Origin of the sequence: Curtobacterium sp. MCLR17_045 (assembly GCF_003234405.1) — a bacterium.
GTDB lineage: Bacteria > Actinomycetota > Actinomycetes > Actinomycetales > Microbacteriaceae > Curtobacterium > Curtobacterium flaccumfaciens.
Genome location: NZ_QKTB01000007.1, coordinates 1 through 89,220, shown reverse-complemented (window position 1 = coordinate 89,220; position 89,220 = coordinate 1). Strand labels below are relative to the sequence as shown.

The window sequence follows — 89,220 nt, the reverse complement described above, 5'->3', positions numbered from 1 at the left end:
GTGTATAAGAGACAGCGCTCCGGGTGGCCAGGGCGTCGCCGTGGGCCGGGGTCGGCTCCGACGCCTGATCCCGCGCCGCAGCCGACCCCGGCCCACGGCGACGCCCTGGCCACCCGGAGCGTCAGCGGTGTGCAGGTGACTGCCCCGGACGGAACCGTGCTCATCGACGGGCAGCCCACGGTGACCGGCGTCGCGAAGCGCACCGCCGACCGGGTCGACGCTGCCGACGGTTCCCCGTCGACCGCACGTGGGGTCACCGTCTCGACCGCGGCGGACGGTACTTCGGACGTGCACCTCGACTCGTTCGAGCAGATCCCCGACCGCGCCTCGGACCCGGTCGCGGAGTACCGCTGGCCAGCGCTGCGCGTGTACGGCCTCGACGCCCACCTCACGCCAGAGGGGACGATGACCGTGGACTTCGCGAACGAGTCGAACGCGGTGTTCGTCAACGGGGTGTGGATCAACACCGCCACCGACCTGTACACCGGCGTCGACGCTGACGGCAAGGAGCGGGTCAGCGTGGCCTTCGGGGAGCGCACGGTGCACGCGGACGGCAGCACGACCCTGACCGCGCTGCACTACCGCGACCTGACAGGGGCGCACCCAGACGTGCGGCTCGGCGCCGTCACGATCCCGGCGAGGGCGAGCAGCCCGACGGACGCTCGGGTCACCGCCGCCTTCGGGGTGGGCGTCCGGGGGACGGGCGGTACGGCGCTGGTCGCCCCGCAGCCGCGGGTCACCAGTGCCGGGGAACACCGTTCCGCCGCCCGCATCGACGCGATCGCCGACTACCCCGCCCGGGCAACCGACGTCACGGCGGCGATCGGGGACGACGGCGACACCGCGACCATCTCGGTCGGGCACTTCGAGCAGATCCCGGACGAGGCCACCGACCCCGTCGCCGCCTACCGCTGGCCGGCACTCCGCGTGAACGGATTGCACGCCGAGGTGACGGCGGCCGGCACGATGACGGTCTCCTTCGACGACGAGTCGAACGCCGTGTTCGTGAACGGGGTGTGGATCAACACCGCCACCGACCTGTACACGGGGCTCGCCCCGGACGGGACCGAACGGGTCCGCGTCCACCTCGGCGAACGGACCGAGAAACCGGACGGGACCGTCACGCTCACGGCGCTCCGCTACGAGGACCTGACCGGGACGCACCCCGACGTGCTGCTCGGCCAGGTGACGTTGGCGGCGGCGCAGCCCGCCCCGGACCCGACCCCGGGCGGGGGCGGCACCACGCCGACACCGGAGCCGCACGACCCGGCCATCGCACGCTGGCATGCCTTCGGGCTCCGGGCATCCGGACCGAGCGACGTCCCGGCGCAACCCGTCGCTGCGCCCGCCGCCGACGGCACCACCGTGACCGAGCGGGCGGACCAGGTCGGGGACGGCGCCACCGGACAGCTGCGTGTCGACGGGGTCACGGTGCGGTCGGCGAGTGACCGCGGCGAGGTCCGACTCGAACGGGTCGTCCTCTACCCGGGCACGAGCATCGCCGGCGAGCTCCGTGACGTCCGTGTCCGGGTGACCCACGGCGGTGCCACCGTGACGACCGCGGGTGGGCGGATCGCGGGCACCACCATCCCGGCGGGCACGATCCGGGCGAACACCCGGATCGCCCTGCCCGGCGGGCTGGGGAAGGTCGTGCTCAACGAGCAGCGGACCCGCGGGCGGGACCGGACCGTCACCGCGCTGCACCTGAGCGACCCCGCCGGGTTGGCAGCCGCCGTGTCGGCAGCGGTGGTCACCACGGCAAAGGTCGATCCGCCCGCGAACGGCGGGAATGGCGGGCAGGGCGGCGGCAGCGCAGCCGGAGGCCCGGGCAACGAAGCGGCTCCCGGTGCCCTGACGCCGGACGGCACGAGCCCGGCCGGTACGAGCGGCATCGGGACGGGCAGCGGAGACCTCGCGTTCACCGGTGCCTCGCTCCTGCCGGGCCTCATCGCGGCGGTGCTCCTGCTCGGTGCGGGTACCGCGATGGTGGCGCTGCGGCGTCGACGGCGCGTGCGCTGACCACCGCAGGCCCGCGGGAGCGCGGGACGCCAGGCCCGGTGCCGGTCGGCACCGGGCCTGGCGTCCGCCGCCTGGGGGAGGCCCGCGCGACCGCCACGTGCGAGGATGCCTCATGCCCGTCGTCGAGTCCCGCTGCGTCGTCCCGGTCGAGCCCGACGTGGCGTTCGCCGTCTCGCAGACACAGGGAGCGATTCGCAAGCGGTGGGACCCCTTCATCCGCCGCCAGCACCTGATGAACGGCGCCACCGTGCCGGCGAAGGGCGTCCGGACGTACACGGTGCAGCGGTTCGGGCTGGCGATGGAGAGCGAGTACGTCTCGTACCACCCGCCGTCGAACGTGGGGATGAAGATGACGAAGGGCTCGTGGTTCTTCGAGCGCATGGGCGGCGGCTGGCGGTTCACGGCGGCCGAGGGGCAGCCCGGACACACGCTCGCGGTCTGGCGCTACAACTTCACCTGCAGGCCGAAGTGGCTCGCGCCGATCGCCGAGCGCATCGGCGTGCTGGTGCTGCAGCGGGACATCGACCGGCGCATCCTGGGGTTCGCCCGCGGCTGCGAGGACCCCGTCGTCCTGGCCCACGTGGCCGCACAGCGCGCTGCCTGACCGGACCTGCGAGACGCCGGCATCCTGCGGGCCGAGTCGGTTCGGAAGACGCCGTCGTCGAGCGATGACGACGGCGTGTTCAGGAGTGCCGAACCCACCCGCAGCGCGCTTGCATCCTTCGATGGAACTCCCGCAGGTGCATCCCGAAGCCGGTCGTCCCCGAGCGCCCGGTTTCCTAGCGTCGTGTGCATGACGAACACCACCGAAGTCCGGCCCACCGCCGGCACCGCAGCCCGCGACCGAGGGGGTGTCCGCGGCCTCATCGCCCGGCACCCCCTCGTGTCCTTCTTCACCATGGCACTCGGCCTGAGCTGGCTCGCGTGGGTGCCGTACATCCTGTCGCCGCACGGCATGGGCGTGTGGGACATCCACTTCCCCGAGGTCCTGGGCAGCGCTCAGTTCACAGGCGTCCTGCCCGGTGCGCTCCTCGGCCCGCTGGGCAGCGCGTTCATCGTCACCGCGGTCGCCGACGGTCGCTCGGGGCTCCGCCGCTGGGTGGGACGGCTGTTCCGCTGGCGGGTCGCCTGGTACTGGTACGCGCTGGCGCTCGTCGTCGTGCCGGCCCTGATCGTCGTGTCCGCGCTGCCGTTCGCCGGTGGTGACGTGCGGGCCCCCTCGGCCCTGGCCTTCGCCATGCTCGTCCCCGGACTGATCATCCAGCTGTTCTCGACCGGCCTGAGCGAGGAGCCCGGCTGGCGCGACTTCGCCCTGCCCCGCCTGCAGCACCGGTTCGGGGGCCTCGGCGCCGCCGCGATCCTCGGCCCGATCTGGGCGCTCTGGCACATGCCGCTGTACTTCAGCGACTGGGGCGGCTGGCCGAACGCGCACTGGAGCGAGCCCGTCGTGTTCGCCCTGTTCACCATCACCTTCAACGTCGTCATGATCCAGGTCTTCAACAAGACCCGCGAGAGCCTGCCCCTGGCCCTGCTGCTGCACGTCGGCGTGAACAACACGATCTCGACGCTGTTCCCCGAGATGTACCCGAGCATGACCGCCGGCACGCTGATGATCGGCCTGACGATCATGTCGACGATCGCCGCCGTGGTGCTGCTCGCCGTGACCCGCGGCCGCCTGGGCTACGACCCCGCCCGACGCGCCCTGCCCCTCGACGCACCGGTCCCCACCCGCGCCCGCCTCGTAGGATCCAACGATGGCACCCGCTGAGCACGACGCGCTGCGCGCCCGCCGCGTCGACGTCTTCGTCGCCCTCGGCACGGCCGTCGTCGCCCTCGGGCTGCTGCTCGGCCTGCCGCCCCTGGACAGCCTCGAACCGGACGGCCCCGCCCTGGCACTGGGGGTCCCTGCAGTGTTCTCGGGCGCCTGGACCGTCTTGGCCCTCGGCCTGCTGGCCCAGTCGGCCGCCCTGCTCGCCGCCCGCCGGGCACCGCGCACCGTGCTGATCGTGGTCGCCGTCCTGCCGGTGGTGGTCGCGGCGCTCGCCCCGGAGTCGTCCGACCTGTTCGGCCTCACCGCACTGCCCGTGGTCGTCGCCGTCGTCCTCGCCGTGCTCCGCGTCCCGCTGGCCCGCCTCTGGTCGACACTCGTGGTCGCCGCTGCCCTGGTCGCCGCCGGCAATGTGGTGCTGGCGGTCGCCGGTGACACCACGGCCGCCGTGTCCGGCTCGCTCGGGCAGGGCGTGCTGCAGGCGATCGGCGCGGTCGGCCTGCCCCTCCTGGTCACCCTGCTCGTGCAGTCCCGCCGCGAGGTCCGCGTCGCCCGCACCGCCGAGGCCAGCGCCGTGAACCGTGAGCAGGACGCCCTGGTCGACGCCGCGGTGTCCCGCGAACGTGCCGCGATGGCCCGTGAACTCCACGACATCGCCGCCCACCACCTGTCCGGCATCGCGCTGATGGCCGCCGTCATCGACCGGCAGATCGACGCGGACCCGGAGCGTGCCCACGAGGGTGCCCGCCAGGTCCGCGAGCAGAGCACCGCCGTGCTCGAGGACCTCCGCCGCCTGGTCGGCCTGCTCCGCGACGACGCTCCCGCCGAGCGCGCCGTCGAGACGGTCGCCGGGATCGTCGACCTGGCCGAACGTGCCCGGTTCCGCAGCGACGTCCGGCTCGACGTGCTGCCGGGGGACCGCCCGCTGGCTGACGGCGTCGGCCCGCTCGCGCAGCTCGCCGCCTACCGCACCGTCCAGGAGGCGCTGGCCAACGCCGCCCTGCACGCCCCGTCCGCCCCGTGCACCGTCACCATCGACGACCGCGACGCGACCCGGGTGGTGATCCGAGTGGAGAACGCACCGGCCACCGTCCCGGCAGCGGGGACCTCTCCCTCGGGCGGCAACGGCCTGCGGGGGATGCGCGAGCGGGCGGACCTGGTCGGGGCGCGCCTCCAGACCGGCCCGACCGCGACCGGCGGATGGCTGGTGGAGCTGGCGCTCGGCCGGGAGGCACCTGCCGCACCCACGCAGGCCGCCGACGGCACCGGGGTGGTCGCGTGATCCGCGTGCTGGTCGCGGACGACCAGCCCCTGGTCCGCGCCGGGGTGTCCGCGCTCCTGGGGGCGGAGCCGGACATCGAGGTGGTCGGCGTGGCCGCCGACGGCGGCGAGGCGCTCGCGCTGGCGCGCGAGACGCGACCCGACGTCGCCTGCCTGGACATCCGGATGCCGGTGATGAACGGCATCGAACTCGCCCGGATCTTCTGCGCACCGGACGCCGATCCGGCGATCCCCGCGCTCATGCTGACGACGTTCGACCTGGACGACTACGTGTTCGGGGCGCTCGAGGCCGGGGCCTCCGGGTTCCTGCTCAAGGACGCCGAGCCGGACACGATCGTCGACGCGGTGCGGCAGGTCGCCGCCGGCAACGGCACGCTCGACCAGGCCCTGACCCGGCGGGTGCTGCGGGAGTTCGTGTCGCGGCGGAGCCTGCAGCCGGTGTCCGGCGACCGGGCCGACGGCGTGCTGACCGCCCGCGAGCGCGAGGTGCTCCTGCTGCTGGCACAGGGGATGTCGAACGAGGAGATCGCCGCAGCCCTGGTGCTCGAGGTCTCGACCGTCAAGTCACACCTGGCGCGGATGCTGCCGAAGCTCGGGGTGCGGTCGCGGCTGCAGGCCGTGGTGTGGGCCTACCAGAACCGGATCGTGACGGTGCCGGAGCAGCCGTAGCGGGTCCGGTGTCAGCCCGCGGGCTGCGGCGTCAGCTGGCGGGCTGCGGCTCTGCGGCGCCGGGGACGACGAGCTGCCAGACGTCGTCGTCTCCGTCGTGGGAGAGGTACAGGCGGAAGGCGCCCTCGTCGGCGAGGGGGTCGCCCGAGAGATACTCGACCGGTTCGCCGCTCGTCTCGCACTGGTCCGACGTGCTGATGACCTGGATCATGTCGCCGGGGGCGACGGCGTCACCCTTCGTGACGTCGGTGACCGTCGCCTCGTACACCTCGTAGATGCCCTGCGGTTCCACGGTGCGGTCGGTTCTGGTGACGTCGGCGTCGACGACGAGTTCAGCGGCGTCGCGGCGTTCGGCCGGGGTCTTCAGCTGGACGTAATCGGTGCACCCGGTGCTCTGCACGTTGTCGTCGTTGCTCGGGTTCGTGGGGGCGCTGGTCCCGCCGCCGACTCCGGGGGCGCAGCCCGCCAGGGTGCCGCCGAGCACCACGACGAGTGCCACGACCGGTGCGATCCGTCCCCACTGCATGGGGCGAGTATGGCTCACGACGAGACCGGGGGCTAGCCCGCAGCGCCCTTGGCGCCCTCGGCGGCGATGTGGATCGCCTGCTGCATCCGGACCGACACCTTCTTGGACATCGCGACCGTCGGGTGGACGCCGTCGTAGGTGCGCGAGGACGGCCAGCCGCCGTCGAGCCGGCGGTCGGCTGCCCACGGGTCGACGAACATCCAGCCGCGGGTGAGCGCGTGGTTCTGCAGGTCGCGGTTCAGGATCTCGCCCTGCTTGCGGCGGTCGATGTGCTTCTTGCTGTAGTTCGTGATGTTGGACGGGGCGATCGCGGCGATGACGACGTGGCGCGCGCCGACCTTCTTCGTGATCTTGTCGATGTTGTTCAGGATCGACTTCGTGCTGTAGCCGTAGCGCAGGTCGTTCGTGCCGGCCATCACGACGAGGACGTCGGCATCGTGCGCCGAGCTCCGTTCGAGGATCCGCGTCGAGGTGGCTCCTCCGATCGAGGTGCCCCCGACGTTGGCCATCGTCGGGTCCTTCAGCTGCCGCATCCACGAGGCGTCCATGGCCGTGAGCGAGTCGCCGGCGTAGGTGAACGTCAGCTTGCTCGGTGTCGGCGCAGGCGTCGGGGTCGGCACCGGTTTCGGCGTGGCCGTCGGGGCGGTGCTCGGCGTCGGGGCGCTGGTCGGAACGGGCGTGGGCTCGCTCGGCTGGCTCGGCTGGGTCGTCGGCTCCGTGGTCGGGGACGGTGGCGGAACGTCGGTCGGCGCGGGGGTGGGGGCGCTCGTCCCGGTTCCCTCCACGGCGGTCGCGGTGTTCGGGACTGCGGCGAGCAGGGTGCCAGCGAAGACGGCGACGGATGCGGCTGCGGCGATGAAGGGCAGGCGGGAGGAGCGCTGGTGGTGGGGCAACGTGAGCTTTCGTTTCGGGTGCGAACTTCCCCACCCTAGAAGCTCCGTGACACGTCATCGTCCCCCAGGTCTGGGGGCCCGCACGGCTCGCGCTCCGTGGACAGACAGATCGTTCCCCGTGCTACACGATCCGGTCGCTGTCCGGGGAACGCACGTTCCCGTTCGGGGGACTGTGCGCGGGCGCGTCTGGCTGGTGCAGTGTATGCATGCACATCGAAACGCCGCCGGTGACCACCCCCGACGACCCCGCCCTGCGGGGTGAGGTCATCCACGGGATGATCACGGCGCTGCGTTCCCGTCCGCTGCACGAGGTCACCCCCGATGTCGTCGCGGCTGCGGCCGGGGTGGACACCGACGTCGTCGGCCGCACGTTCCCGAGCTGGGACGGCCTGCTGCTTGCGACCATCGACCGGTGGAACGAGGACCGCACCGTGCCGCTCATGCCCCTGGCCGAGCAGCACGGCACCATCCGGTTCCTGCGCGCGATCGTCACCGCGAACGTGGCCGACCCGTCGCTCATGCGGTTCCTGACAGCGACGCTGAACATCGCGGCATCGCCCGAGCACCCGCTCGCGCCGATGCTGCACGCCCGGTGGCGACGCTTCCACGCCTTCGTGCAGCACGCCCTGGAGCGCGACGTGCTGCTCGGGCGCGAGCCGAGCACGATGGAACCGGCCCGCGGCTCGGAGCAGCTGCTCGCGACCTACGAGGGGCTGCAGCTGCAGTCCATGGTGCGACCGGAGATGGACCTGCTCGAGGCCTTCGACCGCGCCGTGACGCGCCTGCGCGAGGGCTGGTCCCGCGCGTACGTGCCGCCCGTCTGGGACCTCGCCCGGGTCGGTTGACCCTCCGGGTGGCTCGTCGGGCCGCCCCCACAGACCGAGGACGCTAGGGCGTCCGAGGGCAGACGCTCACCGTCTGCACGCGTCGCCGCACGATTCGGGTTCGAGCGGCGGCGCGTACCAATCGCCGCGAGACGACCGTGCATTCCCCACTGGTCGCCGGTCGCTCGTTCCGCGCCGTCAGTCCGCGTGCATCGCGAGCGGTCGCTCCGTGTCCACCTCGACCGGCTGCCGGCGGATCGCGATCACCGTGACGTCGTCGTCGTGCGGCACCTCGTCGGCGCGGGCCGACAGCGCGAGGACGACCGCATGCGGGTCGCGGCCGGCGCGGGCGATCGCGGCGACGGACTCGATCGTGTCGTCCAGGTCGTCGTACAGGTCGAGCACACCGTCGCTGAACGAGACGAGCAGGTCTCCCGGTTCGAGGGTGCCGTCGGTCGTCGCCCACTCCTCGCGGATGCCGAGCCCGAGCGGCATGTCGCCGGAGCGCAGCCGGTCGACGTGTCCGTCGGCCCGCAGGACGAAGCTCAGCCCGTGACCGGCATCAGCCCACTGGAGGGTGCCGTCGTCGGAGATCCGGGCGTGGAACAGCGTGGTGAAGGCGAGATCGGGTCCGACGCCCTCGGCGGTCAGCCCGTCGGAGGCCCGCTTCAGCGCCTCGCCGGGGTCTTCGACGGTCCGGGCGCTGCGCAGGGTCGCGCGCACCGCGGCCGCGATCAGCCCCGCGCCGACGCCCTTGCCCATGACGTCACCGAGGCTCACCGCCACGCCGGTCGGCGTCGGGTACCAGTCGAAGAAGTCCCCACCGACGCTCCGGGCCGGCAGGCAGGCACCGGCGACGACGACGTCCTCGGTGATGCGGCCGGTCGTCGTCGGGAGCAGGGACCGCTGCACCGCGGCTGCCCGGTCGATCTCGGCGCGGACCTTGCCCTCGCGCGCCTCGGCGGACCGCAGACTGCGTCGGGCCCGCCGGGAGAGCTCGTGCACGACGACGGCGACGGTGCCGAACACGACGACGAGGATGCCCAGACGGACGAGTTCACCCGCGCCGGGCGCGTCGGAGGGGGTCAGGACGTAGGGGGCGAGGATCACGACCACGATGCCCGCGATCGCGAAGAGCACGGTGCGACGGCCCTCGAGCGACGCCCACCAGACCACGGGGAGCACCACGATCGCCGTGAACAGCGAGGAGCCGGAGCCCGTCCCGGTGCGCAGCAGCGCGATCGTCAGGAAGTCGACGGTGAGCAGGACCGGCACCACCCAGGCCGCGCGGCGCACGAGTGCGGGGATCGCGCTCATCAGCGTCGCGACCACGACGCCCACCACACTCGCGACGAACAGGTGGTGCTGGGTGATCGGCAGCGTCGGCATCACGACGCTCAGGAACGCCGACAGCGCCAACAGGCCGCTGATCGGAGCCTGACGGACGAGAGGGTTGTCGACGATGCTGGTTGGGCGAGTCATGCTCAGTGCAGGCTAGTGGTCCGCGCGGCTGAGCGACCGCCCCTGACCCGATCTGGGGACGCGGCCCTGGCAGCTCAGCGCGGCCAGGTGGCGACGACCGCGACCGCGTTGAACAACACGTGCGCCAGGATCGCACCGCCGATGCGGTCGGTCATCGCGACGAGCGTGCCGGTGAGCAGGCCGAGCAAGAACGTGGTCACGAACACCTGGAACCCGCCGAGCGACGTGCCGCCCGCACCGAGCAGCAGGTGGAGCAGCGCGAACAGGAACGCCGTGACCAGCACCGCGAGGAACCGGGTGCGGGGCGTGAGCTCGGCAGCGAGCCGGCGCTGGAACAGCCCGCGGAACACCACTTCTTCGAGCACCGGGCTCACGATGACGATGCCGATCGCGGACACGAGCAGCAGCCCGACGTCCGGCGTGCCGAGGGACGGTGCGGGGACCAGCCCGGTCGACCCGGTGAACGCGAGCGACATGACGACGTCCACTGCGCGGCACACGATCACGATGCCGATCGCGAAGACCACGATCCCCAGGTCGAGCCGGAGCCGCGACACCATCGCCGATCGCGGGGTCCGACGGAGCACCACGGCGGCCGCGACGACGAGCGGCACCCACACGGCGGCGTCCGCGCCGAGCACCTGCAGGACCGGCGAGGGGATGCCCCCAGTCCGGGTGACCTGTCCGACGATCCGGGTCAGGATCACCGCGACGCCGAGTGCGACGAGGATGACGATGAGGTCCCGCTGTCGCCGCACGCTGGGCTCGGTGGTGGTCGTGGCCGGCTCGGAGCGCATGGGGCCACCGTAGAGGACACCGCGCGGCGGATGGCGACTTCCCCCGAGCAGTACTCGTTCCTGTGGCACTATTTGTATGCCGTGCGCTGGGAGTACCCCGGCGTGCCTGTGTCGGGACCACGGGGACGGCCATGATCGGGGAAGGCAAAGGCGTGGAACTCCGCGACTACATCACGGTGCTCCGCAAGGGATGGGTGCTGATCGTCGTACTCGCCCTGGTGGGAGTGGCCGCAGCCGCAGGGTTCTCCCTGCTGAAGAAGCCGGTCTACTCGGCATCGGCGCAGGTCTTCGTCTCCACGGAGACGTCCGGCAGCGCCAGTGACCTGGCGCAGGGCAACACGTTCACCCAGCAGCGGGTGCTGACGTACTCGAACCTGGTGTCGACGCCGATCGTGCTGCTGCCGGTCATCTCGTCGCTCAAGCTCGACATGAACGCGGACCAGCTCGCGACGATGGTGTCGGCGACGGCGCCGACGAGCACGACCCTCATCTCCATCTCGGTGGAGGGCACCGACCCGGTGCAGGCCGCCGACATCGCGAACGCGACCTCGCAGAGCCTGACCAACGTCGTGCAGGACATCGAGGCCACCGACGCGAGCGGCAAGAGCACGGTCAAGCTCACCCGCGTGAAGCAGGCCGACGTGCCGAGCGTCCCGGTCAGCCCGAACGTGCCCGTCAACGTGGCGCTCGGTCTGCTCGTCGGGCTCGCCCTGGGCATCGGCATCGCCGTGCTGCGTCAGACCCTCGACAACCGCATCCGCACCGAGATCGACGTCGAGAAGATCAGCGACAAGCCGGTCGTCGGCGGGATCGCCTTCGACGCCAAGGCCGCCGAACGTCCGCTCATCGTGCAGGTGGACCCGCGCAGCCCCCGTGCCGAGTCGTTCCGCACGCTCCGCACCAACCTGCAGTTCCTCGACATCGGCACCGGTGCCCGCACCTTCGTCATGACGTCGTCGATGCAGTCCGAGGGCAAGAGCACCACCGTCGCGAACCTCGCGATCGCCCTGGACAGCGCCGGGTTCCGCGTCATCCTGATCGACGCCGACCTGCGCCGCCCCCGCGTCGCCGAGTACATGGACGTGGAGAGCAACGCCGGCCTGACCGACGTGCTGATCGGCCGCGCCGACCTGGAGGACGTGGCCCACCCCTGGGGTCGCGGCAAGCTCGTCGTCCTGCCCGCGGGTCAGATCCCGCCGAACCCGTCCGAGCTGCTCGGCTCGCGCGCGATGCAGGACCTGATCGACCTGCTCGAGCAGCAGTTCGACTACGTCCTGTTCGACGCACCGCCGCTGCTGCCCGTCACCGACGCGGCGATCCTGGCCAAGAAGGCCTCCGGCGCGATCGTCGCGGTCGCCTCGGGACAGACGCTGAAGGGCCAGCTCGCCGCGGCCGTCGCCACCCTCGAGAACGTCGGGGCCCCGGTCTCCGGCTTCGTCCTGACGAAGATGCCGCTGAAGGGCCCGGGCGCCTACGGCCACGGCCGTTACGGCTACGGCTACAGCTACGGCCACGACGAGGACGAGAACACCGTGACCACGTCGACGCACCCGCCGAAGCGTTCCGGCAAGAAGCTGGGCGTGCTCCGCCGCGCCGGGCGCTGAACGGGGCCGATCAGATGACGAATCGCCGGGGGACCCGAAGCCTCGGCCGCGCACTGCCCCGGACCACGTTCATCCTGGTGGCCGTCGTGGTGGTGGCGCTGATCGTCGTCGACGTCGTGCTCGTCGCGCTCGCCCTGGGCCGGACGGCACCCGAGGAGAACGGACCCGCCGGCCCCATCCCCACCTTCTCGGGAACGCCCGACCGGCGCGAGACACCGCGACCGAGTGCGTCTGCCGACGCAGACGCCGCCTCCACCAAGCAGCAGGGTCGCCGCCTGTTGGCAGCGGTCGACGGCCAGGAGGCGTGGCGCGCGTCCGGTGGGTCGTGCGGCGGCCCGCGGCCGGTGCTGGAACACTCCGTGGACGGCGGGGCGACGTGGGTCCCGGTGGGACTCGGGACGGATGTCGGATCGCTCATGGCGATCCGGGCCTCCAGTGCGGAGCTCTCGGTCCTGGTGGGTGTCGGCGACGACTGCACCACGACGGCGCGGACCAGCACCGACGCCGGCGTGACGTGGGAAGCCGGGGCGCCCGGCGCCGCCGGCGCCGGCATCAGCACCGACGGTGTCGTGCTCGCGAGCGGGACGGAGCAGGCACCGTGCGGCGACCCGATCGACGCGTTCCAGGGTGAGAAGACCGCAGTCGTCATCTGCGACGGCCAGCTCGAGTGGCGCACCGGCGATGCCGCCTGGGTCGACGTGCCGATGGGCGGCGTCCGTTCGATCGGCGTCGACGGTGGCAACTACACGCTCGCCCGCGTCGGTGCAGCAGCGTGCGACGGCGTGCAGATCGAGACCATGTCCGCTTCGGACGTGACGCCCTCGTCGTCGACCACGCCGATCGGCTGTGCCGACGGCGCGGACACCGACAACACGGTCACCATCGACCGTGCCGGCCAGGACGTGTGGCTGTGGGACGGCAAGACCGTGCGGGTCTCTTCGGACGGTGGCGCGACGTGGTGACCGGGTCGTCCTCGTGACGGCGGATGCGCTCAGCGCACCACGCGCGATCGGAGCCACCGACGAGTGGAGCCGCACGTACTCGCGCCGTGTGCTCTTCACCGACCTGCTGGCCCTGATCTGGGTGGTCTTCGGTGTGCAGATCGCCTGGCTCGGGCTCGAGTCGAACCTGGCGACCAACACCGCCGACCTGAGGCTCAGCTACTCCGCGATCTCCATCGTCGTGATCGTCGTGTGGATGAGCGCACTCGCCCTGTACGACACCCGCGGTGCGCGGGTAATCGGCGTCGGCAGCACCGAGTACCGCCTGGTCGCGGACTCCAGCGTCCGCGTGTTCGGTCTGCTCGCGATCGCGGCGTTCCTGCTGCACGTCGACCTGGCCCGCGGCTACGTGCTCATCGCGTTCCCGATCGGGATCCTCGTCCTCCTGCTGTCGCGGTGGATCTGGCGACAGTGGCTCGTGGCCCAGCGTCAGCAGGGCGCGTACTCGGCGACCGTGCTGCTCGTCGGGTCTCCGGCCAGTGTGCTGCACATCGGCCGCGAACTCGCGCGTTCCCCCGAAGCCGGCTACCGCGTGGTCGGGGCGGTCGTGTCGACGAACCACCGCGGTCTGCTGGCTGGGTCGACCATCCAGAGTCACGGCGGCTTCGACGACGTCGGCTCCGCGCTGCGCGAGACCGGTGCCGACACCGTCGTGATCACCAGCTCCGACGACCTGCCGCCGGAGCGCGTCCGGCAACTCAGCTGGTCGCTCGAGCCGGGCCGGCAGCACCTGGTGGTGGCGCCGAGCCTGACCGACATCGGTGGCCCCCGCATCCACACCCGACCGGTGCAGGGCCTGCCACTCATCCACGTCGAGACACCGACGTACTCCGGCCGCAAGCTCTACACGAAGCGGGCCTTCGACCTCGTCGGCGCGGCGCTGCTCGTCGTCGTCCTGTCGCCGCTGCTGCTCGTGCTCGCCGTGCTGGTGAAGACCACCTCGACAGGTCCGGTCTTCTTCCGGCAGGAGCGCGTCGGCCTGAACGGCAGCACCTTCCGGATGATCAAGTTCCGATCGATGGTCGTCGACGCCGAGGAACGTCTGCAGGAGCTCAGCGCACTCGACCGGGCCGAGGGCAACGACGTCCTGTTCAAGATGCGGAACGACCCCCGGGTGACCCGGGTCGGCGGGTTCATGCGCCGCTACAGCCTGGACGAGGTGCCGCAGCTGTTCAACGTCCTGGCCGGCAGCATGTCCCTCGTCGGACCTCGGCCGCCGCTCGCACGCGAGGTCGCCCGCTACGACACGCACGTCCACCGTCGGTTCCTGGTGAAGCCGGGCATGACCGGCCTGTGGCAGGTGAGCGGTCGATCCGACCTGTCGTGGGAGGATTCCGTGCGGCTCGATCTGTACTACGTGGAGAACTGGTCGATCGTGGCCGACCTCCTGATCCTCTGGAAGACCTTCAAGGCAATCGCCAACAGCCGGGGTGCGTACTAGATGGTTGATCACAACGACGTCCGGCCCGACGGCGGGGACGAAGCCACTCCCCGCGACACCCTGCTGGCTCTTCCCACGGTGCGTGCCGCGGGCGTACCACTGGTCGCGATACCCGGCTCGAAGATCCTCGACGAGCTCAGACTCATCGCCGATCACCTGGACGACGCAGGCGTGCCGGTCCATTTCGTCAACGCCTACACCGTCTCGTTGACCGCTGACGAGCGCTACTTGCGCTTGTTCCAGTCGGACGGGCTGAACATCGCCGATGGGACGCCCCTCGCTTGGATTGCCCGTCGGACGAGTGGCCAGGTGGCACATCTGCGTGGTCCAGATGCGTTCCGTGAGCTGCTTTCGTCGGACCCGTCGCACGGCATCCGGCACTTCCTTCTCGGCGGAAGTGATGCTTCGCTGGCCCGTCTCGAAAGCGCGATCGCGCGGGACTACCCCGACGCAGTGGTGGTGGGGTCGTTCAGCCCGCCGTTCACTGACTTCGGAACGAGCGATCGAGAACTGATCGACTCGTTGATCCGGGAGTCGGGGGCGAACATGCTGTGGGTAGGTATCGGGACTCCCAAGCAGGACTACGAGGTCCAGCGACTCGCCGAGCGGCACCCCGCAGTCGTGTTGGCGGTTGGAGCCGCCTTCAACTTCGTGTCCGGAGACGTGGTCGAAGCTCCGAGACTGTGGCGCCGGACGGGCCTGGAATGGTTGTACCGGCTCTTCCGTGAGCCACGACGCCTCTGGCGACGGTACTTGCTGGGCAACGTGAAGTTCCTGCTCCTCGCCCTTCGGAGACGACGTGGCTGAGGCAAGCGCGGACGTCGTGGTGATCAGCCAGCTTCCTCCACCGGTGCACGGATCGACCATCATGACGCGGACGTTCCTGGAGGTACTTCACCGCTCCGGCCTGCGGGCGGTCCTCGTGGATCGTCGCTTCAGCAAGTCAGTCGACGAGATCGGCGGTACGAGCCTCAAGAAGATCCTCAGCGCTTTCTCGCTTCTGTTACGACTCGGGAACGCACTCCGACGCAACCGAGGAGCGGCGGTGGTGTTCTTCACCACCAACCGGCCGCCATCGTTCTGGGTGGATGTGATGATGAGCGCAACGCTCCAGGTGCTGCGCCGTCCCTACATCGCGTACGTGCACACGTCGGGGTACCAGGAACTCGCTGACCGAGGCGCAGGACAACGCCGCGGGGTCGCGCTCCTCCTCGGCGGTGCTGCGTCCGTGGTCGTCCTCGGGGAGTCGATGGTCGCTGACGTACGGCGGTTCAACGACTCGATCCGCACGATCCCCAACGCCGTGCCGGAGCGGCAGCGGAAAGCCACACCTGTGGCCGAAGCATCGTCGATCGTCTTTCTGTCGAACCTCATCCCCGGCAAGGGTGCGGAGGACTTCATGCGCATCGCGAACCGATGCCTGGACAGCACGCCGGGATCGCGTGCGGTCGTGATCGGGCGTGCTTCGTCGGACGAGTACCTCGACGGTCTCCGAGCGCTCCTCGACCCGCACGTTCGCCATCGAGTGAACTTCACGGGTGCTCGGTTCGATGAGGACCGCGACGATGTTCTCTCGACAGCAGCCGTGCTCGTCTTCCCCAGCACCTACCGCTACGAGGCACAACCGTTGACCGTGTTGGAAGCGATGCGGTTGGGTGTTCCGGTCGTCGCCTACGACGTCGGAGGCCTCCGCGATGTCATCGAAGACGGCAAGAACGGATTCCTCGTCGGCTTGGGTGACTGGGAGGCGGCGTCCGAACGTTGTCGGGAGATCCTGTCGTCACAGCGTGATCGCGAACGCCTCGCAGCCGGAGCCCTCGCAACCTCGCGTGAGCGCTTCGGACTCGCCCAGTACAGCGCCGCATGGGTCGCGCTCCTCGAGCGAGGTGTGTGACGTGGCGGGCCGACGATTCGCGATCGTGCAGGAGTACGTCCCGGAATACCGTGCGCCACTCTTCGACAGGTTGGCGGCGGCGCTGTCGGCGGAGGGCGATGAGCTCACTGTCTTCGCAGGAGAACCAGCGGGCACTCTCGCACAACGACGAGACGGCATTCGCACCCGCCCGTGGTTGCGGAAGATCCGGCAGCGGGAGCTGAACTTGCTCGGGAAGCGACTGACCATCCGCGCTCTGCCTCGCGACGTCTGGCGAGCAGACCTCATCGTCGTGGAGCAGGCCCGACGGAATCTCGACGTCCCAGTGTTGCTCCTCTGGCCCCGCACCGCGCGGAAGACAGCGCTGTGGGGTCACGGTGCTGACGTCGTGAAGGTGCCGTCCCGCTTCGAACGCCTGTACAGCCGCCTGATCACGCGAAAGGCCGCCTGGTTCTTTGCGTACACGCCTTCCGGTGCCGAGTGGGCAGCCGAGATCGGTAGGGATCCACGGCGTACCACGATCTTGTACAACAGCATCGACGTGGGGCAGCTACAGGAGGACCTTCGATCCGTTCAGACAACGACGTCGGCGCACCAGGTCTGCTTCATCGGCGGGCTCGACGCCAGCAAGAAGATATCCGAGCTGATCGCGATCGGAGAGGCCGCACACCGTGCGGATCCTGCCTTCCGCCTGGCGGTCGGGGGCGACGGACGGCTTCGAGGTGCGGTCCAGTCCGCTGCTGACCGTTTTCCGTGGCTCGACTATCGTGGCCCCGTGTCAGGACGCGCGAAAGCGTCGATGCTCTTCGAAAGCGAGTTGCTCCTGCTTCCAGGTCGAGTCGGCTTGACAGCAATCGACAGCCTCGCAGCAGGCCGGCCGATCGTCACGCTCGCCTCTTCCCTGCACGGACCGGAGTTCGGGTACCTCGAGCCAGGCCGGACCTGCGTCGTGTCTGATGGTGTCGAGGACGCCGCCCGGTCTATCGTGACGCTCCTTCGCGATCGACAGGCACTTGCGACAATGCAAGACAGCTGCCGCCGGGCATCTCAGAAGTACTCCATCGAGAACATGGCGCAGTATTTCCACGGCGGGCTGAAGGAAGCGATCAAGGACGACGATGAGTAAGTTGCACGTGATCGTGGCCAGCCACAACCGCGCTGAGACCACCGGAAACGCGTTGCGGTCGCTCCACGAGGCGGCTTCCGGTGCGGGTGTCGAGTACGACGTGACGTTGTTCGACGACGGTTCGTCAGACGACACCATCGCGCAAGCCACCGCCGCCGTGGATCGACTGACGGTGCTGCAAGGTGACGGCTCGGCTTTCTGGGCGCTGTCCATGGCCACTGCAGAGGCAGCGGTGCTGGCACGGGACGACGTCCGGGACGACGACTGGTTGCTCTGGTTCAACGACGATGTCCAGCTCGAGCGCTCGGGGCTCCGGGCACTGTTCGAAGCAGCATCACGCCTCCCGGATGGCATCCTCATCGGGAGTACCGTCGACGCTGTTTCGGGCGAGCTGACCTACGGAGGTCTCCGGCGCGCGGGTGTCCACCCGCTCTCGTTCGCTCTCGTCGAGCCGTCAGGACTCGTCGAGGAAGCGAAGCGAGTCGACGCGTTCAACGGCAACATCGTGCTCCTACCCGTCCATGTCGCTCGGGCGGTCGGATCGATCGACGGAGGATTCAGTCACGCGTACGCGGATGTCGATTACGGGATGCGGGCGACCTCGGCAGGTGTGCCGATCTGGGTGACCGGGGGCACCGTCGGTTACTGCAGCCGGAACCCGACCGTCTCGCACCGATCCCTCATCACCGCCTGGCGGTCCTTCACCAGTCAGAAAGGGGCGGGCAATCCGCGCTCGCTGCGGCGTTACTTGCGCCGGCACAGTGCACGCTCGTGGTGGTTCTTCTACACAGCGTCCTACGCGCTCTGGTGGATTCGGGCCCTCCGTCGGACTGCGCGCGGCGAAGGAGCAAGCCGATGACGACCTTGCTCTTCCTCGTCGTGGCGATCATCTTCATGGTCCTCGCGATCGGTCTGGTGCGGATGCAGCCGCGCGTCGTCTACTGGGTCGCGTCCTTGTACGCCGTGACGGCATGGGAGTACCCGAACTTCGGAACGATCGGCACTTTCGGAGGTACGACCATCACCCTTGGCGACGGGCTAGCGGTGAGCCTGATCGTCGCGGGACTCCTGGACGCTCGGGCGGTGGTCCGGCGTTTCCCACCTGTTGCTGTCATCGCTGGTGCGGTGCTCGTCGCACTGCTCGCCATCTCGCTCGTTCAGGGGATCGCGACCTTCGGCCTCGGCGTCGCCGTGAACGAAGCACGTGGCTTCTTGTACGTCCTCGGCATCTTGTTCTGGGCGGTGACGCGTCCCTGGCCGCAATCCGAGGTCGTCTACGCGGAGAAGTTCCTCGTCATCGTGCAGGGCGTCGGACTGTGCGTCGTGGGCCTGTACCACGTCGCGCGGTACGGGTTGGGCGGGACCGCCGACTTCGTTCTCGTCAGCGGAGAACTCAGCCAGACTGGCCGGCCTCTGGTCTCGGGGCAAGCCCTGCTCCTCACGCTCTGTGCGGTTCTTGCTCTCCGGCTCTGGCAGCGCAATGCGCAATCGCGCTGGGTCTGGTTGTTCGGCTTGTTCATGGTGTTCGTGATCGTCAGTCAGCAGCGGACTGTCTGGTTGACGGCCCTTGCAGTCGCACTCGTCCTCCTGGTCCGCGGACCTCGTGCTCTTCGCCAGAAGCTCGTGCTGCTCTTCGGGGTGCTCCTCGTCGGGGGCGTCCTGGTGTCGGCAGCCCAGTCGTCGACGAGCAGCATCGTGGCGGAGTTCGCCGGCTCAGCATCGAACACCGGAACGTACTCCGCGCGACTCACGAGCTGGATCGGGCTCATCGTGCAATCGGTGGGCGAGGGCGTGCTGACCGTCCTGTTCGGAGCACCCTTCGGTCACGGGTTCGGCAGGTTCGAGGGTGTCGGCCGATGGGTGGTCTTCGCTCCACACAATTGGTATGTCACGGTGTACCTGCGGGAGGGGCTGATCGGGCTCGGCGCGATGTTGGTCATCTTCCTGCCCCGGTTCTTCGCCGGGTTCAGGGCCAAGCGAGATGTCTTCCTGACTGCCGTTCTCGTGTGCTTCCTCGTCTATGGATGGACGTACTCGTGGCAGTGGTGGACCTGTCTGCCCCTCGCCCTGGCGTTCCTCGACCGAGACTTCCCCGAGGCGATCTCCCCGCAGAAGCCCGCGCTCCATGGCTCCCGGCGGCTTGAGGTGCACAGGTGAAGCCCGGGATTCGGGTCCTGCACGTCCTCGGGGAACTCAAACCGAGTGGCATGGAGCGAATGCTCGTCTCCGGAGCACAGGAGTTCGAAGCGGCGGGTGTCGACGGTCATGTCCTCGGCGTGGGCCTCCATCACCCGTTCGAGAGCGCGATCCGGGACGCTGGCTACTCGGTGACCACCACCGACCGCGCGTTGCACACCGCCGCTGGGCGCGAGATGCTGCGACGCCTCCTCGCTGACGTCGAACCGGATGTCGTCCACATCCACACCGAGGGCCGGTACTTGCAGACGGTGCTCGCTTTCCGGAGGCTGAACCGGCGACTGCCCGTCGTGAGGACCATCCACAACGTGTTCGACGCGCGCGGTCGGTGGTTTGTCCGTCGTGCCGCGCAGGCGCTCGTCGCTGACCGGTTGGTCAGCGCTCTCATCGCTCCGAGCCCTGACGTGGCGGAGAATGAGACGCGCTTCGGCCGTCGGCCCCAGGTGATCTACAACTGGGTGGAGGACCGGTTCTTCGATCTGGCGAGGCAGCGTGCCGAAGCGGCGGTGGCGCCCTCGGCCCCGATCGTCATCGTCGGGAACTGCTCGAGGATCAAGAACCACGAAGTGGCACTCGAGGCAGCGCTCCTCGGGAACCTCCGCGTTGCCCACGTCGGTTCCGAAGAAGATGCCGGGCCCGTTGAAGGGGAACTCCTCGAACGACTCGAGCGAGCGGGACTCCTCGTCGCTCGCGGGGCAGCGGATCCGGGAGCAGCGCTCGTCGCTGGGCGCGTGTTCGCGATGCCCAGCCGTCACGAGGGCATGCCTGTTGCGCTTGCTGAAGCGTTGGTCGTCGGCCTGCCCGCGATCGTTTCGGACGTTCCGGGGCTCCGGTGGGCCGTGGGGCAGAGTGGTGTCGTCGCACTCGCAGACCGGGAACCGGCGAAGTGGAGCGAACGTCTCCGCGCGGGAGCCGTGGCGAGTAGCGGTCCGACGATCGACTTCCATGCCTCCAGGGGAGTCGCCGAGTACACGGCGGTGTACCGAGCCACCACCACCAGACGACGAAGAAGGGCTGCCCCGTGATCCGAGGAGTGCTGACAGGCATCCGGCGGCGGCGGTGGTTCCGGGCGCTGCCGACGACCGTGGCGTGCGAGCACGGCCTGCGCTTCGGCGCACGCGTCCGTCTCTGGGCGCCGACGTCGCTGACCATCGGCTCGGATGTCCATCTCGGGTCCGACGTCCGTATCGAAGTCGACGGCAGCATCGGCGACGCGGTTCTCATCGCCAATCGGGCGGCCATCATCGGTCGACGTGATCACGACATGACTGTCGTGGGGGTCCCCATCACCGCGAGTCCTTGGGTGGGTGACACTCCGGCCCTCAGCGCCGTCACGACGATCGGAAGTGACGTCTGGATCGGGTTCGGAGCGATCATCTTGTCCGGCGTCACGGTCGGGGACAGCTCCGTCATCGCGGCTGGCTCAGTCGTCACGCAGGACGTCGAGGCGAACACGGTCGTCGCCGGCAACCCGGCGAAGGTCCTCAGGCCTCGATTCCGCGAAGGAGAACTGAGCGCGCACTGGGACGCCTTGCGAGGACAGGGTGTCCGGCTCGCCGTTGACGAGGCGGCAGGTGCACCCGATGTCTGAATCGTCTCCACGGATCTTCTACGTGCCGAACGAGTTCGGCGGTTTCCGCCAGCTCGGCTTCCGTGATCCGCTGGAAGCGCTGGTCAGGGCCGGTCGCGTCGCTTCACTCGCGACCTTCAGCGTCCTGGACGCGATCCGGAACGGTGGAGATGCCGAGCGTCACCGGGAGGAGCTCGTGCGACGGGTGTCGGATTTCCGCCCGGACATCCTGCTCATGCAGCACCTCGGACACACCGGACTGCGTCGGCAGCACTTCGCGGCCCTGCGCGCAGCCTGTCCTGGTGATTTCATCTACCACGAGGCTGATCCCTACTCGAGGTACCTCCATCCGATCCCTCCCGAAGCGAAGGCGGCAGGCAGGGCCGCGGACGTCGTATTCACCGTGGGGAGCAGCGGGTTCAGCGAGAACTTCCGGAGGGCGGGGAGCGCCGACGTCCGCTGGATCCCCTCGGCCTACGAACCGACGAGGAGTGCCAACTTCGACCGACCGATCCGGAAGGACCGCCCGTACGACGTCGTCATCGTCGCCAATCGGAATCGTCCTCGGCTCCGAGGTCTGCCGGACTGGCGGGAACGCATTCGATTCGTCGAGTTGATGCAGCAGCACTTCGGAGACCGGCTCGCTGTCTTCGGGAGAGGCTGGGAGGGAACGACGGCCAAGGGGCCCGTGCCCTTCGAAGCGCAAGACGAGGCCATCACCTCAGGCTGGGTCAGCGCCAACTGGGATCACTTCGCGGGCGAAGCGTCCTACTTCTCGAACAGGCTGCCCATCTCGTTGGCTGCAGGGTCGATCCATGCGACGACCGAACACCCCGGATACGACGAGATCTTCCCCGCGAGCAGCAGCAGATTCCTGTTGCGCGGACGGACGCCGGAGGCCCTCATCGGTTCCATCGAGCAGGTGCTGGCCGAGACCACCACGAACGACCGCCTCGACTCGATCGCCGCGGGTCGTCGCTTCGCTGACGAGAACTTTCGGCAGGACGATCTCATGGTCCAGATGCTGAACTGGCGCACCCGGTGGATCGACCCAGCGGACGCCCGCGCAGTCTGGGACCGGACGACGGGAGGACGGCTGTGAGGATCGGACCGATCAGTACGCTTCCCCTGCGTGCTTCGCTTCGGATCGAGCGGGGCAAGAACGCCAAAGAGCTCCGCAGGAAGAGTGACGGCCGAACTGCGCCCGGGGGCTGGACACCTCCGCGAAACTTGCTCGGACTCCGTGTGCGCATCGATCCGTACCCCGATCTCGGCCATCAGCTGTCGACGTGGATTGCGGGGTACCTCTGGTCCGCCGATCTCGGGGTGCCGTACCTCGGAGGGGAAGTGACGAAGGACACGAAGGGGCTCTTCGACCTGGCGCAGCTGACCGCTGCCGCACCGTCCGGGAACGTGCTCGAGCAGCGCCTCGCCGCGACTGGGTTCGAGACCGACGATTGGTCGCTTCACGCTCTCCAAGAATCGACGAGCCGTGCAGCACCTCGTTCGAGCCGTCCGTGGATCGGGCGCCTGGCCTTGGACCAGCGTCGCTGGGACCAAACGCCGGCTGCAGAACCGCTCCGACGTGCAGTCCTCGGAGGATACCTCGGCGATCAACTCCGGAGCCTCGAGTCGGAGGCGGACTACATCGCTGTCCACGCCCGCCGCGGCGACATCGGTCCTCAGTCGCATCCCGACCGCTGGATCGGTCTCGACTACTACCAAGGCCTGATCAACGAGATCAGGGGCGTGCCAGCACTCAGCAGCATGCCGATCAGGCTCTTCACGTCGGGAGATGCTGCGGACCTGCGCGACCTGGAGCGCGTCGGAGTGTCGATCAGTGACGGAGGGCAGCGCGATCAGGACTTCATCGAGATCGCGGCAGCTCGGGTGGTCGTAGCGGCACCGAGTTCGTTCGGTTTCCTCGCCGCGCTCGTGTCGCGTGCACCTGTCATCGCCCGGACCCCCTGGTGGCACCATGTGCCCGACTCCGGCCGCTGGCTTGCGTACCAGGCTGACGAAGGCCTTGACATCGCTCGTCTCGGCCGTCTGGTCGCCGGTGCCCCTTCGTGACCTCGAACGGGCGACGCCTCATGGCGGGGGCGTCATGGGTCTACGGGCTGCAACTCCTCACCGTCGTCGTGCAACTCGGCTACGCGGCCCTGACGTCGAGGCTCGCTGCTCCGGGCGTCTTCGGTGCGTACAGCGTTGCGCTCTCCATCGCGGCGCTCGTCAACCTCCTGGGGTCCGGTGGACTGTCGCAGACGGCCGCTCGTGCACCTGATGCGGAACGTTCGTCGACACGGCCCCTCGCGACCTACGCCCTGCTCCTCGGAGTGGCGGCTGCCCTCTTCACCTTGGTCACAGCCGATCTCTGGAGCGCATTCTGGGGCGCTCCGCAGGCCGCCGGTGCTGTTCGTCTCCTCGCCGTGAGCGCGCTGGTGATGCCGTTCCTCAGCCTGAGTACGGGCCTTCTGCGCCGCCAAGGCGCTTTTCGTGAGATGGCGATCGCCACCTTCTGTTCCAACGTCGTCGGAATGGTCGCGGGTGCCGCAGCCGTGCTCCTCTTCCGAAGCCCGGAATCACTCGCCGTGTCCGCAATCATCGGACAGTGGGGCACCCTGCTCTGGGCGGCCACCCGGCTCCGCGGCGCTCTGGTTCCGGGGCGGCTCGCCCTCCGATCGGACAACGTTCGGTTCAGCACCAAGCTCGTCGCAGTATCTGTCTTCCAGTACATCTCCGGCAACGCTCCGCGGTGGAGCGTGAGCCAGTTCGTCGGAGCCGGCGTGCTCGGGGCATGGAACCGGGCAGATGTCCTGTCAACGGTCCCGTTCTCGCAGCTGCAGAACGCGCTGATGCAGGTGATCTACCCGGAATTCCGTCGCTACGAGGTTGGCACGTCGGATGCGAAAGCCGTGTGGCTGGACATGCTGACCCTGGTCGCATGGCTCACCCTGCCAATCGGTGCCGTCATCGCTGGAGTAGGACCGGAAGTCGTCCACCTCGCGCTCGGGCCGGGGTGGGAACTCGCAGGCCAAATCCTGCCGCTGCTCGCGGTGCTGGGAGCCGTGCAACCGTTGATGATCCTCCTCGCCGGCGCCCTCGAGTCCGCGGCGCTGTTCAAAGCGATCTGGCTGTCCGAGGCCGTCGCCTTCGTCATCAGTGCTGTCGGCGTCGCGATGGTCGTGGTCCATCAGCAGTACGTCTTCGCCCTCCTAGCACTCATCGCGGCGATGATCGGTCGGCACGTGGTCCACATCATCCAGGCGCAACGCGTCCGAGCGCTCGGCTTCCGGCAACTCGCGTTCGGGTACGCACAGCCAGCGGGATTCGCCCTGGTTCTCTACGGCTCACTCGTGGTGCTGTTCCACGATTTCGGCGTCGGCCCCGTCCGCGTGGCGGTAGGACTCATCGGCCTTGCTGCCCTCGCTGCATGGGTGGGCTTGACGCGTCGATCCTTCCCGCCACTGGAGATCCTCCACCGCCGGGGGATTCTCGGTCGTCGCGGCGAAGGCGCGCCGTGAGGCTCGGAACCTCCACGGGACGCAAAGGAGTTCGGTCTGGCGGTCTTCGCTGACGCTCGTACGGTAGATTCAGCCGATCAGGGGGCCGAGAGGTCGGATGTTCCGGTTGATCCCTCTCGATCACGAAGGGGCGGCTGTGAAACCGATCTTCCTCGTCTACACCTTCCAGGACGCGGAACACCTCCGGGAACTCGTCGAAGCGCTGTCACCGTACGAAGTGATCGTGCACGTTGACGCGAAGGTCGATCTGTCCCCGTTCGCAGTCGCTGTCGAGGACTGTGCCAACGTCCGAATGGTGAGGGACAGGGTGCAGGTCAACTGGGGTGGCTACTCGCAGGTCCGTGCGATCCGAGCCCTCGTTCGGCACGGACTCGAGTTCGCGGACGACGACGACTACCTCGTCCTGCTCTCCGGGTCTGACTACCCGCTCCGTACCGTCGACCACTTGATTGCCCACCTGGAGGAGCACCAGGGTCGGCAGTTCCTCCGCGCATTCGAAATCTCGGCGAGTGAAGAGAAGTACCGTAGTCAAGTCGACCGGCATCACCACCGTGACATGCGTTTCCTGTCGACCCGGACCGGTAACAAGGCTCTCCGAAAGCTCCGTAACGGGATCATCCGGCTCATCGACGGCCCCTTCAGCGTGAAGCGACCTCCGGCTCTCCCGGGCGGGCTGCGCGTTGGTCACGGCGGTACGCACTTCGCGGTGACAGCATCGTGTCTCCGCGAGATGGAAGCCCTGGTAACGCCGGAAATCGAGCGCTACTTCGCAGCGATATTCTGCCCGGAGGAAAAGTTCTACCAATCCCTGGTCATGTGCACCCGCTTCGCTTCGGCGACGCCAGCAGGCGGCTTCGAGGACTACGTCGGCCCGGGGAACTGGCGATACGCCAACCTTCACCTGATCGACCCGACTCTCATCCGGGTGTTCACCGAAGAGGATTGGCCGGAAGTGGCGTCCTCCGATGCCTTCTTCATCCGGAAGATCGTGACCGGACCGAGCACCGGTCTTCGCACCAAGATCAAGACCGAGCGGCTGACGGCCGCGCGCTCCAACTAACGACGTGAGGACGGGAACCAGTTGCCCAAGAAGGCCTTGATCACAGGCATCACCGGACAGGACGGCTCGTACCTGGCCGAGCTGCTGCTCCGGAAGGGGTACGAGGTGCACGGACTCATCCGTCGTGCGTCCACGTTCAACACCTCGCGGATCGACCACTTGTACGTGGACCCGCACAACCCTGACGCCAAGCTCTTCCTGCACTACGGGGACCTCGGCGACGGTGCGCGGCTCGTCAGTCTCCTCAGCGAGCTGAAGCCCGACGAGGTCTACAACCTCGCGGCGCAGTCGCACGTGCGGGTCTCGTTCGACGAGCCGGAGCACACCGGTGATGTGACCGGTGTCGGCACGATGCGCATGCTCGAGGCCGTCCGGGTGTCCGGCATCCACACGCGCTTCTACCAGGCGTCCTCCTCCGAGATGTTCGGCGCGACCCCGCCGCCGCAGAACGAGGAGACGCCCTTCTGGCCGCGTTCTCCGTACGGTGCCGCGAAGGTCTACAGCTACTGGGTGACCCGGAACTACCGCGAGGCCTACGGGATGTTCGCGGTCAACGGCATCCTGTTCAACCACGAGTCACCGCGTCGCGGTGAGACGTTCGTCACCCGGAAGATCACCCGCGCGGTCGCTCGGATCAAGGCTGGCCTCGAGGACCACGTGTACCTCGGCAACCTCGACTCCGTCCGCGACTGGGGGTACGCCGCTGAGTACGTCGAGGGCATGTGGCGGATGCTGCAGGTCGACGAGCCGGACGACTTCGTGCTGGCGACCGGTGGCGACTTCACGGTCAAGGACTTCCTCACCACCGCGTTCTCGCACGCCGGGCTGAACTGGGAAGACCACGTCCGGTTCGACGAGCGTTACCTGCGACCGAGCGAGGTGGACGCCCTCGTCGGCGACGCCTCGAAGGCCAAGGAGAAACTCGGTTGGGAGGCGACCGTCGACACCGCCGAGCTGGCGAGGATCATGGTCGACGCCGACATCTCCGCCCTCGAGCACGAGGGTCGTCCCTGGATCGACACCGTTCGTCTCGAGAGCTGGAGTTCCTGATGACCACGACCGACTTCACCCCCGGTCCGATCGATCGAGCTGACCGCGTCTACGTCGCGGGACACCGCGGCCTGGTGGGTTCCGCGGTCTGGCGCAAGCTCGAGTCGGAGGGCTTCACCGACGTGGTCGGACGGACCTCCTCCGAGCTCGACCTGAAGGACCGCGGCGCGGTCTTCGCCTTCTTCGCGGACCAGAAGCCGAAGCACGTCGTGCTCGCCGCCGCCAAGGTGGGCGGGATCATGGCGAACAACACCTACCCGCACGACTTCCTGAGCGAGAACCTGCAGATCCAGGTCAACGTGATGGACGCCGCGGTGGAGCACGGTGTCGAACGGCTCGTGTTCCTCGGCTCGTCCTGCATCTACCCGAAGATGGCCGAGCAGCCGATCCACGAGGACGCACTGCTCACGGGCCACCTCGAGCCGACGAACGACGCGTACGCGATCGCCAAGATCGCCGGCATCCTGCAGGTGCAGGCCGTCCGTCGGCAGTTCGGCCGCCCGTGGATCTCGGCGATGCCGACCAACCTCTACGGCCCGGGTGACAACTTCTCGCCGACCGGGTCCCACGTCCTGCCGGCGCTCATCCGCCGGTACGACGAAGCCGCTCGCAGCGGTGCATCAACCGTTGAGAACTGGGGGACCGGGGCGCCTCGTCGTGAGTTCCTGCACGTCGACGACATGGCGGCAGCGGTGTTCCATCTGATGGAGCACTACGACGGTGCTGACCAGGTCAACGTCGGCACCGGGTCGGACGTCACGATCAAGGAGATCGCCGAGACGATCGGCAAGATCGTCGGGTTCGAGGGCGAGACGGTCTGGGACACCACCAAGCCGGACGGGACCCCGCAGAAGCTGCTCGACGTGTCGAAGCTGGCGGATGCCGGTTGGACGGCACAGATCGGCCTCGAGGACGGGCTCCGCAGCACCGTCGACTGGTACCGCGAACACGCGGACTCCGTCCGTCAGTGACGGGTGTGGGACGTACGGAACCGTAGGATCGCCTCATGTCCGACCAGCCCGAGTCGCGACGCACTGCAGTACGCCGGGGGTCCAGGGCCCGGATCGTCCTGTGGGTCGTCCTCGCCCTTGTCCTGCTGCTGATACTCGCCGTCGCCTGGGTCGGTGTCCGCGGCATGCTCGCAAAGGGGCACCTGGAGCGGGCCGTCGGGGACGTCGACACCCTCCGGTCGCAGCTGACCAGTGGTGACACCGGCGCCGCGCAGAAGACCGCGAGGCATCTCGAGGACGAAGCAGCGTCGGCTCGATCACTGACCGGCGACCCCGTGTGGGGCGCAGCACAGTCCGTACCCTTCTTCGGGACCAACCTGCGGGCCGTGCGCGACATCTCGGTGATCGTCGACGACGTCGCCAGCGATGCCGTCAGTCCCGTCGCCGGCGTCATCGACGGCCTCGGGTCGGATTCGTTCGCGCCGAAGAACGGCAAGATCAATCTCCAGCCGATCGAGGACGCGCAGCCGGCGGTCGCCGAGGCCACGAAGACGCTCGAGCAGGCTCGTGCCGACGCGGCGCGGATCGACACCAGTGGAACGCTGTCGCCGGTCACCACCGCCGTGGGACAGCTGCGGAACGCGCTGTCGTCAGCGTCCGAGCAGGCGGTGGCGGCGAACCGCATCGTGCAGCTCGCGCCGGCCATGCTCGGTCACGACGGGCAGCGGCGGTATCTGCTGCTCTTCCAGAACAACGCCGAACTGCGAGCCGGGGGAGGTATCCCCGGTGCGGTGGCGGCGCTCGACGCGAAGGACGGGTCGCTCCGTCTGTCGGCCCAGGCCTCGAGCGGGGACTTCGGGCCGTACGACGAACCGGTCCTGCCACTGACGGCTGACACGCGTGGGCTCTACGGGGAGATCACCGGGGAGTACATGCAGGATGTCACCCTCACACCACGCTTCGACGTGTCGGCAAAGCTCGCGCGGGAGATGTGGAAGCAGAAGTTCGGCCAGCAGGTGGACGGCGTGCTCGCCATGGACCCGGTGACGCTCAGCTTCATCCTCAAGGCGACCGGCCCCGTGCAGTTGCCGACCGGAGACACTCTGACCTCCGACAACGCGGTGCAGCTGCTGCTCAGCGACGTCTACGCCAAGTACCCCGACCCGGCGGTGCAGGACGCCTTCTTCGCGTCCGCCGCCAGCGCGGTGTTCGCCAAGGTCTCTTCCGGCGGGTTCGACGCGAAGGCATTCGTGTCGGCGCTGACGCAGAGCTCTGACGAGGGCCGTTTGCGGCTCTGGAGCGCCGACAAGGCGGAGCAGCGCCGCATCAGCGGGACTCCGGTCGCGGGCGAGCTGCCGACGGCCAGCGTCGACTCGAACCAGTTCGCCGTCTACCTGAACGACGGCACCGGCGCGAAGATGGACTACTACCTCCAGAAGCGCGTCTCCGTTGGCAGTTCGGTGTGCCGGAAGGACGGACGACCGACGTCGGTCGTCGAGATCACCGTGAAGAACGCGGCACCGGCCGATGCCGCGACGACCCTGCCGCGCTACGTCACCGGGGGCGGTGACTTCGGCGTGGAGCCCGGCAAGATCAAGACCCTGCTCGCTGCGTACGCGCCCGAGAACGCGATCTTCCTCGGCGCCACGAAGGACGGCAAGACCACTCCGGTGCAGACAGCGACCGACGGCGGGCACCCGGTGGCCCAGCTGCAGACCCTGCTCGCCCCCGGCGAGAGCCTGACCTACCGCGTCGCGTTCCTCGGCGAGGCGAAGTACGCGAAGGCGGCGGTGCAGGCGGACTCGACTCCTGGCGTCCGGCAGAACGAGACGAAGCCCCTCACGTTCGACTGCGAGCGGCCGCTCACCGCGGGCTGACAACGGAACCTCCGCAAAGCGAACCGCGAGTGTGCCCCCACTCCGAGGGGCAACGCGCCAACCTGTCCGGGCGCGAAGGTCCTTGATCGAACGCACAGTGTGCTCTGGTGCACACCGTTGAGCCCTCTCACCTGGGGTTTCTGTTATGTGAAGCCTCGATGGACCGACGGTAGGGCCGTGTGACGGGTAGTTGGCGCGGATGAACACACGTCGACCAATGAACAAAATCCACGTGATCTGGTATCAAGCTGGGAAACTCCGCTAGATTGAGACAACTTCGCCAAAACAACCGCCATTTCTGTGGCTGGGGTCAACCACCGGCGAACAGCGGGCTCTGGGTGTCAGGGTCTGGATTTTCAGATCTTTAGGGGAACCATTCATGAAGAAGCTCATCGCAGCGGTGGTGCTGGCTGGCGCCGCACTGCTCGCCACTCCGGCCGTCGCCAACGCCGCCGGTTACACGCCTGACTCCGACGTCTCCGTCTCCGGCACTGCCGTCGCCGGTGGCACCGCTTCGGTGAACTTCACCGAGGGCGCGTTCCAGGACAACGAGACCGTCAACGTCCAGGTCACCGGTGCCGGTGCGGTCACGCTCGGCGCGCTGCCGACCACGACCGTCTCGAAGACCTACACGGCCGCTTCGGACGGCTCGCTCGTCGTCAAGGTCACGTTCCCCCAGGGCGCCTCGGGTACCTACAACCTGACCGCCACCGGCGCCACCTCGGGCGTCGTCGGCTTCGCGGCCTTCACCGTCGCTCCGGCTGACGCTGCTGCGGTTCCCGCAGCCGGCGCTGGCAACGGCACCGACGGCACGCTGGCCTTCACGGGTTCGACCGTCTCCGCCCTGGCCCTCTGGGTCGCCGGCGGCGCAGTCGTCCTCGGTGGTGGCCTCCTGCTGGTCCGCGGCTCGGTCCGCCGCCAGCGCGAGTCCGTCTGAGTCTCGACACACTGAGCGAAGCCCCCGGAGCATCTGCTCCGGGGGCTTCTTCGTGTCCGGGGATCGTCCTCAGTGACGCCGGGCCGCACGGCTGAGCAGCAGCACGCCCACCACGGCCCCCAGGAGCGCCCCCACGCCGTTCGCGACGACGTCGTCGATGGTCGCGGTGCGGGCGGGCAGGAACAGCGCCTGACCGGTCTCGATGCACGTGCTGATGACGAGCCCCGCGGCGATGGCGGCCCACCACCAGCGGGCACCGGCGAGCAGCACCACGAGCAAGCCGAGCGGCACGAAGTAGACCACGTTCGCCAGGGACTCCACGGTGGCGTAGTCGATGCGCTCCGGCAGGCCGTGCCGGTGCGCGGCTGCGAGGACTCGGTTGAGCCACGGGGCCCCTGCGGCGTCGACGGGGGAGCCCCAGAACCCGACGAGCGCCAGGGCGACGCCGTAGGCGATCGCCAGCCCCGTCGCGAACCGACGGCTGCGCCAGGTGGCCGGGGCGCGGTCGTCGACGCGGGGCTTGTCGGAGGTCACGTGCCGACGCTAGCGAGTCGCGCCTCCAGGCAGGTGTCCGCACCATCTCGTTCCCCGATTCCGGCGATCCGGAAAACGAGTACCCCGATCCTGACGCTGTACCCCGGAAGTGCGACGCACCTGCCCGGAAATCCGGGGTTGCCCGATGGACGGCATTGACGGAACCCGTGAATCCACGGGCCTGGCTGGCGATCCCCTCGGCACTTCTCGTAGCGTTCTGGTGTCAGCAGATGTACCCCGGATCGTGAAGGAGAGCGACATGAGCATCACCGTGAACAACGCGACGCAGGCCGAGGTCACCCTCGACACCGACACCGTGGACACCATCGCGATCCTCGAGGCCGATGCAGCGCTCTCCTCGCGCCCCAAGCGCGCCAAGGTCACCTGGGTGCAGGAAGACCAGGGCGAGTGGATCGCCGGCTACGGCGGGTACTTCGGCGGCAGCGTCGACAAGCGCGACGACCGCTACGTGGCCTCCGACACCTTCGGGCTCGTCGTGGGCGAGTTCTCCTCCCTCGAAGAGGCACAGACCAAGCTCGAGGACCAGCTGCACGTCATGCTCCCGCCGGTCATCCGGCCGGTCGAGTGACGACGACGGACACCAGCTCCACCGGCGTCGATCGCGACGCCCGCACCACCCGGAACCACCGGCACCACCCAGTACGCAGCACAGCACGAAGGAGCAGCACCATGAGCACGACCGTCGCCCACCGCCAGCAGGCCGAGGTGACCCTGGACACCCAGACGATCGAGGTCATCGCCGAGATCGAGGCCCAGGTCGTGGCTCCCGTGCAGGCAGCCCCCGTCCGCATCTCGTGGGCCCAGGCCGACACCGGTCTGTGGGTCGCGAACTACGGCGGCTACTACGGCGGCACCGTCGACCGCCAGGGCACCCACTTCTTCGTCTCCGACACCTTCGGTGAGTACGTCGGGGACTTCCGGTCCCTCGACGAAGCGAAGGCGCGTCTGTCCGAGCGCCTGCACGTGCTGCTGCCGGACGTGATCCGTCCGACCGCGTGATCCACTGCTGATCGCTCGCTGATCCTCGAACCCCCGCCGGCCTGCCGGCGGGGGTTCTTCCGTGCGCCCGGGGCGCGAACGGGTCGCGACGACGGGCCGTGGCGCGCCGTGACGTGCCGGGCTGCGGCGTGACCCCTGAACGAGTGGTCCCCCCTATTGGGGACCCTGATTGTCCCCACCCGAACACGAGGAACTGCCAGGATCAACCTGGCGCCAACGACCGTTCTCCCTGATCCTCCGGTCGGTCTCGGTGCCCGCATCGTCTCGACCCGAAAGTGATCATGCAGCGTACGAACCCGGGCACCGCTGTGCCCAGAAGCCGTCCCGGCCTGCGCGCCGTCGCCATGCTCGGCGCCGCGCTCCTCGCCGGCGTCGGTCTGACCCAGGCCGTCGTGGCCGACCCCGCCGCCGCAGCCGGCGCGTTGTCCTGCGACCAGAACACCCTGTACGGCATCAACACCGCCGCGAACCAGCTCGCCGCCATCGACGCCACCACCGGTGCCGTCACGAACGTCACGAGCATGGCGCCGGGCGACAACGCCCTCGCGGTCGCCCGCAACGGTGTCGCCGCGTACGCGTCGATCAACAACGGCAACACGATCACCGGGTACGACGCGGTGAACGATGCCCGGATCGCCGACGTGACCGCCGCGGACCCGAACGGCAGCCACCAGCTGCTCCGCGGTGCGATCAACCCGGCGACCGGCATCTACTACTACGCGAGCGGCGCGAACCCCGCGTACCTCGGTGCGTACGACACGAAGACCGGCGCGAAGATCGGCCAGGTCGGCACCATCGGCAACCTGCTCACCAACAAGAACGGTGACATGGCGTTCAGCACCCGCGGGCTGCTGTTCGTCGTCACCGGCAACGAGATCCGTCGCGTCGACACCGAGACGGTCCCGACGACCGCGGGCACCACGGCTCTGACCACCTCGAAGGTCGCGACCCTTCCGATCGACGCGAGCACGAGCGGCAGCCCCGGCATCGCGTTCTCGTCCGACGGCTACCTGTTCGCCTCGGTCGGCTCCGCCATGTACAAGATCGATCCGGGTTCGGGCGCGCAGGTCAGCACGTTCACGATCGCGAACGGCTACGCACCGAGCGACCTGGCGTCCTGCAACTACGCCAACACCCTGGCGGCGCAGTCGAGTGTCGATCAGCGGTGGAGTCCGTCCGACCAGTTCGGCCTGGCGGTGACCGGCGGCGGCGTCTCGACGGGCAACACGGCCACCACCAACGGCACGGCCGCCGGCACCCAGCCCCAGAAGGCGGGCGCGGTCCTGTCGACCCCGAACAAGACCTACACGGCCCGCCAGACGGCGGTGGGCACCACCGACCCGTCGAACTACACGACCACGTGGAAGGCCGTGAACCTGAACAGCGACGCGGTCGTCGCCAGCGGCACCGGCACCACGGGGACCTTCACGTTCCCGGCGGCCACCACCGCGGACGGCACGGACGTCCTGGTCACCTTCACGAACACGCTGCAGGCCACGCACGTCACCACCAGCAGCGACACCGCCACGACCCCCACGGGCACGGCGCTGTCGGTGCCGGCTGCCTCGGGCGTGCTCGCGAACGACCAGGGGACCGGCCTGTCCGTGGTCTCGAACACGACGCCGGCCCACGGCACCGCCACGGTCGCGGCCGACGGCTCGTACACGTACACCCCGGCCGGCGGGTTCTCCGGCTCGGACACGTTCCAGTACACGGCGAAGGACTCGTCGGGGCAGACCTCGACCAGCACCGTGACCGTCACCGTCGCACCGAAGGGCTCCGACGACGCCTACAGCGTGCACGCGGGCACCGTGCTCACGGTGGACGCCGCGGAGGGCGTCCTGACGAACGACCGCGGGTCGGACCTGACCCTCACCGGTCACGGTCGGCCGTCGCACGGTCTGGTGAAGATCGGCCCCGACGGGTCGTTCTCCTACGGCGCCGACAAGGGGTACTCCGGCCCGGACTCGTTCACGTACACCGCGAAGGACGGCTCCGGCGCGACTGTCACCGCGACGGTGCGGCTCACCGTCCTGCCGACCGCGACGGCCGATGGCGTCACCGCGACGGCCGGGTCATCGACGACCGGCAACGTGCTCGACAACGACCTGGGCACCGGCCTGACGGTCACGGGCAACAGCACCCCCGCCCACGGCTCGGCGACGGTGCGTCCGGACGGCTCGTACTCGTACACCCCGGCAGCCGGGTTCTCCGGCACCGACTCCTTCACGTACACGGTGACCGACGGCAGCGGCGGGACCGACACCGTCACGGTGACCGTGCAGGTCGCCCCGGCCGCGCAGGACGACACCGTCAAGGTCGCGGCGGGCGGCACCGCCACGGCCGACACCCGGGCGACCGGCGTGCTCGGCAACGACTCCGGCACCGGGCTCACCGTGGCGTCGAACACGTCCCCCTCGCACGGTGCGCTGACGCTCGACAAGGCCACCGGCACGTTCACGTACACGCCGGCCGAGGGGTACTCCGGCCCCGACGCGTTCACGTACACGGCGGTCGACGGCTCCGGTTCGCCGAGCACCGCGACCGTCACCATCACGGTCAACCCGACCATCGGCGCCGACACCGCGTCGACGGACTCCGGCGCCCCGGTGACGATCGACGTGCAGGCCAACGACCGTGGTGCGGACCTCGAGACCACGATCGTCACCGGTCCGTCCCACGGCACGGCCGTCGTCGCTGCGGACGGCTCGGTCGAGTACACGCCGACCGCCGGAGCGTCCGGCATCGACTCGTTCACCTACACGGTGACCGACGGCAGCGGAGTCACCACCGGTGCGGCGCCCGTCACGATCACCGTGCGACCCGTCGCGACCGCCGACACGGTGTCGACCCGGGCCGACCAGGCGCTGACCATCGACGCCGCCACCCTGACCGGCAACGACCGGGGCACGGGGCTGACCGTGACCGACGTGACCGCAGGCGGGGCCGCCGGCGGCGCCGGCAGCGGCACCGGCAACAGCACCGGCGAGACCGGCACCGGCACCGGCGAGACCGGCGCCGCCCGCGGCACCGTCACGCTCGACCGTGCCACCGGCCGCGTCGTCTACACCCCGGCCGACGGCTTCTCGGGCACGGACACCTTCACCTACACGGTGGTCGACGGAGCAGGTCGCTCCACCACCGGTACCGTCACGGTCGTCGTCGGCCCCCGCGCCACGGCCGACACCGCCACCGCCACCGCCGGCTCGACGCTGACCGTCGCGAAGGGCGACGGCGTGCTCGCGAACGACCGGGGCACCGGCCTGACCGCGACCGTCGACCAGCAGCCCGCACACGGCACGGTCGAGCTCGCCGCGAACGGCTCGTACACGTACACGCCGAAGGACGGCTTCTCGGGCACGGACACCTTCACCTACACGGCGACGGACCCCGCCGGCCGCACCACCACCGGCACCGTGACGGTCACGGTCCGCCCCGGCACGGAGCCCGACACCGTCACCGTCGCGGCGGGCGGCAGCACCACGGTCACCTCCGGCGCCCTGACGGGCAACGACCACGGCACGGGCCTGACCGTCGTGTCCGTCACCGACGGCAAGAACGGCACCGCGACCCGCAACGACGACGGCACGATCACGTACACGCCGAAGGACGGCTTCTCCGGCACGGACACCGTCACCTACACGGTGACGGACCCGTCGGGCACCACGAACACCGGCACCGTGACGGTCACCGTCACCCCGGTCGCCGGTGGCGGGTCGACCTCGGCCGAGGCCGACGCCACCACCACCGTGCCGGCCGGCACCGGACTGCTCGACGGTGCGAAGGGCACCGACCTGGCGGTCACCGACCACACCAAGCCCTCGCACGGTGACGTGACGGTCGACGAGGACGGCTCGTACACGTACAAGCCCGAGCCGGGTTACTCCGGCCCGGACGAGTTCGACTACACGGTCACCGACGGCTCCGGCGGGACGACCACGGGCACCGTGACGATCGTCGTCGCCCCGAAGGCCGTCGCGGACACCGCGACGACGAGCGCAGCGACCCCGGTCGACGTCGCCGTCACCGGCAACGACTCGGGCTCGAAGCTCGCCGTCACCGCCGTGTCGAAGCCGGGCCACGGCACCGCCACGATCACCGGCAGCACGACGGCAGGCGGAACCGGCGGCGGCGCAACCGGCCCGACCGGTGCCAGCTCGGTCACGTACACGCCCGCCGACGGGTTCTCCGGCACGGACACGTTCACCTACACGGTGACCGACCCGACCGGCGGCACCGCGACGGCGACCGTCACCGTGACCGTCACGCCGACCGCGGTCGCCGACGCCCTGCGCACCGCGGCCAACACCGCGCTGCCGATCAGCGGCGCGACCCTGACCGGCAACGACCGCGGCACCGGCCTCGCCGTCACGGCGCACGGCCGCGCCGAGCACGGCACCGTGACCGAGGGCACCGAGCCCGGCTCGCTCGTCTACACCCCGGCGAAGGGCTTCTCCGGCGCGGACACGTTCGAGTACACGGTGACCGACGGCGCCGGACGGACCTCGACCGCGACGGTCACGGTCGTCGTCGGCGTCGCCGCGGTCGACCACTGGCACACCATGTCGACGAACCGCAGCATGCGCATGACCGCCGACAAAGGCGTGCTGGTCGGTGACTCCGGTCGTGGGCTCTGGGCCGCCATGGAGACGAAGCCGTTCAACGGCACACTGTCGCTCGAGAAGGACGGCTCGTACGTCTACACGCCCACGTCGAACTGGTCCGGTCGTGACTGGTTCACCTACTCGGCCAACGACGCCGACGGCACCGCGGCGTTCGCCCGCGTCGTCATCGACGTCGCCCCCGCCGCGAAGGACGACAAGGCCACGACCACGGCCGGCAAGACGGTCCGGGTCGCCGGCCACGGCGTGCTCGGCAACGACCACGGTGACGCCCTGACGGTCGTCGCGGTGGGTCAGGCCCGTCACGGCACGGCCTCCATCGCCGCCGACGGCACGTTCGTCTACACCCCGGCGAAGGGCTTCTCGGGCACCGACACCGTCACGTACCGTGCGCAGGACTCGATGGAGCAGCAGGTCGACGCCACCGTCACGATCACGGTCGGCATCGCCGCGGCGGACGACTCCGGGCACACCGTGTCCGGCACACCCGTCACCCGCGACGCCCGCCACGGCTTGCTCGCCGACGACCAGGGCACCGGCCTCACGGCGGCCCCGGCCCGGAAGCCCGCCCACGGCACCGTGACGATCCAGCGGAACGGCGCGTACGTCTACACCCCGGCCGCCGGCTTCACCGGCACGGACACCTTCACCTACACGGTGACGGACGCCTCGGGGCAGACGGCCACCGCCACCGCGACCATGACCGTGGTCGCCGCGGCGGTCGCCACCGACGACTCCGCCACGGGGATCGTCGGACACCGGGTCGTCGTGGATCCGCTCGACAACGACTCCGCCTCCGGCGGCGCCACGTTCGAGCCGGGCACGCTGCACCTGCTCCACCCCGAGTCCGGCACACCGACCGACCGCGTGGTCGTCGCCGACCAGGGCACGTGGACCATCCGCGACGGCCGGGTCGTCTTCACCCCGCAGGAAGGCTTCACCGGAACCACCTTCGTCGGTTACGAGGTCACCGACAGCGCGGGACAGACGGTCACCGCGACCGTCACGGTCACGTTCCCGACCGGGCTCGCCGCGATCGTCCACGGCACCGAACTCGCCTTCACGGGCGTGACCGGGCTGGTCGGCCTCGGGCTCGCGGCACTCGCGCTCATGCTGGCGGGCGTGCTCCTGGTGACCCGACGACGGATCGCGGTCCGCGTCGCGCCGGGCATCCGCCGCAGCGCACGTCCGTAACAGGGCACCGGACTGGAGGCCCGGATCACCGCAGCAGACCCGCTGCGGTGATCCGGGCCTCCTGTCCGCGCGTGGGGCGCGACCGCCTACGCGACGGGCGCGATGAGCTGCGGTCCGTCGTTCCGCACGCTGTTCACCGTGCGGGAGACCTCGTACTGCTCCAGGCCCGCGGCCACCGTCAGCGACTCGTGGTCGAGCAGGGCCAGCAGGTCGTCGGCGTGCAGGTCGCCGCCGAGCCAGTCGTCGTAGCCGTCGGGCGTCAGGAACGCGGGCATGCGGTCGTGGACCTCGCCCGGGGCGACGTGGGCGTCACGGGTGATGATCGCGAGCGACAGGCGCCACTTGTCCGGGTCGCCCTCGGGCTTCGTGGGGTCGGGCCATGCGCTCACGACGCCGGCCATCGCCAGGGCGCCGCCTGGTTCGTGCACGAAGTGGGGTTCCTTGCCGTCCTCGCGCACGACCCACTCGTAGTACCCCTGCGCCGGGACGATGCAGCGGTTCGTGGCGAAGGCCCGCTTGAACATGCCGCTCGTCGCGACGGTCTCGATGCGGGCGTTGATCGGCTTCGGGCGCTGCTTCTGGAAGTCCTTCGCCCAGCTCGGCACGAAGCCCCAGCTGATCTGCGGCAGCTCGCGTTCGCCGTGCCGCTGGCGGACGGCGTACACGGGGTCGGTCGGGGCGACGTTCCAGCTCGGGGCGAGGCCGGGGTGCACCTCGCCGGTGTCCTCGTCGACGTGCTCGGTCCGGGCGGCGAGCTCGCCCATGAGCTCGGGCAACAGATCGGCCGTGGTGTCGGAGACGACGAACCTTCCACACATGCGCCCAGTGTGCCCGTCGCCGCCGACAGTGGTGCGCGTCGGGGCGCGCCGTTCACGCTTCGCGAGCAGGAATGGTCGAGTGCCCGACGGCGACTCGACCGCTTCTGCTCACGAAGTGGGGCGTGCGGGCGTCTCGGGTGCGGGTGCGGGTGCGGGGTCGAGGGACTCGGCGGCCAGGCGGGCTCGTTCGGAGCGGCCGAGGCGGACGACGTACTCCGACAGCCCGATCGTGTACACCGCGATCAAGAGCGCCTGGAACCCGCTGGCGGCCCCGAGGACGAACGCCCCGAGGACGGCGACGAGCCCCGAACCGAGCAACGGTGCGACGCGGGCGAGCATGCCGATCAACCCCCGCCGCAGCAGGACCGTATCGGTGCGGACGATGTCGCGGTGCTCCGGCAGGACCGGCACCGGCCGACGCTGCACGTACAGCTGCGTGGCTCCCCGGGCGGCGAGCTGCCACGAGGGCCGCACCTGCCGACCGTTGATCGTGGTCGAGGGGTCCGGCGGCTGCCACGTCGGGATGCACGCGAAGGTGAGCAGTCCGACGCCGAGTGCCAGCAGCACCATCGCGACCACGCTGCGGACCGGAGTGGTCCCCGTCCAGCCGACCCGGGCCTCCAGGACGGCCATGCCGACCAGCGCGACGACCGCCGCGATGCCGGACCACAGGGCAGCACGGCGGACGCGTGCCGGATCCAGCACGTCCGTGACGTGCCGGCGGAAGACCTGCCAGCCGAGCGTGAACATCAATCATGTCTACCCGCCGCTGGTGCGGGGTGCCCGCGCGCTTTGCGTTCAGTGAGCAGAAGATGTCGGGTGCTGGCGGGGGACTCGACATCTTCTGCTCACTCGATGCACGGCGCACCCGCAGCCCCCACCCGGACACGCCCGAGCGCCCTGCGCCCGGAGCCGCCGCACCCGCCACGTGGTGCTGCCGCTCAGGATTCGTCCAGGCGAGCACGGTGACCTCGGACCATGAGTCTCGACATCGTCTACACCGCCGCCGCCCACGCCACCGGAGGCGGCCGCGACGGGCACGTCCGCAGCGAGGACGACCGGCTCGACCTCGACACCCGCCCGCCCAAGGAGATGGGCGGCAGCGGCGAGGGCACCAATCCCGAGCAGCTCTTCGCCGCCGGGTACGCCGCGTGCTTCCTCGGCGCCCTGCACGCCGCCGGCAAGGAGCTCGAGGTCGACACCACCGGCGCCGAGGTCTCCGCCGAGGTCGGCATCGGCGGCACCGGCAACGGCGCCTTCGGCCTCGCCGTGGAGCTCGACGTCTACGCCCCGAACGCCCCGCAGGAGCAGCGCCAGCGCCTGGCCGAGCGTGCACACGAGATCTGCCCGTACTCGAACGCCACCCGCGGCAACATCACCGTCACGCTGTCCATCGTCGACTAGCGTTCGGCCGGTGGTCACCGACACGACGCGCTGCCCCTGCCTGAGCGGCAACCCCTACGGCGAGTGCTGCGGCCCCCTGCACGCCGGGGCCGTCGCACCGACCGCGGAACGGCTCATGCGCTCCCGCTTCAGCGCCTTCGCGCTGGGCCTGCCGGAGTACCTGCTGCTCACCTGGCACCCGCGCACCCGTCCGGCGGGTCTCGAGTTGGACCCGACCCAGCGCTGGACCCGGTTGGACGTGCTGGCGACCAGCTCGGGAGGCCCGTTCGACTCCCACGGCACCGTCACGTTCCGCGCGTGGTGGCGTTCCGACGACGAGCGCGGCACGCTCGAGGAGACGAGCGACTTCGTCCGCGAGCAGGGACGATGGTTCTACGTGGACGGCGTGGTCGCCTGACGACTGCGCACCACGCCAGCTGACAGGAGCCCACATGCCCGCACGCGACCTCACCCGCTTCGGCGACCGGACCACGGCCGCCGAGGTCGTCGACGGCCTCGACCTGTCGGGGCGCACCGCGGTCGTCACCGGTGCTGCGTCCGGCATCGGCGTGGAGACCTCCCGAGCGCTCGCCGGAGCCGGAGCGCGCGTGACGCTCGCGGTGCGGGACGTCGATGCCGGCCGACGGGTGGCGGACGACATCGCCCGGACGACCGGGACGGAAGCACCGGCCGTCGTGGAGCTGCACCTGGACCGTCCGGCTTCCGTCGAGGCCTTCACCGCAGCGTGGTCGGGGCCGCTCGACGTGCTCGTCGCCAACGCGGGCATCATGGACGCGCCCGAGTCGTACACGCCCGCCGGGTGGGAGTCGCACTTCGCGACCAACCACCTCGGGCACTTCGCCCTCGCGCTCGGGCTGCACGACTCCCTGGCCGCCTCGGGTTCGGCACGGATCGTCTCGGTGTCGTCGAGCGGCCACGGTGGTTCGCCCGTCGTGTTGGACGACCTGTTCTTCCGCCGGCGCCGCTACGAGCCCGGACTCGCGTACGGGCAGTCGAAGACCGCCAACGTGCTGTTCGCCGTCGCTGCCGGCCGCCGGTGGGCCGCCGACGGCATCACCGCGAACGCCCTCATGCCCGGCGGGATCTGGACCGGGCTGCAGAAGCACTGGGACCCGGAGGTGCTGGCCGCCACGAAGATCGCCGCGGCCGACGCCGTGAAGACCCCGGAGCAGGGAGCCGCGACCTCGGTCCTGCTCGCCACCGCACCGGAACTCGACGGGGTCACGGGCCGGTACTTCGAGGACTGCCACGAAGCGTCGGTGGTGGAGCGGATCGAGGACGGCCTGCACGGCGCGCTGCCCTGGGCCCTCGATCCGGACCAGGCCGATCGGCTGTGGGACGTCTCCGTCGCGCTCCTCGACGCCGAGGCGCGATCCCGCCGCTGATCGAGGGCTGCCGGCGCCGGCTAGCTGCCGATGACGGCGGGCAGGTCGACCGCGGTGCGCATCGCCCGGCGGACCCCGGCCTCGTCCGGCAGCAGCTCGTCCTCGTCACCGGTCAGGAAGAACCGGATCTGCCCGATCGCCTGCTCGGTGAGCATGTCGAGGCCGTTCAGCACGCGGCCCCCGGCGTCGGTCCAGCGGCTGGCGACCGCGGTGGGCCACGGTTCGTAGGCGACGTCGAACAGCACGGCGTCCGGCCCCGACGGCCGGAACTCGAGCGGGTCGGCGGCGCCACCCGGCAGCGTCGAGAGGACGAACCCGTGGTGCGTGCCGGCGAGTTCGGTCAGGGGATGCACCTCGAGCGTCACCCCGAGCCGGACGGCCAGGTCGACCAGCGCACGGGTCTTCGCGGTGTCGCGGACGAACACCCGGACGAGCGACGCCCCGAGCCGGACGGCAGCGGTCAGGGCGCTCGCCGCGGTGGCTCCGCCGCCCAGGATCGTGGCCTCGCCGGGAAGGTGTCCGAGTGCCTCGACCGGGCGGACGAGCCCCTGCACGTCGGTGTTCGCGCCGGCTCGGACGATCGTGGAGCCCTCGTGGCGGAACGCGACCGTGTTGGCGACCCCGAGCTCGTCGACGAGCGGGGTGGTGCGGTCGAGCAGTGGCAGCACCTCGCGCTTGAGCGGCATCGTGAGGCTCAGCCCACGCCATTCCGGACCCAGCCCCGCGACGAACGCGGCGAGCTCGCCGGACGCGACCTCGTGCCTCCCGTAGGTGAAGGGCAGGTCGAGCGCATCGTAGGCCGCAGCGTGGAGCGTGGGCGAGAGCGAGTGCGCGATGGGGGAGCCGAGCACCGCGAGGTGCGTGCGGCCTGGATCGGTGAACGCCACGGTCACCCAGCCTAGCCAGCCGTTTTCCTGCGCACCCCGTTAGGTTAGGCTACCCTTCGTGAACCGTTCTCCCTTGCGTCTCCGACGCGTGCTCGCCGCAGCCGGCGCCGTCGTCGCAGCGTCCCTCGTCCTCGCCGGCTGCGCGTCCGGCTCCGGCTCCTCGACCGACTCGGCGTCGTCGGGGTCCTCCGACGCCGCGTTCCCGGTCTCGATCACGACCGGCCTCGGCACCACCACCATCGAGTCGGCGCCGAAGCGCGTCGTCGCGCTCGGGTGGGGCGACGCCGAGACCGCGCTCGAGCTCGGTGTGCAGCCGGTCGGTGCGAGCGACTGGCTCGCGTTCGGCGGCGACGGTGTCGGTCCGTGGCTCAAGGGTGCGTACGACAAGTCGCCGAAGATCATCCAGACGCTCGAGCCGAGCTACGAGGACATCCTCAAGCTCAACCCCGACGTGATCCTCGACGTGAAGTCCTCGGGTGACAAGGAGCGGTACGACAAGCTCTCCGCGATCGCACCGACCGTGGCGATCCCGAAGGGCGGCGCGAACTACCTCGCGTCGACCGAGCAGCAGACGACCATGATCGCGAAGGCGCTCGGCAAGGAGTCCGAGGGCAAGAAGCTGCTCTCCGGCCTCGACGACGCCTACGCCGCAGCACGCAAGGCGCACCCGGACTTCGAGGGCAAGACGGCCGTCGTCGGTGCCTACAGCTCCGAGGGCTTCGGGGCGTACGCCTCCACGGACAGCCGTTCGACCTTCATGCGGAACCTCGGCTTCGAGATCCCGAAGGCCATCGACGAGCAGGCCGGCAAGGAGTTCTCCGTGCACCTGTCCGACGAGAACCTCGACCTGCTCGACGCCGACCTGACGCTGATCCTGCCGATCTACGTCGACGCGTCAGAGGCCTCGTCGAACAAGCTGTTCCAGAAGGTGCCGTCGGTCGAGGCCGGACACTCGATCGTCTTCGACGACAAGGACGTGTCGTCCGCGTTCTCGATGGGCACCACGGCTGCGATCGAGTGGGCGCTCGACAAGCTGCCGGCGCAGTTCGAGGAGAAGCTCGGCTAGGGCAGGTCATTGCTGCTGGCCGGTTCTGCTGGTCAGCACCGCTGGTCAGCACCGCGAAAGCGACAGGGTGCCGCCGATGTTCGGTGGCACCCTGTCGCTTTCGCAGTTCGGGGGAGGGTGAGCTGGGCTAGACGCCGATGGTGGAGCCCAGCAGCGCGAAGAGCAGCGCGATCAGGGGGAGCGTGCCCTGCTTGAACGCGGAGTTGACGTACTTGCGACCCGAGCCGACCAGGATCACCGCGGCACCGAGCATGCTCGCGGTCGAGAACACCACGAGGGTCCAGCCGCTCACGGTGTTGCCGGCCAGCACGAGCACGACGCCGAGGATCGCCCCGATCGCCAGGAACAGGTTGTAGAAGCCCTGGTTGAAGGCGAGCGAACGGGTCGCCACGGCTTCGGTCTCGGAAGCGATGCCGAAGATCCGGCGCGCTTGCGGACTGGTCCAGATGACCGATTCGAGGAAGAAGATGTACACGTGGATGAGGCCCGCGAGGACCGCACAGACACCCGAGATCACCAGCAGGACCGACATGTGCACATTCTCGCAGCAGCGGGCCGGGTTCCGCTGCACGTCCGCCAGTAGGCTCGGACCATGAACGACGACGTCACCCTGTCCGAGGCCGACGCGAACGCCGTCGACGAACTGCGGAGCATCCGGCAGAGCATCGACAACATCGACGCCGCCGTGATCCACATGCTCGCGGAGCGTTTCAAGTACACGCAGCGCGTGGGGCACCTGAAGGCCGAGTCGGGCATGCCCGCCGCCGACCCGGACCGCGAACGGATCCAGGTCGCACGGCTCCGCTCGCTCGCCGCCGACTCCCACCTCGACCCCGCCTTCGCCGAGAAGTTCCTCAACTTCATCGTCGCCGAGGTCATCCACCACCACGAGCGCATCGCGGGCCGCGACGAATGAGCGCCGAGCTGCCGTCGCTGCTCATCGGGTCGTACACGGCGACCGGTGGCGGCAACGCCACGGGCATCTCCCTGGTCGACGCCGGGCCGGTCGGAGCTGTTCCGGCACCCCGGACCGTCGCGGTGCTCGACGACCCCTCGTTCCTCGCCGTCTCGGGTGACCGGGTCTACGCGGTCTCCGAGACGAACGACGGTGCCGTGTCGGCCTTCCGGCTGCAGGGTGGCGCACTCGAGCACCTGTGGGACGGCCCCGCCGGTGGGGACGCCCCGTGCCACGTGCGGGTCGATCCCTCGGGCGCGCTCGTCGTCACGAACTACGTCTCGGGCACGGTCACGGCGATCTCCCTCGCGCCGGCCGAGTCACACGCCGCCTCGGTGACCGCCAGCGACGGCGTGGTGCTGCACGGGGACGCCGACCAGCGCTCGGTGCCGGCCGAGGCCGTCGCGGTCGCCGTGCTGCCCGATGCCACGGGCCCTGACGACGACCGCCAGGACGGCCCGCACGCCCACCAGTCGATCGCCACCCCGGACGGCACGGTGCTCGTCGCCGACCTCGGCGGCGATGCCCTGCACGAGTTCCGCGTCACGGTGTCGGCCGACGGGGTCCCCGCCATCGAGGCACTCCGCGTGCACCACGTGACCCCCGGCGCCGGCCCGAGGCACATGGCCTGGATCGACGGTGACCTGCTCGTCGCCGGTGAACTCGACGGGCGTGTGCACCGCCTGCGCCGCGACGACTCCGGGTCGTTCGTGACGATCGCCGCCGTGCCGACGTTCGACGGTGCGGTGGGGGAGTCGCTGCTCAGCCACATCGAGGTCGACGAGGCCGGCCGCGTGTACGTGGCGGTGCGCGGGCGTGACCTGCTCGTGGTGCTCGACGCGCGTGACGGCGGGCTCGCCGTCGTCGGGTCGGTGTCCTGCGGTGGGGTCTGGCCGCGGCACTTCGCTCGCGTGCCCGGGTTCGTCCTGGTGGCGAACCAGATGTCCGACGCCGTCGCCGTGCTGCCGCTCGACGCCGAGGGCATGCCCGGCGAAGCCGTCGCACAGATCCCGGTCGGCACCCCGACCTGCGTCGTCCCGCTCTGACGCCGGCGTGTTCGTGCCCGCGTGACGCCGGCGTGTTCGTGTGACGCCCCGAAGTCGTCGAGAAGCCCCCGAATTCGGCGGCGTCTCGACGACACCGCGGCGTGCGAGCGAGACGACGGCGTGTTCGGAGCCGCAGCGCGCTAGAACTCGATCAGGTTCTCGAACGGGCGGCCCTCGGCCAGCGCGGCGACCTGCTTGCGCATCAGCTCGATCGACCGCGGCACGCTCAGGTCGGTGTTGCCGCCGACGTGCGGGGTGAGCACGGTGTTCGGCGTCGTCCAGAGCGGGTGTCCGGCGGGCAGGGGCTCCGGGTCGGTGACGTCGAGGGCCGCGAACAGCCGCTCCGACCGCAGTTCGGCGACCAGGGCGTCGGTGTCGACGACCTTGCCGCGCGCCACGTTCACCACGAGGGCGCCGTCCGGCAGCGCCGCGAGCAGCTCCGCGTCGACCAGGCGTTCGGTCTCGGCGGTGAGCGGCGCGATGAGCACGAGCACGTCGGTCGTCGGGGCGAGCTCGGGCAGCTCGCCGAACGCGTGCACGTGCCGGCCGTCCTGCTCGCGAGCGGTCCGGGCGACCACCGTCACCTCGGTGCGGAACGCCTCGAACCGGGTGGCGATCGCGGACCCGATCGCCCCGTAGCCGACGACGGTCACCCGGCGGTCGGCGAGCGATCGGGTCTCGCGGGCGTCCCAGACGCCGTTGGCACGGTCGACCTGGAACGCCGAGATCTCACGGAGCGACGTCAGCGCGAGGCCGACCGCGAGCTCGGCGGTCTCGTCGTCGTGGATGCCGCGACCGTTCGCCAGCTGCGCGTGACCGGGTACGTGCGGGACGGCGTGCTCGTACCCGGCGCTCGGCAGCTGCAGCAGCTGGAGCTCGGGCAGGTCGTGCACGAACTGCCAGCGGTGCCGCCCCTCGAAGTAGAACGGCAGGAACGTGATCGCGACGTCGTCCGGGCGACCGTACGGCGACTCGACGTCCCAGACGTCCAGCTCGATCCCGTCCGGCACGGGGCCGAACCGGTCGACGAGCTCGGCGAAGGGCAGGGTGACGATCGGCATCCGCGACCCGGGCCTAGGCGTCGGTGCGCGGCGAGAAGGCACCGTCGGAGTCGAGCGGCCCGCGGCCGACGTACCCCTCGGTGACGTCCTCGACGATCACGTCGCCGAAGCGCGCCGGCAGCGTCGCGGCGTGGGTGCCGCGCAGCTCGTCGACCGTGGCCTCGAACGCGCCCTGGACCTCGAGCGTGCTCGACGTCGCGTCGGTCACGCCGATGCGCAGCACCGGGAAGCCCCGGCCGTCGCACATGCCCTGGAACCGGACGTCGTCCTCGCGGCGGACGGTCACGATGACGCGACCGGTCGACTCGGAGAACAGCGCCGTCGCGGTGTCGATGCCGTCGCGGGTTTCGAGCTCGTCGAGGACCACGCGGGCGCCGATGCCGAAGCGGAGCACGGACTCGGCGAGCGACTGGCCGAGGCCGCCGTCCGCCAGGTCGTGTGCGCTGGTGAGCAGCTGCTCGCCGGACGCCGCGTACAGCAGCTCGGCGAGGGCCTTCTCGCGCTCGAGGTCGACCGCCGGCGGACGCCCGCCCAGGTGGCCGTGCACGGTGCCGGCCCACGCGGAGCCGTCGAGCTCGAGGCTCGTGGTGCCGAGCAGGTAGATGTTGTGGCCGTCGTCCTGCCACCCGGACGGCACGCGCTTGGCGACGTCGTCGATGATCCCGAGCACGCCGACGACGGGCGTCGGGTGGATCGGGGTCGAGCCGGTCTGGTTGTAGAACGACACGTTGCCGCCGGTGACCGGGATGCCGAGCTCCATGCAGCCGTCGGCCAGGCCCTCGACCGCCTCGGAGAACTGCCACATGACCTCGGGGTTCTCGGGGGAGCCGAAGTTCAGGCAGTCGGTGACGGCGGCGGGGACGGCACCGGTCACGGCGACGTTGCGGTAGGCCTCGGCCAGGGCCAGACGTGCACCCTGCTTCGGGTCGAGCTGGCAGTAGCGGCCGTTCGCGTCGGTGGCGATGGCGACACCGAGGCCCGTCTCCTCGTCGACGCGGATCATGCCGCCGTCGTCGGGGAAGGACAGCGCGGTGTTGCCGAGCACGTAGGTGTCGTACTGGTTCGTGACCCAGTTCTTCGACGCCAGGTTCGGCGAACCGAGCAGGCTGAGGAACTGTGCCTTCAGCGCGGGGCCGTCGGCCGGTCGGTCGAGCGAGGCAGCGGTGTCGGCCTGCAGCGCGTCGATCCAGGTCGGGTAGGCGACCGGGCGGTCGTAGACCGGGCCGTCGACGGCGACCGTGCGCGGGTCGACGTTCACGATCTCCTGGCCCTGCCAGTCGATGACGAGTCGGCCGGTGCCGGTGACCTCGCCCAGCACGCTGGTCTCGACCTCCCACTTGCCGACGACGGCCAGGAACTCGTCGAGCTTGTCGGGGCGGACGACCGCCATCATGCGCTCCTGGCTCTCCGACATCAGGATCTCTTCAGCGGTGAGCGTGGGGTCGCGGAGCAGGACGTCGTCGAGCGAGATGTGCATGCCGCCGTCACCGTTGCTCGCGAGCTCCGAGGTGGCGCAGGAGATGCCTGCGGCGCCGAGGTCCTGGATGCCCTCGACCAGGTCCTTCTGGAACAGCTCGAGGCAGCACTCGATCAGCACCTTCTCGGCGAAGGGGTCGCCGACCTGCACGGCCGGACGCTTGGTCGGGCCGCCCTCGGTGAAGGTGTCGGACGCCAGGATCGACGCGCCGCCGATGCCGTCGCCACCGGTGCGGGCACCGAACAGGACGACCTTGTTGCCGGCACCGGATGCGTTCGCCAGGTGCAGGTCCTCGTGGCGGAGCACGCCGACCGCGAGGGCGTTGACCAGCGGGTTGCCCTGGTACACCGGGTCGAAGTAGGTCTCGCCGCCGATGTTCGGCAGGCCGAGGCAGTTGCCGTAGAACGAGATGCCACCGACGACGCCGTGCACGACGCGTGCGGTGTCCTCGTGGTCGATCGCGCCGAAGCGGAGCTGGTCCATCACGGCGACGGGGCGGGCGCCCATCGAGATGATGTCGCGGACGATGCCGCCGACACCGGTGGCCGCGCCCTGGAACGGCTCGACGTAGGACGGGTGGTTGTGCGACTCGACCTTGAAGGTCACCGCCCAGCCGTTGCCGACGTCGACGACACCGGCGTTCTCGCCCATGCCGACCATCAGGTTCTTCGTCATCTCCGGCGTGACCTTCTTGCCGAACTGACGGAGGTAGTTCTTCGAGGACTTGTAGGAGCAGTGCTCGCTCCACATCACCGAGTACATCGCCAGCTCGCCCGAGGTGGGGCGGCGGCCGAGGATCTCCTTGATGCGGGCGTACTCGTCCGGCTTCAGGCCCAGCGCGTCGTACGGCTGCTCCTTGTCGGGGGTGGCTGCCGCGTCCTGCACGGTGTCGGGCTTCGGGCGAACGGGTGTCGTCACGGTGTCGTTGTTCCCTGTCACTTGACGAGCGCGTGCTCGATCACGGAGGTGAAGAAGGTCAGGCCGTCGGTGCCCGAGGCCATCGCAGCGGGGGTGTCCGGGCCGAACCCGGCCTCGGTCGCGTGCTCGGGGTGCGGCATCAGGCCGACGACGTTGCCGCGTTCGTTCGAGACGCCGGCGATGTCGTCGATGGAGCCGTTCGGGTTCACGCCGACGTAGCGGAACACGACCTGGCCGTTGTCCTCGATGCGCTTGATTGTGTCGGCGTCCGCGACGAAGCGGCCGTCGGCGTTCTTCAGCGGGATGGTGATCTCCTGCTGGGCGCTGAAGCCGGAGGTCCAGGCGGTCGCGGTGGTCTCGACGCGGAGCTTCTGGTCGCGGCGGATGAACTGCTGGTGCGCGTTGCGGGTGTGCGCTCCGGGGACCAGACGGGCCTCGGCCAGCATCTGGAACCCGTTGCAGATGCCGAGCACGGGCATGCCCTTGCCGGCGGCGTCGATGACCTCGGCCATGATCGGGGCCTTCGCGGCGATCGCGCCGGCACGCAGGTAGTCGCCGTACGAGAACCCACCGGGCAGCACGATGGCGTCGACGCCCTGCAGGTCGTGATCGCCGTGCCAGAGGGCGACGGGGTCGGCACCGGCGAGACGGACGGCGCGCTGGGCGTCGCGGTCGTCGAGCGAGCCGGGGAACGTGATGACGCCGATGCGCATCCGGGTCACTGGCCTTCGACGGTCACGGACACGACGTCCTCGATGACCGCGTTCGAGAAGACGTCGGCTGCGATGTCGCGGACCTCGGCGAGCTTGGCGTCGTCGACGGGGCCGTCGACGGTCACCTCGAAGCGCTTGCCGATGCGGACGTTGGTCAGGTCGGCCTTGCCGAGGCGGGCCAGGGCGTTGCCCACGGCCTTCCCCTGGGGGTCGAGGATCTCGGCCTTGGGCATGACCTCGACGACGATCGTTGGCACGTGTTCTCTCCAGCACTTCAGGGGTGGGGGGACGCGACCAGTCTACGGGGCGCGCGCGACACGCCGGGACGACCACGGGCCTCCAGACCGGCCCTTGCTGTGCGGTTGTTCATGTCTGTTCCAACGCGTATATTCCACTTCGAATAGTCAACAACGAACAAGCGGACTGGAGGCACGTGTGCCGTCGCTCACGCCACTCGCGTTCGCCGCGCTCGGGCTCCTGGCCGAGGGGCCGACGCATCCCTACGAGATGTTCCAGACGATGACGCACCGCCGGGACGGCCGGAACGTCAAGGTCCGGCCCGGCACCCTGTACCACCAGGTCGGCCGCCTGGTGGAGCTCGGCCTCGCCGAGGTCGTGGGGACCGACCGGGCGGGCAACCGTCCGGAACGCACCACCTACGCCATCACGGACGAGGGGTGGACGGCCCTGCACGACGGGCTCGTCCGGCTGATCGCCGAACCGGCCGAGGAGTACCCCGTCTTCCACCTGGCCGTCGCCGAGATCGAGAACCTGTCGGTCGACGAGGCCGAGTCCGCACTCCGGGCACGGGCCGTCGCACTCCGGGCCCAGCGCGACGAGACGGACGAGATCCTCGGGGTCGTCCGTGCCAAGGACCTGCCCGAGCGGTACTGGCTCGACGTGTCGTACGTGCGTGCCATGCTCACGACGCAGATCGAGTGGCTCGCCGCCACGGCCGACCGGATCGCCGCCGGCCACATCTCCTGGGACGCCTCCGTCGCGTCCGCAGACACCACCACGAACAGCAAGGAAACCACTCGATGACCACCGTCACGCCTCCGCGGACGACCGAGAAGAAGCCGTGGCCTGCCCTGTGGGCACTCGTCGTCGGGTTCTTCATGATCCTCGTCGACTCGACCATCGTGTCGGTCGCCACCCCCACCATCGCCCAGAAGCTCGACGCGGACATCAACTCCGTGATCTGGGTGACGAGCGCCTACCTGCTCGCCTACGCCGTGCCGCTGCTCATCACCGGCCGGCTCGGTGACCGCTTCGGCCCGAAGGTCATGTACCAGATCGGCCTCGTGGTCTTCACGCTCGCCAGCCTGTGGTGCGGCCTGGCCGGCTCGATCGAGGTGCTGATCGTCGCCCGCGTCGTGCAGGGTCTCGGCGCCGCGATGATGAGCCCGCAGACCATGTCGGTCATCACGCGCATCTTCCCGCCGCAGAACCGCGGCGCGGCCATGGGCCTCTGGGGCGCCGTCGCCGGTGTCGCGTCGCTCGTCGGCCCGATCGTGGGCGGCCTGCTCGTCGACGGCTTCGGCTGGGAGTGGATCTTCTTCGTGAACGTGCCCGTCGGTGTCGTCGCGTTCGTGCTCGCGCAGCGCTTCGTGCCGTCGTTCGAGCGGCACGGACACCGCTTCGACTACCTCGGCATCTTCCTGTCGGCAGCGGGTCTGTTCCTGCTCGTCTTCGGCATCCAGGAGGGCGAGACCTACGACTGGGGCGTCATCGCCGGCCCGATCTCGGTGTGGTCGCTCATCATCGTCGGCCTCGTGGTGCTCGCCGGCTTCGTCGTCTGGCAGGGCGTGCAGAAGGGCGAGCCGCTGCTGCCGCTCGGCCTGTTCAAGGACCGCAACTTCACGCTGGCCAACGTCGCCATCACGGCCGTCGGTGTCGCGATCGCCTCGTTCGCGCTGCCGATCATGCTGTGGGCCCAGGACGTCCTGCGCTTCTCGCCGACCCAGGCCGCACTGCTCCTCGTGCCGCAGGCCGTGCTGTCCGCCGCACTCGCGCCGATCGTCGGCAAGAACCTGAACCGCTGGAACCCGCGCTGGGTCGCCTCGTTCGGGCTCGCCTGCTTCTCGGTCGGCCTGTTCTGGTTCGGCGCCCTGCTGTCGAGCGGTGCCGAGTGGGGCTGGGTGCTCCTGCCGAGCGCGCTCCTCGGTCTCGCCAACGCCTGCATGTGGGGACCGCTGTCCGTCTCGGCGACGCGCAACCTGCCGCCGAAGCTGGCCGGTGCCGGCTCGGGCGTCTACAACACCACCCGCCAGATCGGTGCGGTGCTCGGTTCCGCCGGCATCGCCGCCCTGATGGAGGCCCGCATCACCGCGAACTTCCCGGCGTCGTCCGGTGGGGCCACGGCCGGTGGCGCCGAGCAGCAGGTCGGCGCGCTGCCGGGCTTCCTGCTCGAGCCGTTCTCCAAGGCCATGGGTGAGTCGCTCTACCTGCCGGCGATCGTGCTGATCGTGGCCATCGTCGCCGCACTGTTCCTGGCGAAGCCGAAGCAGACCGTCGCGTGGCAGCAGACCGGATCGGTCACCACGCAGCCCGACGCCGAGCCCGCGGGGGCCCCGTCGAAGTAGGGCACGAGCGCTTCGGCGCCCAACGAGTGAGCAGAAGAAGTCGAGTCACCTCCGGGTACTCGACTTCTTCTGCTCACTCGTGTCGGGGACTCACCCCCGCCCGTCAACTGCGGCGCTGCAGGTGCGCTCGGGTCAGCTCGTCCATCTGTTCGTCGGTCAGGGCGTCGACGTCCCGGGCCTCGCGGCGGTCGGTCCGCTGCCACCGGATGAACAGGGCGACGAGCACGGGGATGTCCGCCACCTCGGCGATGAACCACAGCAGGTCGCCCGCCAGGTGCTGGTCCTGCAGGGGCGACGGGTACCAGGCCCGCCCGACCACCGGCACGAGGGACCCGTCGAGCACGTGGTTCGTGATCCGCAGCACGATGCCGGGCACCGCGTCGATGACGAGCTCGACGAACGCGAGCAGGAACTCGGCCGTGGCGAACGTCGACGAGACGAGCACGCCGACCTCGGACAGCGGCGCGAGCAGGCCGAACCCGAGCGCCGGCACGGTCACGGTGATGACGGCGGCCCAGGCGGGGGACTCCCGGATCACCGCCGAGAACGGGGTGAGCAGGACGGCGAACAGCGCGAGCGCGACCAGCGGGGCGACGATCGCGTTGCCGAGCAGCCGCACCGGACGTGACCCCATGACCGCGTCGGCGACCTGCGCAAGGCGAGCCGGGCCTCCGATCCGGAGCAGTGCGACGGGCGCACCGAGCGCGGCGAAGGTGGGGACCGCGAAGAACAGCAGGGCGGCCCGCAGGACGAACGCCCAGCGCAACCGCTCGTCGTCGACGCCGACGATGCCGAACTGCAGCACGCCGAACAGCACGAGCGCCGTGGCGAAGGCGAGCGTGCGCCACCACGGCCACCGGGCACCCCGTCGGACCGCTCCGACGACCCAGCGGCCGTAGGCGAGCGCGGCGACGACGAGGAGCACCGCCGCCAGTGGGTCGAACCGCCAGGTGCTCCAGAACTCGGGTGTCGACGGCGTGGGGAGCCTCCTGGGGATCAGGCGGACTCGTCCTTCGCGCCGCCGGAACCATCCTCCGTCCGCCCGACGTCCGCCGTTGGTCCGTCGTGGCCCCGCGACGGTGAGAACCGGTTCAGATCCGGGCGACCCCGGGTGCCGGGACGGTCCGTGACAGCAGCCAGACGCCCACCGGTACGGCCACGGCGCCGACGAGCGCGACGCCGAACGACAGGTGCAGCTGCATCACGAGGAACGCCGGGCCGATCGTGCAGAGGGCGGCGACCGCGACGACCGGCCACGACGGACGGTCGGCCGACGGCAGCAGCCGGGGGAGCGGCCGGTCGAACCAGCGCAGGGCCCGGGCCACCCCGATCGCGACGGCGAGCACCACCACGAGTGCGACGATGCGCGACGCCCACCACGGACCGGAGCCCGGCGCCGGGAACGGCACCCCGACGAGCAGGGCGATGCCGTTCAGTGCGATGAACAGCGGCAGGTGCCACAGGTAGATCGTCATGCCGTCGCGGCCGAGCACGAACACGGCCCCGAGCGCGGCACGGGTGCGCATCAGCCGGGTGAGCGGCGCGTGCACGAGCTGGACCAGGCAGGCCTGCGCGATCGCCAGGAACGCCAGCGGGAGCATCGGCGGGTTGAGGTCCTGCAGCATGTCCGGTGCCCAGAGCCCGACCGAGGTCATCGGCACGAGCACGGCGTACGCGGCGACGGCGATGCCGAGCAGGAGCACCTTCGAGCGGCGAGCGAACCAGCCGTCGGCCCAGAGGAACCCGAGCTGCTGCGCGAAGAGCCACACCGGGCCGAGGTTGAGCAGCCCGACCTCGGCGACCCCGGTGGCCAGGCGGACGGCGTCGACCGCCCCGGCGAGCACGAGCAGCACGGCGAGGGTGGCCCACGGTGCTCGCTCGTGCAGGCGCATCATCACGGGGACGCAGCACTGGGTGATGCCGTAGGCCGCCAGGAACCAGAGCGGCGAACCGATGCCGAACGCGACCTCGGCCAGGAGCTCCGGCGGCGTGCCAGCGGCCGTGGCGACCCCGAGCCCGAGCGCGAGGAACACGAACAGCGGCACCGCGGGCCGGAACAGCCGCACCAGGCGGGTGGCCAGGAAGTCGCGGGCGGGGCTCGGCGCACCACGGGCGACGGTGCTGCGCCAGCCGACGGCACTCGCGAACCCGCCGACCACGAAGAACAGCGGCATCACCTGCCCGACCCAGGTGGCAGCGACGTACCAGGGGAGTTCCTGCAGCGGGCTCGTGACCCGCACCCCCTGGTCGTCGGCGGCGACGCCGACCATCGTGACGTGCACGATGACGACGAGGACGACGCAGGCCGTCCGGATGAGGTCGACGACCAGGTCCCGCTTCGCGATGATCCCCCGGACGTCCGCGGTGCTGTTCGCCTGTTCAGGCAGACCCTGGCTCGTGGACATGTCCGGACGTTAGCGTGCGGAACGGTCGGTCCAGTGTCGTCCCAGCTGATCGCGACCGGATCGTGACACTTCGTATTCCGGTGGTGGCATGCGTCCCCTCGCTGGTCGGCAGCAGAAGCTCGTGTACAGTGAACGCGTTGTCTTGATTCCTGCAAAAGAAAGGCTCAGCATGGACGCCGACGCCGATCTGCTCCGTTCCTCGGGGCTCCGGGTCACGACCCCACGACTCGCGGTGCTCCGAGCGACCGACTCGATGCCGCACGCCACCGCGGACGACATCGTCACCGCGCTCGCCGTGGAGCTGCCGACCACCAGTCACCAGGCCGTCTACGGCGTGCTGAACGCCCTGACCGGCGTCGGGCTCGTCCGCCGCATCGAACCGGCCGGTAGCCCTGCCCGGTACGAGCGCCGCACCGGTGACAACCACCACCACATCGTCTGCACGCTGTGCGGCGCGATCGAGGACGTCGACTGTGCGGTCGGCCACTCGCCCTGCCTGACCCCGTCCGAGACCCACGGCTTCGCGGTCACCACCGCCGAGGTCACCTACTGGGGCATCTGCGAGCGCTGCGCAGCGGCAGAGCGCGACGACGCAGAGCGCGACCACCCAGACGCGCCCGACGCGAGCGCGCAGGCGCCCGGCGCCCCCACGCCCGCCTGACGGCGACCGCCCACCGCACCGGCCGCACGACGCGCCGGACCCCGAACCACCCGAGCACCCCTGACCGAACCAACGTCCCACCTCCAGGAGGAACCGTGTCCGACCAGAACACGCCGACCGGCACCCCGACCACCACGACCAACAGCGGCGCCCCCGTCTCGAGCGACGAGCACTCGATGGGCGTCGGGGCCGACGGCCCCCTCGCGCTGCACGACCACTACCTGGTCGAGAAGCTCGCCCAGTTCAACCGCGAGCGCGTCCCGGAGCGGGTCGTGCACGCCAAGGGCGGCGGCGCCTTCGGTACCTTCACCGTCACGCAGGACGTCTCGCGCTTCACCCGCGCTGCGTTCCTGCAGCCGGGCAAGCAAACCGAGATGCTGGCCCGCTTCTCCTCCGTCGCTGGTGAGCAGGGCTCCCCGGACACCTGGCGCGACCCCCGCGGCTTCGCGCTGAAGTTCTACACCGAAGAGGGCAATTACGACCTCGTCGGCAACAACACCCCGGTGTTCTTCATCCGCGACGGCATCAAGTTCCCCGACTTCATCCGCTCGCAGAAGCGCCTGCCGGGTTCGCACCTGCGCGACCACGACATGCAGTGGGACTTCTGGACCCTGTCGCCCGAGTCGGCGCACCAGGTCACGTGGCTGATGGGCGACCGCGGCCTGCCGGCGAGCTGGCGCGAGACGGACGGCTTCGGCTCGCACACCTACCAGTGGATCAACGCCGAGGGCGAGCGCTTCTGGGTGAAGTACCACTTCATCACCGAGCAGGGCCACAAGACCCTGACGCAGGAGGACGCCGACCGCATCGCCGGTGAGGACGCGGACTTCCACATCCGTGACCTGCACGCCGCGATCGAGCGTCAGGACTTCCCGCGCTGGACCCTCAAGGTGCAGGTCATGCCCTACGAGGACGCAGCGACCTACCGCTTCAACCCGTTCGACCTGACGAAGGTGTGGCCGCACGCGGACTACCCGCTCATCGAGGTCGGCACGATGGAGCTCAACCGCAACCCGGAGAACTACTTCGCGCAGATCGAGCAGGCGACCTTCGCCCCCTCGAACTTCGTGCCCGGCATCGCGGCGAGCCCCGACAAGATGCTCCTGGCGCGCATCTTCAGCTACGCGGACGCACACCGGTACCGCGTCGGCACGAACCACGCCCAGCTGCCGGTGAACGCCCCGAAGAACGAGGTCCACTCGTACTCGAAGGACGGCGGCATGCGCTTCGACTTCCAGAAGTCCGAGGTGCCGGTGTACGCGCCGAACTCGCTCGGTGGTGCGCACGCCGACCCGAACGCGACCGACGACGCCCCGGGCTGGGAGTCCGACGGTGCGCTGCAGCGTTCCGCCGCGACCCTGCACCCGGAGGACGACGACTTCGGCCAGGCCGGCACGCTCGTCCGCGAGGTCCTGGACGACGCCGCCCGTGAGCGCCTGGTCGGCAACATCGCCGGCCACGTCTCGAAGGTGACGCGCGACGACCTGCGCGAGCGTGTGTTCGCCTACTGGACGAACGTCGACGCCGAGCTGGGTGCGCGCGTGCGCGCCGCGGTCGCGCCGAGCGCGCCGGGCTCCAACGAGGACCCGGAGAAGGTCGCGGTCGAGGCGTAAGCCCCGCTGCACGACCTGACGGACGGGAGGCCCGGTACCAGCTGGTACCGGGCCTCCCGTCCGTTGGTCGTTGCGTCTAGACCTGCTGGCCGTTCAGCCAGATCGGCCCGGCGGGCCAGTCCTCGAGCTGCGCTGCCACCGGCAGCGCCATCCAGCCGCCCTGCTCGGTGTTGCTGACGCCCGCGCCCTCGGCGGTGAACGCCGAGAAGGTGCCGACGGCCTCGGGGAACTCGTGCCAGCCGAGCTTCGCGTAGAAGGGGATCCGGTCCTCGCCGGCGCCGAGGAAGCCGAAGGGGACGCGGAGTCCCTCGAGGACCGCCGCGGTCCGGGTCATCAGCTCGCGGCCGACGCCGGTGCCCTGCAGCCGGGGCGACACGGCGACCAGGCCGGTGTCACCGACCAGGACGTCTTCGCCGCCGACGGAGATGTACATGCGGCGGATGCCGACGTGGGCCAGGACCACCCCGTCGGCGTCGTGCGCGAGTACCCGGCGTTCCGGCTGCATGCCGGACCAGCTCCGGCCGCCCACGTACCAGTGCGACCAGTCGGGGAAGGCCTGCCCGAGCAGCGCTGCGATCGCTTCGTGGTCGGGGAGCGACAGCGTGCTCTCCTCGACCACCTCCCACCGGATGTCGTCAGTCACGGGTCCATCCTGCACGGATGTGGTGACGGTCGTTGCGTTCTCGCACTGACCGGTAATACGTTAACGGTGACATCGGGGCGATGTCGCAACGAAAGGGGAGATCGATGTCGATCAAGAACGTCGTACTGGGTGCGGTCGTGCTGGGGAGTGTCGTGGGCGGCGGGATCGCGGTCGACACCGTGACGGCGCCGGAGGCGAGTGCGGCGACGTGCTGGCGGAAGGTGACGCAGAGCACGGGCTTCAACGAGTCCGGTTGTGGTCGCGCTCAGCACTTCAACCGTCTGCGGAGCGGGACGATGAAGTGGGGGAACGTGGTCGGTGGCAACAAGTGGTCCTACCAGGCTGCCTGCTGGACCAACATCGCCCAGTACGGCATGACCCGGGCCTGACGCGGTGATTCGGAGCAGGCTTCGGGGAACAACGATCGTCGGGGCGATCGCCGCCGTGGGGCTCGTCGGCTGTGCCCAGGCGGATGCTGCACCCCGGGTCGTCGATCCGTCGGGCTTCTCCGCGGCCGGGCCCTGGGCGGGTGAGTTCGCGGAATCAGCCGCCGACACCAGCCCGTACCAGCGGCAGATCCTCTCGGACGGAACGATCTCGGCGCGGGAGGTCGCAGATGCGCAGTCCCGCATGAGCGCATGCATGCGAGATCTCGGCTACGACTACACGACAGCGGAGGACGGCACGTCCGAAGCCTCGCCGCTCCCCGGGCGGAAGGCTGAAGACGCCACGGCCATGAACGATTCGAAGTCGAAGTGCGCGAAGGACTTCGACAGCGACGTGACCTACCTGTTCAACGAGGTCCGGCGGAACCCGGAGAAGCAGGACGAGGCAACGATCACCGTCGCGTGCCTCCGTGCTGCGAGACTCGTCGACGACACGTACACCGAACGTGACTGGCGTGGTGAGAACGACGACGGGAACTTCTCCTTCTCGCCGTGGGACCCCGCAGCCGTACAGTGTCGGCTGGACCCCCTCGGACTCTGGCGCCAGCAATGACCAGGGTCTTCGCTGTGCCATCCGTCGTGACGGCGAAACTCGTTCTCCTGGTCGGTTCGGCGCTCGCGCTCTCTGGCTGCTCGGCGGGTGACGCGGACACGCCGAGGCCCTCCGAGCTGGCTCCTGCGTCGCTCGAGGCGGCGGGACCCTGGGTGGATGCGTTCCGCGAGGCGCTCGACGCGGACGTGTCCGACTCGGAGGCGAGGGTCTTGGCTGACGGTCGGGTCACGCCCCAGGAACTCGAGGACGCTCACGCGAAGGTCGACAAGTGTCTCCGCGATTCGGAGCTCACGATCTCGTACTTCGCCGACGGCGGGTTCGAAGTGGGAAGCACGGTGGGCAAGTCGCCGAGCAACGACATCGGGAGGACCAACAAGATCCTCGAAGCGTGCGAGTCGAAGTTCGACCAGAGCATCACGTTCCTGTTCGAGGAGACGCGCAGGAACCCCGGCAAGCTGGACGATGCGAAGATCACCGTTCCGTGTCTGCGGAAGGCCGGCCTCGTCGGAAGGGACTACACCGAGGAACAGTGGCGGAAGGACCAGGACGCCGACGCCTTCCCGTTCGACTCGATGGGCGAGCAGGCGAAGCAGTGCGCCCTTGATCCGCTCGCGCTCTGGCGGCAGTGATGCGCTTCCCGTCTGCCGCACTCCTGGCGCTCGGCGCGATGGTGGTCGCGGCGGCGACGGCCGCAGTCATCGTGGTCGCTGTGCCGGCCGAGGTCCCGGCCGCACTCCGGACGGCGGCCCCCGCGAGCACCGTCCGGGTGACCGAGCGCATCGATGCCGACGAACGACAGGTGCAGCTCGCACTCGACACCGGTGCCCCACGGGCGGTCGTGACGTCGCGGAGCGGCACGGTGACGACGTCGACGTGCTCGACTGGGGCACCCGTGCGGAGCGGGGACGTCCTCGCGCGGGTCGACGGACAGCCGGTGCTCGCACTTGCCAGTGACGAGCCGCTGTGGCGCGACCTCGAGCTCGGCGACCGCGGGGCCGACGTCACGGGGTTGCAGCGGGAACTCACGCGCCTCGGTGCCGGACTGAGCATCGACGGCATCCTCGGTCGGGGCACACTCCGTGCTGCGCAGCAGTTCCTGGTCGACCGAGGTGTCGACCGCGACGACCTGCCCGACGACATCGTGCCGCGGGACCCCTTCGCATGGGTGCCAGCCGCCGAGAACTCGGTCCTGGCGTGCGTTGCCGTCGTCGGGGCAGTGGTCGGCGCCGACGGTGTCCTCGTCGAACTCCCGGCCGAACTCCGCGGTGCACGCATCGAGGCGCTCCCGGTCGATCCGGCGCCGGGGGAGCGCGTGCTGCGGATCGGGAACGCCGACGTCCCGATCGACACCGCAGGGGTGGTCTCCGCGCCGACGGACCTCGCTGCGATCACCGCCCTGCCGGAGTACGCGGCGACGGTCGCTTCGGCGGACGGCGCACCGACGGTGGCCGCGACGTGGACGCTCAGTCGCCCACGAACCGTCCAGGTGGTGCCACCGACGGCCCTCTGGGACCTCGAAGGTGACCGGGCGTGTGTGCAACCGACGACGGGGCGGCCGCTCCGGGTCGAGGTCCTCGGGTCGGAACTCGGGCAGTCGTTCGTCCGGGTGCCCGGCGGACGAACGCTCGACCGGATCCGTGCCGTGCCGGACCGGTCCAGCTCGTGTCGGTGACGCTCGAGGGCGTCGGACACGTCTGGTCGAACGGCACCGTGCTGTTCGACCGCGTCGACCGCACCTTCGCCGAGGGGACCGTGACCGCGGTCGTCGGGCCGAGCGGTTCCGGCAAGTCCACGCTGCTCGCGATCCTCGCCGGGATGCTCCGTCCGACGCGCGGTGCCGCCGTCCGTCCGCCGGGCTGTCGGCCGCTCTGGGTCTTCCAGAACCCGTACGGGGTGGCCCGCCGCCACGTGCTCGACCACGTCGCGCTGCCGTTCGTCGCCCAGGGCGCGGATCGTCGGACCGCAGACGTCCGGGCGCTCGAGGTCCTCGAGCGCTTCGGGCTCGGTTCGCGGGCGCACGCGCGGTTCGCCGAACTGTCCGGTGGTGAGGCGCAACGCCTGATGCTCGCGCGCGCCATCGCCAGCGCGCCGGGACTGATGCTGGTCGACGAGCCGACGGCGCAACTCGACCGGGCGACCGCGATCGAGGTGAACCGTGGGATCGGTGCGCTCGCCGCGTCGGGGACGGTCGTCGTCGTCGCCACGCACGACGACGCGACCCGTGACGCCTGCGACGGAGTGCTCGATCTCGGGCGGTACCGATGAGCCCTCGCCGGATGCAGGTGACCGAGGTCTGGCGTGAGGCGTGGCGCGACATCGCTTCCGGAGCCTCGTGGGCAGCCACGGCCGCGGTCGTCCTCGCGGTGCTGCTCGGCGGCGTCGTGGGCATGCGCGCCGGAGCGGTCGCCGGTGACGTCCGAGCGGCTGCGGTGTTCGTCGCGAGCGGTGCGGCGACGACCGTCCAGCGGGCCGAGGGCCGGATCGACGGCCGCGTGTGCGATGCCCTCGCGGATGCCGAAGGGGTCATCGCGTCAGGTGCGTTCCGGCGCCTCGACGCCGGGGTCGTCCCCGCCGCGCTGCCGGGCTCGGCGATCCCGACCTACGAGGTGACCGCCGGGGTGCGTGGCCTGCTCGGCGACTCCGATGCCGATGGCACCGCGGGAGTGATCGTCTCGCCCACGGTGCACGAGACCCTGGGTCTTGCTGCCGGCGATCGCCTCGTCACGGCGGGCGGTGCGGGCACCGGAGTCGCCGGCGTGTACGACTACCCCGACGACGGCCGGGACCCCGACCTGGAGTACGCGGTCCTCGCGCCGACGGTCGACGACGGGTCGCCGTTCGACGCCTGCTGGGCGACGGTGTGGCCGCAGCGCGACGACACGGTCTCGATGCTCCGGCGCACCGTCTTGCCGGCGAGCGGGGCCGAGGGCGAGGACCGACCGACCGCCGGGCAGCTCAACCCGACGCTGGGCGCGGTCTTCACGCCCGCGGCGCGGCAGCCAGCGCTCGTCCCGTTCGGTGCAGCGGCCCTCGCGGGGCTGACGATCGGCGGGGCAGCGGTCGCACGGCGTCGGCTCGCCCTGGCCTCCGATCGGCACGTCGGGGTACCGCGGAGTGCGCAAGTCCTCGGCGTCGTCCTGCAGCACCTGGTCTGGGCATCTGTCGGGGCGGTGGTCGCGACGAGCGTCGCGGTGGTGTCGGTGCGTGGCCTCGAGGTCGACGATGCGCTGCCGATCGTGCGCGAGGCAATCGCGATCGCGTCCCTCGGGCTCGTGGGCGCGCTGCTCGGTGGGGCGCTCGCCGCAGCCGCGATCCGCGAGCGCGCGCTGCACCGCTACTTCCGCTCCCGCTGACCGCGGCCGGCGGGGCGGACGCGCGCCGGGCCTCCCGTCGCCTGCGCGCCCCGTCCGCTGTGCGCCCCCGTGCGCCAAAGCGACAGATCGCCGCGAACCGTTCGCAGTCATCTGTCGCGTTGGCGGGTGCCTCGCGCTGGGATGGCGTGGATCTGTCGCTTTGGCGCAGGCGACCGACACTCATTTGGTTGACGCATCAACTAAATGGGCGCACACTGGTGCCATGCACACGCAGGACCTCCTCGCCGCCGACACCGGGATGGGTGCCGTCACCCTCCGCGTCGCGAACCTCGACCGGATGATCGGCTACTACCGCGACGGCGTCCAGCTCTCGCTGCTCTCGAGCGAGGGCGGCGTCGCCGTCCTCGGGCGACCGGGCGCCGGTGGCCTGGCGGTGCCGATCGTGATCCTCGAGCACGCGCCGTCCATGCAGCACGCCGGCCCGCACGATGCCGGCCTGTTCCACACCGCGATCCTGTTCGACACCCGGGCAGACCTCGCCGCGGCGATGTACTCGGTCGCAACGAAGTTCCCGCAGACCTTCACCGGCAGCGCCGACCACCTGGTGAGCAACGCGTTCTACTTCACCGATCCCGAGGGCAACGGCGTCGAGCTGTACTGGGACCGCGACCGCACCGAGTGGTCGTGGACGCACGGCATGGTCGACATGGACACGAAGTACGTCGACCCGAACGCGTTCCTGCAGTCCCACCTGACGCAGGACGCCCTGGACACCGCCGCGGCACGCCCGGGCAAGGTCGGCCACGTGCACCTGTCCGTCGGCGACGTCGACGCCGCGCGCTCCTTCTACGTGGACACCCTCGGCTTCGAGACCACCGCCGGCTTCGGCGAGGCACTGTTCGTCAGCGCCGGCGGCTACCACCACCACATGGCGATGAACACCTGGAACTCACGTGGGGCCGGGCGCCGCCAGCTCGCGCTCGGGCTCGGACTCGTGCGGATCGAGGTGCCCGGGTCGGACGACCTGGGTGCCCTCGTCGCACGCATGCACGACACCGGGGTGCAGACCGCGGACGACGGCCGGACGGTCGCGTTCGAGGACCCGTGGGCGAACCGCATCGAGGTGACCGCGCCCGGTCGCGGCTGACGAGCGGGTCGCGAGGGGCCGACAGGTCAGGCGCTGTTCGAGATCCCGCCGTCCGACTTCAGTAGCTGTCCGTTCACCCACGCGCCCTGCTCCGAGCAGAGGAACCCGACGAGTGCGGCGGTGTCCGACGGGCGCCCGAGTCGGCCGAGCGGGGTGCCCTCGACGGCCCACCCCTTGACCTCGTCGGACATCCAGCCGGTGTCGTTCGGGCCCGGGTTCACCACGTTGGCGCTGACACCGAGGCTGCCGAGCTCCTTCGCGGCGCCGAACACGATCCGGTCGAGCGCGCCCTTCGACGCCCCGTACGGCAGGTTGTACGCGATGTGGTCGCTCGTCAGGGCCACGATCCGGCGGCGGTCGCGCGGTGCGGCCTCACCCGCGCGCTCGAGCCCGGCCGCGTAGGCCTGCACGAGCAGGAACGGTGCGCGGGCGTTCACGGCGAAGTGGCGGTCCCACGACTCGACCGTGGTGGTGCGGAAGTCGGAGTCGACGGACTCACAGTGCGACATGACGAGGGCGGTGACCGGAGCGCCGGCTTCCGTCTCGGCGCGGCCGACGAGCGCGGCCGCCTGCTCCGGGTCCTCCAGGTCGACCGGGAGGCGCGTCACCCGTGCTCCCGCCGCCTCGCACTCCTGCACCACCGACTCGACCCCGTCCGGGTCCGCCCCGCCGCTCACGCGGTCGTCGTAGGGTCCCCACCACGAGATGGCGAGGTCCCAGCCGTCGGTCGCCAGCCGGGTGGCGAGCGCTGCGCCGATGCCGGCTCTGCGGCCCACCCCGGTCACCAGGGCGAGGGGTCGTGCGGACGTCATGCGTGCCTCCTGTCCGGCGCTCCGTCGCACCGATCGGCACCCAGTCTGCCGGAACCGGCCACCCGTGTGACCATCGCACCGGTGTCCTGTCGGCGGACGGCCGACCGCGGGGGCCAAGATGGACGGATGCCACGCACACGACGGCCCTCCCGACCGGGGCGCGGACCCCGCGGCGGTCGCCCGGACCCCCGCGACCTGCCGCTCGAGCACGTCCGCGACCGGATGTCGTCGTACATCTACGGCAACATCACGGTGCTCGCCGTCGCGATCGCGGTGAGCCCGGAGCAGATCCACCACGGCGCCGCGGTGGCGACCGTCCTGGCGACCGCGGTGCTGACGTACCTGGCCCACGTGCTCGCGCACCTGGTCGCGCACGGGCTCGGCGACGACGGCGAGGAGTCCGCTGCGGACCGCGCTGCGCGCCGCGACTCGGTCGCGACGATCGTCCGGAACGCCAACCCGATCGCGACCTCCGGGCTGATCCCGGCGGTGCTCTACGCGGCTGCCTGGATCGGGTGGCTGCCGGCCGAGTGGGCGCAGATCGCCGCGACCGTGATCCTGGTGGTGCGCATCGGGCTGGTGGGCGTGTTCATGCAGCGGTTCAGCGGGAAGCAGCCCACGTTCCTCGGGCTGTGGGGCGGGATCGTGCTGGCCGCGGTGGCGTTCGTGATCGGTGTCGTCAAGGTGGTGTTGACGCATTGAGTGACACGCACGCCCACGCCGAACCTCACTCCGAACCCGCCCCCGACAGCGAGCCGAAACGCGGCGGGCTGCGGTTCCTGCGCGACCTCGTCATCATCGTCGTCGTGGCGCTGTTGGCGTCCTTCCTGGTGAAGGCGTACCTGGTCCGTTCCTTCTACATCCCCTCGGCCTCGATGCAGAACACACTGCTCATCGGGGACCGGGTGCTCGTCAACGAGCTCGTGCCCGGGGTGGTGCCGCTGCAGCGCGGTGACGTCGTGGTGTTCCAGGACCCGGGCGGCTGGCTCGGCATGGGCCAGGGCGACGACCTGATCAAGCGGGTCATCGGCCTGCCGGGCGACACGGTGTCGTGCTGCGACGCCCGGGGCCGTCTGTCGGTGAACGGGCACGCGGTGGACGAGCCCTACGTCGTGCTCGAGCGCGGGTCGGACCGTGTCGCCGGGAAGGACTTCGAGATCACCGTGCCGAAGGGGCGCATCTGGGTGATGGGCGACAACCGGTACGACTCCGCCGACTCGCGCGTGCACGGCACCGTGCCGGTCGACGACGTCGTGGGGCGGGCCTTCGTGACCACGTGGCCGATCTCGCGGTGGTCGGTGCTGTCCCGGTACGGCGACGAGTGGGACCGGGTCCCGACGCCGTGACCGCGGACGACGAGGGCTTCGGCTACGAAACGGGCGGGGACGACGACCTGTCGATCCACCGGATCGCGACACCGGGCAAGCGGTCGGGGACCATCGGCCCACGCCCCGACCACGTCGTGTTCTGGCTCGCCGACGGCCGGGCCAGCCTGACCGCCGACGACGGCGAGCACTGGGAGGTCGGTGCCGAGCGGCCGATGATGCTCTCGGCGTCCGTGGCGTACGGGTTCGAGACCGACGCGACCGCCACGACGCTGCTGCACCTGTCGCCGTCGCTGCTCGGCGACACGGGGGAGTCCTCGGTGTTCGGGCAGCCGGACGCGGCCGATCCCGCACTCGAGCCGCTGCGCGCACTGCTGCGCGAGGCCTCCGGGCGCATCCTCGACCCGGCCCTGCCCGCCGACGACCGTGCGGCCCTGAACCGACGGATCGCGACCGTCGTCCTGTCGACCTTCGCCCGGTCGCGATCGGACGTGGCGGACCGGATGCGGCGCGCGATCGGCTTCGTGCACGACCACGCCGACCGGACGCTGACGGTGGCCGACGTCGCAGCGGCCTGCGACCTGAGCGAGCGCGGCCTGCAGGACCTGTTCCGCCGTCGACTCGGCGTCACCCCCATGCAGTACCTGCGCGAGGTCCGGCTCGACCGGGTGCACCTGGAGCTGGGGCGGCCGGGTTCCCGCGCGCTGCTCGTCAGCGAGGTCGCGCGGCGGTGGCGGTTCACCCACCTCGGGCGGTTCGCGGCGTACTACCGGGAACGGTTCGGGGAGCCGCCGCACCAGACCATCGCGCGGAGCGGCACACCCGGAGAACGGTAGTTCTCGCGTTCTTTGCGGATTCCGGCTATCCTGCTCGCGTGGATGCGCGACGGTCCGAACTGGGGCAGTACCTCCGCGCCCGTCGGGCACTCGTCCAGCCCGAGGACGTCGGCCTCACCCGCGAGCCCGGACGACGAGTGGACGGCCTGCGCCGTGAAGAGGTCGCGCGGCTCGCGGGCATCAGCCCCGAGTACTACCTGCGGCTCGAACGCGGCCGCGACCACCAGCCGTCCGACCAGGTGCTCGTGGCGCTCGGCCGGGCCCTGCGGCTCGACCACGAGGCCGTCGACTACCTGCGCCGCCTCGCACACGCCGAACGCCGCCGCCCCGAGGGGGTCGTGCCGCCGGGTCTCGACGACTCGGTCCGGTCGCTGCTGGCGCAGTGGTCGCACACCCCGGCGTTCGTGATGGACCGCAACCAGGACATCATCCTGTCCAACGCCCTGGCGAGCGCCCTCGGCCCCGGCTACATGGAGCCGGGCGCGAACCTCGTCCTGCAGATGTTCTCCGAGGCGTCCCGGCAGCACGCGGCCGAGTGGGACCGCACCGCGCACCGGGTCGTCGCCGCGCTCCGGCTGCACGCCGAACCCGAGGACCCCCGGCTGCAGGAGATCGTCGGCACCCTGACCCTGCAGGACCCGGACTTCGCCCGCATCTGGGCGCGGCACGACGTCGCCGTGCAGCGCACCGGGGTCTCGCGGCACTGGATCGACCCGATCGGGTGGGTCGAGTTCCGCTGGCAGAACCTCGCGATCCCGGGCAGCTCGCACGTCCTCGTGACCTTCTGGGCCGACCCCGGCACGCCGGCAGCCGCGGCCGTCGCGTACCTCGCCGCGCAGGTGCAGCAGGGCACCGCGCGCCGGGAACCGGTCGCGGGCGAGACCGCGGTGGGGTAGCCGAGCGGTCGTCACGGTGGCCGCGGTCGTCCCGGTGGCCGGGCTCGCCGGTCAGGCGGTCGTCGCGCCCTCGTCGAGCAGCCCCCGGAGCGTCGTGAGCCGAGCGGCGGACTCGTCGTCCGCCGCCGTCCACACCACGAGCACGTGCTCGGGGTCCTCCAGCCGACGCAGTTGCTCCCACCGCAGGTCGATCCGGCCCACCAGCGGGTTCTCGAACGCCGACTCCCCGCGGCGAGTCGGCCGGACCGCTCCGCCGGCCCACTCGGTCGCGAACGTCGTGCTCCTGGCCATCAGCTCGCCCAGGAGTTCCTGGAACCGGTCGTCGGCGTCGTGCTCGTCCAGCGAGTCCCGGAGCATCGCGGCGGTGCGGTGCGCCTCGGCCTCCCAGCCGTCCACCGAGTCCTCGACCCAGGGGTTCAGGAAGGTGAATCGCGCCAGGTTCGTGCCGACGGTGAGGGACGCGGACAGGGCACCGGCGAGCCGGTTCGCCGCCACGACGTCCAGGTGGCGGTCGAAGACCACGACCGGTTCGGCGAGCGCGTCCACGAAGTCCTGGGCCGACGTCGTCGTCGTGCCGTCCTCGTGTTCCATGCGATCACGCTAACCGGCCGGGCCGTGGAGCAGGGGGGAGAAGGGGGCCCCGGCGGGGACCCCGTCGCGGTGCCTCCGCCCCGCAGGGGGACCCCGGCGCGGTGTGTCCGACCGTCCGAGGGCACCGTGCGCCGCACCCGGGGCCGCCGGCACGCGCTGTCGTCGGGGGTGACGGGCAACGACAGGGACAGGACGACGCAGCACCCCCAGCCCTAGCGTGACGACGCCGGGGCTCGCCGGTCCCCGCACCACCCCAGACGTTCGTCACGAAGGAGACCCGCAATTGGCTGCACCCACCATCGTCCTCGTCCACGGCGCGTTCGCCGACTCCGCCAGCTGGGCACCCGTCACCCGCGAGCTGCTCGACCGCGGCCACACCGTCCTCGTCCCGCCGGTCTACAACCGCAGCCTCGCCGAGGACGCCGCCTCGATCCGCGCCGTCGCCGAGCACGTCGACGGGCCGGTCGTCCTCGCCGGTCACTCGTACGGCGGGGCCGTGATCACCGTCGCCGGCGAGGCCGAGAACGTCGTCGGACTCGTCTACGTCTCCGGCTACGTGCTCGAGGTCGGCGAGAGCCTCGGGCAGCTGCAGGGCGGGTTCCCCGACTCGGACCTCGCCGCGAACCTGGTGTACACGCCGTACCCGGTCGCCGGCGCCGAGGACGGCACCGACGTCTCCGTCGCGATCGACGCGTTCCCGCAGGTCTTCGCCGCCGGCGTCGACCCGCGCGTCGCCGAGGTGCTCGCCGTCTCGCAGCGCCCGCTGTCCGGTGCCGCCTTCGGCGAACCGGCCTCCGCCGCTGCGTGGAAGACCACCCCCGCGTGGGCGATCGTCTCGTCCGACGACCACACCATCAACCCCGAGGTGGAGCGCTTCGGCTACTCCCGCGCCGGCATCACCGACGTGACCGAGCTCGCCGCCCCGCACCTCGTCATGCAGACCCACCCGAAGGACGTCGCCGACGTCATCGAGCGCGCCGTCGCCGCGACCAGCGCGACCGACGCCGCCGCCTGACCCGACCATCCCTGGAGGCGCGGCGTGCGCCCGGCGCACACCGCGCCTCCAGGATGTCCCCGTCCCACCCAGGAGGCGACGTGACCACGGAACGCACCACCAAAGCACCCCGCGGCGGCGCCCTGGCGCCGCTCGCGATCCCGGTCTTCCGCGCCCTGTGGATCGCGGTGCTGGTGAGCAACATCGGCAGCTGGATGCAGACCGTCGGCGCGCAGTGGCTGCTCGTCGACGAGCACGCCGCACCCGTCGTCGTCGCCCTCGTGCAGACCGCCTCGAGCCTGCCGGTGCTGCTCGTCGGGATCCCCGCCGGGGTGATCGGCGAGTTCGTCGACCGGCGGCGGCTGCTCATCGGGGTGCAGGCGTTCCAGGTGGTCGTCGGCGTCGTGATGACCGTGCTCACCGCGACCGGCGACATGACCCCGGCGCTCCTGCTCACCGTCACGTTCCTGCTCGGTACCGCCTCGGCGCTCCAGCTGCCCGCCTACCAGGCGCTCGTGCCCGAGATCGTGCCGCGCGCCGCGATCACCGACGCCGCGGCGCTCAGCTCCGTCGGCGTCAACGTCGCCCGGGCGATCGGGCCGGCGCTCGCCGGGGTGGTGATCGCGCAGCTCGGCGTGCCGTTCGTGTTCGCCGCCAACGCGCTGTCGTTCGCGCTCTTCCTGGTGGTGCTCGTCGCCTGGCGCGGCTACCAGCGCCCCGAGACGCGGGCCGAACCGTTCATCGACGCGACTCGCGCCGGGCTGCGGTACGTCGTGCACGCGGCCGTCGTCCGCCGGCTGCTCGTGCAGCTCGCCGTCTTCATGGTGCCCGCGAACGCGCTGTGGGCACTCCTGCCGCTCGTCGCCGACGGCTCGCTCGGCCTGTCCTCCGGCGGGTACGGACTGCTGCTCGCCGCGGTCGGCATCGGATCCGTCGGCGGGGCGTTCCTGATGCCGGCGGTCCGTGCGCGGCTCGGCATCGGCCGCACGGTCGGCATCGCCTCGGTGGTGTTCGGTGTCTGCACCACCGTCGTCGCGCTCGTCCCCGTGCTGGCGGTCGTCCTCGTCGCGCTGCTGGTCGGCGGGGTGGCCTGGATCGCCGTGGTGACGACGCTGAACGGCACCGTGCAGGCGTTCCTGCCCGCCTGGGTCCGGACCCGCGGGCTCGCCGCCTACCAGCTCGTGCTCTTCGGTTGCACCGCGATCGGTGCGGCGCTCGCCGGCGCGGTCGCCACGCCACTCGGGGTGACGGGCGTGCTCGCCGGGGCGGGCCTCCTCACCGCGCTCAGCGCCGCAGTGCTGCTCGTGTCCGGGTTCCCGGTGCTCACCGACCGGCAGCGCGCCGTGACGCCGATGCCGTTCGGGGACGAGGTGTTCGTGGCGGACGACCACGGCGCGGCGACGGGGGAGACCCTCGTGCTGCTGCACTGGACGGTCCCTGCGGGTGCGGTCGACGAGTTCCGGGCGCGCGCCGAGCGGCTCGGGCGGAGCCGCCGGCGGACCGGTGCCCGTGACTGGAACCTCTACCGCGACGCCGCGACCGGGCCGGACGCCTGGGTCGAGGCGTTCCGGGTGGGGTCGTGGCAGGAGCACGTCGACCAGCACGAGGTCCGGCAGACCGGGGACGACGCGCGGACCCAGCAGTCGGTGCGGGAGGTCGCGGGCGAGCCGCGGGTAGAGCACCTGGTCGCGGAGGGGGTCGGCAGCCCGACGTCGGGGTGACGGGGTCAGCAGCCGGTCGGGGTGGCGGGCGGGGTCAGCAGCCGGTCGTGGTGAGGGTCACCGTCGCGACCGTGCCGTCGGACACCTTGGTCGTCTGCGGGCAGAGGTCACCGGCGCGGACCGTGACCTTGCCGAGGGGGACGCCCGCGAAGTCGGCCGTGCCGCCCGGGAACACCCGCTGGTGCTCGGAGAGCTTGCCGGTCGAGGCGAACACCTTGACCTCGTAGGGGTGGTCGGCGGCGTTCGACGACACCGTGACCGACACCTGGCCGGTGGAGTCGTGGGCGCCACAGCCGGCGAGGGCCAGGAGCGCGGCCACGCCGAGGACGGTTGCGGAGACGACTCGGAGCACGACGACCAGGGTACGCCGCCGCGCCCGACCACTTGCGCCCTCCGGACTGGGGCCAGGCCCTGTCCGTTCAGCGCGTTACCGTGGGAGCATGCAGCCGGAAACCGCGATGTCCGTGCCCGCGCCGACCGGGGCCGATGCCGTCCGGCGAGCGGCCCTGATCGCGGCACTCGACGTGGTCGACGGTGGCGTCGAGGAACGGTTCGAACGGATCACCCGCATCGCGCGCGAGGCCCTCGGGGTCTCCGGCTCGTTCCTCAACCTGGCCGGCGAGACCACCCTGACGATCAAGTCGCAGCAGAGCGACGACGCCTTCGGGCCGGTCATCCCGCTGCAGGACACCTTCTGCGGACGGACCCTGGGTGAGCAGGGGCCCGTGGTCGTCCCGGATGCCCGCGAGGACGCCCGGTACGCGGACCTGCCGATGGTGCTCGGTGACCCGAACGTCCGGTTCTACGCCGGGGTCGGGCTCCGTGCCGGCGACGACGACCTGAAGATCGGCACCCTCTGCCTGATCGACCCCGAGCCGCGCACCCTCGACACCGACGAGCTCGAACTGCTGCAGGAACTCGGCGTCTGGGCGGAGCGCGAACTGCTCGCCGGAGCCGACGAGGACCGCCTGCGCACCGTGCTCAACGGCCTGCAGCCGACCGAGGTGCAGGTGCCCGGGTACCGGATCACGGGGATGTCGATCCCGCACGGGCTCGTCTCCGGTGACTTCCACGACTGGCACCGCTCCGGCGAGGACTCGATCCACCTGACCGTGTCCGACGTCATGGGCAAGGGGATGTCCGCCGGGCTCCTCGCCGCGAACATCCGCGGAGGCCTGCTCGCCCGCGGCGACCAGGACCCGGGCACCGCCGTCGCCGAACTCGAGGCGCAGGTCGCCCCCGAGCTCAGCCGTGCCGAGTCCTTCGCGACGATGTTCCACGGCCGACTGACCCCGTCCACCGGACGACTCGACTTCGCCGACGCCGGCCACGGGCTCGTGCTGCAGCTCCGTGACGACGGTGCCGAGCGGATCCTGCGGTCGTCGGACCTGCCGATCGGGCTGCACCCCGCCGGGATGCCCCGCGCGGCCGGGTCGCTCGTGCTCCGGCCCGGTGACGTGCTCATCGTCGTGACCGACGGCGCGCTCGAGCTCTGGGACTCCACGCTCGCGTCGCTGTCCGAGCTGGGGTCGCTGTACCGGGAGTCCCCGGACGTCGAGACGTTCCTGCAGCGGGTGCGCGCACGCGTTGCCGAGCACGACCCGGGCGACGACCTGACCGTCGTCGTCGTGGCGCGCGCGGCCGTCGAGGCGCTCGAGGCCTGACCGGTCGAGAACCGTCGGGTGGTTCGTCGGCCGGTCATGCGGCGTGTCGTCGCCGGCCGAGTGGTCGCGACGCGTCGTGCGTGGGCCGCCGAGTGGTCGCGAACCGTCGGCTGGCGGGGCCTCGACCGACGGTTCGTGACCGTTCGCCGGACCTGAGCGGGGTGTCGTGACCGTCCGGCCGGCGACGGGCCTCAAGCGGCGAGGGGTCGCGACGCGTCGTGCGTGGGCCGCCGAGTGGTCACGAACCGTCGGTTGGCGGGGGCTCGGGCTACGGTTCGTGACCGTTCGCCGGACCTGAGCGGGGTGTCGTGACCGTTCGGGCCACGCCACACCACGCGCCGGCCGGGCGCGGCGTCAGGCGCCGAGGCGCTCGATCAGCTCGGCGTAGCGCGCAGCCGTGCGCTCGACGATCTCGTCCGGGAGCACCGGCGGCGTGCCCTGGCGGTCCCAGTGCGCGCTGAGCCAGTCCCGCACGATCTGCTTGTCGAACGAGTCGGTGCGGTCGGCGGAGCGGGCGTCCCAGTAGCGGCTGGAGTCGCTCGTCAGGACCTCGTCGGCGATGCGGATCCGGCCGGTGGCGTCCTGCCCGAACTCGAACTTGGTGTCGGCGATGACGACGTCCCGCTCGAGCGCGATGGCCGCGGCCTCGGTGTAGACGTGCAGCGAGAGCTCGCGCAGCGTGGCCGCGGTCTCGGCACCGACCAGGTCGACGGTCTGCTCGTACGAGATGTTCTCGTCGTGCTCGCCCTGGGCCGCCTTGTACGCCGGCGTGTAGATCGGTTCCGGCAGGCGGTCACCGTTGGACAGGCCCGCGGGGAGCGCGACGCCGCACACGCTGCCGGTCTCCTGGTACTCGGCCCAGCCGCTGCCGACCAGGTACCCGCGCACGACGCACTCGACGGGGAACATCGTGAGCGGCATGACGTGCATCGAGCGTGCCTCGACCTCGGCGGGCACCGGGGTGCCACCGGAGGACGGGCCGATGATGTGGTTCGGGACGTCGCTCAGCTGGGTGAACCAGAACCGCGACAGGCGGGTCAGCAGTTCTCCCTTGCCCGGGATCGGCGGCTCGAGCGCGAAGTCGTACGCGCTGACCCGGTCCGAGGCGACGAGCAGCAGCTCGGACGCACTCGCCAGGTCGGCGGTGCCCTCGGGCACGTAGAGCTCGCGGACCTTGCCGGATGAGACGTGGCGCCAGCCGGCGATCGGCGCGGGGGCGGTCACTTCGCGACCTTCGCGGCGATGTCGGTGCGGAACTGCGCGCCCTCGAGCGTGATGTCGCCGAGCCCGGCGTAGGCGCGCTCGCGGGCCTGGGCGAAGTCCGACCCGGTCGCGACGACGCTGAGCACCCGGCCACCCGTGGCGACGAGCGTGTCGTCGAGGACGCCGGTGGCGGCGTGCGCGACCGAGACGCCGTCGCGGGCGTTCGCGTCGTCGATGCCGGTGATCGGTCGACCGGTCTGCGGGTTCTCCGGGTAGCCCTCGCTCGCCAGGACGACGGTCACGGCGACCTCGTCGCGGAACACGGGCGCGGGCACGGCACCGAGCTGCCCGGTGGCGGCGGCCAGCAGGAGTTCGCTGAGCGGTGTGGCCAGGCGGGGGAGCACGACCTGCGTCTCCGGGTCACCGAAGCGCGCGTTGAACTCGATCACGCGGACGCCCTGCTCGGTGACGATGAGGCCGCAGTACAGGAGTCCGACGAACGGCGTGCCCTCGTGCTCGAGGCGGCGGACGGTCGGCAGCGCGACGAGCTCGGTGACCTCGTCGACGAAGGCCTGCTCGGACGGCCAGCGGTCGGCGAGCCACGGCAGCGGCGAGTACGCGCCCATGCCGCCCGTGTTCGGTCCGAGGTCGCCGTCGGCCAGGCGCTTGTAGTCCTGCGCGGGGCTGAGCGCGCGGACGTCGTGCCCGTCGCTCAGGAAGAACAACGAGACCTCTTCGCCGTCGAGGAACTCCTCGACCACGACGTGCCCGTGCTGGAGCCAGTAGGTGGCGTGGTCGATCGCGGCCTGGCGGTCGTCGGTCACGAGCACGCCCTTGCCAGCGGCGAGCCCGTCGGCCTTGACCACGTACGGGGCGCCGAGCTCGTCGATCGCGGCGACGGCTTCGTCCGCCGTGCCGGCGTAGACCGGGCGCCCGGTGGGCACACCGGCCTCGCCCATGATCCGCTTGGCGAACGCCTTCGAGCCCTCGAGCTGTGCGGCGGCCTTGCCCGGCCCGAACACGGGGATGCCGCGGGTGCGCACCGGGTCGGCCACGCCGGCGATGAGCGGGGCCTCGGGGCCCACGACGACGAGCTCGACGTCGTTCTCGATCGCGTACTCCGCGACGAGCGCACCGTTGGTGGGGTCGAGGGAGACGGTCTCGACGTCGGCGGCGATGCCGGCGTTGCCGGGCGCTGCCGTGATGACGTGACCGGCATGCTCCGCGAGGAGGGCCGTGATGATCGCGTGCTCGCGGGCACCGGAACCGAGGACGAGGATTCGCACCCGATCACCCTACCCAGCCCGACTCGCCGCCCGCGATGCGAGGGCTAGCCTGTGGAGATGCCACCCAGGAGGATCGAGGATGCCGACGGGCGCGCGGCACTGGCCGCGGTGCGTCGTGGGGAGACGGCCCGACCGGCCGTCGCGACCGCGGTTCGGTGGACGTTGCAGTGCCTGGCGGACGAGGTCCCGGGCAACAGCGTCGAGGTTCGGGTGCCGCCCTTCGCCGCCGTCCAGGCCGTGCCCGGACCCCGGCACACCCGTGGCACGCCGCCGAACGTGGTCGAGACCGACGCCACCACGTGGCTCGCCCTCGCGTCCGGCGAGCTGACCTGGGCCGAGGCGGTCGCGCAGTCGCGCGTCAGCGCCTCGGGCTCGCGCGCCGACCTGACGGCGTTCCTGCCGGTCCGGCTGCCCGCCCCCGGCGCCTGACCCTGCGAGCCGCCGGCACCGATCCGCCGGCACTGATCCGCCAGCACCGAGCCGCCGCGGCGAAAGCGCCTGCGGAGAACTCCCGCGCGAATTAGGTAGTGCCTACCGATGCGCCCGCATCGACCGGGTTCCTAAGCTTGAAGTCGCCGGGATTCGGACCCGACCCGAACGGGTCCGAACCCGGCGACAGGCACCAAGGTACGCGATGTTCCACACAACGTGTCAATCGTGGCGGCGCGTCGTGCTGCAATCCGCAACGTTCTTGCGTGCGCGACAGCCGACGCGGAACGCGGAACCGGCCGTGCCGGGTACCGAGCAGCTCAGAGCAGCTCGCTGAGCTCCGACCGCGCGTGCAGGTCCCACTTCGCGAAGACACGCGACAGGTGCGCGTCGATCGTCCGCGTCGAGAGCCCGAGGGACTCCGCGATCCGCCGGTTGCTCAGCCCCTGCGCGGCGAGTTCGGCGACCTCGTACTCGCGCTTCGTCAGCGGCGGTTTCGAGTGTCCCGCGGTCACGGAGATGCCATGTGCCGCGAGCAGTCCCTGCGCCGCGATCACCCGCGTCCGGTCGCCGGCGCGTACGGCGTCGGCGTACTCGATCACCGCGGCCGCGAGCGGTCCGTCGACGCGGGTGGCGGCCTCGCGCATCCGCTCGAGCGAGCCGGTCGAGTCGCGCCCCTGCGCCATGCCGACCGCGTGGTGCAGGGCGTACCCGTACATCACGTGCGTCCACGAGCCGTTCGCCGTGCTGCGTTCGATGATCTCGTCGGCGTGCTGCAGTCCGGCCGGGTTGCCGAGCACGGCCTCGGTCCAGGCGATCGACACGGCGACCTGCTCGCCGGTGATGCGCATCGCCCGTTGCGGGGTGGTCCGGGCACGGTCGAGCGCGCTGGCGGCTGCTTCCGGGCGTCCGCCGTACGCGAGCGCCAGGGCCAGCCGCGCCCAGGGGTAGGCAGCGAACCCGCCGTGGTCGGCGATGTCGTACCGCTCGCACGCCGCCGAGAACGCGGCGACGGCGTCGTCCCAGCGGCGCTGTGCGATCGCCAGGTTGCCCTGACCGATGAGCTCGAGCGTGAAGTCGTACTTCAGGTAGGGGCTGGACCGGCCCGCCGGCACCTCGATGATCAGGTCGTCCAGGTCGCCGCGCCACATCTGCACCTGGTGCAGGACGGAGGAGTTCTCGCCGACGCTCCAGGGCGCTGCCTCGACGTGGGCCACGGCGGTGGCCAGGGCACGGTGACCGAGCGCGGACGCGTCGTCCAGTCGGCCGGCGGTCGCCAACGCCATCACGGCGCAGGGTGCGACGGCGAGGAACGACATCGGCATCGTCGGGGCGTCCACGATGCCGCTGCGCTCGATCTCGGCCCGGACCTCGGCGAAGTCGCCGCCCCAGCCCTGGTGCGCCATCCGCAGCAGCCGGAGCCGTTCGACGGCCTCGTCGGACACGACCAGGCGCGTGGCGGCATCGGTCAGGGCGACCGCCGCCGCGATGTCGTCGTCGTGGAACTGGCGGATGTTCGCCAGGGTCTCGCACGCTTCGATGACGGCCTCGTCGGTGACGTCGCCGACGTGCCGCTTCGCCACGCCCCAGGCGGCTTCGGCGTCGGCGCGGCCGGCTTCTCGGCCGTCCGAGTACGAGTACGCCAGCGAGCGGAGGCAGTGCGCCGCGACCTGTTCGGTGGGGGTGAGCGTCGTGCGGAGCGCTGCCGAGGCCAGGGCGATCCCGCTCTCGTGCTCCTGCAGCCGCACGGCGACCTGCGCCGCGTCGAGCAGCTGGTCGACCGACGGCAGCACCCCGCACTCGAGCGACCACAGTGCGGCACGCAGGCGTGCGGCGGGCGGTGCGCCCTCGGGCCGGTCGGTGCGGAAGGCGTTGGCGCGCGCGAAGAGTGCCGTTCGCCGGGCCACCGGCACCAGGGTCCGGATGACCTCGCCGACGAGCGGGTGCGACGGCCGGACGACCGCGGCACCGTCGTCGAGCGAGTCGATGCGGACCAGGCCGAGCGCGACGACCCGGTCGACGTCCCCGCCGGTCACCAGGCCGAGCAGGCGGGCGAGCGGGATCGGGTCGGCGAGGGCGACGATGTCGACGACGTCGCGCAGGTCCTCCGGCAGCGACCCGAGCTCGGTGCGGTACATGTCGGCCAGGCTGTCCGACGCGGTCACCCGTCCACGCCAGTACCACCCGGTCGCGGTGTGGTCGAGGGCGCCGGAGACCCGCGCCGCACGGACCACCTCGCGCAGGTACAGCGGGTTGCCGGCGGTGGCGCGGTGGACGCGCTCGGCCGAGGCGTTCTCGAGCGGCGAGCCCAGCGCCTCGGCCACGAGCGCCGCGGTCTCGTGCAGCGCCAGGGGCTGCAGGTCGATGCGCTCGAGCAGGTCGTCCTGCCACAGCGCGCGGAGCGGCTCGGGGAGGGCCGTGAAGTCACGGCAGGTCAGGACCAGCCGAGCGCCCTGCCGGCGGACCAGCCAGGCGACGTACCGCGCGGAGATCGCGTCGAGGTGGTCTGCGTCGTCCACGCGGAGCAGGACGTCGCGGTCGACGAGGTCCTCGATCGCCCGGAAGCGCTGCTCGGCGCCGGTGTCGTCGGACAGCTCCGAGATGGACGCCGGCAGCTCGCCGAAGCGCTCGGCGACGGCGCCGAAGGGCATCGACCGGCTCGCGGCCACCGCCGTGATCGGCACGACGACCGTGCGGCCGGTGCCGTCGCGACCGGCGACGCGGTCGGTGACCCGCGCCGCGGCGGTGCTCTTGCCGATGCCGGGGGCACCGACGAGCGCGACGCTCCACCGGTGCTCGGCGACGACGGCGACGGCGCGGTCCTCTTCCGCGCGCTGCGCGACGGGCCAGGCCACGCGGGCGGGGGCGGCCGGTCGGCGTCGGCGGGCGGGTGCGGTTCGTTCACGCATCCGACACACCTCCTCCGCTTGGGATACCGACCAGTAGCGTCCATCCTCTCCCGGATCGGTCGCCGCGCACAGGCCGCGGGACGTCCCACAGTGGGGGACAATGGACGGGTGAGCAACACCGATCAACCCGACGAGCAGCCGCTCCCCACGCCGGCACCGGCTCCCAGCGCGGTCGCCAGCCCCGACGAGGTCACCATCCGCCGTGCACCGAAGTTCGGCGTGTTCATCGTCGGAGGTGCCGTGCTCGGGTTCCTCGCGACCCTCGTCGTGGTCGCCCTCACCATGAACCTCGGCGGCCAGCGGGACCAGACCAGCTTCGGCAGCCTGGTCGGCTACTTCAGCCTGTGGGGCGTCACGATCGGCGCCTTCGTCGGTGCGGTCGTCGCCGTCGTGTTCGACCGGGTCTACGCCCGGCGGTCGGCCCGCCTGACGGCGGAGCGCGTCGAGGTCGAACTGCCGCCCGAGACGGTCGACGGCGAGCTCGACGACCACGGTGACCAGCGGCCGTAGCCGCTCCCGATCAACGGACTGGAGGCCCGGTGCCAGCTGGCACCGTCCCTCCAGGCACGGCCGTCACCCCGCTGGCGCGGTGCGCCGGTACCGGCTGGTGGGGCCCACCTCCAGTCCGTCGTCTGGTCGCGTCTCGGACGCGACCTAGCTGAGCTGGTTGGCCTCGACCCAGGACAGGTACTCCGGGCTCACGGTGCCCGTGACGTACTCGCCGGTGAAGCAGCTCATCTCCAGGTCGGTGACGTCCGAGCCCTCGATGATGGCGTCGCGCATGTCCCCGACCTCCTGGTAGATCAGGTGGTCGCTGCCGAGCACGCGGTTGATCTCCGGGATCTTCCGGTCGTGCGCGATGAGCTCCGCACGCGTCGGCATGTTGATGCCGTAGACGTGCGGGAACCGGACAGGGGGAGCGGCGCTCGTGAACGTGACCTCGTTCGCGCCGGCGGCCCGGGCCATCTCGACGATCTCGCGGCTCGTGGTGCCACGCACGATCGAGTCGTCGACGATCAGGATGTTCTTGCCCTTGAACTCGGACGACATCGCGTTGAGCTTCTGGCGCACCGAACGCTTGCGCTCCGCCTGCCCCGGCATGATGAAGGTGCGGCCGACGTAGCGGTTCTTGTAGAAGCCCTCGCGGTACTCGATGCCGAGCTTCCGGGCGACCTGCATGGCCGCCGGACGGCTCGAGTCCGGGATCGGCATGACCACGTCGATGTCACCGGTCGGCGCGTACTGCTCGATGGTGTCGGCGAGACGGTTGCCGAGGCGCAGACGCGCGTCGTAGACCGAGATGCCGTTCATCACCGAGTCGGGACGCGCCAGGTAGACGTACTCGAACGAGCACGGCACCAGACGCGGGTTCTTCGCGCACTGGCGGGCGTGCATCTGGCCGTTCATCTCGATGAAGACGGCCTCGCCCGGGGCGATGTCGCGGACGATCTCGTAGCCGCCGGACTCGAGCACGAGCGACTCGCTCGCGACGACCCACTCCGGCTGCCCGGCCTCGTCGAACTTGTGGCCGAGGATCAGCGGGCGGATGCCGAACGGGTCGCGGAAGGCCAGCAGCCCGTGCCCGGCGATGGTCGCGATCGTGGCGTAGGAGCCCTCGACCCGCTCGTGCACGCGCTCGACGGCGTCGAAGACCTGACCCGGGTCGAGGTTCGCGCCGCGGACCTGGCCCTGCAGCTCGTGCGCCAGCACGTTCACCAGGAGCTCGGTGTCGCTCGTCGTGTTCAGGTGGCGACGGTCGATGTCAAACAGTTCACGCGTGAGTTCCCGCGTGTTGGTGAGGTTGCCGTTGTGGACGAGGACGATGCCGTACGGCGCGTTCACGTAGAACGGCTGGGCTTCTTCTTCGTTCGTCGCGGCGCCCTTGGTGGCGTAGCGGACGTGTCCGAGCCCCATGGTGCCGAGGAGGGCACGCATGTCGCGGGTGCGGAACGCCTCACGCACGTGGCCGCGGGTCTTGTGCATGTGGTGCACGTGACCCTCGACCGTGGCGATGCCCGTCGAGTCCTGCCCGCGGTGCTGCAGGAGGAGCAGTGCGTCGTAGATGGATTGGTTGGCGGGGCCCTGCGCAACAAGGCCGACGATGCCGCACATTCGCGGGTGTGCTCCAGACCGTAGAATCGGGGGGTACCGAACAAGTCTGCCATGTCACCGCGAAGGACTCCGCATGCCCAACCCGTACGCCGAAGCCGGAGTGGACACCGCTGCCGGTGACCTGGCCGTCGAACTGATGAAGTCCGCGGTCGCGGCCACCCACAACGCCTCGGTCCTCGGTGGCGTCGGTGGGTTCGCCGGGCTCTACGACGTCTCGTTCCTGAAGGACTTCTCACGCCCGTTGCTCGCGACCTCGACCGACGGCGTCGGCACCAAGGTCGCCATCGCGCAGGCGATCGACAAGCACGACACCATCGGGCAGGACCTGGTCGGCATGGTCGTCGACGACATCGTCGTGGTCGGCGCGAAGCCGCTGTTCATGACCGACTACATCGCGTGCGGCCGCGTGGTGCCTGGCCGGATCGCCGACATCGTCGCCGGCATCGCCCGCGGCTGCTCGGAGACCGGCACCGCCCTGGTCGGTGGCGAGACCGCCGAGCACCCGGGACTGCTCGGCCCGGACGACTACGACGTGGCCGGTGCGGCGACGGGTGTCGTCGAGGCCGACGCACAGCTCGGCGCGCACCTGGTGCAGGACGGCGACGTGGTCCTGGCGATCGAGTCGTCGGGCCTGCACTCCAACGGGTACTCACTGGTGCGGCACATCCTGGCGTCGCGCGGTGTCGGCTTCACGGACCAGCTGCCCGAGCTGAGCGGCGTCGGGTTCGGCGGCGCGGTCTCCGTCGGCGAAGCCCTGCTCGAGCCGACCCGCCTGTACACCGCACCGCTCCTGGCGCTGCTCGAGCAGCACCCGGGCGCGGTGCACTCGCTCTCGCACGTGACCGGTGGTGGCATCGCCGCGAACCTGGCGCGCGTGCTGCCCGTCGGTTCCTGGGTCGAGGTCGACCGTTCCACCTGGCAGCCGCTCCCGGTGTTCCGGGTCCTGGCCGACATGGCCGGCACCCCGATCGAGGACACCGAGGGCACCTGGAACCTGGGCATCGGCATGTTCGCCGTCGTCTCGGCCGGGGCTGCTGCCGAGGTCATCGCCTCGCTCGGTGCCGCCGGCATGCCCACGTGGCCCGTCGGCACGATCGCCACGTCCGCGCGGGACCTGACCGGGTTCGAGCAGGGCGCCAAGGGTGTCGACGGCGGCGCGGTCCGGCTCGTCGGGAGCTACGCGGGCTGACCCGCCGGGTGGCGTGCTGCCGCCGCGCCGTTCTGCCTGCGGCGAGTGGTCACGAACCGTCGCTCGGCAGGCCCGCAGCCGACGATTCTTGACCCCTCGGCGGCGTGCACGCGGTGAGTCGTGACCACTCGAGCCCGGGGCTTGGGCGCGCTATCGGCTCGCCGTGGAGCCTGCGGCGAGTGGTCACGAACCGTCGCCTGGCGGGCCTGCAACCGACGGGTTGTGGCCGCTCGGCGGCGTGCACGCGGTGAGTCGTGACCACTCCAGGCCGGGATCCGAGCGCGCCGACGGGTGTCCGGGCACGCGGAAACGCCGCGCTGCCCGAAGGCTGCGCGGCGTGACTGCGAGAGAGGTCAGGCGGACTTGTTCTGGTCTGCCTGGGTCTCGAACTCGTCTTCGTCTTCCGCCGGTTCCGGACCGTACTGGTCCGCCCAACGGTCGACGTAGTTCTCGTCGGAGTGTTGTCCGGCGGAGAGCTCCTGCTCGAGCGCACCGTAGTTCGTCTGCGGGCTGAAGTACTTCAGCTCACGGGCGACCTTGGTGTGCTTCGCCTTCTGACGGCCGCGCCCCATGCGTGACCCCCTCGTTCGGCTCTGGTCCGGTCCTGGCGAATGACGGAAGATCACTCGGGGAACCAGACGGTTCGTGGTTTGAAATCTGCCGATCACTCTACCATGTACCTCGATCTGGACGTCGCGCGACGGCTGGCCCGCACAGCAGAATCGAAGTGATGACGGAACCCCTCGAGCCCCCGGTCGACCAGCACGCCCGCGTGGTGGTGATCGGTGCGGGGCAGGCGGGGCTCTCCGTGGGATACCACCTGCGTCGCCTCGGGCTCGTCCCCGGCAGCGACCTGGTGATCCTCGACCGCGCGCCGAGCACCGGTGGGGCGTGGCAGTTCCGGTGGGAGGCGCTGCGGCTCGGGGCGGCGCACCGGGTGCACGACCTGCCCGGCATGCGCGCGATGGGCCTGGAGTTCGACGATGCCGACCGGTCACGACCCGCGCGGGACGTCGTCGGCGAGTACTACCGGCGGTTCGAGCAGCACTACGACCTGCGGGTGCGGCGCCCGGTCACGGTGACGTCCGTCTCACGCATCGGCGGCGACGGCGGCGTGGCGGACGACGCTCCGGCGGACGGTGGCCTGTGCGTCACGACCCGGAGCGCCGACGGCACCGTCACGCGCATCCGTGCCGAGGTCGTGGTGAACGCATCCGGCACGTGGGGCACCCCGTTCGTGCCGTGGTACCCGGGGCGCGACGTGTTCCGTGGACGCCAGGTCGACACGACCGAGTACCGCAGCGCCTCCGAGTTCGCCCGCCAGGACGTCGTGGTGGTGGGCGGTGGGACGAGCGCGATCGGGTTCCTGCTCGAACTCGACGGCGTCGCCCGTTCGACCCGGTGGTTCACCCGGCGCCCGATGGTCTGGGCCGGGACGGCGTCGCTCGACGTCGAGTCCGCGGTGGCCGCCGTCGACGAACAGGACCGTGCCGCCCGCGCCGGCGAGGTCCTGCCGAGCATCGTCAGCGGCACCGGGGTCCCGGTGTCGCGACGGATCCGCGCCGGCATCGACCGCGGTGTGCTGCGCGACGAGCCGATGTTCACCCGGATGGACGAGACCGGGGTGGTGCGGGCAGACGGCACCCACGTGCACGCCGACGCGGTGATCTGGGCGACGGGGTTCCGGGCCGACCTGCGGCACCTCGCGCCGCTGCACCTGCGGACCACGGCGGGCGGGGTGGTGGTCGAGGACGGCCGGTCGGCCGAGGAGCCGCGCTTGTTCCTGGCCGGCTACGGTCCCCAGGCATCGACCATCGGTGCGAACCGGGCCGGCCGACGCATCGCCCGCCAGGTCATGGACGCGCTGGCGGGCTGAACGGCACTGCAGCCCCTCGCACCGTGCGAGGGGCAGCGTGAACGGTGCGAGGTTCCGTTCCCGGTGCGGGCCTCGTGAGCTCTCACCGGGAACGGAACCTCGCACCAGACGAAACCGGGACGCGCGGCTCAGGCAGGGAGGGGCTCCTCGACGCCACGACGACGGCGCGACGACTTGAGCACCAGGGCATCGAGCGAGAACCGCCCGGGCCCGGTCAGTGCGACAGCGAGCGAGGCCACCGCGAGCACGAGCACGTACTCGAACCCGCCGTCCTGCGAGTAGAAGCCCGCGGTGCCGTGGGCAAGGAACCCGGCGACGACCATGTCGACTGCCAGCAGCACACCGACGACGCGGGTCGCGACGCCGAGCACGAGCAGGACGCCGCCGACGAGCTCGAGGCCGGCGACGAGGGGTGCTGCGACCTCGGCGAGGGGAACGCCCATGCCCGAGAAGCCCTGCACCACGTTGGGGATGCCCTGGGCGAACTTCTGGGCGCCGTGGGCGATGAACACCACCCCGAGGACGATGCGGAGCGCGGTCAGGCCGATGGAGGTCGATGTCGTTCGCATGGCCACGAAGGTAGCCGGTGACGCGTCATCGATCGTCCTCGAACAGGGGACTGACCGCGCTTCGCCAGAACATGCCCAGAGCATGCCCAGCCAGCGGTCCGCCGAAGGGCGGACTGCTTCTCAGGAATCGGCGCCGCGGCCGGTCTGCTGCTGGAGGCGGTCGATGTGCTCCGACGCCTGCGCCTTGGTGAGGTCGGCGGGGAGCTCCTCGCCGGCTTCACGGGCCAGGGTGTCGAGGTAGCTGCGCTGCGGTCCGGTCATCGGCTCGTCGCCGGTGACCCACTGCTCGGGGTCCTTGCTCGCGTCTGTGGAGGGGTCGGGTCGGGGGCCGCCGAGGGTCTCGCCCTGGATCGGTGCGTCCGGGGTCTGCTGCTGGTCGCGGTCTGCGTCACTCATGTCCGCGACGGTACGCCGCACCCCCGTCACGACACGCAGCAGCGGCGTCCCCCGAAGCGGCTCAGCGGCTCAGCGGCCCAGCGGCACAACGGCACGCATCGAACCGAAGCCGCTCAGCGGCCCAGCGCGCACGACGGCACGCATCCGCACCGAAGCGGCTCACACGGCCGTCGCCGCGTACCGCACCAGGTCGGCCCCGACGGCACTCGTGGCGATCGGCACGACGCGGTCGTCCCGCCGGATCCAGATGGTCGCCGCACGCTCGTCGATCCGGTCGACCTCGTGCAGCTCGCCGTCGAGCAGCACCGACGCCGTGACCCGGACCCGGGCGCTCGCCGGACGTGGCGGCAACCCGACCACGTCGTCGCCGTACGCCGGGTGCTCGCCGGGCTGCAGGAACGGGGACACCGGGGCCGTGACGACCTCGAGTCCCTCGTCGACCGCGGTCACCGCCACCAGGCGGACGGCCTGGTCGGTCGGCAGCGGCACGTCGACGACGGGCTCGGCGGTGGGGCCGGCCAGTGCGCGGAAGGCGGGTCGACCGTCGGGGGCGAGGTGGGCCTCCAGGCCGTCGATCCGGACGCGACCGCGCCCACGGGAGTCGGCGTAGACGCCGGGCTCGATGCCGGACTGCCGCGCCTCGAGCCGGGTGAGGACGACGCGGTCCGGGCGGTACCAGTCGCGGAGTGCGGCCGGGTCCACCCACCCGACGCTCGGGACGCCGCGGGAGAGCGCGGCGGACTCGTCGGCGGCGCGCTCGTCGCGCGCGCCGAGCGGGTGCTCGCCGCGCACGGCGACGAGTCCTTCGAGCGGGCTGCCGGCCGGCGGTTCGTGGTCGAGCACCTCGACGCGCTTCGAGACCTTGCCGCCGTGTCCGTCGAACGTGGCGAACGTCCGCAGGTCACTGATGGTCATGGGGCCACATGCTACGACTCGTCGGCTCCCCGTCGCGGCGGGGAGGGCACGAGGGCGTGGATCTCTCCCGTGCAGAGCGCGGGATCGACGCCCTCGGCGGGGCCCGCCGGACGGGTCGCGCGGCGCGGCTGGATGCTGTTGCGCTCGGCGGATCGGAGCAGGCGGTCTTCGGCTGAAGCCGAGGCCGCGGCCTCGGCCGACGAACCGGGCTGCGCGGGGCGGCGGAGCGGGGGCCGGACGGGCTCGCCGCGGCGTTCCTGGCCGGGCAGCGGGCGGGAGCGGCGGCCGTACAGCAGCTCGGACGAGTCGAGCAGCCACGGCACCAGGGCCACGGTGACGCCGTGCACGAGCAGCAGCTTCTTGCGGATGCGGCGGCCGCGGTGGTTGTGGAGCAGGCCCTCCCACCAGTGCCCGACGATGAAGATCGGGGTGTAGACGGTGACGACCTCGGAGCCGTGCTCGTTCCGGTGCGCCTTGATGTACTTGATCAGGGGCATCGAGATGTCGCGGTACGGGCTCGGCACGATCGTCAGCGGCACCTGGATGCCGTACTCCGCCCACTGGTCGCGCAGGCGCTGGGACTCGGCGTCGTCGATCGCGACGTGGACCGCCTCGATGCTCGCGTGCTCGGCGGCGACCGCGTAGTCGAGCGCCTTGAGCACGGGCTTCTGCAGCTTGTTCACCAGGACGATGGCGTGGTCCCCGGTGGCGCCGAACTTCGTCTCGACGTCGGCCTCGATCTCGTGCGAGACGTCGCGGTAGTAGCGGTTCACGCCGAGCATGAGCACGTACAGCACCGGCATGATCAGGAACACGAGCCAGGCACCGTGGGTGAACTTCGTGATCGTGACGATGACGAGCACCACGAGGGTGAAGGTGGCGCCGATCGCGTTGATCGTGCGGGAGCGGACGACCTGCCCGCGGTTCACGGGTGGCTCGCCGTCTGCGGTGGGCGCCCCGTTCCGGTCCCGATCGGCCCGCAGCAGCCGTGTCCAGTGCACGACCATGCCCGTCTGTCCGAGCGTGAACGACACGAAGACACCGATGATGTAGAGCTGGATGAGGCTCGTGACGTTCGCCCGGTAGACCACGAGCAGCGCCGCGGCGACGAGGGCCAGGACGATGACGCCGTTCGAGTAGATGAGTCGGTCGCCGCGGGTCGAGAGCGCCTTCGGGGCGTACGAGTCGCGCGCCAGGATCGACCCGAGGAGCGGGAACCCGTTGAAGGCCGTGTTCGCCGCGAGGAGCAGGACCGCCGCCGTGGTCGCCTGGATCACGAAGAACAGCACCGAGTTGTTGCCGAACGTCGCGGCCGCGATCTGGGCGATGAGCGAGCGCTGCGGCGTGGTGGCGCAGTTCGCGAAGCCCTGCAGGTCGCAGGCCCGCTCGGCGTAGTGCACGTGCGACACGAGCGCCAGGGTGATGAGCCCGATGAACAGGACGATCGCGATGCCACCCATGGCGACCAGGGTGGCCTGCGCGTTCTTGATCTTCGGTCGGCGGAACGCCTGCACGCCGTTCGCGATGGCCTCCACGCCGGTCAGGGCCGAGCAGCCCGAGGCGAAGGCGCGGAGGAGCAGCAGGATGAACGCCGCCTGCGTCGTGTGCTCGACGTTCTGCACGGTGTACGCCGCGGACTCGGCGACCGGGGCGTTGCCGGCGGCGACCCGGACGAGCCCGGTGACGACCATCACGAAGACGCTCGCCACGAACAGGTAGGTCGGGATCGCGAAGGCCTTGCTCGACTCCCGCACCCCCCGCAGGTTGGCGGCGGCGAGCAGCACGACGAACAGCAGGGCGAGCTCGACGCGGAAGTGGTCGAGCATCGGGAGCGCCGAGATGATGTTGTCGACACCGGAGGCGACCGACACGGCCACCGTCATCACGTAGTCGACGAGCAGCGCGCTCGCGACGACCAGCCCGGCCTTCTCGCCGAGGTTCCGGTGCGCCACCTCGTAGTCGCCACCACCGGACGGGTACGCCTTGATGAGTTGCCGGTACGAGGCGACGACGACCACGAGCAGCAGCACGACGAGTGCGGCGACCCACGGCGCGAACGTCAGGAAGGCCATGCCGCCGAGCAGCAGGATCATCAGGAGTTCCTGCGGCGCGTACGCGACAGAGGACAGCGGGTCACTCGCGAAGATCGGCAGGGCCAGGTGCTTCGGGAGGAGCTGTCCTTCGAGCTTCTCAGAGGGGAGGGGATCCCCGATCAGTCGTGCTTTCAACGACCGGATCTCGTTCGTCACGAGCGGCAAACCTACTCAGTTCCGGGCGCGAGTCAACACGGTTCGCCTGCCGCACATTCCCGGTCGGCTGCGGGCGCTCCACCCTGGGTGCCGTACACCCCTCACTGTTGACGCGGGGTCAACCAGTACAGTCGCCAGCATGAGCGCATCGACAGGCCCGGGTGACGCAGCTGCGAAAGCTCCCCACGCCATCACCGAGGTGGCGCGTTCCGCCGGTGTCTCGAGTCGGACCCTTCGGCACTACGAGGCCGTCGGACTGCTGCCGGCCACCGCCGTCGGCGCCGGTGGGCTGCGGCGCTACGACGACCGTGCGCTCGTCCGGCTGCAGCGCATCCTGCTGCTGCGCGGGCTCGGACTCGGGCTGCCGGAGATCGCGCGACGGCTCGACGACGAGGGTGAGGACGTCGCGGCGCTCACGGCACACCTGACGTGGCTCGAGCACGAGCGGGACCGGCTGGCCCGGCAGCTGGCCGCGGTCCGCACCACCGTGGCGCGCGTCGAGCACGGGGAGGACCTGACGGCAGGCGAGGCGTTCGCCGGCTTCCCGCCGACGCGGCTTCCGGCTCCCTGAGGCGTCGGCAGCGCCCCCCCCCCCGCACGCGGCGGGCCGACAGACGGTGCGGACGACGGCCGGGAGGCCCTGGTCGCCACCGCCTGTCGGCCGCAGACCGTCAGAGCGACTTGCGCAGGGCCTCCAGGCCGTCACGCAGACGCGTCACGGTGTCCGCACCGAGCGTGCCGCGGGTCGCCCGCCGGCGCAGGTCCGCACGCACCTGCTGCCGGAACGACGACAGCGCCATCTCGAGCTCGCGCAGGGCGCGGGCACTGTCCGACGGCACGGACACGGGCTCCTCGGCGGAACCGGTCGCCGGGCTCTCGGCGGCGGCGGCCAGGTCGGCACGGAGCGAGCGCATGGCCTCGCCGACCGAGGCGCGCACGCCGTCGGCCAACGACTTCACCGAGTCGCTCACGCCGGACTCGACCGTGGCGATCTCGTCGGCACGTGCCGCGAGCTCGGCACGGCCGGCGTCCGTGATCGCGTAGACGGTCTTGCGGCCGTCGGCGGTCTTCGTGACCAGGCCGTCGTCCTCGAGCTTCGCGAGCCGGGGGTAGACGGTGCCGGCGCTCGGCACGTAGGTGCCGCCGAAGCGGTCGCCGAGTGCCTGGATGAGCTCGTAGCCGTGCATCGGGTGGTCGGCCAGCAGGACGAGCAGGTAGAGGCGCAGGTGGCCGTGGGCGAAGACGGGGCTCATTCGGGCACCTCGCTCTCGTTCGTCGGTGTGGTCGGCGTCGTCGGGGGTGTCGGCTCGGCGACCGGCGGGGCGTGCAGCACCGCGATGTCGCCGGAGACGGAGTTCACCCGCAGGTCGAGCCACTGGCCGGACAGCTCGCCGCCCTGCTTGACGTACGAACCGCGCACTCCGCGGATCTCGGCGTCGTCGAACTGCAGCTTGCCGGTCGCGGTGTTCACCGTGCACTTGTAGGCGACGCCGTCCGCCAGGCGGACGCTCACCGACCCGGACACCGTGTTGACGCGCGCGGACTCGGGGACCCCGTGCAGGTCGAGCACGACGTCGGCCGAGACGCCGTCGGCCTGGAACCGCGGGATCTCGCCGGTGGCCACGACGTCGCCGGAGACGGTGTGCACCGCGAGCGCGCCGTCGAGGTCGCGGATCGTGGTGGCGCCCGAGACGGCGTTGACCGTGACGTCACCCGCGACGCCGTCGACGACCAGGTCGCCGGACACCGTGTTGAGGGTGGCGCCGCGGTTCGTGCCGGACAGCAGCGCACCGGCCGAGACGACACCGAGCGTGATGCCGGCGTCGCGGGGGACCAGGATGCTGACGTCGGCGTGGGCCTTGCCGCGGAAGGACTTCAGGAACCCGATGGGGTCGTCCCACCGGACCTGGGGGTGGTCGACGGTGAGGGTGTCGCCGTCGACCTCGATGAGCATCTGCTTGCCGGACACGCTGTGGATCTCGACCCGGGCCGTGGGTTCGTCGTGTGCGACGACGTCCACCTGCCCGCCGACGAGGCCGACACGCACGGTGCGCACGATGCCGGTGTCGATGACCTTGGGCTCGTCGACGAGCCACTTCTCCTGCGCCATGTTGCCTCCTGGAACTCGCGATGTATCGCGTCTGTGGAGGTCACGCTATATCGCGTTCCGCACGGCCGCAAGGGGTCGCACGCGATCACCGGGCGATCACCGGGCGATCGCCGGGCGATCGTGAGCAGGAATGGTCGGGTGGGGGCCGTGGACCCGACCGTTCCTGCTCACGAAGCGGGTGTGGCGGGGGTGGGGCCTGTCTC

General features: G+C 70.8%; 86 protein-coding genes. 56 read left to right on the top strand and 30 right to left on the bottom strand.

What is annotated here, in order from left to right:
* From DEJ05_RS07090 to DEJ05_RS07065, 5 genes are all read left to right on the top strand, one after another.
* A partial coding sequence (locus tag DEJ05_RS07090; RefSeq protein WP_220037009.1) for a hypothetical protein occupies positions 1-2,019 on the top strand: 2,019 nt, incomplete at its 5' end.
* Positions 2,020-2,131: 112 nt separating this feature from the next.
* The gene (locus DEJ05_RS07085; protein ID WP_111110088.1) at positions 2,132-2,623 is read left to right on the top strand and encodes an SRPBCC family protein; all 492 of its coding nucleotides are present in this window, start codon (positions 2,132-2,134) and stop codon (positions 2,621-2,623) included.
* Between the two features lie 189 nt (positions 2,624-2,812).
* Positions 2,813-3,787, top strand: a complete 975-nt coding sequence (locus tag DEJ05_RS07080) for a CPBP family intramembrane glutamic endopeptidase (protein ID WP_111110087.1) — start codon at positions 2,813-2,815, stop codon at positions 3,785-3,787.
* Positions 3,774-5,069, top strand: coding sequence for a sensor histidine kinase (locus tag DEJ05_RS07070; RefSeq protein ID WP_146245045.1), 1,296 nt, complete (start codon positions 3,774-3,776; stop codon positions 5,067-5,069). Before DEJ05_RS07080 ends, DEJ05_RS07070 begins: the two co-directional genes overlap by 14 nt.
* Positions 5,066-5,737, top strand: a complete 672-nt coding sequence (locus tag DEJ05_RS07065) for a response regulator transcription factor (RefSeq protein ID WP_110892023.1) — start codon at positions 5,066-5,068, stop codon at positions 5,735-5,737. Before DEJ05_RS07070 ends, DEJ05_RS07065 begins: the two co-directional genes overlap by 4 nt.
* Before the next feature lie 31 nt (positions 5,738-5,768).
* Here the strand turns inward: DEJ05_RS07065 and DEJ05_RS18015 are convergent, their stop codons facing one another.
* Positions 5,769-6,263 (bottom strand): hypothetical protein, encoded by a 495-nt coding sequence (locus DEJ05_RS18015; RefSeq protein ID WP_111110085.1) that lies wholly within the window; start codon positions 6,261-6,263, stop codon positions 5,769-5,771.
* 32 nt (positions 6,264-6,295) lie between these two features.
* Positions 6,296-7,156: an SGNH/GDSL hydrolase family protein gene (locus tag DEJ05_RS07055; protein WP_111110084.1), complete on the bottom strand. Its 861-nt coding sequence runs from the start codon at positions 7,154-7,156 to the stop codon at positions 6,296-6,298.
* A gap of 206 nt (positions 7,157-7,362) precedes the next feature.
* Between DEJ05_RS07055 and DEJ05_RS07050 the strand changes: the two genes are divergently transcribed.
* Entirely contained in the window at positions 7,363-8,001 is a 639-nt protein-coding gene (locus DEJ05_RS07050; RefSeq protein WP_146245044.1) for a TetR/AcrR family transcriptional regulator, read from the top strand.
* A gap of 177 nt (positions 8,002-8,178) precedes the next feature.
* Here the strand turns inward: DEJ05_RS07050 and DEJ05_RS07045 are convergent, their stop codons facing one another.
* Both DEJ05_RS07045 and DEJ05_RS07040 read right to left on the bottom strand, forming a co-directional pair.
* On the bottom strand, positions 8,179-9,462 hold the full coding sequence (locus tag DEJ05_RS07045; RefSeq protein WP_146245043.1) for a PP2C family protein-serine/threonine phosphatase: 1,284 nt from the start codon (positions 9,460-9,462) through the stop codon (positions 8,179-8,181).
* A 74-nt stretch (positions 9,463-9,536) separates the two neighbouring features.
* Complete coding sequence (locus DEJ05_RS07040; RefSeq protein ID WP_111029772.1) at positions 9,537-10,259, bottom strand: type II CAAX prenyl endopeptidase Rce1 family protein; 723 nt, start codon at positions 10,257-10,259, stop codon at positions 9,537-9,539.
* Positions 10,260-10,411: 152 nt separating this feature from the next.
* Here DEJ05_RS07040 and DEJ05_RS07035 point away from each other — a divergent pair, with 152 nt between their 5' ends.
* The 18 genes from DEJ05_RS07035 (at position 10,412) to DEJ05_RS06950 (ending at position 30,468) form a co-directional block, all read left to right on the top strand.
* A complete protein-coding gene (locus tag DEJ05_RS07035; protein ID WP_111029773.1) occupies positions 10,412-11,863 on the top strand; it encodes a polysaccharide biosynthesis tyrosine autokinase in 1,452 nt (483 codons plus the stop codon).
* Positions 11,864-11,877: 14 nt separating this feature from the next.
* A complete protein-coding gene (locus DEJ05_RS07030; RefSeq protein WP_146245042.1) occupies positions 11,878-12,825 on the top strand; it encodes a hypothetical protein in 948 nt (315 codons plus the stop codon).
* On the top strand, positions 12,809-14,305 hold the full coding sequence (locus DEJ05_RS07025; RefSeq protein WP_111029775.1) for a sugar transferase: 1,497 nt from the start codon (positions 12,809-12,811) through the stop codon (positions 14,303-14,305). The genes DEJ05_RS07030 and DEJ05_RS07025 overlap by 17 nt, the downstream gene beginning before the upstream one ends.
* A complete protein-coding gene (locus DEJ05_RS07020) occupies positions 14,306-15,112 on the top strand; it encodes a WecB/TagA/CpsF family glycosyltransferase (protein ID WP_111029776.1) in 807 nt (268 codons plus the stop codon).
* On the top strand, positions 15,105-16,199 hold the full coding sequence (locus DEJ05_RS07015; RefSeq protein ID WP_111053828.1) for a glycosyltransferase family 4 protein: 1,095 nt from the start codon (positions 15,105-15,107) through the stop codon (positions 16,197-16,199). Before DEJ05_RS07020 ends, DEJ05_RS07015 begins: the two co-directional genes overlap by 8 nt.
* Before the next feature lie 25 nt (positions 16,200-16,224).
* A complete protein-coding gene (locus tag DEJ05_RS07010) occupies positions 16,225-17,304 on the top strand; it encodes a glycosyltransferase family 4 protein (RefSeq protein ID WP_181433136.1) in 1,080 nt (359 codons plus the stop codon).
* Positions 17,297-18,163 (top strand): glycosyltransferase family 2 protein, encoded by an 867-nt coding sequence (locus DEJ05_RS07005; protein WP_111029779.1) that lies wholly within the window; start codon positions 17,297-17,299, stop codon positions 18,161-18,163. Before DEJ05_RS07010 ends, DEJ05_RS07005 begins: the two co-directional genes overlap by 8 nt.
* Complete coding sequence (locus DEJ05_RS07000) at positions 18,160-19,461, top strand: hypothetical protein (RefSeq protein ID WP_111029780.1); 1,302 nt, start codon at positions 18,160-18,162, stop codon at positions 19,459-19,461. Before DEJ05_RS07005 ends, DEJ05_RS07000 begins: the two co-directional genes overlap by 4 nt.
* Positions 19,458-20,525: a glycosyltransferase gene (locus DEJ05_RS06995; protein ID WP_111029781.1), complete on the top strand. Its 1,068-nt coding sequence runs from the start codon at positions 19,458-19,460 to the stop codon at positions 20,523-20,525. Before DEJ05_RS07000 ends, DEJ05_RS06995 begins: the two co-directional genes overlap by 4 nt.
* Positions 20,522-21,091: a DapH/DapD/GlmU-related protein gene (locus tag DEJ05_RS18385; RefSeq protein WP_309146945.1), complete on the top strand. Its 570-nt coding sequence runs from the start codon at positions 20,522-20,524 to the stop codon at positions 21,089-21,091. Before DEJ05_RS06995 ends, DEJ05_RS18385 begins: the two co-directional genes overlap by 4 nt.
* Positions 21,092-21,113: 22 nt before the next feature.
* Positions 21,114-22,172, top strand: coding sequence for a hypothetical protein (locus DEJ05_RS06985; protein ID WP_111029782.1), 1,059 nt, complete (start codon positions 21,114-21,116; stop codon positions 22,170-22,172).
* A 143-nt stretch (positions 22,173-22,315) separates the two neighbouring features.
* Positions 22,316-23,143, top strand: a complete 828-nt coding sequence (locus DEJ05_RS06980; protein WP_111029783.1) for a hypothetical protein — start codon at positions 22,316-22,318, stop codon at positions 23,141-23,143.
* Positions 23,140-24,594 carry an oligosaccharide flippase family protein gene (locus DEJ05_RS06975; protein ID WP_146245039.1) on the top strand — a complete coding sequence of 485 codons (1,455 nt, stop codon included), beginning with the start codon at positions 23,140-23,142 and terminating at the stop codon, positions 24,592-24,594. Before DEJ05_RS06980 ends, DEJ05_RS06975 begins: the two co-directional genes overlap by 4 nt.
* Positions 24,595-24,730: 136 nt before the next feature.
* Positions 24,731-25,654, top strand: coding sequence for a beta-1,6-N-acetylglucosaminyltransferase (locus DEJ05_RS06970; RefSeq protein ID WP_181433135.1), 924 nt, complete (start codon positions 24,731-24,733; stop codon positions 25,652-25,654).
* Between the two features lie 21 nt (positions 25,655-25,675).
* Positions 25,676-26,704: a GDP-mannose 4,6-dehydratase gene (gmd, locus tag DEJ05_RS06965; protein WP_111029786.1), complete on the top strand. Its 1,029-nt coding sequence runs from the start codon at positions 25,676-25,678 to the stop codon at positions 26,702-26,704.
* A complete protein-coding gene (locus DEJ05_RS06960; protein WP_111110080.1) occupies positions 26,704-27,675 on the top strand; it encodes a GDP-L-fucose synthase in 972 nt (323 codons plus the stop codon). The genes gmd and DEJ05_RS06960 overlap by 1 nt, the downstream gene beginning before the upstream one ends.
* A 35-nt stretch (positions 27,676-27,710) precedes the next feature.
* A complete protein-coding gene (locus DEJ05_RS06955) occupies positions 27,711-29,531 on the top strand; it encodes a DUF4012 domain-containing protein (protein ID WP_111029788.1) in 1,821 nt (606 codons plus the stop codon).
* 379 nt (positions 29,532-29,910) lie between these two features.
* Complete coding sequence (locus DEJ05_RS06950; RefSeq protein WP_111029789.1) at positions 29,911-30,468, top strand: hypothetical protein; 558 nt, start codon at positions 29,911-29,913, stop codon at positions 30,466-30,468.
* A 69-nt stretch (positions 30,469-30,537) separates the two neighbouring features.
* Here the strand turns inward: DEJ05_RS06950 and DEJ05_RS06945 are convergent, their stop codons facing one another.
* On the bottom strand, positions 30,538-31,002 hold the full coding sequence (locus DEJ05_RS06945; RefSeq protein WP_111110079.1) for a VanZ family protein: 465 nt from the start codon (positions 31,000-31,002) through the stop codon (positions 30,538-30,540).
* Between the two features lie 259 nt (positions 31,003-31,261).
* Between DEJ05_RS06945 and DEJ05_RS06940 the strand changes: the two genes are divergently transcribed.
* The 3 genes from DEJ05_RS06940 to DEJ05_RS06930 all read left to right on the top strand — a co-directional run bounded on the left by DEJ05_RS06940 (position 31,262) and on the right by DEJ05_RS06930 (position 37,838).
* Positions 31,262-31,591 (top strand): hypothetical protein, encoded by a 330-nt coding sequence (locus DEJ05_RS06940; protein WP_071248415.1) that lies wholly within the window; start codon positions 31,262-31,264, stop codon positions 31,589-31,591.
* Positions 31,592-31,692: 101 nt separating this feature from the next.
* Positions 31,693-32,022 (top strand): hypothetical protein, encoded by a 330-nt coding sequence (locus DEJ05_RS06935; RefSeq protein WP_217499688.1) that lies wholly within the window; start codon positions 31,693-31,695, stop codon positions 32,020-32,022.
* Positions 32,023-32,330: 308 nt separating this feature from the next.
* Positions 32,331-37,838: an Ig-like domain-containing protein gene (locus DEJ05_RS06930; protein WP_146245038.1), complete on the top strand. Its 5,508-nt coding sequence runs from the start codon at positions 32,331-32,333 to the stop codon at positions 37,836-37,838.
* 86 nt (positions 37,839-37,924) lie between these two features.
* On the opposite strand, the gene DEJ05_RS06925 is transcribed toward DEJ05_RS06930, so the two are convergent.
* Both DEJ05_RS06925 and DEJ05_RS06920 read right to left on the bottom strand, forming a co-directional pair.
* Positions 37,925-38,656, bottom strand: coding sequence for an SOS response-associated peptidase (locus DEJ05_RS06925; protein ID WP_111110077.1), 732 nt, complete (start codon positions 38,654-38,656; stop codon positions 37,925-37,927).
* A 108-nt stretch (positions 38,657-38,764) separates the two neighbouring features.
* Positions 38,765-39,406, bottom strand: a complete 642-nt coding sequence (locus DEJ05_RS06920) for a hypothetical protein (RefSeq protein ID WP_111110076.1) — start codon at positions 39,404-39,406, stop codon at positions 38,765-38,767.
* A gap of 228 nt (positions 39,407-39,634) precedes the next feature.
* On the opposite strand from DEJ05_RS06920, the gene DEJ05_RS06915 reads away from it, so the two are divergent.
* From DEJ05_RS06915 to DEJ05_RS06905, 3 genes are read left to right on the top strand one after another with little or no spacing between them, the layout of a single operon-like run.
* A complete protein-coding gene (locus DEJ05_RS06915) occupies positions 39,635-40,060 on the top strand; it encodes an organic hydroperoxide resistance protein (protein WP_027465016.1) in 426 nt (141 codons plus the stop codon).
* A 10-nt stretch (positions 40,061-40,070) separates the two neighbouring features.
* Positions 40,071-40,457 carry a YchJ family protein gene (locus tag DEJ05_RS06910; RefSeq protein ID WP_111110075.1) on the top strand — a complete coding sequence of 129 codons (387 nt, stop codon included), beginning with the start codon at positions 40,071-40,073 and terminating at the stop codon, positions 40,455-40,457.
* A gap of 34 nt (positions 40,458-40,491) precedes the next feature.
* The gene (locus tag DEJ05_RS06905; RefSeq protein ID WP_111110074.1) at positions 40,492-41,445 is read left to right on the top strand and encodes an SDR family NAD(P)-dependent oxidoreductase; all 954 of its coding nucleotides are present in this window, start codon (positions 40,492-40,494) and stop codon (positions 41,443-41,445) included.
* Between the two features lie 20 nt (positions 41,446-41,465).
* On the opposite strand, the gene DEJ05_RS06900 is transcribed toward DEJ05_RS06905, so the two are convergent.
* Complete coding sequence (locus DEJ05_RS06900; protein ID WP_181438312.1) at positions 41,466-42,332, bottom strand: shikimate dehydrogenase; 867 nt, start codon at positions 42,330-42,332, stop codon at positions 41,466-41,468.
* A 58-nt stretch (positions 42,333-42,390) separates the two neighbouring features.
* On the opposite strand from DEJ05_RS06900, the gene DEJ05_RS06895 reads away from it, so the two are divergent.
* Positions 42,391-43,398 (top strand): iron-siderophore ABC transporter substrate-binding protein, encoded by a 1,008-nt coding sequence (locus tag DEJ05_RS06895; protein ID WP_071404382.1) that lies wholly within the window; start codon positions 42,391-42,393, stop codon positions 43,396-43,398.
* Positions 43,399-43,525: 127 nt separating this feature from the next.
* Here the strand turns inward: DEJ05_RS06895 and DEJ05_RS06890 are convergent, their stop codons facing one another.
* Positions 43,526-43,930: a DUF1304 domain-containing protein gene (locus DEJ05_RS06890; protein ID WP_084740587.1), complete on the bottom strand. Its 405-nt coding sequence runs from the start codon at positions 43,928-43,930 to the stop codon at positions 43,526-43,528.
* A gap of 60 nt (positions 43,931-43,990) precedes the next feature.
* On the opposite strand from DEJ05_RS06890, the gene DEJ05_RS06885 reads away from it, so the two are divergent.
* The gene (locus DEJ05_RS06885) at positions 43,991-44,314 is read left to right on the top strand and encodes a chorismate mutase (RefSeq protein ID WP_111110073.1); all 324 of its coding nucleotides are present in this window, start codon (positions 43,991-43,993) and stop codon (positions 44,312-44,314) included.
* Entirely contained in the window at positions 44,311-45,399 is a 1,089-nt protein-coding gene (locus DEJ05_RS06880; RefSeq protein ID WP_111110072.1) for a beta-propeller fold lactonase family protein, read from the top strand. The genes DEJ05_RS06885 and DEJ05_RS06880 overlap by 4 nt, the downstream gene beginning before the upstream one ends.
* Positions 45,400-45,539: 140 nt before the next feature.
* Here DEJ05_RS06880 and DEJ05_RS06875 read toward each other — a convergent pair whose 3' ends face one another.
* The 4 genes from DEJ05_RS06875 to purS are packed head-to-tail and all read right to left on the bottom strand — an operon-like array spanning position 45,540 to position 49,825.
* Complete coding sequence (locus DEJ05_RS06875) at positions 45,540-46,460, bottom strand: 2-hydroxyacid dehydrogenase (protein ID WP_111033674.1); 921 nt, start codon at positions 46,458-46,460, stop codon at positions 45,540-45,542.
* 13 nt (positions 46,461-46,473) lie between these two features.
* Positions 46,474-48,855, bottom strand: coding sequence for a phosphoribosylformylglycinamidine synthase subunit PurL (gene purL / locus DEJ05_RS06870; RefSeq protein WP_258376102.1), 2,382 nt, complete (start codon positions 48,853-48,855; stop codon positions 46,474-46,476).
* A gap of 17 nt (positions 48,856-48,872) precedes the next feature.
* A complete protein-coding gene (gene purQ / locus DEJ05_RS06865; RefSeq protein ID WP_027465024.1) occupies positions 48,873-49,568 on the bottom strand; it encodes a phosphoribosylformylglycinamidine synthase subunit PurQ in 696 nt (231 codons plus the stop codon).
* 5 nt (positions 49,569-49,573) lie between these two features.
* Positions 49,574-49,825 (bottom strand): phosphoribosylformylglycinamidine synthase subunit PurS, encoded by a 252-nt coding sequence (gene purS / locus DEJ05_RS06860; protein WP_017886272.1) that lies wholly within the window; start codon positions 49,823-49,825, stop codon positions 49,574-49,576.
* 178 nt (positions 49,826-50,003) lie between these two features.
* Here purS and DEJ05_RS06855 point away from each other — a divergent pair, with 178 nt between their 5' ends.
* Positions 50,004-50,612, top strand: a complete 609-nt coding sequence (locus DEJ05_RS06855; RefSeq protein WP_181433132.1) for a PadR family transcriptional regulator — start codon at positions 50,004-50,006, stop codon at positions 50,610-50,612.
* Entirely contained in the window at positions 50,609-52,153 is a 1,545-nt protein-coding gene (locus tag DEJ05_RS06850) for a DHA2 family efflux MFS transporter permease subunit (protein WP_027465025.1), read from the top strand. The genes DEJ05_RS06855 and DEJ05_RS06850 overlap by 4 nt, the downstream gene beginning before the upstream one ends.
* Positions 52,154-52,256: 103 nt before the next feature.
* Here the strand turns inward: DEJ05_RS06850 and DEJ05_RS06845 are convergent, their stop codons facing one another.
* Both DEJ05_RS06845 and DEJ05_RS06840 read right to left on the bottom strand, forming a co-directional pair.
* On the bottom strand, positions 52,257-53,078 hold the full coding sequence (locus DEJ05_RS06845; protein WP_111046659.1) for a cytochrome c oxidase assembly protein: 822 nt from the start codon (positions 53,076-53,078) through the stop codon (positions 52,257-52,259).
* A 166-nt stretch (positions 53,079-53,244) separates the two neighbouring features.
* Positions 53,245-54,558: an acyltransferase gene (locus tag DEJ05_RS06840; RefSeq protein WP_111046660.1), complete on the bottom strand. Its 1,314-nt coding sequence runs from the start codon at positions 54,556-54,558 to the stop codon at positions 53,245-53,247.
* Positions 54,559-54,727: 169 nt separating this feature from the next.
* Here DEJ05_RS06840 and DEJ05_RS06835 point away from each other — a divergent pair, with 169 nt between their 5' ends.
* Positions 54,728-55,219 carry a Fur family transcriptional regulator gene (locus DEJ05_RS06835; RefSeq protein ID WP_258376101.1) on the top strand — a complete coding sequence of 164 codons (492 nt, stop codon included), beginning with the start codon at positions 54,728-54,730 and terminating at the stop codon, positions 55,217-55,219.
* 95 nt (positions 55,220-55,314) lie between these two features.
* Positions 55,315-56,832, top strand: a complete 1,518-nt coding sequence (locus DEJ05_RS06830) for a catalase (RefSeq protein WP_111110070.1) — start codon at positions 55,315-55,317, stop codon at positions 56,830-56,832.
* A gap of 76 nt (positions 56,833-56,908) precedes the next feature.
* Here DEJ05_RS06830 and DEJ05_RS06825 read toward each other — a convergent pair whose 3' ends face one another.
* A complete protein-coding gene (locus DEJ05_RS06825; RefSeq protein WP_071405850.1) occupies positions 56,909-57,475 on the bottom strand; it encodes a GNAT family N-acetyltransferase in 567 nt (188 codons plus the stop codon).
* A 104-nt stretch (positions 57,476-57,579) separates the two neighbouring features.
* Between DEJ05_RS06825 and DEJ05_RS06820 the strand changes: the two genes are divergently transcribed.
* The 7 genes from DEJ05_RS06820 (at position 57,580) to DEJ05_RS06790 (ending at position 62,935) form a co-directional block, all read left to right on the top strand.
* Complete coding sequence (locus tag DEJ05_RS06820; RefSeq protein ID WP_110858837.1) at positions 57,580-57,864, top strand: hypothetical protein; 285 nt, start codon at positions 57,580-57,582, stop codon at positions 57,862-57,864.
* A 55-nt stretch (positions 57,865-57,919) separates the two neighbouring features.
* Positions 57,920-58,474 (top strand): hypothetical protein, encoded by a 555-nt coding sequence (locus DEJ05_RS06815; protein ID WP_111110068.1) that lies wholly within the window; start codon positions 57,920-57,922, stop codon positions 58,472-58,474.
* A complete protein-coding gene (locus tag DEJ05_RS06810; protein ID WP_111110067.1) occupies positions 58,471-59,103 on the top strand; it encodes a hypothetical protein in 633 nt (210 codons plus the stop codon). Before DEJ05_RS06815 ends, DEJ05_RS06810 begins: the two co-directional genes overlap by 4 nt.
* Entirely contained in the window at positions 59,103-60,146 is a 1,044-nt protein-coding gene (locus DEJ05_RS06805) for a peptidoglycan-binding protein (protein WP_111110066.1), read from the top strand. The genes DEJ05_RS06810 and DEJ05_RS06805 overlap by 1 nt, the downstream gene beginning before the upstream one ends.
* Positions 60,137-60,739, top strand: coding sequence for an ABC transporter ATP-binding protein (locus DEJ05_RS06800; protein WP_111029812.1), 603 nt, complete (start codon positions 60,137-60,139; stop codon positions 60,737-60,739). Before DEJ05_RS06805 ends, DEJ05_RS06800 begins: the two co-directional genes overlap by 10 nt.
* A complete protein-coding gene (locus DEJ05_RS06795; protein WP_146245036.1) occupies positions 60,736-61,827 on the top strand; it encodes a hypothetical protein in 1,092 nt (363 codons plus the stop codon). The genes DEJ05_RS06800 and DEJ05_RS06795 overlap by 4 nt, the downstream gene beginning before the upstream one ends.
* Before the next feature lie 223 nt (positions 61,828-62,050).
* A complete protein-coding gene (locus DEJ05_RS06790) occupies positions 62,051-62,935 on the top strand; it encodes a VOC family protein (RefSeq protein ID WP_111110064.1) in 885 nt (294 codons plus the stop codon).
* A gap of 26 nt (positions 62,936-62,961) precedes the next feature.
* On the opposite strand, the gene DEJ05_RS06785 is transcribed toward DEJ05_RS06790, so the two are convergent.
* Positions 62,962-63,747, bottom strand: a complete 786-nt coding sequence (locus tag DEJ05_RS06785) for an SDR family oxidoreductase (RefSeq protein ID WP_111110063.1) — start codon at positions 63,745-63,747, stop codon at positions 62,962-62,964.
* A 126-nt stretch (positions 63,748-63,873) separates the two neighbouring features.
* Between DEJ05_RS06785 and DEJ05_RS06780 the strand changes: the two genes are divergently transcribed.
* From DEJ05_RS06780 to DEJ05_RS06765, 4 genes are read left to right on the top strand one after another with little or no spacing between them, the layout of a single operon-like run.
* Complete coding sequence (locus DEJ05_RS06780) at positions 63,874-64,449, top strand: hypothetical protein (RefSeq protein WP_146245035.1); 576 nt, start codon at positions 63,874-63,876, stop codon at positions 64,447-64,449.
* A complete protein-coding gene (gene lepB / locus DEJ05_RS06775; RefSeq protein WP_111110061.1) occupies positions 64,446-65,093 on the top strand; it encodes a signal peptidase I in 648 nt (215 codons plus the stop codon). The genes DEJ05_RS06780 and lepB overlap by 4 nt, the downstream gene beginning before the upstream one ends.
* Complete coding sequence (locus DEJ05_RS06770) at positions 65,090-65,908, top strand: helix-turn-helix transcriptional regulator (protein ID WP_111039232.1); 819 nt, start codon at positions 65,090-65,092, stop codon at positions 65,906-65,908. Before lepB ends, DEJ05_RS06770 begins: the two co-directional genes overlap by 4 nt.
* Positions 65,909-65,946: 38 nt before the next feature.
* Positions 65,947-66,804 (top strand): helix-turn-helix domain-containing protein, encoded by an 858-nt coding sequence (locus tag DEJ05_RS06765; RefSeq protein ID WP_111024233.1) that lies wholly within the window; start codon positions 65,947-65,949, stop codon positions 66,802-66,804.
* Positions 66,805-66,855: 51 nt separating this feature from the next.
* Here DEJ05_RS06765 and DEJ05_RS06760 read toward each other — a convergent pair whose 3' ends face one another.
* Entirely contained in the window at positions 66,856-67,395 is a 540-nt protein-coding gene (locus DEJ05_RS06760) for a hypothetical protein (protein ID WP_111029819.1), read from the bottom strand.
* A 283-nt stretch (positions 67,396-67,678) separates the two neighbouring features.
* Here DEJ05_RS06760 and DEJ05_RS06755 point away from each other — a divergent pair, with 283 nt between their 5' ends.
* Both DEJ05_RS06755 and DEJ05_RS06750 read left to right on the top strand, forming a co-directional pair.
* Positions 67,679-68,410: an alpha/beta fold hydrolase gene (locus tag DEJ05_RS06755; protein WP_071248357.1), complete on the top strand. Its 732-nt coding sequence runs from the start codon at positions 67,679-67,681 to the stop codon at positions 68,408-68,410.
* A gap of 80 nt (positions 68,411-68,490) precedes the next feature.
* Positions 68,491-70,110 carry an MFS transporter gene (locus tag DEJ05_RS06750; RefSeq protein ID WP_181440677.1) on the top strand — a complete coding sequence of 540 codons (1,620 nt, stop codon included), beginning with the start codon at positions 68,491-68,493 and terminating at the stop codon, positions 70,108-70,110.
* A gap of 34 nt (positions 70,111-70,144) precedes the next feature.
* Here DEJ05_RS06750 and DEJ05_RS06745 read toward each other — a convergent pair whose 3' ends face one another.
* A complete protein-coding gene (locus DEJ05_RS06745; RefSeq protein WP_111110058.1) occupies positions 70,145-70,462 on the bottom strand; it encodes a hypothetical protein in 318 nt (105 codons plus the stop codon).
* A gap of 88 nt (positions 70,463-70,550) precedes the next feature.
* Between DEJ05_RS06745 and DEJ05_RS06740 the strand changes: the two genes are divergently transcribed.
* On the top strand, positions 70,551-71,774 hold the full coding sequence (locus DEJ05_RS06740; RefSeq protein ID WP_111110057.1) for a PP2C family protein-serine/threonine phosphatase: 1,224 nt from the start codon (positions 70,551-70,553) through the stop codon (positions 71,772-71,774).
* Positions 71,775-72,128: 354 nt separating this feature from the next.
* On the opposite strand, the gene DEJ05_RS06735 is transcribed toward DEJ05_RS06740, so the two are convergent.
* Together DEJ05_RS06735 and purD are read right to left on the bottom strand one after the other, a co-directional pair.
* Positions 72,129-72,998: a phosphoribosylaminoimidazolesuccinocarboxamide synthase gene (locus tag DEJ05_RS06735; protein ID WP_071248348.1), complete on the bottom strand. Its 870-nt coding sequence runs from the start codon at positions 72,996-72,998 to the stop codon at positions 72,129-72,131.
* A complete protein-coding gene (gene purD / locus DEJ05_RS06730; protein ID WP_110864321.1) occupies positions 72,995-74,263 on the bottom strand; it encodes a phosphoribosylamine--glycine ligase in 1,269 nt (422 codons plus the stop codon). The genes DEJ05_RS06735 and purD overlap by 4 nt, the downstream gene beginning before the upstream one ends.
* 57 nt (positions 74,264-74,320) lie before the next feature.
* On the opposite strand from purD, the gene DEJ05_RS06725 reads away from it, so the two are divergent.
* The gene (locus DEJ05_RS06725; RefSeq protein ID WP_071248502.1) at positions 74,321-74,692 is read left to right on the top strand and encodes a sterol carrier family protein; all 372 of its coding nucleotides are present in this window, start codon (positions 74,321-74,323) and stop codon (positions 74,690-74,692) included.
* A gap of 320 nt (positions 74,693-75,012) precedes the next feature.
* On the opposite strand, the gene DEJ05_RS06720 is transcribed toward DEJ05_RS06725, so the two are convergent.
* Complete coding sequence (locus tag DEJ05_RS06720; protein WP_146245034.1) at positions 75,013-77,601, bottom strand: LuxR C-terminal-related transcriptional regulator; 2,589 nt, start codon at positions 77,599-77,601, stop codon at positions 75,013-75,015.
* Between the two features lie 108 nt (positions 77,602-77,709).
* Between DEJ05_RS06720 and DEJ05_RS06715 the strand changes: the two genes are divergently transcribed.
* Complete coding sequence (locus tag DEJ05_RS06715) at positions 77,710-78,111, top strand: hypothetical protein (protein WP_110858851.1); 402 nt, start codon at positions 77,710-77,712, stop codon at positions 78,109-78,111.
* 144 nt (positions 78,112-78,255) lie between these two features.
* Here DEJ05_RS06715 and purF read toward each other — a convergent pair whose 3' ends face one another.
* Positions 78,256-79,713 carry an amidophosphoribosyltransferase gene (gene purF / locus DEJ05_RS06710; protein ID WP_027465037.1) on the bottom strand — a complete coding sequence of 486 codons (1,458 nt, stop codon included), beginning with the start codon at positions 79,711-79,713 and terminating at the stop codon, positions 78,256-78,258.
* A 73-nt stretch (positions 79,714-79,786) separates the two neighbouring features.
* On the opposite strand from purF, the gene purM reads away from it, so the two are divergent.
* Complete coding sequence (purM, locus tag DEJ05_RS06705; RefSeq protein ID WP_111110055.1) at positions 79,787-80,902, top strand: phosphoribosylformylglycinamidine cyclo-ligase; 1,116 nt, start codon at positions 79,787-79,789, stop codon at positions 80,900-80,902.
* Between the two features lie 353 nt (positions 80,903-81,255).
* Here purM and DEJ05_RS06700 read toward each other — a convergent pair whose 3' ends face one another.
* Positions 81,256-81,474 carry a DUF3073 domain-containing protein gene (locus DEJ05_RS06700; protein ID WP_017886249.1) on the bottom strand — a complete coding sequence of 73 codons (219 nt, stop codon included), beginning with the start codon at positions 81,472-81,474 and terminating at the stop codon, positions 81,256-81,258.
* A 158-nt stretch (positions 81,475-81,632) separates the two neighbouring features.
* Here DEJ05_RS06700 and DEJ05_RS06695 point away from each other — a divergent pair, with 158 nt between their 5' ends.
* On the top strand, positions 81,633-82,778 hold the full coding sequence (locus DEJ05_RS06695) for an NAD(P)-binding domain-containing protein (RefSeq protein ID WP_111029825.1): 1,146 nt from the start codon (positions 81,633-81,635) through the stop codon (positions 82,776-82,778).
* Positions 82,779-82,906: 128 nt separating this feature from the next.
* Here DEJ05_RS06695 and DEJ05_RS06690 read toward each other — a convergent pair whose 3' ends face one another.
* From DEJ05_RS06690 to DEJ05_RS06675, 4 genes are all read right to left on the bottom strand, one after another.
* Positions 82,907-83,347 (bottom strand): DoxX family protein, encoded by a 441-nt coding sequence (locus DEJ05_RS06690; protein WP_071405836.1) that lies wholly within the window; start codon positions 83,345-83,347, stop codon positions 82,907-82,909.
* 120 nt (positions 83,348-83,467) lie between these two features.
* The gene (locus tag DEJ05_RS06685) at positions 83,468-83,743 is read right to left on the bottom strand and encodes a DUF3072 domain-containing protein (protein WP_017886246.1); all 276 of its coding nucleotides are present in this window, start codon (positions 83,741-83,743) and stop codon (positions 83,468-83,470) included.
* 159 nt (positions 83,744-83,902) lie between these two features.
* Positions 83,903-84,658, bottom strand: coding sequence for a hypothetical protein (locus DEJ05_RS06680; protein ID WP_111029826.1), 756 nt, complete (start codon positions 84,656-84,658; stop codon positions 83,903-83,905).
* Positions 84,659-84,669: 11 nt separating this feature from the next.
* The gene (locus tag DEJ05_RS06675; RefSeq protein WP_110864325.1) at positions 84,670-86,916 is read right to left on the bottom strand and encodes an APC family permease; all 2,247 of its coding nucleotides are present in this window, start codon (positions 86,914-86,916) and stop codon (positions 84,670-84,672) included.
* Between the two features lie 130 nt (positions 86,917-87,046).
* Here DEJ05_RS06675 and DEJ05_RS06670 point away from each other — a divergent pair, with 130 nt between their 5' ends.
* Positions 87,047-87,478 carry a MerR family transcriptional regulator gene (locus DEJ05_RS06670; protein WP_111029827.1) on the top strand — a complete coding sequence of 144 codons (432 nt, stop codon included), beginning with the start codon at positions 87,047-87,049 and terminating at the stop codon, positions 87,476-87,478.
* A gap of 100 nt (positions 87,479-87,578) precedes the next feature.
* On the opposite strand, the gene DEJ05_RS06665 is transcribed toward DEJ05_RS06670, so the two are convergent.
* Positions 87,579-88,160 (bottom strand): PadR family transcriptional regulator, encoded by a 582-nt coding sequence (locus DEJ05_RS06665; protein ID WP_071405831.1) that lies wholly within the window; start codon positions 88,158-88,160, stop codon positions 87,579-87,581.
* Positions 88,157-89,017 carry a DUF4097 family beta strand repeat-containing protein gene (locus DEJ05_RS06660; RefSeq protein WP_111029828.1) on the bottom strand — a complete coding sequence of 287 codons (861 nt, stop codon included), beginning with the start codon at positions 89,015-89,017 and terminating at the stop codon, positions 88,157-88,159. Before DEJ05_RS06660 ends, DEJ05_RS06665 begins: the two co-directional genes overlap by 4 nt.
* Positions 89,018-89,220: the final 203 nt, after the last annotated feature.

Coding starts and splice junctions, on each gene's coding strand:
- DEJ05_RS07085 (WP_111110088.1), top strand. CDS start 2,132: ATGCCCGTCGTCGAGTCCCGCTGCGTCGTCCCGGTCGAGCCCGACGTG.
- DEJ05_RS07080 (WP_111110087.1), top strand. CDS start 2,813: ATGACGAACACCACCGAAGTCCGGCCCACCGCCGGCACCGCAGCCCGC.
- DEJ05_RS07070 (WP_146245045.1), top strand. CDS start 3,774: ATGGCACCCGCTGAGCACGACGCGCTGCGCGCCCGCCGCGTCGACGTC.
- DEJ05_RS18015 (WP_111110085.1), bottom strand. CDS start 6,263: ATGCAGTGGGGACGGATCGCACCGGTCGTGGCACTCGTCGTGGTGCTC.
- DEJ05_RS07050 (WP_146245044.1), top strand. CDS start 7,363: ATGCACATCGAAACGCCGCCGGTGACCACCCCCGACGACCCCGCCCTG.
- DEJ05_RS07045 (WP_146245043.1), bottom strand. CDS start 9,462: ATGACTCGCCCAACCAGCATCGTCGACAACCCTCTCGTCCGTCAGGCT.
- DEJ05_RS07040 (WP_111029772.1), bottom strand. CDS start 10,259: ATGCGCTCCGAGCCGGCCACGACCACCACCGAGCCCAGCGTGCGGCGA.
- DEJ05_RS07030 (WP_146245042.1), top strand. CDS start 11,878: ATGACGAATCGCCGGGGGACCCGAAGCCTCGGCCGCGCACTGCCCCGG.
- DEJ05_RS07020 (WP_111029776.1), top strand. CDS start 14,306: ATGGTTGATCACAACGACGTCCGGCCCGACGGCGGGGACGAAGCCACT.
- DEJ05_RS07005 (WP_111029779.1), top strand. CDS start 17,297: ATGAGTAAGTTGCACGTGATCGTGGCCAGCCACAACCGCGCTGAGACC.
- DEJ05_RS07000 (WP_111029780.1), top strand. CDS start 18,160: ATGACGACCTTGCTCTTCCTCGTCGTGGCGATCATCTTCATGGTCCTC.
- DEJ05_RS06960 (WP_111110080.1), top strand. CDS start 26,704: ATGACCACGACCGACTTCACCCCCGGTCCGATCGATCGAGCTGACCGC.
- DEJ05_RS06955 (WP_111029788.1), top strand. CDS start 27,711: ATGTCCGACCAGCCCGAGTCGCGACGCACTGCAGTACGCCGGGGGTCC.
- DEJ05_RS06950 (WP_111029789.1), top strand. CDS start 29,911: ATGAAGAAGCTCATCGCAGCGGTGGTGCTGGCTGGCGCCGCACTGCTC.
- DEJ05_RS06940 (WP_071248415.1), top strand. CDS start 31,262: ATGAGCATCACCGTGAACAACGCGACGCAGGCCGAGGTCACCCTCGAC.
- DEJ05_RS06935 (WP_217499688.1), top strand. CDS start 31,693: ATGAGCACGACCGTCGCCCACCGCCAGCAGGCCGAGGTGACCCTGGAC.
- DEJ05_RS06925 (WP_111110077.1), bottom strand. CDS start 38,656: ATGTGTGGAAGGTTCGTCGTCTCCGACACCACGGCCGATCTGTTGCCC.
- DEJ05_RS06920 (WP_111110076.1), bottom strand. CDS start 39,406: ATGTTCACGCTCGGCTGGCAGGTCTTCCGCCGGCACGTCACGGACGTG.
- DEJ05_RS06915 (WP_027465016.1), top strand. CDS start 39,635: ATGAGTCTCGACATCGTCTACACCGCCGCCGCCCACGCCACCGGAGGC.
- DEJ05_RS06905 (WP_111110074.1), top strand. CDS start 40,492: ATGCCCGCACGCGACCTCACCCGCTTCGGCGACCGGACCACGGCCGCC.
- DEJ05_RS06890 (WP_084740587.1), bottom strand. CDS start 43,930: ATGTCGGTCCTGCTGGTGATCTCGGGTGTCTGTGCGGTCCTCGCGGGC.
- DEJ05_RS06885 (WP_111110073.1), top strand. CDS start 43,991: ATGAACGACGACGTCACCCTGTCCGAGGCCGACGCGAACGCCGTCGAC.
- DEJ05_RS06880 (WP_111110072.1), top strand. CDS start 44,311: ATGAGCGCCGAGCTGCCGTCGCTGCTCATCGGGTCGTACACGGCGACC.
- DEJ05_RS06875 (WP_111033674.1), bottom strand. CDS start 46,460: ATGCCGATCGTCACCCTGCCCTTCGCCGAGCTCGTCGACCGGTTCGGC.
- purQ (WP_027465024.1), bottom strand. CDS start 49,568: ATGCGCATCGGCGTCATCACGTTCCCCGGCTCGCTCGACGACCGCGAC.
- DEJ05_RS06850 (WP_027465025.1), top strand. CDS start 50,609: ATGACCACCGTCACGCCTCCGCGGACGACCGAGAAGAAGCCGTGGCCT.
- DEJ05_RS06840 (WP_111046660.1), bottom strand. CDS start 54,558: ATGTCCACGAGCCAGGGTCTGCCTGAACAGGCGAACAGCACCGCGGAC.
- DEJ05_RS06835 (WP_258376101.1), top strand. CDS start 54,728: ATGGACGCCGACGCCGATCTGCTCCGTTCCTCGGGGCTCCGGGTCACG.
- DEJ05_RS06820 (WP_110858837.1), top strand. CDS start 57,580: ATGTCGATCAAGAACGTCGTACTGGGTGCGGTCGTGCTGGGGAGTGTC.
- DEJ05_RS06810 (WP_111110067.1), top strand. CDS start 58,471: ATGACCAGGGTCTTCGCTGTGCCATCCGTCGTGACGGCGAAACTCGTT.
- DEJ05_RS06805 (WP_111110066.1), top strand. CDS start 59,103: ATGCGCTTCCCGTCTGCCGCACTCCTGGCGCTCGGCGCGATGGTGGTC.
- DEJ05_RS06795 (WP_146245036.1), top strand. CDS start 60,736: ATGAGCCCTCGCCGGATGCAGGTGACCGAGGTCTGGCGTGAGGCGTGG.
- DEJ05_RS06790 (WP_111110064.1), top strand. CDS start 62,051: ATGCACACGCAGGACCTCCTCGCCGCCGACACCGGGATGGGTGCCGTC.
- DEJ05_RS06785 (WP_111110063.1), bottom strand. CDS start 63,747: ATGACGTCCGCACGACCCCTCGCCCTGGTGACCGGGGTGGGCCGCAGA.
- DEJ05_RS06780 (WP_146245035.1), top strand. CDS start 63,874: ATGCCACGCACACGACGGCCCTCCCGACCGGGGCGCGGACCCCGCGGC.
- DEJ05_RS06760 (WP_111029819.1), bottom strand. CDS start 67,395: ATGGAACACGAGGACGGCACGACGACGACGTCGGCCCAGGACTTCGTG.
- DEJ05_RS06740 (WP_111110057.1), top strand. CDS start 70,551: ATGCAGCCGGAAACCGCGATGTCCGTGCCCGCGCCGACCGGGGCCGAT.
- DEJ05_RS06725 (WP_071248502.1), top strand. CDS start 74,321: ATGCCACCCAGGAGGATCGAGGATGCCGACGGGCGCGCGGCACTGGCC.
- DEJ05_RS06720 (WP_146245034.1), bottom strand. CDS start 77,601: ATGCGTGAACGAACCGCACCCGCCCGCCGACGCCGACCGGCCGCCCCC.
- purF (WP_027465037.1), bottom strand. CDS start 79,713: ATGTGCGGCATCGTCGGCCTTGTTGCGCAGGGCCCCGCCAACCAATCC.
- purM (WP_111110055.1), top strand. CDS start 79,787: ATGCCCAACCCGTACGCCGAAGCCGGAGTGGACACCGCTGCCGGTGAC.
- DEJ05_RS06700 (WP_017886249.1), bottom strand. CDS start 81,474: ATGGGGCGCGGCCGTCAGAAGGCGAAGCACACCAAGGTCGCCCGTGAG.
- DEJ05_RS06695 (WP_111029825.1), top strand. CDS start 81,633: ATGACGGAACCCCTCGAGCCCCCGGTCGACCAGCACGCCCGCGTGGTG.
- DEJ05_RS06690 (WP_071405836.1), bottom strand. CDS start 83,347: ATGCGAACGACATCGACCTCCATCGGCCTGACCGCGCTCCGCATCGTC.
- DEJ05_RS06685 (WP_017886246.1), bottom strand. CDS start 83,743: ATGAGTGACGCAGACCGCGACCAGCAGCAGACCCCGGACGCACCGATC.
- DEJ05_RS06680 (WP_111029826.1), bottom strand. CDS start 84,658: ATGACCATCAGTGACCTGCGGACGTTCGCCACGTTCGACGGACACGGC.
- DEJ05_RS06670 (WP_111029827.1), top strand. CDS start 87,047: ATGAGCGCATCGACAGGCCCGGGTGACGCAGCTGCGAAAGCTCCCCAC.
- DEJ05_RS06665 (WP_071405831.1), bottom strand. CDS start 88,160: ATGAGCCCCGTCTTCGCCCACGGCCACCTGCGCCTCTACCTGCTCGTC.
- DEJ05_RS06660 (WP_111029828.1), bottom strand. CDS start 89,017: ATGGCGCAGGAGAAGTGGCTCGTCGACGAGCCCAAGGTCATCGACACC.